This is a genomic window from Mesorhizobium sp. M1396, assembly GCF_040317725.1.
GTDB lineage: Bacteria > Pseudomonadota > Alphaproteobacteria > Rhizobiales > Rhizobiaceae > Mesorhizobium.
In genome coordinates this window covers 1-112,650 of record NZ_JAMYLA010000014.1, presented here as the reverse complement: position 1 = coordinate 112,650, position 112,650 = coordinate 1, and the positions used below count along the sequence as shown (strand labels likewise).

The 112,650-nt window shown below is 61.9% G+C and carries 106 protein-coding genes, 2 tRNA genes and 2 pseudogenes (1 of these 110 only partly in view); 65 read left to right on the top strand and 45 right to left on the bottom strand.

Features of this window, described 5'->3' with window-relative positions; all coding sequences use genetic code 11:
- The 3 genes from NKH02_RS11805 to NKH02_RS11795 all read right to left on the bottom strand — a co-directional run.
- On the bottom strand, positions 1–811 hold the 5' portion of the coding sequence (locus NKH02_RS11805; RefSeq protein WP_352863216.1) for a glycosyltransferase family 87 protein. The gene continues 353 nt to the left of window position 1, outside the view; only the first 811 of its 1,164 coding nucleotides appear in the window; it begins with the start codon at positions 809–811; its stop codon lies beyond the left edge, outside the window.
- Positions 812–1,029: 218 nt separating this feature from the next.
- Positions 1,030–2,067, bottom strand: a complete 1,038-nt coding sequence (locus NKH02_RS11800; RefSeq protein ID WP_352863214.1) for a zinc-binding dehydrogenase — start codon at positions 2,065–2,067, stop codon at positions 1,030–1,032.
- Positions 2,068–2,119: 52 nt separating this feature from the next.
- A complete protein-coding gene (locus NKH02_RS11795; RefSeq protein WP_352863212.1) occupies positions 2,120–3,361 on the bottom strand; it encodes an acyl-CoA dehydrogenase family protein in 1,242 nt (413 codons plus the stop codon).
- Between the two features lie 114 nt (positions 3,362–3,475).
- Here NKH02_RS11795 and NKH02_RS11790 point away from each other — a divergent pair, with 114 nt between their 5' ends.
- From NKH02_RS11790 to NKH02_RS11770, 5 genes are all read left to right on the top strand, one after another.
- On the top strand, positions 3,476–4,291 hold the full coding sequence (locus NKH02_RS11790; RefSeq protein ID WP_352863211.1) for an SDR family oxidoreductase: 816 nt from the start codon (positions 3,476–3,478) through the stop codon (positions 4,289–4,291).
- 39 nt (positions 4,292–4,330) lie between these two features.
- Positions 4,331–4,816 (top strand): MaoC family dehydratase, encoded by a 486-nt coding sequence (locus tag NKH02_RS11785; RefSeq protein ID WP_352863209.1) that lies wholly within the window; start codon positions 4,331–4,333, stop codon positions 4,814–4,816.
- Positions 4,813–5,847, top strand: coding sequence for a phosphotransferase family protein (locus NKH02_RS11780; protein ID WP_352863208.1), 1,035 nt, complete (start codon positions 4,813–4,815; stop codon positions 5,845–5,847). The genes NKH02_RS11785 and NKH02_RS11780 overlap by 4 nt, the downstream gene beginning before the upstream one ends.
- A 232-nt stretch (positions 5,848–6,079) precedes the next feature.
- Entirely contained in the window at positions 6,080–6,724 is a 645-nt protein-coding gene (locus tag NKH02_RS11775) for a TetR/AcrR family transcriptional regulator (protein ID WP_352863207.1), read from the top strand.
- A 205-nt stretch (positions 6,725–6,929) separates the two neighbouring features.
- On the top strand, positions 6,930–7,178 hold the full coding sequence (locus NKH02_RS11770) for a DUF680 domain-containing protein (RefSeq protein WP_352878870.1): 249 nt from the start codon (positions 6,930–6,932) through the stop codon (positions 7,176–7,178).
- A gap of 43 nt (positions 7,179–7,221) precedes the next feature.
- Here the strand turns inward: NKH02_RS11770 and NKH02_RS11765 are convergent, their stop codons facing one another.
- From NKH02_RS11765 to NKH02_RS11730, 8 genes are all read right to left on the bottom strand, one after another.
- Positions 7,222–8,271, bottom strand: a complete 1,050-nt coding sequence (locus tag NKH02_RS11765; protein WP_352863204.1) for a Gfo/Idh/MocA family protein — start codon at positions 8,269–8,271, stop codon at positions 7,222–7,224.
- A gap of 43 nt (positions 8,272–8,314) precedes the next feature.
- Complete coding sequence (locus tag NKH02_RS11760; protein ID WP_352863203.1) at positions 8,315–9,100, bottom strand: ThuA domain-containing protein; 786 nt, start codon at positions 9,098–9,100, stop codon at positions 8,315–8,317.
- Positions 9,101–9,176: 76 nt separating this feature from the next.
- Positions 9,177–9,404 carry a hypothetical protein gene (locus tag NKH02_RS11755; RefSeq protein ID WP_352863202.1) on the bottom strand — a complete coding sequence of 76 codons (228 nt, stop codon included), beginning with the start codon at positions 9,402–9,404 and terminating at the stop codon, positions 9,177–9,179.
- Positions 9,405–9,463: 59 nt separating this feature from the next.
- Positions 9,464–10,048, bottom strand: a complete 585-nt coding sequence (locus tag NKH02_RS11750) for a sarcosine oxidase subunit gamma (RefSeq protein ID WP_352863200.1) — start codon at positions 10,046–10,048, stop codon at positions 9,464–9,466.
- The gene (locus tag NKH02_RS11745; protein WP_352878867.1) at positions 10,041–13,034 is read right to left on the bottom strand and encodes a sarcosine oxidase subunit alpha; all 2,994 of its coding nucleotides are present in this window, start codon (positions 13,032–13,034) and stop codon (positions 10,041–10,043) included. The genes NKH02_RS11750 and NKH02_RS11745 overlap by 8 nt, the downstream gene beginning before the upstream one ends.
- Entirely contained in the window at positions 13,031–13,342 is a 312-nt protein-coding gene (locus NKH02_RS11740; protein ID WP_023759679.1) for a sarcosine oxidase subunit delta, read from the bottom strand. The genes NKH02_RS11745 and NKH02_RS11740 overlap by 4 nt, the downstream gene beginning before the upstream one ends.
- 11 nt (positions 13,343–13,353) lie before the next feature.
- Positions 13,354–13,776, bottom strand: a complete 423-nt coding sequence (locus tag NKH02_RS11735; protein ID WP_352878864.1) for a hypothetical protein — start codon at positions 13,774–13,776, stop codon at positions 13,354–13,356.
- Complete coding sequence (locus NKH02_RS11730; RefSeq protein WP_352878861.1) at positions 13,776–15,029, bottom strand: sarcosine oxidase subunit beta; 1,254 nt, start codon at positions 15,027–15,029, stop codon at positions 13,776–13,778. The genes NKH02_RS11735 and NKH02_RS11730 overlap by 1 nt, the downstream gene beginning before the upstream one ends.
- Before the next feature lie 218 nt (positions 15,030–15,247).
- Between NKH02_RS11730 and NKH02_RS11725 the strand changes: the two genes are divergently transcribed.
- The 5 genes from NKH02_RS11725 to NKH02_RS11705 all read left to right on the top strand — a co-directional run bounded on the left by NKH02_RS11725 (position 15,248) and on the right by NKH02_RS11705 (position 17,878).
- Positions 15,248–15,616, top strand: coding sequence for a YrdB family protein (locus NKH02_RS11725; protein WP_352863192.1), 369 nt, complete (start codon positions 15,248–15,250; stop codon positions 15,614–15,616).
- A gap of 196 nt (positions 15,617–15,812) precedes the next feature.
- Entirely contained in the window at positions 15,813–16,199 is a 387-nt protein-coding gene (locus NKH02_RS11720) for an SET domain-containing protein (protein ID WP_352878858.1), read from the top strand.
- A 152-nt stretch (positions 16,200–16,351) separates the two neighbouring features.
- Positions 16,352–16,624: a hypothetical protein gene (locus tag NKH02_RS11715; protein WP_352863190.1), complete on the top strand. Its 273-nt coding sequence runs from the start codon at positions 16,352–16,354 to the stop codon at positions 16,622–16,624.
- Positions 16,625–16,628: 4 nt separating this feature from the next.
- A complete protein-coding gene (locus NKH02_RS11710; protein WP_352878855.1) occupies positions 16,629–17,486 on the top strand; it encodes a DUF4118 domain-containing protein in 858 nt (285 codons plus the stop codon).
- Positions 17,483–17,878 (top strand): MAPEG family protein, encoded by a 396-nt coding sequence (locus NKH02_RS11705; protein WP_352878853.1) that lies wholly within the window; start codon positions 17,483–17,485, stop codon positions 17,876–17,878. Before NKH02_RS11710 ends, NKH02_RS11705 begins: the two co-directional genes overlap by 4 nt.
- A gap of 184 nt (positions 17,879–18,062) precedes the next feature.
- On the opposite strand, the gene NKH02_RS11700 is transcribed toward NKH02_RS11705, so the two are convergent.
- Both NKH02_RS11700 and NKH02_RS11695 read right to left on the bottom strand, forming a co-directional pair.
- Entirely contained in the window at positions 18,063–19,217 is a 1,155-nt protein-coding gene (locus NKH02_RS11700) for a RelA/SpoT domain-containing protein (RefSeq protein WP_352878850.1), read from the bottom strand.
- A gap of 59 nt (positions 19,218–19,276) precedes the next feature.
- Positions 19,277–19,450, bottom strand: a pseudogene (locus NKH02_RS11695) (helix-turn-helix domain-containing protein); the annotation flags it as partial.
- Between the two features lie 213 nt (positions 19,451–19,663).
- Between NKH02_RS11695 and NKH02_RS11690 the strand changes: the two are divergent.
- From NKH02_RS11690 to NKH02_RS11675, 4 genes are read left to right on the top strand one after another with little or no spacing between them, the layout of a single operon-like run.
- Positions 19,664–20,173 carry a hypothetical protein gene (locus tag NKH02_RS11690; RefSeq protein ID WP_352878847.1) on the top strand — a complete coding sequence of 170 codons (510 nt, stop codon included), beginning with the start codon at positions 19,664–19,666 and terminating at the stop codon, positions 20,171–20,173.
- Complete coding sequence (locus NKH02_RS11685; RefSeq protein WP_352878844.1) at positions 20,170–21,384, top strand: glycosyltransferase family protein; 1,215 nt, start codon at positions 20,170–20,172, stop codon at positions 21,382–21,384. The genes NKH02_RS11690 and NKH02_RS11685 overlap by 4 nt, the downstream gene beginning before the upstream one ends.
- A 1-nt stretch (position 21,385) precedes the next feature.
- A complete protein-coding gene (locus NKH02_RS11680) occupies positions 21,386–22,630 on the top strand; it encodes a glycosyltransferase (RefSeq protein WP_352878842.1) in 1,245 nt (414 codons plus the stop codon).
- Positions 22,627–23,823 carry a glycosyltransferase family protein gene (locus NKH02_RS11675; protein ID WP_352878839.1) on the top strand — a complete coding sequence of 399 codons (1,197 nt, stop codon included), beginning with the start codon at positions 22,627–22,629 and terminating at the stop codon, positions 23,821–23,823. The genes NKH02_RS11680 and NKH02_RS11675 overlap by 4 nt, the downstream gene beginning before the upstream one ends.
- A gap of 1 nt (position 23,824) precedes the next feature.
- On the opposite strand, the gene NKH02_RS11670 is transcribed toward NKH02_RS11675, so the two are convergent.
- A complete protein-coding gene (locus tag NKH02_RS11670; protein WP_502913803.1) occupies positions 23,825–24,499 on the bottom strand; it encodes a class I SAM-dependent methyltransferase in 675 nt (224 codons plus the stop codon).
- A gap of 268 nt (positions 24,500–24,767) precedes the next feature.
- On the opposite strand from NKH02_RS11670, the gene NKH02_RS11665 reads away from it, so the two are divergent.
- The 3 genes from NKH02_RS11665 to NKH02_RS11655 all read left to right on the top strand — a co-directional run bounded on the left by NKH02_RS11665 (position 24,768) and on the right by NKH02_RS11655 (position 29,059).
- Positions 24,768–27,482: an ABC transporter transmembrane domain-containing protein gene (locus NKH02_RS11665; protein WP_352878836.1), complete on the top strand. Its 2,715-nt coding sequence runs from the start codon at positions 24,768–24,770 to the stop codon at positions 27,480–27,482.
- 83 nt (positions 27,483–27,565) lie between these two features.
- Entirely contained in the window at positions 27,566–28,015 is a 450-nt protein-coding gene (locus NKH02_RS11660; RefSeq protein ID WP_352863176.1) for a cyclic nucleotide-binding domain-containing protein, read from the top strand.
- A gap of 192 nt (positions 28,016–28,207) precedes the next feature.
- Entirely contained in the window at positions 28,208–29,059 is an 852-nt protein-coding gene (locus NKH02_RS11655) for an MBL fold metallo-hydrolase (RefSeq protein ID WP_352630014.1), read from the top strand.
- A 1-nt stretch (position 29,060) separates the two neighbouring features.
- Here NKH02_RS11655 and NKH02_RS11650 read toward each other — a convergent pair whose 3' ends face one another.
- Positions 29,061–29,822 (bottom strand): polysaccharide deacetylase family protein, encoded by a 762-nt coding sequence (locus tag NKH02_RS11650; protein ID WP_352878833.1) that lies wholly within the window; start codon positions 29,820–29,822, stop codon positions 29,061–29,063.
- A complete protein-coding gene (locus NKH02_RS11645) occupies positions 29,819–30,907 on the bottom strand; it encodes a glycosyltransferase family 4 protein (RefSeq protein WP_352878830.1) in 1,089 nt (362 codons plus the stop codon). The genes NKH02_RS11650 and NKH02_RS11645 overlap by 4 nt, the downstream gene beginning before the upstream one ends.
- A gap of 74 nt (positions 30,908–30,981) precedes the next feature.
- On the opposite strand from NKH02_RS11645, the gene NKH02_RS11640 reads away from it, so the two are divergent.
- The 8 genes from NKH02_RS11640 to NKH02_RS11605 all read left to right on the top strand — a co-directional run bounded on the left by NKH02_RS11640 (position 30,982) and on the right by NKH02_RS11605 (position 42,000).
- Positions 30,982–32,160: a DUF3095 domain-containing protein gene (locus NKH02_RS11640; protein WP_352878827.1), complete on the top strand. Its 1,179-nt coding sequence runs from the start codon at positions 30,982–30,984 to the stop codon at positions 32,158–32,160.
- Positions 32,161–32,274: 114 nt separating this feature from the next.
- The gene (locus tag NKH02_RS11635) at positions 32,275–33,618 is read left to right on the top strand and encodes a nucleotide sugar dehydrogenase (RefSeq protein ID WP_502910869.1); all 1,344 of its coding nucleotides are present in this window, start codon (positions 32,275–32,277) and stop codon (positions 33,616–33,618) included.
- 257 nt (positions 33,619–33,875) lie between these two features.
- Positions 33,876–35,216: an adenylate/guanylate cyclase domain-containing protein gene (locus NKH02_RS11630; RefSeq protein WP_352863477.1), complete on the top strand. Its 1,341-nt coding sequence runs from the start codon at positions 33,876–33,878 to the stop codon at positions 35,214–35,216.
- Positions 35,217–35,376: 160 nt separating this feature from the next.
- The gene (locus NKH02_RS11625) at positions 35,377–37,272 is read left to right on the top strand and encodes an ABC transporter ATP-binding protein (protein WP_352878911.1); all 1,896 of its coding nucleotides are present in this window, start codon (positions 35,377–35,379) and stop codon (positions 37,270–37,272) included.
- Positions 37,269–39,167 carry an ABC transporter substrate-binding protein gene (locus NKH02_RS11620; RefSeq protein ID WP_352878824.1) on the top strand — a complete coding sequence of 633 codons (1,899 nt, stop codon included), beginning with the start codon at positions 37,269–37,271 and terminating at the stop codon, positions 39,165–39,167. The genes NKH02_RS11625 and NKH02_RS11620 overlap by 4 nt, the downstream gene beginning before the upstream one ends.
- A 2-nt stretch (positions 39,168–39,169) precedes the next feature.
- Positions 39,170–40,168 carry an ABC transporter permease gene (locus tag NKH02_RS11615; RefSeq protein WP_352863168.1) on the top strand — a complete coding sequence of 333 codons (999 nt, stop codon included), beginning with the start codon at positions 39,170–39,172 and terminating at the stop codon, positions 40,166–40,168.
- The gene (locus tag NKH02_RS11610) at positions 40,165–41,346 is read left to right on the top strand and encodes an ABC transporter permease (protein WP_352878821.1); all 1,182 of its coding nucleotides are present in this window, start codon (positions 40,165–40,167) and stop codon (positions 41,344–41,346) included. Before NKH02_RS11615 ends, NKH02_RS11610 begins: the two co-directional genes overlap by 4 nt.
- A 174-nt stretch (positions 41,347–41,520) precedes the next feature.
- A complete protein-coding gene (locus NKH02_RS11605) occupies positions 41,521–42,000 on the top strand; it encodes a class I SAM-dependent methyltransferase (RefSeq protein ID WP_352878818.1) in 480 nt (159 codons plus the stop codon).
- Between the two features lie 32 nt (positions 42,001–42,032).
- Here the strand turns inward: NKH02_RS11605 and NKH02_RS11600 are convergent, their stop codons facing one another.
- Complete coding sequence (locus NKH02_RS11600) at positions 42,033–43,448, bottom strand: adenylate/guanylate cyclase domain-containing protein (protein ID WP_352878815.1); 1,416 nt, start codon at positions 43,446–43,448, stop codon at positions 42,033–42,035.
- Between the two features lie 195 nt (positions 43,449–43,643).
- On the opposite strand from NKH02_RS11600, the gene NKH02_RS11595 reads away from it, so the two are divergent.
- The 3 genes from NKH02_RS11595 to NKH02_RS11585 all read left to right on the top strand — a co-directional run bounded on the left by NKH02_RS11595 (position 43,644) and on the right by NKH02_RS11585 (position 46,543).
- The gene (locus NKH02_RS11595) at positions 43,644–44,468 is read left to right on the top strand and encodes a hypothetical protein (protein WP_352878812.1); all 825 of its coding nucleotides are present in this window, start codon (positions 43,644–43,646) and stop codon (positions 44,466–44,468) included.
- 74 nt (positions 44,469–44,542) lie between these two features.
- Complete coding sequence (locus NKH02_RS11590) at positions 44,543–45,067, top strand: GNAT family N-acetyltransferase (RefSeq protein WP_352878809.1); 525 nt, start codon at positions 44,543–44,545, stop codon at positions 45,065–45,067.
- Positions 45,068–45,163: 96 nt separating this feature from the next.
- Entirely contained in the window at positions 45,164–46,543 is a 1,380-nt protein-coding gene (locus NKH02_RS11585) for a hypothetical protein (protein WP_352878806.1), read from the top strand.
- Positions 46,544–46,565: 22 nt separating this feature from the next.
- On the opposite strand, the gene NKH02_RS11580 is transcribed toward NKH02_RS11585, so the two are convergent.
- Positions 46,566–48,338, bottom strand: a complete 1,773-nt coding sequence (locus NKH02_RS11580; RefSeq protein ID WP_352878803.1) for an adenylate/guanylate cyclase domain-containing protein — start codon at positions 48,336–48,338, stop codon at positions 46,566–46,568.
- Positions 48,339–48,578: 240 nt separating this feature from the next.
- On the opposite strand from NKH02_RS11580, the gene NKH02_RS11575 reads away from it, so the two are divergent.
- On the top strand, positions 48,579–51,878 hold the full coding sequence (locus tag NKH02_RS11575; protein WP_352878800.1) for an ATP-binding protein: 3,300 nt from the start codon (positions 48,579–48,581) through the stop codon (positions 51,876–51,878).
- A 19-nt stretch (positions 51,879–51,897) separates the two neighbouring features.
- The gene (locus NKH02_RS11570) at positions 51,898–52,578 is read left to right on the top strand and encodes a redoxin domain-containing protein (protein WP_352863154.1); all 681 of its coding nucleotides are present in this window, start codon (positions 51,898–51,900) and stop codon (positions 52,576–52,578) included.
- 142 nt (positions 52,579–52,720) lie between these two features.
- On the opposite strand, the gene NKH02_RS11565 is transcribed toward NKH02_RS11570, so the two are convergent.
- From NKH02_RS11565 to NKH02_RS11550, 4 genes are read right to left on the bottom strand one after another with little or no spacing between them, the layout of a single operon-like run.
- Entirely contained in the window at positions 52,721–53,791 is a 1,071-nt protein-coding gene (locus tag NKH02_RS11565) for an adenylate/guanylate cyclase domain-containing protein (protein ID WP_352878797.1), read from the bottom strand.
- A gap of 3 nt (positions 53,792–53,794) precedes the next feature.
- Positions 53,795–54,289 (bottom strand): Rab family GTPase, encoded by a 495-nt coding sequence (locus tag NKH02_RS11560; RefSeq protein WP_352878794.1) that lies wholly within the window; start codon positions 54,287–54,289, stop codon positions 53,795–53,797.
- A 6-nt stretch (positions 54,290–54,295) separates the two neighbouring features.
- Positions 54,296–56,953: an OmpA family protein gene (locus tag NKH02_RS11555; protein ID WP_352878791.1), complete on the bottom strand. Its 2,658-nt coding sequence runs from the start codon at positions 56,951–56,953 to the stop codon at positions 54,296–54,298.
- A 7-nt stretch (positions 56,954–56,960) separates the two neighbouring features.
- Positions 56,961–57,626, bottom strand: a complete 666-nt coding sequence (locus tag NKH02_RS11550; RefSeq protein WP_352863147.1) for a hypothetical protein — start codon at positions 57,624–57,626, stop codon at positions 56,961–56,963.
- 126 nt (positions 57,627–57,752) lie between these two features.
- On the opposite strand from NKH02_RS11550, the gene NKH02_RS11545 reads away from it, so the two are divergent.
- The 4 genes from NKH02_RS11545 (at position 57,753) to NKH02_RS11530 (ending at position 63,883) form a co-directional block, all read left to right on the top strand.
- Positions 57,753–57,998: an IS66 family transposase gene (locus NKH02_RS11545; RefSeq protein WP_352863146.1), complete on the top strand. Its 246-nt coding sequence runs from the start codon at positions 57,753–57,755 to the stop codon at positions 57,996–57,998.
- Positions 57,999–58,176: 178 nt separating this feature from the next.
- Complete coding sequence (locus NKH02_RS11540; RefSeq protein ID WP_352863144.1) at positions 58,177–58,353, top strand: glycosyltransferase; 177 nt, start codon at positions 58,177–58,179, stop codon at positions 58,351–58,353.
- 6 nt (positions 58,354–58,359) lie between these two features.
- Positions 58,360–61,257 (top strand): glycosyltransferase, encoded by a 2,898-nt coding sequence (locus tag NKH02_RS11535; RefSeq protein WP_352878788.1) that lies wholly within the window; start codon positions 58,360–58,362, stop codon positions 61,255–61,257.
- A gap of 400 nt (positions 61,258–61,657) precedes the next feature.
- Entirely contained in the window at positions 61,658–63,883 is a 2,226-nt protein-coding gene (locus NKH02_RS11530) for a mechanosensitive ion channel family protein (RefSeq protein ID WP_352878785.1), read from the top strand.
- 300 nt (positions 63,884–64,183) lie between these two features.
- Here NKH02_RS11530 and NKH02_RS11525 read toward each other — a convergent pair.
- The 3 genes from NKH02_RS11525 to NKH02_RS11515 all read right to left on the bottom strand — a co-directional run bounded on the left by NKH02_RS11525 (position 64,184) and on the right by NKH02_RS11515 (position 66,035).
- A tRNA-Ser gene (locus tag NKH02_RS11525) sits at positions 64,184–64,274 on the bottom strand.
- Positions 64,275–64,611: 337 nt separating this feature from the next.
- Positions 64,612–65,679 carry a cyclic nucleotide-gated potassium channel gene (locus tag NKH02_RS11520; protein WP_352878783.1) on the bottom strand — a complete coding sequence of 356 codons (1,068 nt, stop codon included), beginning with the start codon at positions 65,677–65,679 and terminating at the stop codon, positions 64,612–64,614.
- A 191-nt stretch (positions 65,680–65,870) separates the two neighbouring features.
- The gene (locus NKH02_RS11515; protein ID WP_352878780.1) at positions 65,871–66,035 is read right to left on the bottom strand and encodes a hypothetical protein; all 165 of its coding nucleotides are present in this window, start codon (positions 66,033–66,035) and stop codon (positions 65,871–65,873) included.
- Between the two features lie 134 nt (positions 66,036–66,169).
- Between NKH02_RS11515 and rpsU the strand changes: the two genes are divergently transcribed.
- The 5 genes from rpsU (at position 66,170) to NKH02_RS11490 (ending at position 70,342) form a co-directional block, all read left to right on the top strand.
- Complete coding sequence (gene rpsU, locus NKH02_RS11510; RefSeq protein WP_023810129.1) at positions 66,170–66,448, top strand: 30S ribosomal protein S21; 279 nt, start codon at positions 66,170–66,172, stop codon at positions 66,446–66,448.
- A 141-nt stretch (positions 66,449–66,589) separates the two neighbouring features.
- Complete coding sequence (locus tag NKH02_RS11505; protein ID WP_352878777.1) at positions 66,590–67,432, top strand: tetratricopeptide repeat protein; 843 nt, start codon at positions 66,590–66,592, stop codon at positions 67,430–67,432.
- Between the two features lie 205 nt (positions 67,433–67,637).
- A complete protein-coding gene (locus NKH02_RS11500) occupies positions 67,638–68,114 on the top strand; it encodes a DUF992 domain-containing protein (RefSeq protein ID WP_352725195.1) in 477 nt (158 codons plus the stop codon).
- Positions 68,115–68,207: 93 nt separating this feature from the next.
- Positions 68,208–68,705, top strand: coding sequence for a DUF992 domain-containing protein (locus tag NKH02_RS11495; protein ID WP_352863136.1), 498 nt, complete (start codon positions 68,208–68,210; stop codon positions 68,703–68,705).
- Positions 68,706–68,905: 200 nt separating this feature from the next.
- A complete protein-coding gene (locus tag NKH02_RS11490; protein ID WP_352878774.1) occupies positions 68,906–70,342 on the top strand; it encodes an MFS transporter in 1,437 nt (478 codons plus the stop codon).
- A gap of 14 nt (positions 70,343–70,356) precedes the next feature.
- Here NKH02_RS11490 and NKH02_RS11485 read toward each other — a convergent pair whose 3' ends face one another.
- The 9 genes from NKH02_RS11485 to NKH02_RS11445 all read right to left on the bottom strand — a co-directional run bounded on the left by NKH02_RS11485 (position 70,357) and on the right by NKH02_RS11445 (position 79,591).
- Positions 70,357–71,049, bottom strand: coding sequence for a response regulator transcription factor (locus tag NKH02_RS11485; RefSeq protein ID WP_352878771.1), 693 nt, complete (start codon positions 71,047–71,049; stop codon positions 70,357–70,359).
- Positions 71,046–73,775 (bottom strand): DUF4118 domain-containing protein, encoded by a 2,730-nt coding sequence (locus tag NKH02_RS11480; protein ID WP_352878768.1) that lies wholly within the window; start codon positions 73,773–73,775, stop codon positions 71,046–71,048. Before NKH02_RS11480 ends, NKH02_RS11485 begins: the two co-directional genes overlap by 4 nt.
- A 57-nt stretch (positions 73,776–73,832) precedes the next feature.
- On the bottom strand, positions 73,833–74,396 hold the full coding sequence (gene kdpC, locus NKH02_RS11475; protein ID WP_352878765.1) for a potassium-transporting ATPase subunit KdpC: 564 nt from the start codon (positions 74,394–74,396) through the stop codon (positions 73,833–73,835).
- Between the two features lie 73 nt (positions 74,397–74,469).
- Entirely contained in the window at positions 74,470–76,563 is a 2,094-nt protein-coding gene (gene kdpB / locus NKH02_RS11470; protein WP_352878762.1) for a potassium-transporting ATPase subunit KdpB, read from the bottom strand.
- A complete protein-coding gene (locus NKH02_RS11465) occupies positions 76,560–76,745 on the bottom strand; it encodes a hypothetical protein (RefSeq protein ID WP_352878759.1) in 186 nt (61 codons plus the stop codon). The genes kdpB and NKH02_RS11465 overlap by 4 nt, the downstream gene beginning before the upstream one ends.
- A 7-nt stretch (positions 76,746–76,752) precedes the next feature.
- Positions 76,753–78,456: a potassium-transporting ATPase subunit KdpA gene (kdpA, locus tag NKH02_RS11460; protein ID WP_352878756.1), complete on the bottom strand. Its 1,704-nt coding sequence runs from the start codon at positions 78,454–78,456 to the stop codon at positions 76,753–76,755.
- A gap of 20 nt (positions 78,457–78,476) precedes the next feature.
- Positions 78,477–78,566 (bottom strand): K(+)-transporting ATPase subunit F, encoded by a 90-nt coding sequence (gene kdpF / locus NKH02_RS11455; RefSeq protein ID WP_019861144.1) that lies wholly within the window; start codon positions 78,564–78,566, stop codon positions 78,477–78,479.
- 572 nt (positions 78,567–79,138) lie between these two features.
- Positions 79,139–79,363 (bottom strand): alkylphosphonate utilization protein, encoded by a 225-nt coding sequence (locus tag NKH02_RS11450; protein WP_352878908.1) that lies wholly within the window; start codon positions 79,361–79,363, stop codon positions 79,139–79,141.
- A gap of 138 nt (positions 79,364–79,501) precedes the next feature.
- Positions 79,502–79,591, bottom strand: a tRNA-Ser gene (locus NKH02_RS11445).
- Positions 79,592–79,920: 329 nt separating this feature from the next.
- Between NKH02_RS11445 and NKH02_RS11440 the strand changes: the two genes are divergently transcribed.
- The 4 genes from NKH02_RS11440 to NKH02_RS11425 all read left to right on the top strand — a co-directional run bounded on the left by NKH02_RS11440 (position 79,921) and on the right by NKH02_RS11425 (position 82,528).
- Positions 79,921–80,163: a hypothetical protein gene (locus NKH02_RS11440; protein ID WP_352863079.1), complete on the top strand. Its 243-nt coding sequence runs from the start codon at positions 79,921–79,923 to the stop codon at positions 80,161–80,163.
- Between the two features lie 139 nt (positions 80,164–80,302).
- The gene (locus NKH02_RS11435) at positions 80,303–80,623 is read left to right on the top strand and encodes a hypothetical protein (protein WP_352863077.1); all 321 of its coding nucleotides are present in this window, start codon (positions 80,303–80,305) and stop codon (positions 80,621–80,623) included.
- Positions 80,624–80,660: 37 nt separating this feature from the next.
- Complete coding sequence (gene msrA / locus NKH02_RS11430; RefSeq protein ID WP_352863075.1) at positions 80,661–81,326, top strand: peptide-methionine (S)-S-oxide reductase MsrA; 666 nt, start codon at positions 80,661–80,663, stop codon at positions 81,324–81,326.
- A 212-nt stretch (positions 81,327–81,538) separates the two neighbouring features.
- Positions 81,539–82,528, top strand: a complete 990-nt coding sequence (locus NKH02_RS11425) for a BMP family lipoprotein (protein WP_352863073.1) — start codon at positions 81,539–81,541, stop codon at positions 82,526–82,528.
- Positions 82,529–82,592: 64 nt separating this feature from the next.
- Here the strand turns inward: NKH02_RS11425 and NKH02_RS11420 are convergent, their stop codons facing one another.
- On the bottom strand, positions 82,593–82,976 hold the full coding sequence (locus NKH02_RS11420) for a hypothetical protein (protein WP_352878753.1): 384 nt from the start codon (positions 82,974–82,976) through the stop codon (positions 82,593–82,595).
- Positions 82,977–82,996: 20 nt separating this feature from the next.
- The gene (locus tag NKH02_RS11415; protein ID WP_352878750.1) at positions 82,997–83,206 is read right to left on the bottom strand and encodes a SlyX family protein; all 210 of its coding nucleotides are present in this window, start codon (positions 83,204–83,206) and stop codon (positions 82,997–82,999) included.
- Positions 83,207–83,421: 215 nt separating this feature from the next.
- On the opposite strand from NKH02_RS11415, the gene NKH02_RS11410 reads away from it, so the two are divergent.
- The 6 genes from NKH02_RS11410 to deoA all read left to right on the top strand — a co-directional run bounded on the left by NKH02_RS11410 (position 83,422) and on the right by deoA (position 89,671).
- A complete protein-coding gene (locus NKH02_RS11410) occupies positions 83,422–84,954 on the top strand; it encodes an ABC transporter ATP-binding protein (protein WP_352878748.1) in 1,533 nt (510 codons plus the stop codon).
- Positions 84,951–86,090: an ABC transporter permease gene (locus tag NKH02_RS11405; RefSeq protein WP_352878745.1), complete on the top strand. Its 1,140-nt coding sequence runs from the start codon at positions 84,951–84,953 to the stop codon at positions 86,088–86,090. Before NKH02_RS11410 ends, NKH02_RS11405 begins: the two co-directional genes overlap by 4 nt.
- Position 86,091: 1 nt before the next feature.
- Positions 86,092–87,063, top strand: coding sequence for an ABC transporter permease (locus NKH02_RS11400; protein WP_352863063.1), 972 nt, complete (start codon positions 86,092–86,094; stop codon positions 87,061–87,063).
- A 62-nt stretch (positions 87,064–87,125) separates the two neighbouring features.
- Positions 87,126–87,518: a cytidine deaminase gene (gene cdd, locus NKH02_RS11395; protein ID WP_352863061.1), complete on the top strand. Its 393-nt coding sequence runs from the start codon at positions 87,126–87,128 to the stop codon at positions 87,516–87,518.
- A gap of 24 nt (positions 87,519–87,542) precedes the next feature.
- Positions 87,543–88,352, top strand: coding sequence for a purine-nucleoside phosphorylase (locus NKH02_RS11390; RefSeq protein ID WP_352863059.1), 810 nt, complete (start codon positions 87,543–87,545; stop codon positions 88,350–88,352).
- The gene (gene deoA / locus NKH02_RS11385; RefSeq protein WP_352878743.1) at positions 88,352–89,671 is read left to right on the top strand and encodes a thymidine phosphorylase; all 1,320 of its coding nucleotides are present in this window, start codon (positions 88,352–88,354) and stop codon (positions 89,669–89,671) included. Before NKH02_RS11390 ends, deoA begins: the two co-directional genes overlap by 1 nt.
- Before the next feature lie 85 nt (positions 89,672–89,756).
- Here deoA and NKH02_RS11380 read toward each other — a convergent pair whose 3' ends face one another.
- The 3 genes from NKH02_RS11380 to NKH02_RS11370 form a co-directional block, all read right to left on the bottom strand.
- Entirely contained in the window at positions 89,757–90,320 is a 564-nt protein-coding gene (locus tag NKH02_RS11380; RefSeq protein WP_352863056.1) for a TIGR02281 family clan AA aspartic protease, read from the bottom strand.
- A 224-nt stretch (positions 90,321–90,544) separates the two neighbouring features.
- Positions 90,545–91,174 carry a uracil phosphoribosyltransferase gene (gene upp, locus NKH02_RS11375; RefSeq protein ID WP_352863054.1) on the bottom strand — a complete coding sequence of 210 codons (630 nt, stop codon included), beginning with the start codon at positions 91,172–91,174 and terminating at the stop codon, positions 90,545–90,547.
- Positions 91,175–91,318: 144 nt separating this feature from the next.
- Positions 91,319–92,293 (bottom strand): adenosine deaminase, encoded by a 975-nt coding sequence (locus tag NKH02_RS11370; protein WP_352863052.1) that lies wholly within the window; start codon positions 92,291–92,293, stop codon positions 91,319–91,321.
- 133 nt (positions 92,294–92,426) lie between these two features.
- Here NKH02_RS11370 and ubiE point away from each other — a divergent pair, with 133 nt between their 5' ends.
- The 3 genes from ubiE (at position 92,427) to coaBC (ending at position 96,412) form a co-directional block, all read left to right on the top strand.
- Entirely contained in the window at positions 92,427–93,203 is a 777-nt protein-coding gene (gene ubiE / locus NKH02_RS11365; RefSeq protein WP_352878740.1) for a bifunctional demethylmenaquinone methyltransferase/2-methoxy-6-polyprenyl-1,4-benzoquinol methylase UbiE, read from the top strand.
- Between the two features lie 70 nt (positions 93,204–93,273).
- On the top strand, positions 93,274–94,848 hold the full coding sequence (gene ubiB / locus NKH02_RS11360; RefSeq protein WP_352878737.1) for a 2-polyprenylphenol 6-hydroxylase: 1,575 nt from the start codon (positions 93,274–93,276) through the stop codon (positions 94,846–94,848).
- A 94-nt stretch (positions 94,849–94,942) separates the two neighbouring features.
- Positions 94,943–96,412, top strand: coding sequence for a bifunctional phosphopantothenoylcysteine decarboxylase/phosphopantothenate--cysteine ligase CoaBC (gene coaBC, locus NKH02_RS11355; RefSeq protein ID WP_352878734.1), 1,470 nt, complete (start codon positions 94,943–94,945; stop codon positions 96,410–96,412).
- A 112-nt stretch (positions 96,413–96,524) separates the two neighbouring features.
- On the opposite strand, the gene NKH02_RS11350 is transcribed toward coaBC, so the two are convergent.
- Positions 96,525–97,103 carry an invasion associated locus B family protein gene (locus tag NKH02_RS11350; RefSeq protein WP_352878732.1) on the bottom strand — a complete coding sequence of 193 codons (579 nt, stop codon included), beginning with the start codon at positions 97,101–97,103 and terminating at the stop codon, positions 96,525–96,527.
- A 337-nt stretch (positions 97,104–97,440) separates the two neighbouring features.
- On the opposite strand from NKH02_RS11350, the gene NKH02_RS11345 reads away from it, so the two are divergent.
- Positions 97,441–97,749 carry a hypothetical protein gene (locus tag NKH02_RS11345; protein WP_352878729.1) on the top strand — a complete coding sequence of 103 codons (309 nt, stop codon included), beginning with the start codon at positions 97,441–97,443 and terminating at the stop codon, positions 97,747–97,749.
- A 128-nt stretch (positions 97,750–97,877) separates the two neighbouring features.
- Positions 97,878–98,354, top strand: coding sequence for an NUDIX hydrolase (locus NKH02_RS11340; RefSeq protein ID WP_352863040.1), 477 nt, complete (start codon positions 97,878–97,880; stop codon positions 98,352–98,354).
- Between the two features lie 9 nt (positions 98,355–98,363).
- Here the strand turns inward: NKH02_RS11340 and NKH02_RS11335 are convergent.
- Positions 98,364–98,576, bottom strand: a pseudogene (locus NKH02_RS11335) (citryl-CoA lyase); the annotation flags it as partial.
- Between the two features lie 552 nt (positions 98,577–99,128).
- Between NKH02_RS11335 and NKH02_RS11325 the strand changes: the two are divergent.
- Positions 99,129–101,621 carry an EAL domain-containing protein gene (locus NKH02_RS11325; protein ID WP_352878727.1) on the top strand — a complete coding sequence of 831 codons (2,493 nt, stop codon included), beginning with the start codon at positions 99,129–99,131 and terminating at the stop codon, positions 101,619–101,621.
- Between the two features lie 26 nt (positions 101,622–101,647).
- Here the strand turns inward: NKH02_RS11325 and NKH02_RS11320 are convergent, their stop codons facing one another.
- Positions 101,648–102,748 carry an OmpA family protein gene (locus NKH02_RS11320; RefSeq protein ID WP_352878724.1) on the bottom strand — a complete coding sequence of 367 codons (1,101 nt, stop codon included), beginning with the start codon at positions 102,746–102,748 and terminating at the stop codon, positions 101,648–101,650.
- A 189-nt stretch (positions 102,749–102,937) separates the two neighbouring features.
- Positions 102,938–103,471 carry a GNAT family N-acetyltransferase gene (locus NKH02_RS11315; protein WP_352869877.1) on the bottom strand — a complete coding sequence of 178 codons (534 nt, stop codon included), beginning with the start codon at positions 103,469–103,471 and terminating at the stop codon, positions 102,938–102,940.
- Between the two features lie 197 nt (positions 103,472–103,668).
- Between NKH02_RS11315 and NKH02_RS11310 the strand changes: the two genes are divergently transcribed.
- Positions 103,669–104,124: a DUF2214 family protein gene (locus NKH02_RS11310; RefSeq protein WP_352878721.1), complete on the top strand. Its 456-nt coding sequence runs from the start codon at positions 103,669–103,671 to the stop codon at positions 104,122–104,124.
- A 1-nt stretch (position 104,125) separates the two neighbouring features.
- Here NKH02_RS11310 and nth read toward each other — a convergent pair whose 3' ends face one another.
- Positions 104,126–104,923, bottom strand: coding sequence for an endonuclease III (gene nth / locus NKH02_RS11305; protein WP_352878719.1), 798 nt, complete (start codon positions 104,921–104,923; stop codon positions 104,126–104,128).
- 22 nt (positions 104,924–104,945) lie between these two features.
- Here nth and NKH02_RS11300 point away from each other — a divergent pair, with 22 nt between their 5' ends.
- Positions 104,946–105,440 (top strand): DUF2244 domain-containing protein, encoded by a 495-nt coding sequence (locus NKH02_RS11300; protein ID WP_352878716.1) that lies wholly within the window; start codon positions 104,946–104,948, stop codon positions 105,438–105,440.
- A gap of 65 nt (positions 105,441–105,505) precedes the next feature.
- Here the strand turns inward: NKH02_RS11300 and NKH02_RS11295 are convergent, their stop codons facing one another.
- Positions 105,506–106,321 (bottom strand): class I SAM-dependent methyltransferase, encoded by an 816-nt coding sequence (locus NKH02_RS11295; protein WP_352878714.1) that lies wholly within the window; start codon positions 106,319–106,321, stop codon positions 105,506–105,508.
- A gap of 115 nt (positions 106,322–106,436) precedes the next feature.
- Between NKH02_RS11295 and NKH02_RS11290 the strand changes: the two genes are divergently transcribed.
- The 8 genes from NKH02_RS11290 to NKH02_RS11255 all read left to right on the top strand — a co-directional run bounded on the left by NKH02_RS11290 (position 106,437) and on the right by NKH02_RS11255 (position 112,555).
- On the top strand, positions 106,437–107,312 hold the full coding sequence (locus NKH02_RS11290) for a methylated-DNA--[protein]-cysteine S-methyltransferase (RefSeq protein WP_352878711.1): 876 nt from the start codon (positions 106,437–106,439) through the stop codon (positions 107,310–107,312).
- Between the two features lie 183 nt (positions 107,313–107,495).
- Positions 107,496–107,966: a hypothetical protein gene (locus tag NKH02_RS11285; protein WP_352878708.1), complete on the top strand. Its 471-nt coding sequence runs from the start codon at positions 107,496–107,498 to the stop codon at positions 107,964–107,966.
- A gap of 22 nt (positions 107,967–107,988) precedes the next feature.
- Positions 107,989–108,381 (top strand): hypothetical protein, encoded by a 393-nt coding sequence (locus NKH02_RS11280; protein ID WP_352878705.1) that lies wholly within the window; start codon positions 107,989–107,991, stop codon positions 108,379–108,381.
- On the top strand, positions 108,348–108,860 hold the full coding sequence (locus NKH02_RS11275) for a hypothetical protein (RefSeq protein WP_352869891.1): 513 nt from the start codon (positions 108,348–108,350) through the stop codon (positions 108,858–108,860). The genes NKH02_RS11280 and NKH02_RS11275 overlap by 34 nt, the downstream gene beginning before the upstream one ends.
- Complete coding sequence (locus tag NKH02_RS11270; protein ID WP_352878702.1) at positions 108,835–109,317, top strand: hypothetical protein; 483 nt, start codon at positions 108,835–108,837, stop codon at positions 109,315–109,317. Before NKH02_RS11275 ends, NKH02_RS11270 begins: the two co-directional genes overlap by 26 nt.
- Positions 109,318–109,471: 154 nt before the next feature.
- A complete protein-coding gene (locus NKH02_RS11265) occupies positions 109,472–110,377 on the top strand; it encodes a ribokinase (RefSeq protein WP_352878699.1) in 906 nt (301 codons plus the stop codon).
- Between the two features lies 1 nt (position 110,378).
- A complete protein-coding gene (locus NKH02_RS11260; protein WP_352878696.1) occupies positions 110,379–111,827 on the top strand; it encodes an amidase in 1,449 nt (482 codons plus the stop codon).
- Between the two features lie 113 nt (positions 111,828–111,940).
- Positions 111,941–112,555, top strand: a complete 615-nt coding sequence (locus NKH02_RS11255; RefSeq protein ID WP_352878693.1) for a LysE family translocator — start codon at positions 111,941–111,943, stop codon at positions 112,553–112,555.
- Positions 112,556–112,650: the final 95 nt, after the last annotated feature.

Genomic DNA, 112,650 nt, shown 5'->3' with positions numbered 1-112,650 from the left:
ACCAGATGACAGCCGAAAGCGTAAACAGAGCCATGACCATGCGTATGACCGTTGCGCCGAATTCCGGAATCGGCAGCCCTATCCTGGTGAACGGCGCCGTGAAATCGGAGGGTATGAAATGGCTGGTGTTGTCGATGGCCATCGAAGTCAGCATCTGGGCGAAGACACGATACTGATCGTTGAGGTAGCCGGCGGGAGCGAAAGCGTAGGGCAGCGCGAGCACGAACAGCACCGCCAGCGCCAGCACCGGTATCAAACGGAGCCGAAGGGCTCCCACCAACAACAGCATGATGATCGCGGTCGGCTTGGCGATGACGGCAAGCGAAGCCCAGAAGAAGGTCTCCGCGCGCCGCCCGTCAAGCGCCGACAGGGTGAGAAGCCAGCAGGCCCCGGTGAGCAGGATTGTCGCCTGGCCGTTACGGATCGCCCCCGCCGCCATCGGCAAAGCGAGGAAAAGACCGAAAGAAAGCAGCCACGTCAGTTCGCCGCCGCCGAGCTTGCGCACCTGCCGCATCGCGGCGTAGGTCAGCACGGCAAAGCCAAGCGTGTGCCACACCACGCCGCCCAAATGCGAACCGAGTTTGACTATCGGAATATAGAGCGCGGCAAAGGCCGGCGCGTAGAGATACCCCATCTCGGACTGGGTGTCGTAGAGCGGCAGACCGGCCAGAAGGGCCTCGCTGCCGTCCAGATAAGCCTGCCATACCGTCCGCGTGTGGGGTGACCACAGGACCATGGCGAGAACGACCAGAAATGTTCCGACCCAGAGGCTGAACCCCAAACGGTCGAAGACCGGCTTGGATATCGTCATCAAATCACCCCACACTATCCCGGAACAGGCCCAGTCCGGCACCGTCCCGGCATTCGATGGCGGCGGCATATCACGGACAAAGCGGCGTGGCATAGGGGGCTGAAAGACGCGGATAGCCGCCTGACGATCCGGGCGGCGGCCAGATACCGACATCCTTGCGGCCGTCGAAAGTCCTCTGAAGGCTTCATGTCCAAGCTTCTCGCGTCTCTCGAATGGAGCTAAGGCCGAATGAACACCTTGCCATTGGGCCTGGCCAGTTCCTCCGGCAGCCGCGACATCGCCTCGGCGAGCGGCACCACCGCCGTCACGTCGGTCGACCATCGCCCGTCGGAAAAACGCTTCTGCGCTTCAAGGATCGCCGAGCCGCGGCGGTCGCGGAACTGGCGCATCCACTCGCTCAGCCAAAAACCTTCGATATGCTTGTGCTGGAAGATCAGCTGGCCGGGTTCGCGGATAACAGTGGCTTCGGGATCGAGCCGCCCATAGATGATCCAGCGCGAACGCTTCGGCATGGCGTCGAAGATGGCGGAGGCCAGCGGCCCGGTCACCGCGTCGAGGAAGATGCGCGGCTGTTCGGCCTTCATCACCTCGCGCAGCGACGTCTTGAAATCCGGCGCCTTTTCGTTGAGGACATGCGCCGCGCCAAGTTCTTTCAGCGAAGCGATCTGGTCGTCGCGGCGCACGGTGACGATCGGTCGGAATCCCTCTTCCCTGGCCAGCCCGATGATCAGCTTGCAGAGCTGGCTGGCGCCGGCGGTCATGACGAAGCCCTTTTCGCCTTCCTGTTTGACGATGTCGAACATGGCGAGTGCGGTGAGCGGGTTGACGATCATCGCCGCGCCGTCCTCGTCGCGGACGGTGTCGAGCAGCGGGATGCAGACCGCCGCCTCGGCGACGGCATAGTCGGCCCATGAGCCCCAGTTGGTGACACCGGTGGTAAAGGCGACGCGCTTGCCGATCAGGCTTTTGGGATAGGGCTCGTCACCGCTGGCGACGACGGTGCCGACACCCTCGAAGCCGGCCGGCTGGCCCTTGGCGCGCGGCTGGCCATACTGGCCCTTGATGAAGGCGACATCGGACGGATTGATCGAGGCGAGGCTGACCTTGATCAGCACCTGCGTCGGTCCGGGTGTCGGCACCGCGATGCTGCCCGGCTCGAGATAGGGCTCCATCGCCTCCAGCATACTGCCGCTCGGCGTCCTGGTGTAGCCGTCGCCGACCAGCAGCAGCGCCTTCATTTCGGAGGGGACGGTCATCGCAACACTCCTTGCCTGGACCTGTCGGCTTGCCGGATGACGATGCCGGCGTTCAGACCTTTTCCTGCGTGTATTTCTTCAGCTCCGTCCGCGCCACCTGCCGGCGATGCACGGCATCAGGCCCGTCGGCAAGGCGCAATGTCCGCAGGTGCGTCCACGACCGCGCCAGCGGCGTGTCCTGGCTGATGCCTTGCGCGCCGAACATCTGCACCGCCTCGTCGGTGACCTTGAGAGCGACGCGCGGCGCTACCACCTTGATCTGGCTGATCCAGGGAGCTGCGGCCCGCGCATCGCCCTGGTCGATCATCCAGGCCGCCTTGAGGCAGAGCAGGCGGGCCATCTCGATCTCCATGCGGCATTCCGCGATGATGTCGAAATTGGCACCGAGCTTTGCCAGGGGCTGGCCGAAGGCCTCGCGGCGCACGGAACGCTGGCACAGCATTTCCAGCGCCATCTCGGCCTGGCCGATGGCGCGCATGCAGTGATGGATGCGGCCAGGGCCGAGCCGCCCCTGCGCGATCTCGAAACCCCTGCCCTCGCCGAGGATCAGGTTCGATGCCGGCACCCGCACATTGTCGAAGCGAAGATGCATATGGCCATGCGGCGCGTCGTCGTCGCCATAGACCTGCATGGCGCGGACCTTGGTCACGCCCTTTGTGCCCGATGGCACCAGGATCATCGAATGGCGGCGATGCCGCGGCTCGCTGTCATCGCCGGTCCGGACCATGACGATGTAGATGGCGCAGCGCGGATCGCCGGCGCCGGACGCCCACCATTTCTCGCCGTTGAGCACATAGTCGTCGCCGTGCCGCTCGCAGCGCATGGCGATGTTAGTGGCGTCGGACGAGGCGATGTCCGGCTCGGTCATCAGATAGGCCGAGCGGATCGTGCCCTCGAGCAGCGGCTCAAGCCACGCCTTCTTGTGGTCCGCCGAGCCGTAGCGTTCCAGCACCTCCATATTGCCGGTGTCGGGCGCCGAGCAGTTGAAGGTTTCCGCGCCGAGATGCGCCTTGCCCATCTCCTCGGCCAGATAGGCGTATTCGACCGTGGAAAGGCCGTAACCGCGCTCCGAGCCGGTCAGCCAGAAATTCCACAGGCCGCGCTCTCTTGCGGTCTTCTTCAGCCCTTCGAGGATCTCGCTCTGGCGCGCCGTATAGACCCAGCGGTCGCCTTCCTTGCCCACTTCGCCGAGAAACTCCTTGTCAAGCGGCATGATCTCCTCGCGCACCATGGCCGCGACGCGCGCGTGTATCGGCTTCAGCCGCTCGGTCATGCCGAGATTCATGTCCGTCATCGGTCGCTAACCCTTCATGCATGCCAGGCATTTGTCAGTGGCAAGGATGACCGTACTTCGGATAGCCTTGTCAACGCGAACTGTTTGCCCGCATGCCGAGCGCGGAGGATTGTGATGAGCTATCTGGACGAGCTGTTTTCGGTGGCCGGCAAGATCGCGCTGGTCACGGGTGCCGCGACCGGCATCGGCCGCATGGCGGCGACCGCGCTGGTGCGGGCCGGCGCCAGCGTGATGATCGCTTCGCGTAAGGGCGAGGACTGCATCAAGGTCGCCGAAGAACTGAACGGTCTTGGCGCCTCGGGCCGGGCGGAAGGCTTCGCCGGCGATGTCTCCAGCGAGGCCGGCATTGCCGCGCTCGTCGCCGAGGTCAAGGCGCGGACCGATCGCCTGAACATCCTGGTCAACAATGCCGGCGTTTCCTGGGGTGCGCCGCTGGAGAGCTTTCCCTATTCGGCTTGGGCCAAGGTGCTCGGCGTCAATGTCACCGCGGTCTTCCATCTGACGCGTGAATTGCTGCCGCTGCTCGATGCCGCCGCCAGCGACGCCGATCCGGCTAGGGTGATCAACCTCGGTTCGGTGATGGGCACGCAGCCGCTGGCCGACGACGCCTATTCCTACACGGCCTCGAAGGCCGCGGTTCACCATTTGACACGCACCCTGGCGCTGGAGTTCGCCGCCCGACGCATCACCGTCAACGCTTTCGCCCCCGGGCCGTTCCAGAGCCGCATGACGGCGTTTGCCACCGGCACGGATGAACAGGCCAGACATGTCGGCAATCATGTTCCGATCGGCCGTATCGGCGCACCGGATGACATTGCCGGCGCAACGCTCTATTTGTGCAGCCGTGCCGGCAGCTATGTCACCGGCGCCATCCTGCCGATCGACGGCGGGCAGTCGGTGCAGCATGGGCTGACACTGTTCAAGGAATGACATTTTCCGGCCACAGAAGCCGGAGGTGAACTGGAGGACATGAGTTTGGAACCGATCAGTCTCGATGTGCTTCTGGCCAATATCGGCAAGGAGGTTGGCGTGTCGCCGTGGCGGGTGGTCACGCAACGCATGATCGACCAGTTCGCCGACGCCACCGACGACCACCAGTTCATCCACTGCGACCCGGAGCGGGCCATGCGCGAGACTCCGTTCGGCGGCACCATCGCGCACGGCTTCCTGTCGCTGTCGCTGTTGTCGGCAATGACCTTCGAGACAATGCCGCCGCTGGAAAACAGCAAGATGGGCGTCAACCACGGCTTCGATTCGCTGCGCTTCCTGGCACCGGTGAAGACCGGCGCGCGCATTCGCACCCGTTTCGTGCTGGCCGACGTCAAGGTCAGGCCGTCGGGCTGGGTGCAGACGGCGCACGACGTGACGATCGAGATCGAAGGCTCGAAGAAACCGGCGCTGACCGCGCGCTGGCTAACGCTGACCTTGATCGAACGTCAGCCAGAGACGGCATGAACGATCCGAACGTCCTCGACCAGGCGGCGCTCGCGCCTTACCTCGAGGCCAACATACCGGGCTTTTCCGGGCTTGCCGCAATCGAAAAGTTCAAATCCGGCCAATCGAACCCGACCTATCTGCTGACGGCGGCAAGCGGCCGTTACGTGCTGCGCGCCAAGCCGCCGGGGCAGTTGTTGAAATCGGCGCATCAGGTCGACCGCGAATTCAGGGTGATGAAGGCGCTTGCCGGCACCGCCGTGCCAGTGCCTCGGATGCTGCATCTTTCCGACGAAGACTCGCCGATCGGACGTATGTTCTACGTGATGGATTTCGTCGACGGCCGCATTTTCTGGGATCCGGCGCTGCCGGAGGCTCGCGATAACGATGAACGCGCCGCCATCTACGATGCCCTGAACGATACCCTCGCCGCGCTGCACGACGTCGATGTCGAGGCCGTGGGTCTCGGTGATTTCGGCCGGCCCGGCAACTACTTCGAGCGTCAGCTGGCGCGCTGGACCAGCCAGTACCGCGCCTCGGAAACCGGCACCGTCGCCGACATGGACCGGCTGATTGCCTGGCTGGAGACGCGCATGCCGGAAGATGACGGCCGCGTCTCGCTGGTGCATGGCGACTACCGGCTGGACAATCTGATCTTCGCGCCGGACCGGCCAAAGGTTCTGGCTGTGCTCGACTGGGAACTGTCGACATCAGGCCACCCCTTCGCCGATATCGCCTACCAGTGCATGCAATGGCGCCTGCCGCATAGCTCGGGCTTTCGCGGCCTGGGCGGTGTCGATCGTGCCGCACTCGGCCTGCCGCTGGAAGAGGAATATGTCGCCGCCTACTGCCGGCGGCGCGGGCTTACCGGCATCGGCAACTGGACCTTCTTCCTCGCTTTCTCCTTCTTCCGGCTGGCTGCGATCTGCCAGGGCGTCTTCAAGCGGGCGCTGGACGGCAACGCCTCTAATCCGGAAAAGGCGAGAACCTATGGCGAGGCGGTAAAACTGCTTTCGCATCTCGCCGCCAAACTGATCGACAAGGAGGCGTGATGATGGGCCGCTTCGAGGGAGCAACAAAGCTGATCACGGGTGCTGCCGTCGGGCTTGGCCGGGCGCCGCGAAAGGCTTTGCCACTGAGGGCGCCCGGATGGTGCTGTCGGACATCGACGAGCGTCGGCGCCATCTGGAGCTTTGTCGTTTGGGGAACTTCCCGTGCCCTTGTCCGTTTCCGTACAGCGTATATAATTCAGCCAGGCACCAACCCAAACAAAGGCACCAGATCTTGCCGCCGAGCGTCCAGACACGCCGCGAGAAACAAAAGGCCGAACTGCGCTCCGAACTGGTCGAGGCCGCGCACAAGCTCGTCCAGGAAGAAGGCTATGAAGGCCTGACCATCCGCAAATTGGCCAAGCGGGTCGGCTATGCCCCGATGTCGGTCTATTCCTACTTCGCCGACAAACAGGACATCCTGTTTGCGCTGGCGGAAGATGCGTTCGAGACGCTTGCCCGACGCATCGAGGAGCATTCGTCCGACGATCCGATCGAGGCGTTGCAGGCGGTCATGACGGAATATGCCGCCTTCGGGCTCGGCAATCCGAACGAATACCGCACGGTGTTCATGACCGAGAAGACCAAGCTGCCGGAAGGCAGGAGCTACGAGGACATGGAAGAGAGCAACCCGGCGATGAACGCGCTGATCAGCAGGGTCGAGGCCTGCGTCGCCGCCGGCAAGTTGCAGGGCGATCCACGCGCCATCGCCACCATGCTGTGGGCGGTCGGCCATGGCACGATCTCGCTGCTCATCACCTTTCCGTTCTACCCCTTCGGCGATCCGCAGGCTTTCGTGAAGCGGATGTGCGATTTCACGCTTGCCACGCTCAGCACGCAAAATGTGCCACCGCTGACCGGGACACCGGTCAACCGCTGAACGTCAGTACCTTTCGTTTCCATATTTCTCTCCGCCAGCCAAAGCGGGGTGAATTTCTTGGTTAACAAAAAATTTATCGTACGCGTACGGTTTCGCCTTGAACTTCGGGATCGACGGGCGTATCTGTACAGTGCATCGTACATGTACGAAAGAAGTTCACCGTAAGGTACGAATTGAATTCGACCTCAGAAAACGGAGACTGACTATGAAAAAGACACTCCTCACCCTCGCCGCCGTGCTGGCACTTTCGGGCTCGGCCTTCGCCGCCAGCGCCACCCACCCGGTCAAGCATGCGTCCGCCGCGACCTGCGTAGACACGAAGACCAACGTGAAGCTCGATTGCGCCTCGACCGGCTCGGTCGAGAAGAAGGGCACCACGGAAAACACCGCTGAAGGCAAAGGCCCGCGGCTCGGCATCAGCATCGACCCGTGGATCGTGCCGAGCTCGTTCTGATATTTGCGGGAAATCACTTCTGGCCGGCATAAGCCGGCCAGCTTCAGGCGATCGATACCGGCAGCCTTGCCGCTGAACTCTCGAAGGCGGCGTCGATCAGCTTCTGCATATCGGCGGCGCGCCGGAACGATGGATCGCCATTCCGGCCAGCATCCAGTGCATCGGCAAAGCGCCTGGCGTTGCGTTTGACATCGGGCAGCGCCAGCGTTTGCCAGCGCTGAAGATCGACATCCCCACCCAGGCAGGCGGACAGGTTCGATACCTTGCCGTCGGTCTCGACCTTAATAGCGCCCTTGATGCCGTGCAGGGCCAGCGACAGATCGTTGGCATGACCGGTCGTGTAGCGGCTCGCCACGATCGTGGCGAGCGCACCGGAGCTCAGCCGCGCCGTCATCGCGACGCTGTCATTGGCATCCAGCACATAGTCGCCGATGCGCTCACCCTCGGCCTTCGGAAACGTCACCAGATCGGCATGCAGACTGACGATATCCTGGTCGGCGCCATAGGTGGCGAAATCCAGGATATGAATACCGACATCGCCGAGCACGCCTGTCGAGCCATGCCGGCTCGACAGGCGCCACAGCCATTTGTCCTCGACCCGCCAGTCGCCCCATGATTTGCTGACCAGCCAGCTCTGCCGGTAGCTCGCCTCGACATGGCGCAACTCGCCGATCTCGCCGGCCTGCACCATGCGCCGTGCTTCCTGGATCGCCGGTGAGTTGCGATAGGTCAGGTTGACCATGTTGACCACCCCGGCTGCCTCGGCCGCTTCGGTCATTGCCAGCGCATCGGCGTGGTTCGGTGCCAGCGGCTTTTCGCAAAACACATGCTTGCCCTCGGCAAGCAGCGCAAGCGTCGTCGCCATATGCGCACCATCCGGCGTCGCGTTGATGGCGGCATCGAACTGACCCCAGGCGACCGCCGCTTCCAGACTCTCGAAGAAATCGCCGATCTTGCTGGCGGCGGCAAACGCGGCCGCGCGGCCGGGCACCTGGTCGACGCAAGCGACGATGCCGCAGCCCGGAATCCCGGCGAACTCCTCGACATGATGCCCGGCGATGCCGCCTGTGCCGAGCAAGAGAATTCGATGCATCAGTTCAGGCCCCCAACCCCTCACGCCCCAATCAACTCAGGCCTCAACTAAGGCCCTTGTCGCCATCGGCATGCAGACGCAGGCCCTTCTGGACGATCTTCTCCTTTGCCGCATCCGTCGGCACGTTCGGCGCATTGGTGATGCCGGACCATGCCGGCGCCGGGTTGTGCGCCCAGTGCACCGCATTGCGCAGCACCTGCTGCACGCCCTCATTGTGATAGATCGGATAGGTCTCGTGGCCGGGCGAGAAGTAGAAGATCCTGCCGGCGCCGCGCTGATAGGTCAGCCCGGACCGGAACACCTCGCCGCCCTCGTACCAGGAGACGAACACCGTCTCGAGCGGCTCCGGCACCGCGAACGGTTCGCCATACATTTCCGTCTCGCCGATCTCGAGGCACTCGCCTATGCCTTGCGCGATCGGGTGGCCGCGGTTGATCGCCCAGACGCGCTCGCGCTCGCCCGCCTCGCGCCATTTCAACGAACAGGGCGTGCCCATCAGCCGCTTGAAGATCTTCGAGTAGTGGCCGGAATGGAGCACGATCAGCCCCATGCCTTCCCACACACGCTTCTGCACCCGCTCGACGATCTCGTCCTTGACCTCGCCATGCGCCGCATGGCCCCACCACAACAGAACGTCGGTGGCCGCCAGGCGTTTCTCGCTCAAGCCATGTTCGGGCTCCTGCAAGGTGGCGGTGGTCGCCTCGATGCCCTTGTCTCGGTTCAGCGCAGCGGCAATGGTGCCATGCATCCCCAAGGGATAGAGGTCGCGCACGGCGGCATTGGTCTGCTCGTGGACGTTCTCGCCCCAGACGATTGCTTTTGTCGGCATTTTCATCTCCCAAAGCGCTTTAAATAGCATGTCCAATGGGATTGAGAAGGTCCGGTTCGATCTGGCCCGATGGAAATTACGTCTTGCGCCTCTTGCGCCCGGCAACGGTCTTGGGCTTGCCCGGTCTTGCGGGAGAGCCTGGAATGGCCGTGCTGGTGATCGATATAGGATCGCTGGCCGGGAACGTGTCCTCGAGGCCTTCCTCGAGTTCCTCTTCGGCGCTCGGCGCTTCTTGCCGCTCATGTTCGAGCGAGCGGACGGCCGCGGTTTTCCTGGCTGACTTCGGCGCGGAATTCGTCGGCATCGGCATTCTCCCTCGGCGTGAGGATGCAGAACGAGCCTGCCCTGCAAAACGTTCCGGGTTTAGACCGCTGCGTCGCGCGAGCCCTCGGACAGAAAAGTAAAGACATAGTCCGAGAAGGAACGCCAGCATTCAACCCTGAAGGCGTCCGGCGCCGTGCGCAGCAGCACGATCTCGGTCTTGCCGAGGATGGTTCGCGACGCCGATCCAACCGGGAAGGCATCGAACGACAGGTCCTGCGGGCAGCCCGCATTGATCGTCGCCGCCGCCCCGGTCCCCGTCACGGCGATAGCGACGTTGCGATGCGAGATGCCGACCGCCGAGTGCAAGGCGGAAACCCCGGCACGATCGGCCAGCGGATCCTTGCCCGCCTCATCGATAACCAGCCATTCGTCGGGGCCGAGCCACAAGGCGGTTCGCCCGCCCTTCGAAGCGGACGTCTTCGGCTTTTTCGGCAAGGTCACGCCGAGCGCCTTGGAAAGCGCTGCGAGCGAGGCCTCCGGTGCACGCAATGAAATGCGCTCAGCCGGCGGCAGCACCTCGACCTTGACGCCGGTAGAGGTCGTGCTGCGTCCGGCCAGCGCCGGACGGCGTTCTACCGAAGGCGATGCGGCCGATGCCGTCTTTCTTGCAGCAGCCTTAGCCATTGAGGCGCCCTCCCGTCTCGTCGAAGAACACCATGCCGGTAACCTCCACCTCGATCACCCCGTGCGGCATCGGCACATAGAGCGTGTCGCCCATGCGGTCGCGGCCACCAGCGACCAGCGCCAGCGCGATCGACCGGCCGCAATTTTCCGACCAATAGCTCGAGGTGACATGGCCGATCATCTTCATCGGGATCGCCTGCTTCGGATTTTCGACGATCTGCGCGCCCTCTTCCAGCACCACCTTCGGGTCTTTCGTTTTCAGCCCGACCAACTGCTTGCGGCCCTTGGCGACAAGGTCGGGCCGCGTCAAGCCGCGGATGCCGACGAAGTCCGTCTTCTTCTTGCCGACCGCCCAGTCGAGACCGGCATCGTTCGGCGTCACCGTGCCGTCGGTGTCCTGGCCGACGATGATGTAGCCCTTTTCGGCGCGCAGCACGTGCATGGCCTCGGTGCCGTAGGCTGCAGCGCCATGCTTCTGGCCTTCGGCCCAAAGCGCTTCCCAGACGGCCTGGCCGTAATCGGCCGGCACGTTGACCTCGAAGCCGCGCTCGCCGGTGAACGACATGCGGAACAGCCTGGTCGGCACGCCGCAGATATTGCCTTCGCGCACCGACATATGCGGCAGCCCCTCGTCGGACATGTCGATGCCTTCGACCAGCGGCTCTATAATCTTCCGCGCGCTCGGCCCCTGCACGGCAATGACCGCCCACTGCTCGGTGATCGAGGTCAGCCAGACATTGAGATGCGGGAACTCGGTCTGGAGATAATCCTCCATGTGGTTCATGACGCGCGGCGCGCCACCAGTCGTCGTCGTCACGTGGAAACGATCGGGCGCCAGTCTGCCGACGACGCCGTCATCGTAGATGAAGCCGTCCTCGCGCAGCATGATGCCATAACGGCAGCGGCCGGGCTCCAGCTTCTCCCATGGGTTGGTGTAGAGCAGCTCCATGAATTTCGCCGCGTCCGGACCGACCACTTCGATCTTGCCCAGCGTCGAGGCATCGAACAGGCCGGCCGTCTTGCGCACCGCAACGCATTCGCGGTCGACCGCGGCGTGCATGTCCTCGCCTGCCTTGGGGAAATACCAGGCGCGTTTCCACTGGCCGACATCCTCGAACACCGCGCCTTGCGCCTCTGCCCAGGGATGGATCGCAGTCTTGCGCGTCGGGTCGAACAGCGGACCCCGCGCATGGCTGACGATCGCGCCGAAGGTCACCGGCGTATAGGGCGCCCGGAACGTGGTCAGGCCGACCTCGGGGATCGGCTTGCCCAGCGTCTCGGCGGCAATCGCTAGACCGTGCATATTGGAGGTCTTGCCCTGGTCAGTCGCCATGCCGTTGGTGGTGAAGCGCTTGACGTGCTCGATCGAGCGCATGCCTTCATGCACCGCCTGGCGGATATCCTTGGCTGTGACATCGTTCTGGAAGTCGACGAAGGCTTTCACCGTCGTGTCCGGCCCGGCTCCGGGCGCCGCACCCAGCATACCGCGCGACCAGCTTTCCGAGGCATCGACTTTCGGCTTCGTACCCTTGGCGGTTTTCGCGCCCGCATCCTTGGCCGCCTTGGCGCCCGCCGCATAGGCCTCGTCGACCGTCGCGGACAGCCCGTCGGTGCCGTTGCAGGCGCCGACAGAGACGCAGTCCTGCGCATAGGTGCCCGGCACGAAGCGCTTGGTCTCGTCGTTGAAAGCCACCTTGCCGCGCGACTGCGAGAACAGATGCACCGACGGCGTCCAGCCGGCCGACATCAGGATCGCATCGACCGGGATGGTGCGTTCGCCGTCGCCATTCTTCGGCTGCACGGTCATCGACGACACCCGCAACTTGCCGCCTGCGCGGATCACCGCGCGGCCGAAATTGACCTCGATGCCGAGCGCCCTCGCCTCGTCGATCACCGGCCCGGTCGGGTTGTCGCGCAAATCGACGATCGCCGCCACGTCGACGCCGGCCTTCTTGAGGTCGATTGCCGCTGCATAGGCGGAATCATTGGCGGTGTAGACGCCGACATTCTTGCCGACCGCGACGCCATAGTGGTTGAGATAGGTGCGCGCCGCTCCTGCCAGCATGATGCCCGGCCGATCATTGTCGGCGAAGACCATGTGGCGCTCGATGGCGCCGGAGGCCAGCACCACGCGCTTGGCCCTCACCTGCCACAGCCGCTCGCGCGCCAGATCGTGGCCGGGAGCCTTCAGATGATCGCTGACTCGCTCGACCAGCCCGACGAAATTCTGCGCATAATAGCCGAACGCCGTCGTGCGCGAGAGCACGCGGACATTGCCCATGGCGGCGAGCTTGGCCACCGCACCTTGAGCCCAGGCAAAGCCGTCCTGGCCTTCGATTTTCGCACCGCTCTCGAACCGCAGGCTGCCGCCGAACTCGGCCTGCTCATCGGCGAGGATGACGCGCACGCCGGTCTCGGCTGCGGCAAGCGCCGCCGCGATGCCGGCGGCACCGCCGCCCAGCACCAGCACCTCGCAATGCGCATAGCGCGACGAATAATGGTCCGGGTCCGGCTGGTCCGGCGAAACGCCAAGTCCGGCCGCGGCGCGGATCTTGGGTTCGTACAGGCTCTTCCATGCAGCCTTCGGCCACATGAAGGTCTTGTAGTAGAACCCGGCCGAAAACAGCGGCGAAGCAAAGTCGTTGACCGCGCTGACGTCGAAGGACAGCGACGGCCAGCGGTTCTGCGACTGCGCGTCAAGCCCGTCATAGAGTTCCTGCACCGTAGCCCGCACGTTCGGCGTCTTGCGTGCCGCGTCACGCTTGATCTCGACCAGCGCGTTCGGCTCCTCGGCGCCCGCCGACAGGATGCCGCGCGGACGATGGTACTTGAACGAGCGGCCGACAAGATGGACGCCATTGGCGAGCAGCGCCGAAGCCAGCGTGTCGCCCTCGATGCCGGCATAGGACTGGCCATCGAAGCTGAACCGCGCGGTCTTCGCCTGCTTGAAGCGACCGGCGCCGGGAATGCGGAACGCGCCGATCATTTGGCAACCACTTCGTTGGAGTTTTTGGGCAGCTTGGACGGTTTCGGCTCGCCGGCCTTGTAGGTCATGACGAACTTGTCGGTGACGGTGTCGCGCACGGCGTTGAAGAAGCGGGCGCAGCCATGCATGTGCCGCCAGCGCTCATAAATGATACCCTTGGGGTTCGAGCGGATGAAGAAGAACTTTTCGAAATCATCGTCACTCTCGCCGGCCATGTTGGCCGAGCGCGCGATATGCGCCTCGCCGGCGTTGCGGAACTCGAGTTCCGGGCGCTCTTCCTCGCAATAGGGACAGCGGATGAGAAGCATTGTCCTGGTTCCTACAATTCGCCGTGGCCGACGCGGGCGCCCGCCGGTTGATCGCAAAGCTTCTGTCCCAACCTCGCGAACGGTGCGACGAGCCGGATGCGCTCTTCCACGCTTGCAGCGGGACGAAACAGATCGCGAGACGCCATGTTGCCGAGGGTGAGTTGTATCGGATCGGTTGTGACGATCACTTGCCGTGGCTGGAACGTCTCGTCCTCCTCGAGCCCTTCGGGTCGTCCCTCGAAGAACATCACCACCTTCTGACCGCCGCTCCAGACGCAGGCCAGCGTGCCGTCGTCGACCGAAAACGGCCAGCCGGCCTCGTTGCCGGCGCGACTGATCGGCTGCAGCCGCACCTCGTCCGCCGAAGGAAAATGGAACATGCCCTGTTCCCCCGCCAGCATCAGCGGCATCGCGACAGCCATCTGCGCCATCATCAATGCGCTACCGCCGCCGCCGCCGCCTCGTCGATGAGGCGGCCAGTGCGGAAGCGTTCGATGGTGAAGGGCGCGTTGATCGGGTGCGGATCGTCCCTGGCGATTGTGTGGGCAAAGACATGGCCCGAGCCCGGCGTTGCCTTGAAGCCACCCGTGCCCCAGCCGCAATTGACGTAGAGGCCGGGCACCGGCGTCTTGGCCAGGATCGGCGAGCGGTCCGGCGTCACATCGACGATGCCGCCCCACGAGCGCAGCATCTTCATGCGCGTGAAAATCGGGAACATCTCGCAGATGGCGTCCAGCGTATGCTGCAATATGTGCAGGCCGCCCGTCTGCGAATAGGAGACGTACTGGTCGGTGCCGGCGCCGATCACCAGTTCGCCCTTGTCGGACTGCGAGATATAGGCGTGCACCGTGTTCGACATCACGACGCAAGGCACCACCGGCTTGACCGGCTCCGACACCAGCGCCTGCAGCGGATAGCTCTCCAGCGGCATGCGCACGCCGGCCATGTTCATGATGACAGAGGAATGGCCGGCGGCAACGACGCCGACCTTCTTGGCGCCGATGAAGCCGCGCGTCGTGTCGACGCCCATGACGGCGCCATTGGCGGCCCGTTTGACCCCGGTGACCTCGCAGTTCTGGATGATGTGCACGCCGCGCGCCGAAGCGCCGCGCGCATAGCCCCAGGCAACCGCATCGTGCCGCGCCGTGCCGCCGCGCCGCTGCAAGGCCGCACCGACGACCGGATAGCGTGCATCCTTGGAGGTGTTGAGCGGCGGGCAGAATTCCTTCGCCTGCTCCGGCGTCATCCATTCATTGTCGATGCCGTTCAGCCGGTTGGCGTGGACGTGACGCTTCAGCACCTGGACGTCGTGCACATTGTGGGCGAGCATCATGACGCCGCGGGCCGAATACATGACGTTGTAATTGAGCTCCTGGCTCAGCCCATCCCACAGCTTCAGCGCATGGTCGTAAATGCCCGCGCTCTCGTCATAGAGATAGTTGGAACGGATAATGGTGGTGTTGCGGCCGGTGTTGCCGCCGCCAAGCCAGCCCTTTTCCAGCACCGCGACATTGGTGATGCCGTGCACCGTGGCGAGATAGTAGGCTGTGGCAAGACCATGACCGCCGGCGCCGACTATGATGACGTCGTATTCCTTCTTGGGCTCAGGCGAGGACCACTGCTCCTCCCAGCCCTTGTGGCCGCGCATGGCCTCGCGGGCGATGGCGAATACCGAATATTTCTTCAACGTCCCAACCTCGCCCCAGAAAAGGCCTCGCGAATAACGGCCGGGCGTTCATTCGATCCCGGCGCGCGAGGTGTATCACTAGCGAAACGGCGCTTCCACCCTTGCGCTGTTTGCGACGGCGCTTGCCGTTTTGCGCCACGGCGAAAAAGCCGCATGCGATCTGGCAGCTAAGGCCCCGTTCGGTCACACTGCCTGTCGCGAGGCTCTGGAGGATCATTATGGGCAATGCCTGGTGGAATCTGACGTTGCGCTTCCTGCTGGAGCTTGCCGCCTTGCTCGGGCTCGGCATCGCCAGCTGGCGCCTCTCACACGATTGGTGGCGCTGGGTCGCTGCGTTGGCCATACCGCTCGTTGCTGCTGCGCTGTGGGGAACCTTCGCCGTGCTCAATGATCCGAGTCGGTCGGGCCGCGCCCCTGTGCCGGTTCCGGGGGCGGTGCGGCTGGTGCTGGAACTCGTCATCCTGTTCGGCGGCGCGGCTGGGTTCTACCTGGCCGGCCAAACGACCACGGGCATCGTCATGGCCCTGCTGATCGTCATCAGCTACGCATTCTCGCTCGATCGCCTGGCGTGGTTGTTGCGGCGATAATTCGCCCCACTGGCCTCCCTGTTTGGCGAGTGACGAGGAAGGCGCGGCGTATCGATCAACCGCACGTGAAGTCTTTTTGCGGCCAAGACGCATGTTCATAGCCGCAAGGCGGGCGGCCGGTCTTGCTTTTTCCGCTCGATTTGGCAATGCCGTTTCCTGTCGAAACGGGTCTTCTTGCCAAACCGGTCCTGCAAACATGATGCTGATCAGAACCTATGTGGCTGCGAGCGCGATCGAGGGTGTCGGTGTGTTCGCCGCCGAGCCGATCGGGAAAGGCGCTTCGATCTGGCGGCTCGATCCGGATTTCGACCGGCTCATCCCGATGGAAAAATACGAGGCGTCGCCCTCGCATCTCCGGGAACTGCTTGACCGCTATGCCTATCCGAGCCCGGACCGGCCGGGTTTCATGGTCTATGAAGTCGACAATGGGCGCTTCATGAACCATTCCGGCAACCCAAACACGGATTTTTCGCAATATGGCGGGGCAACCGCGACCCGCGATATCGCCGAGGGCGAGGAGATCACCTGCGACTACGGCGAGTTCTTCGAGGATTTCGAGCGGCTGCATTTGGCGACGGCATAGAGATCTGCTGGAGAGTGCGAGGCAAGCTGGCCTCGGCTTGGCCGCCATCATTCGTCTGAAGCGACTGCCTTTCCGCCCTGGCCCATGGGGTGGAATTATTGAGGCAAAGCGAGCATACTGCTCCCTGTGTTCCTTTGATGAGGAATATGCCGATGCGTCTCGGGGCAAGAAGCGTTCCGATCGAGTACTATGTTCTCAGGATCGCCGCACCCGCCGCCGGCCGACCCAGCGAAAGCAAGGTCGTCGGCCACTTTGCTGAACGGCCAATTTTTTCCGAGGTCATAGATACCTTCGGCGACCACTATCACTACGTTGGACTTGCGCCACGGCTTGCAGATGGCCGGTTCGATGTCGAAGCGCTCTCGCCAGGTGAATGGATTGTCGAGCCAGGATTGATCTACAGATCAGATAACTGGAGGAGTTGAGCCAATGGCCGGTGCTACATCGAAGCTGCGAGGGAAAATCCCGCCGTTGCCGGATGCCGATTCGCTTTTGGCCTCGGCACCAGAGTCTGCGGCTCTGGTGCGTTACCTTGCCTCCTTGGCAATGACCGCCGTCGCCACGGTCGTGGCAGTTGGTGTCGACAGTCGCGTGGCGATCCCGAACATCTCCCTCGTGTTTGTGGTGCCGGTGATCGTAGCGGCCATTAGCTTAGGCTTAGGCCCCTCCCTCTTTTCGGCAATACTTGGTGCTCTCGCCTACAATTTCTTTCTCACAGAGCCTCGCTACACACTGATCGTCGACGACCCGGCAAACGTCTGGGCGATCGGGCTGCTTTTTGTAGTCGGACTAATCGTGAGTGCCGTTGCCTTCACTTCCCAGCGCAGTGCAGCCGATGCGTCGCTCCTGAGAAGGCAGGCAACGGTGCTGCAGGGCTACGGCCGCGCCGTCGCGGCCGCTGACAATGCGCAGGCGATCGTCTCGATCACCGCCCGTGCTCTTGCAGCGCTTTTTCAAGTCCCTGTCGTCGTCGTTCTCGTGATGGAGAGCAAGGTGATTTCCGTCGAGAGAGTCGGCAACCTGGAGCCCCTGGACGCGGAAATCGAGGCGGCGCGATCGTCGTTGGCCACGGGGCTGTTCTCGCCCTCTGGCGTTTACCCGGCCTTAGCCTCGCGCTTTGACTTCTGGCCTGTGGTGACAGCTGAAGGCCAGGGTGCCGCCATTGGACTCGCATTCGACCCCGATGAACGTCCGTCGGCGCCTGCCGCGGTCGTCGACATCGTAGGGCGTTTTCTGGCCCTGGCCCTTGACCGTCAGCTGCTGCGGGCCAGCAGCGATATTCGATGACGTTCGAACTCGCAATGCTGGCCGGGGGTTGCGCTCTCGGGCTGTTCCACATTGTCCTGGCATCGCATTCGGCTAGCCTCCAGCACAGCTACCGCTGGACCGCTAGCGCGCGAGACGCGCCGCAGTCACCGCTCACGGGCGTTGCCGGTCGTCTCTCTCGCGCTTCCGCCAATTTCGGCGAGACCTTCCCCCTGTTCATCGCGGCGGTGGTGCTGGCGCACCTCGCGAATGCCCACGACGGTCGAACGATCTGGGGCAGCGCGCTCTATCTCGGTGCCCGACTCGTCTATCTGCCGCTCTATGCAGCAGGCATCTGTCTGGTGCGCTCGCTGGTATGGAACATCGCCGTCGCAGGCATCGCGCTGCTGATCTGGGCGGCGGCGTTGCCTTGACCCAATCACGACCGTCGACCCGGCCCCTTTGACCGCAACGATCGCCCGGTTCAGCGTCTCCTCTCCGGCAGCATCGAGGCTGGAATTCGGCTCGTCCAACACGACAAGGGCGGGCCAGAGGGAAGCGACGCTTAAGCCAACCATAGCGGGCTTTTCGTAGGGCTTCGGAGCTACCTGTTGCGGGCTAGACTTTATTCGATAGCACCTTTCCCGTGCAGATGGATTTCAGATCACGAACAAATAAGGAAACATCTCCGAAGTAATTCGGATACATTTCAACAAGCTTTTCGACCTTATCAACCTCGACCAAGACAGCCTTTGCACCAATGCCCCTTAGCTCGATTTTCTGCTCTATCTCTTCCAATGTCCGCGCGCCTAACATAAGCGTCAAAAATGGTTGGATGGTCACGCTGTGATCTTTGTTATATTGGATCAAATAGTATCGATATTTTTCCGCTGGCTGTCCGGGATATTCCGAGTAACGGGTAAGATTCTTAATGTCTTCTAGTATGCTGGTCGCACCTATACGCTTGTTGATATCCCGCAATTCTCGCACCCGGTCATTGTGATCCGGAACACCGATATGATCGGGACACTGCTCAACGTGCGCGAATTCCGCGGACATAAGCTGGAAAAGGCGTAACCAATCCTGCTCGCCCTTTCCGTGCTTCAAATCCTGGCCCAGGAATAGCCCGACAGCCTCAACTGCGGTCGCCCATGAGTGCTGAAGTTTGGTCCGAACTTGCAATTCGATGCGTCGTCCCTCGAAAGCCTCAGTGTCGGCATCCCTAGGTCGGTACTGGAAAACAATATGGTGACTTCGATAGCCGTCCGGCTTCGGCTCATCGATATAGTTGAATTCTCGCGAGTGGATCTCATGAGGGAACTTGTCTCGCATCGATGCGAGAAGCGAGCGAACACCTTTGATGTCGGCCATGATCGCTCGGCAACCGCCGATGTCGTTCATGGTGTCCAATTTGGTGGTGGACTCTCGAAGCTTCCGACGAATGGATGCCATACGCTTCGGACGGGATGCCATGTCGCCCTTCAGTCGCAGGGCTCTCATGTGGTGACCGACAGAGAACCGAACGCTCCGCATGGGCAGAAAGTGCGAGTCGCGCCAGCTATTGGCGATCGAGAAGATTTCAAGTGCGTCCAGGTACTGGCCGGCAGTGATGTCTCGTCCGAACTGAATAGGTTTTGCCAGCCGGTCGCCTGCCTTGCGAACGGCTCTCATGCTGTAGGCAAGGCGCGGGTACTCAGTCATTGGACCCATGAAGTCAAGGTAATCCGCCTCATTCTGTACTGGCGGGACTACCGCAAGGGAATCAAACCTCATGGGTCGTATCCCTTTGGGTAAGCGAAGTACAACATACGGTTATATTCCTGGGTTGCGGCGACCATGCCGGCGCGCCCTTCGGCCTTATAGCGCTCGACCCAACGCGCCACGATCTTGGCCGACACGCCGTAGACGCGCGCCGCATGGGCTTGGGAAAAAGCGCCTTCTATCACCGAAAGCGCCATCTCCTCTCGACGCAAAGGCGTGAGACGGGCATTCTTGTGGATGTTCATTCGGATCCTCCGGTGAGTGCTGCAGCTTGGTAACTCCAGTCTCCTCGGTCCGATCCGAATGGACAACCCTCTGAAAGCTCACATCTAGAGCACAGCCAGAGGCCATAGCGATCGCCAAGCAACTGGTCTTGCATACGCCCTCCCGCGGGCGGTGCGTTGTAAGCGCTGGCATGCACTCGATTCTTGCTGAAATTCCAGCTAGCTTGGGGAAAGATGGCTCAGTTCTGGTCGGTGAATCACAATCAGACCGCCCGTCAAGAGATTGATGGGCAGCACCTTTGGTCCCCCAAGACCGAGAGCAATGGCGCGCGAAATGAGTTCTACAACAAGATGGGCCATGCGACGCCCGGCGACCGATCAATTGGCTATATGGGCCGGGATGGCGGAAATCGCCTTCACCGCTCCGAAACCAATGGAGTTCGGAGACACCGGAACTTATTGGAATCAAGAGGGATGATTTCTGCCGATCTTTTGGATACCACTTTGCCCTTCGATCCATCCCAAAATAAGAACAGCGAGTCTCGGCCCGCTCCCGCCGAGGCGATATTCGCCAATCCATCAAGTTTCGGACTCAGGCAATCAGAAAGCCTATCCGACAGGCATTCCACAGAAGTAATACAGATTGAAAATCGCGGCCTCATTTTTCAAAACCAGGATGGTTTCGAAGCCGGAGCGTCGCTCACGGTCCTCAAGGCGAGAATTCTAAGAGACGTTCAACAATGACCCAGCACGCAGAAAACGCTCGAATTCTCATGTACAGCCACGACACATTCGGGCTCGGCCACTTGCAGCGCTGCCGGACTATCGCGCATTCGCTGGTCGAGGATTTCCGCGGACTTCAGGTGCTTATCATTTCGGGTGCGACAATCGCTGGCGCCTTCGACTACCGCGCCCGTGTCGACTTCGTGAAGATCCCCAGCGTCATCAAGTTGCGCAACGGCGAGTACACCTCGCTGGAAAAGGACATCGATCTGCATGAGACGCTAAGGATGCGCCAGTCGATCATCCGCCACACAGCCGAGACCTTCCGGCCGGATATCTTCATCGTCGACAAGGAACCGCTAGGCCTGCGCGGTGAGATCGAGGACACGCTGTCTTACCTCAAGACGCGGGGCACAACGCTGGTGCTCGGCCTGCGCGAGGTGATGGATGCGCCGCACCTGCTCGAAGCAGAATGGGCACGCAGGGATGTGATGCGCAAGATAGGCCTGTTCTACGACAAGGTCTGGGTCTATGGCCCGCCGGATTTCTATGATCCGTTGACCGGCTTGGATGTGCCGCCGGCTGTCAGGGCAAAGATGAAGTTCGTCGGCTTCCTGCAACGGAGCCTGCAAAAGAACGAGTTGCCCGGCCACCGGCCCGAGGGCGACTATATCCTCGTTACCACCGGTGGCGGCGGTGATGGCGCCGAACTGATCCACGACGTCATCGATGCCTACCAGCAGGACCCGCAATTGCAGCATAGGGCGCTGATCGTGCTTGGACCTTACATGCCGGCGCGCAAGCGCAACAAACTGCTCAAAAAGGGGTCCAAGATCCCCTACATCAAGATCATCGAGTTCGACAACCGCATGGAGGACCTGATTGCCGGCGCCAAGGCGGTGGTGGCGATGGGCGGTTACAACACCTATTGCGAGATACTGTCTTTCGACAAGCCGGCGCTGATCGTGCCGCGCGTCAAGCCCCGCGAGGAACAACTGATCCGAGCACGGCGCGCAGCCGAACTCGGCCTCATCGAGATGCTTTTGCCGGAAGAAGCCGAGGATTCCCAGCGGTTTGCCGATGCACTGAAGGTGCTGCCGGACCGGGCCCGCCCATCGCAGAGCAATCCGCATCTGACGCTGGAAGGGTTGCCTCATATTTCCGAAATCGTCGCGGAACTGCTCGACCGGCGGGCCGGCCATCACCTGTCGGTTATTGAAGGAATCAACTGACTTGCAAAATCGCAAGATCGTCGTGGTTCTGAAGGGCTATCCGCGGCTGTCGGAAACCTTTATCGCACAGGAACTGCTCGGTCTGGAGCGTGCGGGGTTCGACCTGATACTCTTCGCGCTCAGGCGGCCGACCGACGCAAAACGCCACCCCGTGCATGACGAGATCAAAGCGCCCGTCCATTATCTGCCGGAATATCTGCATGAAGAGCCGCTGCGCGTGCTTCGCTCGCTGTTTGCTTATCTGCCGCGGCCGGGCTTCTGGCGCGCTCTCGGATCGCTGGCGACCGATCTCCCCCGCGACTTTACGCGCAATCGTGTGCGCCGCTTCGGGCAAGCGCTCGTGCTGGCGGCCGAATGGCCGGAAGACGCGGGCTGGCTGCATGCACATTTCGCGCACACGCCGGCATCGGTGACGCGCTATGCCAGCCAGCTTCGTGGCCTGCCCTGGAGCTGCTCGGCCCATGCCAAGGACATCTGGACTTCGGCGGACTGGGATTTGGCTGGCAAGCTTGCCTCGGCGCGCTGGACGGTCACTTGCACGAAAACCGGCTTCGACCGTCTGAAAAAACTCGCTAACGGCAACTCGTCCGTGCATCTGAGCTATCATGGGCTCGACCTTCATCGCTTCGGCATTTCCGGCGAAGCGCGAAAACAGCATGACGGCTCGGCGCCGGACGAACCGGTTATCGTTCTGAGTGTCGGGCGCGCCGTCGAAAAGAAAGGTTACGATACCTTGCTGGAGGCCCTTGCCCTCTTGCCTGGTGATTTGGCCTGGCGTTTCGAGCATATCGGCGGCGGCGAGGAACTGGAACGGCTCAAGGCGCTGGCGCAAAAGCTCGGACTGGATGGTCGCGTCTCTTGGAAAGGCGCGCTTGCGCAGGAGGAGGTGCTCGAGCACTACCGCTGCGCCGACATCTTCGCCCTGGCCTGCAGGATCACGGCAAATGGCGACCGGGACGGTCTGCCGAATGTTCTGGTGGAGGCGGCTAGCCAGAGGCTTGCCTGCGTGTCCACCGATATTTCCGGCGTGCCGGAGCTTATATCGCCGGATGAAACCGGGCTGCTGGTTCCGACGGATAGCCCAATTGCCCTGGCACAGGCGCTGGAGCGCCTGATCCGTGATCCCGTGCTGCGCGCCCGCCTCGGCGACGCCGCGGAGCGGCACGTGCGCGGCAATTTCGATCATATTGCGAGCATTGGACAGCTCAAGGAACTGTTCGAGCGCGAGTGGCGGGCCGCCGATTGAAGCGGCTGCGCGCCTTCCTCTATGTCCAGCACCTGCTCGGCATCGGCCATCTCGCGCGCTCCAGCCGGGTCGCGGCGGCTCTGGTCGATGACGGGTTTGACGTAACCGTCGTGACCGGCGGAGCGCCGGTCGCGGGATTTCCGGGACCGGGGGTAAAATCTGTAACCCTGCCGCCTGTCACCTCCGGTGATGAAGGATTTTCGGGACTTGTCGACCTGCTGGGCAAACCGATCGACGATGATTTCAAGAAACGGCGTTCAGAGATGCTGCTGCAGGCATTCCGGGACTGCAGGCCTGATATCGTCATTGTCGAGGCGTTTCCATTTGGACGCCGGCAGATGCGTTTCGAACTCTTGCCGCTGATCGAGGCCATCGACGCGGCGTCGCCCAGACCGCTGCTGGCGACGTCCGTCCGTGATATCCTTCAGGAGCGCGTCAAGCCGGGCCGAAACCAGGAAACGGTCGATTTGATCAACAGGCATTTCGACCTTGTTATGGTCCACGGCGATCCGGCTTTCGCAACCATCGACAAGACATTTCCACTGGCCGGGGCGATCAGGGCCGAGGTCGTCTACACAGGGCTCGTTGCCGCGCCGCCATCGCCCGCGGCGTCCGAGCGCTTCGACATTCTGGTGTCGGTTGGCGGCGGAGCTGCCGGAAAGAGGCTTGTCAGTTCCACCGTCGCAGCGGCACGGAATGCCGACAACGGTTGGAAATGGTGTTTGATCACCGGCCCAAACCTGCCCAAGGACGAGTTTGACGCGATCGCCGGCTATGCCACGCCGGGCCTGTCCATCTTCCGGTTCCGCGAGGATTTCGCCAGCCTGCTGACCGGCGCCCGCCTGTCAGTGTCGCAGGCGGGTTACAACACCGTCTGCGATGTCCTGCGCGCGGGTTGTCGCTCCCTGCTCGTCCCATTTGCAGCTGGCGGGGAAACAGAACAAACGGTTCGCGCCCTAATGCTCGAAGAACTAGGTCTTGCAACGGTGCTGATGGAAAAGGACATAACGCCTGAAGGCTTGGCGCAAGCCATCGAAGAGGCGCTTGTGGCACCGACACCATCCGCGCATCGTCTCGATCTGGAAGGCGCGCGTCAGTCGGCGCAAATCCTGCGCGAGCGGTATCGAACATGGTCCCTAAAAATGGAGCCCGGTTTCGGAAAAGCTCCTGATCAAACAGACGACGAATCCTAGTCTAAACAGCTCCAATCAGCATGAAGCGCGTATAATTTTTTGTCGGCAGTTCGCCGGAGAACCGCACCTCCCGTAGCGCCGCCATTGCTTCGAAGGCTGCCAGTGAAGCCACGCAGTTGATGTGCGTCGGCTCGCTGAAATAATCGTTCGATTGCAGCAGAACATTCATGCCCCGCGGAAGCAGAGCAAGCCAGGCGCGCAGATCGGCTATGTGTTCGCAGCTCGTATTGACCGTCAGGTCGGGCCGCCCGGCCGCATAGTCTAGTGCGTACATATCCGCCGTCAGCGCCCGGAACCGGTCGCCGGCTTCCCGGTTGAGGGTCACGGCGACCGGCGCGACTTCGGGATCGATGTCGATGCTATCCACCGCCGCGATATCGAAGCGGGCGTCGTTGAAAAGCATTGCCGGCAATACGCCGTACCAACCACCCAGAACCCATATGCGCCCGAACCGGCCGCCGCAGCTTTCGAACAGCCTGTCGAGCGCCCACACCTTGCAGGCGACCTGTTTGTGGTTGAAGGCGTTGCCTATATCGGCGTTCGGATGCTTGGCGATGACGCGCGCCAGCCCCGCCACGAGAGGGCGGTCGACATAGACAGCAATTCCCCGCGTGAGGTCCAAGGCTTGATCGTGCCAGTCCATGCCGGCATTGCGTGGTTGCGTGACATCCATCATATTCGTCTTGTATGGTGGGATGTCGGGCGACACAACGCAATCTTGCCCCCCGCAAGGCCGTTTGATCCGCGGATTTGATTATGCTGTTAGCCGCTTCGCCATTGCCCGGTGCCGGAGAGAGCCGGTTGCATCTATGGGGACCATCGGTGTCCTTCGTGCACCGCAGCTTCGAGCTTGTCATTGGCGACGAAGAAATTGCCTATACGCCATGCGCCAGCAGCCGCTTTTTTATCCCGCATCCTTCCAACTGAAGGATCCACAGTCGCATATGGAACCCAGCCTAGCCCGCTATATCTGGACCCACACCAAGAAGCAGCAGCTTTGGATATTGATGATCGTCGTGCTTTCGATGATCCCGTATTTCATGTCCTTCGACCTGCCGAAGCTGATCGTCAACGGCCCGATTCAAGGCAAGGGCTTCGAGCAACCGGGCGCGACCCTGCCATTCATGAGGCTACACTATAACCTGCCGTTCATTGGCGAGGTCCTGTTCTTCTCCGGTTTTCAGCTAGGCCGCAAGGCGACGCTGTTTGCTCTGAGCCTTGTGTTTCTCTTGCTGGTTGTCATCAACGGCCTGTTTAAACTCTACATCAACACCTACAAGGGCCGTCTTGGTGAACGCATGCTGCGGCGTCTCCGCTTCGATCTGGTCGATCGTGTGCTGCGGTTCCCGCCGGTTTATTTCAAGCGGGTGAAATCCGCCGAAGTGGCGACCATGGTGAAGGACGAGGTGGAGCCGCTGGGCGGCTTTATCGGCGATGCGTTCCTGCAGCCGGTACTGCTCGGCGGCCAGGCGCTGACGGCCATGCTCTTCATCATGGTCCAGAACGTCTGGCTCGGAATGATAGCGGTCGTGATCGTGGTGATCCAGATCGTCCTCATCCCGCGAATGCGGCGGCGGCTGATCGTGCTCGGGCGCCAACGGCAATTGACGGCGCGCGCACTTTCGGGCCGGGTTGGCGAAATCGTCGACGGCATCGGCGCGGTTCACGTCCACGATACATCAAACTATGAGCGCGCCGACATAGCTGCCCGGCTCGGGCTCATCTTCAAGATCCGCTTCGATCTTTACCAATGGAAATTCATGGTAAAGTTCCTCAACAATTTTCTCGCGCAGCTCACGCCCTTTCTGTTCTACATGATCGGCGGATACCTGGTCATCCAGGGTCGGCTGGACGTCGGCCAGCTCGTGGCCGTGATCGGCGCCTACAAGGACCTGCCCGGACCGATGAAGGAACTTATCGACTGGGATCAGGATCGGCAGGATGTCCAGGTCAAATATCAGCAGGTCGTTGAACAGTTCACCGTGGAGGGTCTCATTGCGCCTAGAATCGGGGCGTTGGCGATCGACGATCCCGATCCGATGACCAACCCCCTGTCGGCGATCGGTCTGTCCATAGCAGACGATGGCGGTGCGATGCTTCTCAACCGTGTCTCCCTCCAGGTCAAGCCGGGTGAGACGGTGGCGCTGGTCAGTACCGCGACAGGTGGAGCCGAAGCGCTTGCAGAAGCCTTCGCGCGGCTGAGCTGGCCCGACAGCGGAAGGATCGCTTCGGGCACCGACGACCTGCTTGAACTCCCCGAAGCAGTGACCGGACGGCGCATGTCCTATGCCTCGTCGGATGTTTTCCTGTTCCAGGCAAGCCTCCGCGATAACCTGCTCTACGGGTTGAAGCATGCGCCGCTGACACCGGTGACTTATGACGGTGCCGCGGCAGACCAGCACCGCTGGAACATCGACGAGGCGCGCCGGTCGGGCAATCCGGATCTTGATATTCACAGCGACTGGATCAACTATGCTTCCGCCGGCGCCACCGGCCCGCACGACCTCTTTGAAGCCGTGCGCCGGGTGCTCGACGCGGTTGTTCTATCGCGCGACATTCTGGATCTTGGCTTGCGCTCTTCGGCCGACCTCAAGCGTCACACCGAGCTTGCCAGGCGGATCGTCGAACTGCGTGCGGCGCTGCGAACCCGGCTGGAACAGGAAGGGCTGAGCGGACTGGTGGTTCCTTTCGAACCGGGCGCCTACAACAAGGAAGCGACGATCGGCCAGAACCTGCTCTTCGGCGCTGCCGCCGGCCCCGAACTGGCCGACAGGGCCCTGGCGGCCAACCCCTATTTTGCTTCTGTGCTGAAGCAAGCCGGCCTCGACCGCACGCTCTACGAAATGGGCATGGAAATCGCCCAACAGGCGATCGAGCTGTTTGCCGACTTGCCACCCGATCACCAGTTCTTCCAGCAGCTCGCCTTCATGAGCGCCGAGGAGATACCGGCCTACGAAACCTTGCTGCAACGGCTCAAGAACCGTCCCTACGAGGCGGTTTCGGAGAACGACCGCGCCATGATCGTTAGCTTGAGCTTTGCCTATATCGAGCCCCGGCACCGCTTCGGCCTGCTGAGCGATGAGCTGATGAGCAAGATCGTCGCTGCCCGCAACCGGTTCTATGAAAACCTGCCGCCCGAGCTGCATAACGCGATCGAACGGTATGATCCTGCCAAATACATTGCCGCGGCTACCGTCATGGATAATGTCCTGTTCGGGCGTGTGGGCAACAACCATCCCGACGCGCCGGACCGCATACGCTCCATCCTCTATGACATTCTTGACGAGCTGGGGCTTTATGGCGAACTTCTCGATGTCGGCCTGGATTTCAACGTCGGCGCCGGCGGCAGGCGGCTGACCGGTGGACAGCGACAGAAGCTCGATGTTGCCCGAGCCCTGCTCAAGCGTCCCGATTTTCTCATTCTCAACCGGCCGCTATCGGCGCTCGACCAACGCATGCAGGATAGGGTGCTGCGAAACGTGCTCGAGGAAGCCAGGAGCGACGGCCATTCGCCGGCAATTGTGTGGGTCGTGACGAATCCGTCAATGGCGATGATGTTCGATCGCGTTATCGTCTTCGACTCGGGTCAATTGGTGGAAGACGGAACACACGAGACACTTTTGGCAGAGAACGGTATCTTCAAGGAACTGGTGTCGTAGAGCGATGTCTCGGAGACGGAATTAATTCCATCCGGGCGCCCGTTGCTCTAGTCTGGCAAACGCGAATTTTGAGGTTTGCGACAATGCTGCTCAAGGATGAAGTTGGAATGCTGCAACGCGTTCCCTTGTTTTCTGGCATCGAGTTGACAAAGCTCAAACTGCTTGCGTTCACATCCGATCGCGTGAGCTACAGCGCCGGCCAGATCCTTTTCCGGCAGGGCGACGAGGGAGATGCCGCCTATGTCATCCTTTCAGGCAGCGCGGATATTCTGGTCGATTCCGACAGCGGACCGATAAAAGTTGCCGAAATGGCCCCAAATTCGATTGTTGGCGAGATCGCCATACTGTGCAACAGCTCCCGCACTGCAACCGTCAGAGCGGCAAGTGAGCTGGAAGCCTTAAGAATCCGCAAGGATCATTTCCTGAGGCTTATGAAGGAGTCCCCGGAAATGACCATCGAGATATTGAGGGTTCTTGCCGATCGCCTAAGCCATACCACCGCGGATCTGATCGACGCACGAAGCGCCAAATAGCGAATGACCGGCGGTCGATCCTCCCCGTCGTGATAGCACCGGCCTCTTGCTCAGAAGGTCACTGGAGGAACCTGTCTCGCCTCTTGTTTGGACGCAAATTCCGGACGGAAAACCGGTTCACACTTTTCCTGGAATTGCTCTAGCAGCAGTTGTTTGGCTACGATGAGCGACGGGAACCGCGAAGGGGCTACCATGGACGACGTTTTCCTGGTCAGGTTTTGGGGTGTGCGCGGCAGCATTCCGGTATCGGGGCCAGAATTCTCTCGCTATGGCGGCAACACAAGCTGCATTGAGTTGCGATGCGGTAAGCATACGCTTCTGTTTGACGCAGGCTCTGGCCTGCGGCCTGCCGGCGGCGCGCTTCGGACGTCGGGCGTGACCGATTTCGACCTGCTTTTCACCCATTGCCACTACGATCACATTATCGGGCTGCCGTTCTTTGCGCCGATCTACGACCGGAGCGTCAAGGTTACGCTTTGGTCCGGGCATCTTGCAGGACGCATGACGACCCGGCAGATGGTCGATGAGTTCATGCGGCCGCCGTGGTTTCCGGTGAAACTGGAGGTCTGCAAAGCAAGCCTCGACTGCCGCGATTTCGTATCCGGAGACGTGCTTCGGCCGCGCGAAGGGGTGGTGGTCCGAACCGGCAGTCTTGTTCACCCAGGCGGCTGCATCGGCTACCGGGTCGAATGGGGCGGTCGCGTCGTGGCGGTGATCACAGACACTGAGCACGAGCCGGACAAACTCGATCGCGCGGTGCTCGGCCTGATCGAAGATGCCGACCTCGTCATCTACGACTGCACCTACACCGAGGAGGAAATGGAACGCCGCCGCGGTAACGGGCACTCGACATGGCAACAGGGCGTCAAGCTCTGTGAGGCGGCCGGTGCGCGAGGGCTTGCGCTGTTTCACCACGATGCGACACGCACCGACGAGGAACTGGATGAGATCGAGAAACTGGCCAAAGACAGGTTTGCCGGCGCTTTTGCCGCGCGGGATGGCCAGACGCTCGAATTTCCAGTCTCATTGCACAAAAAGCGCTGAGCTATTTTTCCTCTACCGCGCTGCGTCCGATCAATGTCCTGATTGGAAGCCATGCGCGGGGGTCAGTCTGTGCAGTGACTGTGAACAGCCGTTCGAGGAAAAGCCAGGCCGATTCATCATGTATGAGATGGTGGGTGAGCAGGCCGACCGGTTCGTCGTCGAATGCATGCTGCAAGTGCGCGATGATAGCCTGGACCAATAGGCCATGATCGCGGCAGCCGCGCGTGCCATGCCAATCCATGATGTCGACGTTGCTGTTGATGACCGCCAGTGAAGCTGGCTTCGGCGGCCCATAGACCGACAATGCCGCAAATCCTATCGATCCAAGGTCGGATACCAGGCTGGCGTCGATCCTGTTCCAGGGGGGGACCAGCATCGGAACGGTGCGCGCGCCGTGCAGGCCGGTTACGTGCGACAGCCCGCCAGCCAGTTCATCGAGCACCGCCTCGCGTGGCCGATGGGCGCCGAGTTCCTGCTTTTTGTGACCCTCGGGCGCATGATTTCGGTGCACCCAGCCATGGATCGCGACCGTGGCATGCGGCGCCTCGTCAAGCCGGGCGACAAGCTTCTCATCAGTGAGGGCCGGAATGACGGCCAGAGTGACCGGAACCGCGAATTCACCGGTGAGGTCGAGCAACCGATCAAGCGCGGGTGTCGGATCCACGGCATCATCGTCGCGCAGCCAGAACTCTGTCTTACGACCCGCCCGTTGCCGGCCCGCCAGCTCTTCCACCAAGGGCTGCCAGATCCGATCGGATGTCATGAAACGGAGACCTTCGGAAGAAGCTCGGCCAGACGCGCCGCTGCAACGCCGAGGGAACGCTCTTCAAGGATGAAACGTCTGGCTTCCGCGGCCATGATGGTTCTTTCGTCGTTACGGACCAGAAGCCTTTCAATGGCGGAAGCGAACGCCGCCACATCGCGCGGCGGGGTGAGAAATCCGGTCTGGCCATCTCGCACGACTTCCGGCACGCCGGCGATGTCCTGAGCCACCACCGGAAGCCCGGCGGCCTGTGCTTCAAGATAGGCAACGCCATAGGCCTCGCCATGACCCGGCCAGACGTAAATTCCTCCACCATAGAGGACATCCGGCACGGCGGCTGGCTCAATCGCGCCAAGCCATTCGATACGGTCGGCGGGCAAGCCGGCGAATTGCGCCTTGACCTCGTCACGGGCGGGCCCGTCGCCGACGACCGACATGGTCCAGGGCAGGTGGCCAATCACACCGAGCGCTTGCGCCAGCATGCGATAGCTTTCGACTTTGTCGCCCGGGCGCATCATGGCAACGGTAACGAGGTGCGTCGGACAACCTCGTGCCGGCATTTCGCGGAATGCCGATGTGTCGATAAAGGGCGACAGCATATCAAGAGCGACGTCGGGTATCGCATCTGCCAGTCCCTGACGATCCCTTTGCGTGAAGCAGATGTTCAGCGCCGCCTGTTCGACGGCTCGCACCACCAACTCTTGCGTATCAGCCCACAAACCGGCATTTCGCCGGCTCGAATAGGAAGCTTCCGCCGTCACATATGGGACAGCAAAGGTCGACGCCAGCTCGGGCCCGATCAGATCGGGCGCTTTGTAATAGGGATGATAGCAGAACCATAGATCGGGCTTGCCGTCACGATCCCAAAGCCTGGTCAGCCGCGCGGCTTCCTCTCGGGCCTCTATCTTGAGCGCATCGAAACTTTTCGGCTCCGGTTCGCGTAGATAGAAGCGCAATTCGGATGCCAGTTCGACGCTGTGTCCTCCATGCTCCAGCGCCTTGACTAGCGTGCGTGCCATCTGGCGGTCGCCGGAGGCAACGGAATGATTGGGTGACTTCAGCGGCGCGTAGAAGGCAATTCGCATCGCTCGACCCTATCATCGGAAAGCATGCGCAAGTCAATTTAAAGGCATGATCGACTTCACCTTCAAGCAGTGGAATGTGCTATCTGATGCTCATGGAAACAGCTGCCGCGTCCGACCCGTTTGTCGCTTCTCTGCCGGTCTTCGCAAAGTTCGAAAGCGTTGCCGATATCGACAACTATCGGCCTCTCCCCGATGGCTGGGCGCTGGCCACCGCCGACATCGTCGGCTCGACCAAGGCGATCGAGGCTGGGCACTATAAAACCGTCAATATGGCCGGCGCCAGCGTCATTTCGGCGCTGCTCAATGCGCTGGGCCGGCAAGATCTGCCCTTTGTCTTCGGCGGCGACGGCGCGCTCGTCGCGTTTCCCGGCTCGGCGCTGGAGATCACCCGCAACGCGCTGGCGGCTGTCCAGAGATGGGTGGCGGACGAACTGGGCCTAACCCTGCGTGCCGCGATCGTGCCGATAAAGGATATTCGAGCGCAAGGCCTCGACGTTCGCGTGGCGAGATTCCAGGCCTCCGATGCGGTCTTCTATGCCATGTTCGCCGGCGGTGGCGGCAGTTGGGCGGAAGCCGAGATGAAAGCGGGGCGCTACCGCATCGATCCTGCGCCGGCAGGCGCTCGGCCGGACCTGACCGGCCTCTCCTGCCGCTGGAACCCGATCGAGACCCGGCATGGCGAAATCGTCTCGATCATAGCCATACCGGGGGCGTCGCGCGACCTGCGCGGTTTTCAGTTTCTGGCATCCGACATCATCGCCCTTGCCGGCAGGCAGGAACGCGATGGCCACCCGGTGCCGGTGAACGGGCCGGGCTACAGCTTGCTGCCCGCCGGCCTGGATATCGAGGCGCGGGCCACGGCGCCGGCAGGACGGCGGTGGCTGTCGAAGCTGTGGATAGTGTTCCTGATGACGCTTACGGCCGTCGCCGATAGATATGGCTGGACGATCGGCGGTTTCGATCCGAAGATCTACAAGCGCGACGTGGCCAGCAATTCGGATTTCCGGAAATTCGACGACGGCTTGAAGATGACCATCGATGTTGACACGGATTTGTTGCAACGGATCGAGAACCGGCTGAAACAGGCGGAAGAGGCGGGCATCTGCAACTATGGCCTGCACCGCCAGAAATCGGCCTTGATGACATGCCTCGTCGCCTCGCCTCTGCAACGCGATCACGTTCATTTCATAGATGGTGCCGCCGGCGGCTATGCGATGGCTGCCGCAAGCTTGAGGGCAAAGTTGCCGGTCTGATGACGGCTTGCGAGAATCCATTTTCCGCAATATGCCTCGGCCATGGTTCCTGGGACCATGGTAAGCCGCGCCATGGGAGCGGCCAGCCTATCCGAATTAACGGGAAAGCAGATTTTGGACGCTTCACGATCGGCATATGACCGTCTGCTGAACCGTATCTCGACGCACGCCGCGCAAGTCGGCGTGATCGGATTGGGCTATGTCGGGTTGCCGCTGGCAATTGCGGTCGCACGCGCCGGCTTCCCGGTTTTCGGTTTCGACATTGAAGCCCAGAAGGTCGAGAGCCTGAACAACGGCCAATCCTACATTGAGGCGGTGACGTCGACAGCCGTTGCCGGCCACGTGGCGAGTGGACGGTTCCGCGCCACCGCGGATTTTGCCGAATTGTCCATCTGCGATATCATCATCATCTGCGTTCCGACACCGCTGACGAAAAACCGTGAGCCGGACCTCTCCTTTGTCAGGAACACCGCAGGCACCATCGCAAAGCATCTGCGTCTCGGCCACCTCATCGTGCTGGAATCTACTACCTATCCCGGTACCACCGACGACGTGGTCAAGCCCATACTGGAAGAAACCGGCTTGCAGTCGAAGATAGACTTCTTCCTCGGCTTCTCGCCCGAACGCGAGGATCCCGGCAATCGCAACTTTGAAGTCGCGACGATCCCCAAGGTCGTGGCGGGTGACGGCATTGAAGCGGCGACGCTCGTGCAGGCTTTCTACCAAGGCGTGGTCAAAACCGTCGTTCCGGTTTCCACCATGGCGACCGCCGAGGCAGTCAAGCTGACGGAAAACATCTTCCGTTCGGTCAACATAGCCCTCGTCAACGAATTGAAGATCGTGCTCGGCGCGATGGGCATCGACATCTGGGAGGTGATCGAGGCGGCCAAGAGCAAGCCCTTCGGCTACATGCCTTTCTATCCTGGCCCCGGATTGGGCGGGCACTGCGTTCCGATTGATCCCTTCTACCTGACGTGGAAGGCGCGCGAATACGAACTGCCGACCCGCTTCATCGAGCTGGCGGCGGAGATCAACACTGCCATGCCACGTCATGTGGTCGATGAACTGGCGAAAGCGCTGGACCGGCGCTGCGGCAAGGCGCTCAGCCGCTCGCGCATTCTCATCATCGGGCTCGCCTATAAGAAGAATGTGCCCGACATACGCGAAAGCCCGTCATTGCGGCTCATTGAACTCATCGAGGAATGGGGCGGCAAGGCGGAATTCCACGATCCGCATGTTGCCGAGATACCGACTACACGGGAGCATATGGCGATCAAGGGGCGCCGCTCGGTCGAATTGACCGAGGCGGCCTTGAAGGATTTCGATGCTGTCGTTGTTGCAACCGACCATGACGCGATCGACTATCGGACAATCGCTGATCACGCCGTTCTGATTGTCGATACACGCAATGTTTTTGGCCGTCTCGGGCTCCTCCGAGAGACGGTGGTGAAGGCCTGACGGCGTTCCCAGCCGGCGAATTTTCTGCCCGATGTCAGGATCGTGATTGCACTCCGCCCGCAGCTTCGCCACATAACGCCACAAGACATGAATGCAGTTGAACCTGTTCCTTGGTTGCAAGGACAGTTATTGGGGATTTCGCCGTTCTGCCGCCGAAGCCGGCCTGGTTGACTTTGGGGTATCTTTGGGTCGCTGGCGGACTGTGTTATGGCGGATCGAAGGATAACGGCTCCGTCTTCGACGGGTTTCGAGGTGGTATGAGCACGGCGCAAGCAGAAATTTCCACAATTCTCATGGATAAGGTTGCCGATTGGCTGACACAGTCGGCGCTGGCGGGCAACGAGCTGGAAACCTTGGTAAAGGGGTTTTGCGAACGGCTGGCTGCTGCCGGCCTGCCGCTGAAGCGGGTGCATTTGAGCTTTTCGATGCTTCATCCGCTTTATGACGCGCTTGGCTTCACCTGGCTTCGCGGCCAAGGCATGGAAGTGGAAGGCTTCCGCAAAAAGGACGGCGTTCATTCTGACAGGTTTCTGACCAGCCCATACTACCATCTGCTCAGCAACAAGCTCGACCATCTGCGGCGTCGGCTCGATCCGTCGGTCCCGTCGGAATTTCCTGTTTTCGATGAGCTCAGGCTTATGGGCGTGACCGATTACATGGCTTTCGTCCATCCTTTCAACGGCAATACCAGTCAGGGCATGATCGGGTCATGGTCCACCGATAGTGCTTCAGGTTTCACCGACAGCATGATTTCGGCGCTGCTGCGTATCCAAAACCATCTCGCCATCGCAACCAAAATGGCGGTGCTCACCAAGCTGGCCGACAACATGATGACCACTTATCTCGGCGGCGACGCCGGCAGACGCGTGCTGGACGGCCAGATCAAGCGCGGCGAGGGCGACACAATCCGGGCCGCACTGGTCATGGCCGATATGCGCGGGTCGACAAGGCTTGCCGAAACTTCCGGCCGCGAAATCTACATCGATACGCTGAACCAGTTTTTCGATGCCATTGCTGCGCCCTTCAATCGCAATGGCGGGCAGATCATGAGTTTCATAGGGGATGGCTTCATTGCCGTCTACCCTTGCGAAAGGCATCGCTCGCAGTCCGAAATCGCCTGCCAGTCTGCTCTGGCGGCAGCGCACAAGGCCACTGCGCGCATGGTGGATCTCAATCTGCGAAGGAAGGAAAAGGGGTTTTCCGACATAAAATTTGGCATCGGCCTGCATGTCGGCAACGTGATGTTCGGCAATGTCGGGCTTACCGACCGGCTCACATTCTCTGTCTTCGGCTCGGCTGTAAACGAGGTCCAGCGCCTCCAGACCCTGACCAAGAAATATCCGCACCGCGTTCTCGCCAGCAAAGACTTCGCCAGCTATTGCGGCGCCAACAGCTGGCTGACGCTCGGCAACGAGGAACTGGCGGGGATCAAGCAGAAGCTGACGGTGCTTTCACCCGATCTGTCGGGCGCTCTCGCACTCGATGAAGACGGTGCGCTGGAGTCGATTTACGACCGGAGATCGGAGGCCGAGCAGGTCATGCTGCTTCATCGCGATGCCGCACGGCTGTCGGCGGGCGACCCGAGGAAGCTCCAGTAGCGCGCCCCAATCTGATCCGAACGCCTTTGGTAAGCAGTCCGGTCGCCGGATTCGCCACTGGCGACCGTTTCGAATCCAAGTTGCTCTAGGCTGGCAATGCGCTAGTCTCGCTTTCTGGGTCTGCCGCCCGGTAGGCCGGCAGGAGTGGGCTGGTGTGAGAATGAATTCGGGCGTTGATCTACTTCGGGTCGAAGACGTTGGCATCTCTTTTGCCATTATCGGAGGACCGTTGCATGCCGTCAGGCGGGCAAATCTTCGCGTCCTTCCCGGCAAGGTTACCGCGCTTGTGGGCGAGTCCGGTTCCGGAAAATCGGTTCTTAGCCAGGCAGTAATGGGCATTTTGCCGAACACAGCCCATGTTCGTGGCCGTATCCTATTTTCCGATCCTGAAAAGCCCGGCACGACGCAGGATATCCTGCAGATGCCGCGTGATGGACCCGAGATCCGGGCGTTGAGAGGCAGCCGCATCGGCAAGATCTTTCAGGAGCCCATGACATCGCTGTCGCCGCTGCACACGATCGGCAACCAGGTCAGCGAATCCCTGCAGATTCATACGCCCACGGCTCGGGCAGAGCGCAAGGCGCGGACCGAGGAAATGCTCAGCCTTGTCGGCTTTCCCAATCCCAAGCGCGCCTATGACATGTATCCGTTTGAACTTTCGGGAGGATTGCGTCAGCGCGCCATGATCGCCATGGCGCTTATCTGCCGGCCCGCCTTGTTGATCGCCGACGAGCCGACGACGGCGTTGGACGTCACCATCCAGGCGCAAATCCTGCAATTGCTGCGCGAGCTTCAGACGAAGCTGAACATGGCGATGCTGCTGATCACGCACGACCTTGGCGTGGTCGCCAACGTCGCCGACGAGGTGGTGGTCATGTACCATGGCGAGATCATGGAAGCGGGACCTGTGGAGGCGATATTCCGCCGGCCGGGCCACCCTTACCTGAGGGGCCTGATGGCAGCCGTACCGCATTTCGACCTGAAGCCCGGCGAAAGGCTAAAGGCACTCCGCGAGGTGCCGGTGAATGTCGGGAACCTGCTCGGCAAGCAGACGGCGCCGGCATCGAAGGGGCCGGACGACCTCCTGCTGTCGGTCAGGGATCTGACAAAGACCTTCACGATCCGCAAGTCCGGGTGGTTCGGCGGAGATCATCAAACCTCTGTTCGCGCCGTGGACGGCGTGAGCTTTGATATCAGGCGGGGTGAGTGCCTGGGTCTTGTCGGCGAAAGCGGCTCCGGCAAAACCACCGTCAGCAAGATCCTCATGCGGGCTGTCACCCCTAGCAGCGGCTCTGTGATCTTCAATGGCCGCGATGGTCCGATCGACATCTTGGAAGCCGAGGGAGACGCCCTGCGCATGCTGCGCGCGAAAATCCAGATGGTCTTCCAGGATCCGGTTTCGTCGCTTTCACCCCGCATGACGGTGGAGAACATTTTGAGCGAGCCGCTGGAAATCCATCGACGTGGCAATGCCGCGTCCCGACTAGCCACGGTCAAGAGCCTGATGCAGGCAATCGGGCTCGACCCGCGCTTCATAAAGCGTTATCCGCATAGTTTCTCCGGCGGGCAGCGTCAGCGTATCGGCATCGCGCGCGCGTTGGCGCTGGGGCCTGAACTCCTGATCTGCGACGAGCCGGTTTCGGCACTCGATGTCTCTGTCCAGGCGCAGATCCTGAACCTTCTGAAGGACCTGCAGAAGGAACTGGGCCTGACCTACCTGTTCATATCCCACAACCTGGCGGTCGTGGACTACATGGCAGACCGCATCGCGGTGATGTGCGGCGGGCGTATCGTCGAGCTCGCGCCGCGCGAAATTCTGCTTAGGAAACCGGTCCACCCCTACACGCGCTCACTGGTCGCCGCAGTACCTTTCCCCGATCTCGACAGGCCGATGGATTTCAAGACGCTGACACTCAGCGGCGCTTCCGACACCAGCGCATGGGCACCGCAATTCCGCGACGAGGGCGACGAGGACGTGCTGTCGCCGCTCGATCTTGGCGGCGGCCACCTCGTGCTGGCCCGACGTTCGGCCGATGTCAGCGAGCTACGCCATTGATCAGCCGTCGCACCGTCCTTGGACTCATGGCTTCGGCATTTCTGCCGGGCACGTTGTGCGCCGGCGATCTGGAGCCGGAATTTCTTGAGCCGCAGCTGAAGGCCAGGGCGCTGCCGGCACTCGCCGAACGCCTGCCCAAGCGCCCGCGCGCGTTGAATCTCGCTGCGATGGGCCGGCAGCCCGGCCAATATGGCGGCACGCTGCGCACGATCATCGGCAGCCAGAAAGATATCCGGATGATGACGATCTACGGGTACGCTCGCCTGGTCGGCTATGACGAAAAGCTTAACCTGCAAGCCGACATTCTCGAAAGTTTCGATGTAGCGGATGATCGTGTCTTCACTTTTAAGATGCGGGAAGGACATAAATGGTCTGACGGCAGCCTGTTGACGTCGGAGGATTTTCGCTATTGCTGGGAAGATGTCTGGCTGAACGATGAGCTTTCGCAAGGCGGGCTCGCCCCGGCCCTGATGGCGGACGGCAAGCCGCCACGCTTCGAGATCGTCGATCCGTTGACGGTCCGCTACAGTTGGGATGCACCCAATCCCGACTTCCTGCCCAAGCTCGCCGCTGCTTCGCCCCTATCGCTTGTTCTGCCGGCCGCCTATCTCAAGCAGTTCCACAAGAAATACCAGGATCCATTCCGGCTCGCCGGCCTCATGAAGGAGAACCGGGCCCAGAAATGGACGCTCTTGCATATCCGCATGTCGCGGCAGTATCGCCCGGAGAACCCGGAACTGCCGACGCTCGATCCCTGGCAGAACCGGACCAAGCCGCCGGCTGAGCAGTTCGTCTTCGAGCGGAACCCGTTCTTTCATCGAATAGACGAGAATGGCCGGCAACTGCCCTATGTCGACCGGATTGTCATGAGTGTCAGCTCGTCGGCGATCATTTCCGCCAAGACCGGTGCGGGCGAGAGCGACCTGCAAGGCATGGGAATTGACTTCACCGATTACTCCTTCCTGAAGGATGCGGAGAAGCGCTACCCGGTGAAGATGCATCTCTGGAAACGCACACAAGGTTCGCGGCTGGCGCTGCTGCCCAATCTGAATTGTGCCGACCAGGTGTGGCGTGGCCTTTTTCGTGACGTGCGCGTGCGCCGCGCACTTTCGCTCGCTGTGGACAGACGCGAGATCAATTTGGCTGTGTTCTACGGATTGGCGCAGGAAAGTGCCGATACGGTCCTGCCGGAGAGCCCGCTCTACCGGCCGGAATTCGCGAAAGCCTGGGTCGCCCATGATCCCGACCAGGCCAATGCCCTGCTCGACGAGGTCGGGCTTCAGGCGCGTGACGATGACGGCCTGCGGATACTTCCCGACGGACGCCCGGCGCAGCTCGTAGTGGAAACGGCCGGCGAAAGCACGCTGGAAACCGACGCGCTCGAGCTCATCACCGATCACTGGCGCAAGATCGGCATCGCCCTGTTCATCCGGACTTCACAGCGCGACATTTTCCGCAGCCGCGCGCTTGGTGGCCAGATCATGATGTCGATGTGGTCGGGCATCGACAATGGCGTGCCGACCGCCGACATGAACCCCTACCAACTGGCCCCCACCGTCGATGACCAGTTGCAATGGCCGCTCTGGGGTGCTCACTACTTGTCCCGTGGCAAGGTCGGCGAAGCGCCCGATCTTCCGCCCGTGGTCGAGTTGATGGCTTTGCTCAAGCGCTGGAACGCATCGACCGAAGCCACGGAGCGCGCCGAGATCTGGAATTCAATGCTGTCGATTTATACCGATCAGGTGTTTTCGATCGGCACGGTAAACGGAACGCATCAGCCGGTTCTGGCATCCTCGCGGCTGCGCAATCTGCCTGACAAGGCGCTCTACGGCTACGACCCGACCGCCTATTTCGGTGTCTATATGCCGGATACATTCTGGCTTGGAGAGTCCTGAGCGTGCTTCGATATTTTGTCTGGCGCATTGCCGTGATGGTTCCAACGCTGCTGGTCATATCGGCACTGGTGTTCACGATCATCGAACTTCCCCCAGGCGACTATTTCGACAGCTATGTTGCCGAGCTTCGGGCTCAGGGCGAAGCGGTGGATTCCGATCGCATCGAGATGATGCGCAAGGAATATGGTTTCGACAAGCCACCGGTCATTCGCTACTTCTACTGGGTCGGCGGGATGCTGCACGGCGATTTCGGCTATTCCTTCGAATATGAGCTGCCGGTTCGCGACGTCGTCGGGGACAGAATGTGGCTGACGGTGCTGGTTTCCTTCGTCACGATCATCTTTACCTGGCTCATCGCCTTTCCGATCGGCATGTACTCCGCCACGCATCAATACAGCTGGAGCGACTACGGCCTGACTTTCTTCGGCCTTCTCGGCCTTGCGATTCCGAACTTCATGCTGGCGCTGATCCTGATGTATTTCGCCAACATCTGGTTCGGCACGTCTATCGGCCATCTCATGGACCAGCAATATCTCGGCGAGCCGATGAGCTGGGCCAAGGCGAAGTCGATCCTCGCCCATCTCTGGATTCCGGTCTTGATCATCGGCACCGGGGGCACGGCAAGCATGATCCGGCGGCTGCGCGCCAATCTGCTCGATGAGCTACATAAGCAATATGTCGTGACCGCGCGCGCCAAAGGCCTTCATCCCTTCAGGGCGCTAGTCAAATATCCGCTGCGCATGGCGCTCAATTTCTTCATTTCAGATATCGGCTCTATCCTGCCGGCCATCATCTCCGGCGCCGAAATCACCGCGATAGTGCTGTCTTTGGAGACGACCGGACCGATGCTGATCAAGGCGCTGCAAAGCCAGGACATGTATCTGGCAGGGTCGTTCCTGATGTTCCTCGCCTTCCTGACGGTCATCGGCGTCCTGATTTCCGACCTGGCGCTGGCGCTACTTGATCCGCGAATTCGTTTGCAAGGCGGCAGCACCAAATGAACACGCAATCGCCGCTGCCCGCTCCGGGCGCCCCACTGCAACACTACGTTTCCATCGCGCCCTTTGACCTGCAGTCGGTCGAGGAGATGACGCCGGAGCAGTCGAAGGTCTTTCAGGCGTCGCAGCTGCGGCTGATGTGGTGGAAATTCCGTCGGCACAGGCTTGCCCTTGTATCCGGCATATTCCTGGCAGCGCTTTATTTCGGGATACTGATCTGCGAGTTCCTGGCGCCCTACGATCTGCACACGCGCAACATGGACTACATCTATTCGCCGCCGCAGCGGGTGCACCTGTTCCACAACGGCCAGTTCGTCGGGCCGTTCGTCTATGGCCGCCAGATGACGCTGGATATGGACACGCTCAAGCGGAACTACATCGAGAATCAGGATGATGTTCAGCGGATCCGTTTCTTCTGCAAGGGCGACAAGTACCGGTTCTGGGGCCTGATCGAAGGTGACAGGCATTTTGTCTGCCCCGCCGAAAACGGTCAGCTCTTTCTGGCCGGCACCGACAGGCTGGGGCGCGATGTGCTCTCGCGCATCATCTATGGCGCACGCATTTCACTGACAATCGGCCTTGTCGGCATCAGTTTCAGCTTCCTGCTCGGCATTGTCATCGGCGGACTGGCTGGCTATCACGGCGGTATCTTCGACCTGATCGTTCAACGGATAATCGAAGTTCTGCAATCGATCCCCAGTATTCCGCTATGGCTGGCTCTGGCGGCGATCATGCCGATAACCTGGAGTCCAATCCTGATCTATTTCGGCATCACCGTCATCCTCGGGCTGCTCGACTGGACCGGACTGGCGCGGGCCGTGCGTTCGAAGCTTCTAGCCTTGCGCGAGGAGGATTACGTTCTGGCCGCGCAATTGATGGGCGCCAGAAGCAGCCGCATTATACGGCGGCATCTCATTCCCGGCTTCATGTCGCATCTGATCGCGACGGCGACGATCTCCATACCCGGCATGATCCTGGGCGAGACGGCGCTGAGCTTCCTCGGGCTCGGCCTGAGGGCACCGATAACCAGCTGGGGCATCCTGCTCACCGAGGCGCGCAGCGTCAGCGTGATCGCGTTCTATCCATGGCTGCTTTTGCCGATGCTCCCCGTCGTTCTCGTCATCTTGGCGTTCAACTTCCTCGGCGACGGGTTGCGGGACGCCGCGGACCCCTACAAGTGACATCGCTATTCCGCCGCGCGCTGCGCCGCCAAGTCCACTCGGTACGATCCTCGTTGGCAGCCTGTTCGGTTGTTGCAGTGCCCATAGTGGGCCTCTATATGCGACGAGGCTCGATCGGGGTTTAATCGCGGGCATTGCCGATCTTTTGAGCTGGTTCAGGACACACAAACGCATATGAGTCGCCTCGACAGTTTCATCCGGAGGATGACCGCACAGCGCGACATACTCGATCATGTCTGCGCCGAGGTGGCGAAGATGGAGGGGCCCGTGCTCGAGCTCGGCCTTGGCAATGGCCGGACGTTCCATCATCTGCGCGAGCGCCTGCCCGGACGCCGGATCGTGGCGTTCGACCGCGCACTTGCCGCACACGCCAGCTCAATTCCCGAAGCTGAAAACCTCGTGCTCGGCGAAATACGCGAGACGGCGAGCAGGTTCATTGGCATCGACGCCGCTCTCGTTCATGCCGACATCGGCACCGGCTATGAAGATCGCGATGCAGTGACCTCTACCTGGCTTCCCGATCTGACCGCGCGCCTGCTTCGCGTCGGCGGCATCGCGGTCAGCGGCACGCCGCTCGATCACCCGCGGTTGCAGCGCCTCGCGCCGCCGCCTTCGGTGCCCGCCGATCGCTATTTTATCTGTAGGCGCGTGTGAGGGCCCGGGAGGACCCAGGTCTTCAGGGGCCTTCAGGGGATCGTGTATACTGCTATCTCCCGGTCAATGCCGCGCAGCGAGACCTCGTGGGGCACGGGCGTCAGCGCGTTCCTGTGTAAGAGATCGGCGGTGAGATTGTCATCGACCACCGCACGAGTGGCGAAGATCGCCTGTGCGTTGGCAAGGTTCTGGACCCGCGAAGCAATATTGACCGTCTGGCCGAAATAGTCCTGTCGCTCGTTCATGGACACGGCGATGCAGGGGCCGGCATGGACGCCGATCTTGAGCAGCAGGTCCTCGCGCCCGCTCTTGTCGTTGAGCGCCCGCATGGCATCGCGCATCCTGAGGGCCGCAGCAATCGCACGATCAGGCGTCGAGAAGGTCGCCATCACCGCATCACCGATCGTCTTGACCACCGCGCCTGCCTCCGCCGCGACGATCTCGTGCAGAACCTGGAAATGTGCGCGCACGAGATCGAAGGCCGCAAGGTCGCCCACCCGCTCGTAAAGCGCGGTCGAACCGCGCAGGTCGGTGAACAGGAAGGTCAGGCTGGTGATCTTCAGGCGCTGGTTGATGTCGAGCGTATCCGTGCGATAGAGATCGCGGAACGTCTGGTTGGTGAGCAGGCGCTTGGCGGTGAGGAATGGCCGCCGTTTGCCCAGGAAATCATGCAAGGCCTGGCCGGCGATGAAGACCGTCGGCAGCACGCGGGTGTCGGTCCTGTTTTCCAGGGAAATGCGCAGCGGGCCGGGTTGCATCTCCAGCGTCTGGTTCTGGACATGGTCGCGGTCGAAGACCAAAGAGAGGCTTCGGCGCTCCTTTGTCGGTTCGCCCTTCACGTCGATGAACTGCGCTGAATGGGTGACCGGCTCGAAGACGATGATGAATTCGGACGGAAGCTGTATGGGCAGAAGCGCCTTTTCACCGGGCGCAAGCTCGATATCTTCCAGCGAAAACGCTTCCAATTTTTTCGCGAAATCCTCATCCGGCACATCGACGCCGGACGCCCAGTAGATCTGGCGGAAATATTCCACCATCGGCAGTTCGTGTGGATTGTGGGCGGCAATTCTGCGTATGCGGGGACTGACGGTGAATGTCACCTCGACCATCTCGTCGAGGGTTGGCGAATAGCCCTCGGAGCACAGCGCGCAGGTGTATTCGTCCTTCTGCAGTGTTTTCAGCGTGGCGTTGGTGTCGAGCACGCCGCCACAGCCGGGGCACAGAACGTTCCAGGAAATGTCGAAGATGCCCACCCGCGCCGCATGGAGAAAGGCGCTTATGGTGCGTTCCTCGTCGAGGCCATGCCTGCTGGCGAAGGCTGGCGCATTGATGCGGCAAAGTTCGCGGTCTTTGCCCTCCGCGATGGTTCGCTTGATCGCGTCGATTGCCAGTGGATCGACATCGGCCGATTGCCGCAGAAGCGAGAACAGATCCTGAGCTTCGTTCATCGGGCTGGCTCCGGAAGATGCGCCTCCCAGGCGTGTTGATCGGACCGCTCTTTGGTCCGAGTGTTTCATTTTACTTCGAAACGGACCATTCGAATAGACAGCCTGGTGATGGTTCAATTTCCATTCGGCGGATTTTCACTTGCCGCAAGCGGCACTATGATGGCCGATAGGCATTCACCTTTGGGACGCTCTCCGATGCCGACACCCAACAACCCGCCATTTCCCGCGGCCCTGCGCCTTTTCTCTGTGGTGGTCATCATCGTCCTGATCATAGGCGCCGGCCTATTTTTCGCGCCTGTGCTGGTCAAGCCGGGCTGGCCTTGGGCCGTCACGCCGTTCAATGCTCGCTTCCTCGGCGGCTTCTACACCGCCGAAATGGTCGTGATGGCGGCGCTGCTGTTTTGGAACCGCTGGTCGCCCGGCAGGCTCGTGCTCGTCATGGCCTTCATCTTCACCGCCATCGTGTCGGTGGCTTCGTTCGTCAATCTCGGCTATTTCAACTTTGGGCGCAAAGCGCCCTGGCTCTGGTTTTTGGTCTATCTGGGCTCGGTCGCGGTATCCGGGATGTTCCTGTGGCGGGCCAGGGCCCGTCCTTCTGCAAAAGGCGTGACCTTAAGCTCCGCGTGGCGCGGCTACATGCCGGTGGAATCGGTGATCCTTGGGCTCTATGGCGTCGGCCTGTTGCTGTTTCCCCTAACGTTCAGCAGCATCTGGCCATGGCCGGTCGATGCCTTCCACGCTCAGGTCTACAGCGCCATCTTCCTCGCCGGTGCGGGCGGCATATATCTCGTCTGGAGAAGCGCGCCGCGCGAGGAACTGCTGGTGCTCGGCCTGGCGCAGTTTCTGGTTGGCCTGCTTGCTATCCTTGGACTCGTCATCACCGACGCTGCGGTGCATCGGATCGACTGGACGGCGACCGGGACATTGTGCTGGCTCGCCCTTTTCGGCTGGATCGGCATCAGTGGCGTCTTCAAACTCTACGCCGCCTCCCGGTATTTTATGTCGCAATCGGCATCATAGGTTGCAAAGACGGCTGGATTTTCAGGTGCCGTCCGGTGCATTGTGCCGGGCCGATTGCCTTCGCCGGGAACGCCATGACCAACACGACCTCGCCATCTTCCGAGAAAATCCGGCCGCAGCTCCGATCCGTCCGGCCAAGCGATGCGGAGGCGCTTTGTGCTATCTTCAACATGCCGGGCTTCCGCTGGGGTACGTTCAGGATGCCCTTCGAGATGGTGGAGCAGGTGGAGCGGCGCATCGCCAAGTCCGGCCAGGAAACCACCTGGATCGTTGCGGAGTTGGACGGCAAGATCGTCGGCCATGGCAGTCTGGTCGTGCAGGGTTCGCCGCGCCGTTCGCATATCGGCGAGATCAATATCGGCCTTGACGATGCCTTTGTCGGCAAGGGCATCGGCTCTGCCATACTTGGGGCGCTGCTTGACGTGGCCGACAATTGGCGCGCCCTGAGGCGGGTCGAATTGACCGTCTATGCCGACAACGAACCGGCCATCCGTCTCTACAAAAGCCACGGGTTCGAGGTCGAAGGCCGGCATGTGAAGGCCGGTTTTACCGACGGGCAGTACCGCGACCTCCTGAGTATGGCCCGGCTGCGGTTCTAAGATCCGCTGTTTTGCCTTAGGTGTTCAGCCGACCCAAAAATTCGTGTGGGTCCGCTCTCACTTGGCGTTTGCCCCGCAAGCGGCTAGACGGGACCGATGACCGCCGTCTTTGATCCAACCCCTGCGCCTCCGGTGGAAATTCTGGCTGTGCTGTCGCTGCTCTGCCCGGAAGTCGTGCGTGACATCGAGCAGAACTGGAATGCTCCGGTTTCCGACTACGCCCGCCATCTGTGGCGGCCGGTGGCAAGGCCCGCATCGGGGCCGGCGATCGCTGCCCGCTCGATCCTGCGCGAAGTCCTGCATCAGCGCCTCGGTGTAATTATGCAGCCTGAGGAGATCGGCAAGGCCCTCGAAGAGTTCGAGCACAGACCGGTAATTCAGTCCGGCCTGCACTGCCTGCTTCTGATGGACCGGATCACCTTCGATGCCCTCCTGTTTGCCTGGCTCGGCGCGGTCGAAAACGAGCTGTCTGCCTTCGTCGGCTTCATGGGAACGACGATGACCATGGAGACAATTGGCCGGGAGGGGCCCGGATGGCTCGATGTCGGCGACGACAAGGTCAACCTGTTTGGCATGGGGCGCCACAAACTGTGCCGCAAAAGCGCCTGCGTGGCCGGTCCCGTCTCCCTCAACAAGCGCGCGCTCGAAGCGGTGGGCGATGAAACGGATGCCAGCCGCTGGCTCGGTACACTGCTTGCCAGTCAGGATAAGGTCTTTGGAACCGCCGCCGATGCCATGACAGCCCTCAACGAGGATCTGGTCGCCAATTGGGATCGTTCCGGCATGGCCCTGCCGGTTTTCATCGATGATCGGCTCGCTGCGGCTGCCATGGCGCGGCATCTGGAATATGAAGGCAGCCTTCTTTCCAGGCTGCTCATCGAACCCGCAAGACGCCAGCGTCTCGAACATGCCTTGCAAGAGGCCGCATCGGGCCCATTCGGCAGATTCCTGCCCAATGCCACGGACTATTTCTGGGGCATCCGCGAGGAGCGCGTGCGCAAGCTCGTTCTTGAGAACGGGCATCTGATCGAGCCTGACAGGCCGCATGGTCTTTCCATCCCGTTCGAGCGGCCGCATCTCAAGCAGGCACTGCTGGACGGCGTGCTGCTGCCGAACTTGTTCTTGACCTTCCTCGTTCTTGCCATATTGCCGCGGGTGCGGGTTGTCGGCGGCCTGAGACAGATTGGCTATGTAGCGCTTTTCCACTCGATCCTGCTGGCTGCGTTGGAAAAAACCGCGCCGGAAGAGCGTGATCTGGCTGCGGAGCTGCAGGTAAGGGAAAATGCCTGGGGCACCCGGGTCATCGATGAAAAGATCTCAGTCCGCGAGCAGCTTGCCGGCCTGCCGGAAGGGGCGCTCTTCCCGGACCTACTCCGGCAATACCGTTCGCGGACATTTGCCGAGACCACCGACAACCTGAAACTGGTTCGCGAAAACCCACGATGGCGCAAGATCGGCCAAGCCTACAGCGTCTGATCCGGCCGCATGGCCTCACCTGTCATTGCACGATGCCGGCCTTGCGGAGGCCGTCGACCATGAGTTCGAAATCGGCAGGATTCTTATAAGGCAGGACTTTGCGACGGTACTCCAGCGAATAGCCAGGATTGACGCGAAGCACCTCCTGCCATGCCGCGCGGGCCTCGGCGAGACGGCCCAGATGGCCGTAGCTGGCAGCCAGAAGCGCGCGCGAGACGTCGGTGACAGCGTTGCGCGCCAGCCGTTGCAGCAAGAGGTCAACGGCCTCGTCGAACCTTCCCAGTTGAAACAAGGCCAAAGCCTGGAAGTGCAGAAGCACATCCGGAAAGTATGGGTTCAGGGTCTTTCCCCGGGCGAAACTCTCAAGGGCCTCCTCGGGTCTGCCCGAGTAATACAGCGCCTCGCCGCGGGCGACGTGCGCTTCGGCGAAGTTCGGATTGAGGACCAGTGCGCGCTCGACCTCGTCGATGGCCTCATCGTGCCGTCGTGTGTACAGCTTGGCTATCGCCAGCGCCCAGTGCGCCCAGGGATCGCTGTCATCCAGCGTTACCGCTCGCGTTGCGGCCTCCTCCGCTTGCGCCATCGATTCAGGCGGTGACGCACCCCACCTGTTCAGGTAATCGATCCCGTGCGTGAGGGCGAGGAAAGCGTGGGCAGAGGCAAACTTCGGGTCCAGTTCGGTGGCGCGTTGCAAGAGGTCGCGGGCTGCGACGTTCGTCTCCTTCGTCAGCCGGTGCCACAGCTCCCGGCCGCGCAGGAAATAGTCATACGCCTCCGTGTTGCGCGGGTGCTCGGGCGCCAGCCGCTGACGGTCACTCTCAGTCAGATTGAGCGCCAGCGCACCGACGATCTGCTGCGTCACGTCGTCCTGCACCGCGAATATGTCGGTCAGGTCGCGATCGAACCGCTCCGCCCAAAGATGGCCGCCCGTGGTTGCATCGATGAGCTGCGCGGTGATGCGCACCCTGTTCCCCGACTTGCGTACGCTGCCCTCGAGTACATGCCGCACGCCGAGCTTCGTGCCCACCTCCTGCACATGGACGTTCTGGCCCTTGAAGGTGAACGATGAATTGCGTGCGATGACGAAGAGCTGCGACAGTTTGGACAGCGCCGTGATGATGTCTTCGGAGATGCCGTCGGCGAAGTAGTCCTGTTCGGCGTCACCGCTCATATTGGCGAACGGCAGGACGGCGATCGACAGCTTCGGCGGCACTGCCGTAGCCGGCCGGCTCGTCGCGGTTTCCGAGATCGCGGCCGCCTTGGTCCCGGCGCTGCCGACTTGCAGCGAATAGACCCGGATCGGCTCGGCGATGTTCTTGAGCTGTGTGCTGCCGAGATCGCTGACCGAGAGGTCGAGCCTCGCCTTGACCTGGCGATAGGCATCCTCGGACAGGCAGATGGCGCCGGGCGCCGCGACTCCCTCCAAACGCGAGGCGATGTTGACGCCGTCGCCCATCAGGTCGCCGTCGCTTTCTTCGACCACATCTCCCAGATGGATGCCGATCCTGAACTCGATACGGCGGTCCTGCGGCACGCCGGCGTTGCGCTCAACCATACCATTCTGAACCTCTATGGCGCAGCGCACGGCATCCACCACACTGCGGAACTCAACCAGCGCCCCATCGCCGGTGCGCTTGATCACCCGGCCGTGGTGCACCGCGATGATCGGATCGATCAGGTCGCTGCGCAGTGTCCGCAACCTCGCCAAAGTACGATCTTCATCCGCGCTCGCGAGCCGGCTGTATCCGACCACATCCGCAGCCAGGATTGCGGCTAGCTTACGATTCTCGCTCAAGGGTTCGTCTCCTCATCTCCACGATAGCAGGAAGACCGAAGTAAGAGGGAACTTTCGCAACCGACAGCCACGCAGCAAACTGAATTGGCTGCGTGCTGCCACAGGACCCACCCGACCGCCCGATGCCCATTTGCGCTGCCGCTTGCCGGTCGACGGCTATCGGTTCATGCTTGTGAATACCCTGGCCGTGAAGTGCGTAGGGAGATCACGCCGTCACGGCCCCTAGTGAGGTCTGGTTGGATGGACTGCTCAGGCTGCGGTTTCAAGGTTGAGGGCGGTTACGCTTTCTGTCCAAGGTGCGGCAAGCGCCAGCCCGTGCCATGCGCCAGTTGCGGCTATCCCTGCGCACCTGATTTCGAGTTCTGTCCGAAATGTGGGGCAAGCGTCGGTGCGCCCGCAAAAGCCGTCGAACGGCCTGCTCCGACACCAAGCCGAACCATTGTGCCGCCTTCTCGAACTCCGTCGCTGCTTGCGAACATCGAAAGCGATGAAGGGCTGCATCCTGTCTCTGACGCCGATCGCCGGACGGTAACGGTCCTCTTCGCCGACCTTTGCGGCTTCACGACACTCAGCGAGCAGCTCGACCCCGAGGTCATGCAAACGCTGCAGAACGAACTGTTCAAGGAATTGACGGCAGCCGTGCGAAACTTTGGTGGTTTCGTCGACAAATTCATCGGCGATGCACTGCTCGCTTTGTTCGGTGCGCCGGTCGCGCATGAGGACGACCCGGAACGTGCGCTTCGCGCCGCTCTCGACATGATCGCCCGGACGGCGCGGCTCGGCGAAAGCGCCTCCCACTCCGGCTCGCCTCTGTTACTCCACATCGGCATAAACACTGGTCCGGTCGTCACTGGCGGATTGGGCATCGGCACCGCCAAATCCTATTCGGTGACCGGCGACACGGTGAATACGGCGCAACGCCTGCAATCGCTGGCCGCACCGGGTGAGGTGCTGGTAGGCGAGCTCACTCACAGGCTGACCCGGCATGCCTTCTCATACGAGTCGCTGGGCGATGTCGTGCTTCGCGGCAAGGCTGGCAGTGTGCTCGTCCATCGACTGGATGCACCGCTTGCGGCGCCGCGTGCAGCGCGTGGGCTCGAGGCGCTCGGCCTCAGCGCGCCGATGATAGGTCGTGCTGCGGAGCTCCATAGAATGCTGGCGAGCCTTGACCAGGCTTGCGGCGGCTCGGCCCAACTTGTCCGCCTCGTCGGAGAAGCCGGTATCGGGAAATCGCGGCTGGTGAAGGAGTTCGTCGCCCGCGTCGGCGACGAGGATCGTTTTCGCAACGTCGCCGTGCGGCAGGCCACGTGCTCACCGCTGGGCGAACAATCATTTGGCGCCCTAGGCGCAGTGGTGCGCAGCGCTGCCGGGATGATGCAAAACGACGATGGGGACGAAATGCGGGCGAAGCTCGCAGGCTTGCTTGCCGATCTCGGCCTGCAGGGCGAGGAGGCGAAGCGGCTGATGCCTTTGCTCTACCATGTGCTTGGCCTTGGCGACCCCGATGCCACCTTGCAGCATGTCGAACCCGAGCAGCTACGGCGGCAAATTCTCTACGCGGTCCGCACAATCATCGAACGGCGGCTTGCGTTGTCGCCGCTGTTGATTGTCGTCGAAGACCTGCACTGGGCCGACGCCGTGTCGCTCGAGGCACTGCGTTTCGTGATGGACAGGTTGGAACGCACGCGGTTGATGGTGCTGGTCACGCATCGCCCGGCGCCGGACAACAGCCAACTCGACTCAAGTCGGGTCAGTCACACAGCGCTCAGGCTTTCGCCGCTCAACAGCGATGAAGGTCGCAGCCTGCTGGCGGCGCTTTTCGGCGAGAGCTGGGTAAGCTCCGCGGGAGGGCTCGTCGATCAGATCCTCGAGCGAGCGGGCGGCAACCCTCTTTTTTTGGAGGAGATCGTTCGCGGCCTTATCGATCGCGGTGTACTGATGCGCGAGGGCCAGCGATGGCGGACTGTGGCAGGCGGAGTCGCAACCGGCATTCCCGCCACTATCCAGGCAATGTTGCTTGCTCGCGTCGACCGGCTGCCACAAGGGGTGCGCCGGTTGGCCCAGGAAGCCGCGGTAATCGGCCCGCGCTTCGATGCCACGCTTCTGAAAACCGTGACAGCCGACCCCGCCCGGCTGGAAGCCGGCTGCGAACTGCTTTGCGATGCGGAAATCATCGAGGAAGTTGCCGGATCAGGCTCGATCTCGTCGCAAAGCTACCGCTTTACGCAAACATTGCTGCAGGACGTGATCTACCAGAATCTGCTCCTGCAACGCCGGACCGAAATCCACGGGCGGATAGGTGCTGCCTTGGAGCAACTGTGCGGCGATAATCCGGAACGGCTAGAGGATTTGACCGTGCTCGGTCATCATTTCGCACAGAGCGCCGAGCGGGAGAAGGGCGCGCATTACCTGCAGGCGGCCGGCGATCGCGCTCGCATGATATACGCCAACGACGATGCCCTTCGTTTCTACGAGCGAGCACTGACTGCGTTGGAGGCGACCGGGCAAACACCGCTCAAGCTGACAATTGCCGAGCGCATTGCCGATTTGAGCGGCCCCGCAGGCCGCCGCGAGATCGCGCACCATCACTACGAGGCGGTGTTGCAGGCATACCGCGAGTCGGCCAATCGCGTCGCGTCGGCGCGAGTTTTGCGTAAGATCGGTCGGCTGCTCTGGGACGTCGGCAAGCGGGAGAAGGCAGAATCCCGCTATGCTGAAGCGGCAGCGCTCCTCGATGGAGCGGATGCCCCGGTCGAGCAGGCGCATCTCTGGCAAGAACGTGGCCGACAGGCATTCCGTAGCGGAGATCACGCTCTCGCGGCAAAATGGGCAGACGCGGCGCTGGATTGCGTAGGCGCTCTGACGACGGAACATGTCTCCGAGGTGGGGCGTGAGGCCACTCTTGTGACCGCCGAGGCACTCAATACCAAGGCTGTCGCGCTGGCTCGCCTTGGGCGAAACCGTGAAGCCGTGCGTCAGGTCGAACACAGCATTGAATTGGCCGAAGCCGCCGGTCTGCTGGGCGCGGCCTGCCGCGGCTACACCAATCTCGGCGTGCTTTACACGACCATCGATCCGGCACGGGCGATGGAGGTCTGTCGGCGCGGTCTTGAAGTCGCGCGCCATATTGGTGATTTGGGCTTCCAGGCGCGCCTTCTCGCCAATCTGGCGGTCGCTTGTTGTACTTTCACGGATCGCTGTCCAACAGAGGGCGTGCCTGCTGCCGAGAAAGCCATCGAGATCGACCGGGCACTCGATCAGCGAGAGCATCTGCCGGTGCCGTTGATTGTGCTTGGGCAGATCCACCAGTGCAACGGCCGTCCGGAACTGGCCGTTGGCTTGTTCCACGAAGCACTGGACGTAGCCCGCGAAACGGGCGAACCCCAACTGCTGTTTCCGTGCTATGATGGTCTGGCAACGCTTAATCTCGACCTCAACAATCTTGCCGAGGCCGAACGCTACTTTTCCTTGGCGCAGGGTATATGCGCCCAGCACGGGCTCGACCCGGAAGCGCTTGTGGTGCTGCCTTTTCTCGATTAGCCGGGGTTGGAGATTGGAAATGTCCGCGCCTAGTGACTTGGTACCGCTTCAACCGGGCGACCGTGCACCGAACTTGGTACTCGACGCCATTACCCAGGAAGGCAAGATCGCGCTTGACGACTTTCGCGGGCAAAAACCGGTGCTGGTCGGTCTGTTTCGAGGTCTGCATTGTGCGTTTTGCCGGCGCCATATCGCCGCTCAGGCGCGGCTTGATCCGGAGCTGCGCGAAAGGGGCGTGGAGAGCCTGACGGTGGTCAACACGCCGATCGAACGGGCGCGTCTCTATTTCCGCTACCACCCGATGCCAAATCTGCTTGCGGCCTCAGATCCTGAACGCGCTTCACATCGTGCTTTTGGACTGCCAAATCTCGAATTCACCCAAAACGAGACGAACTGGCCGTACAAGGTCTCGATGGCAGTGGCAAAGGATATGCGGGTCGACTTACCAGGCGAGTTGCCCGGTCCCATGGATCCTTTTGCGGCCAGCGAATTCCTCGGCAAGAAGGACAATTACGAAGTGACCGAAGCCGACCAGCAGATGATGGCAACGGGACACGGACAACTGATTGGTCAATTCCTGCTGGACCGGCAGGGGATCGTCCGCTGGAGCTTCACGGAGGTTCCAGAGGGTGGGCGATACATGTTTGGGGCGCCAAACCCGCAGGAACTGATGTCAGCCGTGTCCCAAGTCGCCCAATAGACCGTCGGAAGACTGCAAATGATCCGCATTGCTGCCATTCGCGATGCGGACAATGAAGGGCACCATCGGGTCAAAACTTCGCGTAATAATAGCTTGCGGCTTGAGATGCGTGGGCTCCAGGGTCGGCACTGCCATGCGGCAATCAGGCCGGCAGCCGCCACATCCGCACACGGCCTGTACCACGCAATTCCGTTTCCTCGAGTGGGTCGCAAGCAAAATTTGGTCCAAGCAGTTGGCGAGTTGCATCCGAAATACGGATTTCATCGGGCTCCGCGGACGTTTGAATACGTGAGGCGAGATTAACGGTGTCGCCCCACAGGTCATAGGCAAACCGCCTCTTGCCTATGACGCCCGCGACGATTGGTCCCGAGTGAATTCCAATTCTGAGTCTCAGCGGTTCTCCCGCGAAGCTTTCGCGCTTAACCGCCTTGCGCAGCTCAAGTGCATAGCGTGCGAGGGCCTTTGCATGATCGGATCGCGCGGTGGGCAGGCCAGCGACCACCATCACACAATCGCCGATTGTCTTGATCTTTTCGCAGCCGTATCGTTCCGAGAGCCGATCCGCCGCCTTGAAGAAGTAGTTTAAAATTGCGAGCGTCGTCACGGCTCCGACGCTCCGCGCTCGTTCCGTGAAACCGACGATGTCGGCAAAAAGCACACTCACTTCCGCGTGGTTGTCAGCAATTTTTTTGTGCGCTTTCAACCGCTCCGCGATCGACGCCGGAAGAATGTTGAGGAGCAGGGTTTCGGCGCGCTGGTATTCACGCGCCAATCCCTCCTGGCTCTTCCTCAACGCCTCGTTCGTCGTTTGTAATTTCTCGTTGAGTTGACGCTCCCTCTCTTGCAGGAGTGTCATTTCATAGGCCTTTTGTTGAAGCCGCTGCCTATTGTCGCGTTCGGCAGTGGCGTCAAGAAAGAGCAGCCACACGCAGGCATTGTCAGCAAAAAAATGAAGGTCCGCGACACGCCCGCTGGGCAGCTCGACCATGGCAATGTGAAACGGAAGCTCCGGGCAAGGCAGCAAACCTTCCATAAATTCAAGCTGCTCGGCAACAGCTTTGCCAATGCGAAGCGATGTGAGTCCGTAATGTTCAACATTTCCGCCCTTGGCAGCTATGCAAAGCTGGGCGTCGATTTTCAGATATGCGACAGAGTGCCCATTGTAGAAGAAATTGAAAATCCAACTTCGGACTTCTCTTGGCAATCCATGCATGGTCTATCTGGTTACCATCAAAGCAAGTTGACGAAACGCATCATCAACATTCTCACCCGAGAGCGCACTTGTTAGATAGATTTGCCATCCACGTTGCCTCAGTTCGTTAATCTCACTATCCGATATTGCCCACCGATCGGCCAGATCGGATTTGTTGATCAGCAATACGAACGGCATAGCGCCGAATTCGGCCTCGGCCCGTTCGCGCAGCGTGAGCGCCACGGCAAGAGTAGCAGCGCGGGTTCCATCGACGACAAGCACAAGCCCGGTTGCACCTCGAACATAGCTGACGCGGAATGAGCCGATATCGTCTTCGCCGGCCAAGTCCCACAAAATCAGATCCACGGTTTTGTCCGGGAGTGCGACATTCTTCTTGTCGATTTTCACTCCCACCGTGGTCAAGTAGGTTTCTGAAAAGATGCTTTGCACAAACCTGCGAACCAGGCTCGTCTTTCCGACAGAGAACCCGCCCAGCATACAGATCTTTTTTTGCAACATCTTGCCCTAATCCAGGTTTACCGTAACCGAAACTCGGCGATTGGTGGAGCTACCGGTTTGACTATTTTCAGGCACAGCCGGCTCAAAGGTGCCCGCGCCCCGAACCAGCAGCAGTTCCGGAGCGACGCCGCGCTTCTTGAGAAGCGCACGAACTGTCTCGGCGCGGGCGGCGCTGATCGACGCGTTGGCCGTCTCACGGCCCGTGGCGTCCGAATGGCCGGTCAACATGAACCGCGCTGTCACGCCTGACTTGCGGGCATCTTGGGCGAATTCCTTTATTTGATCCGCCAACCTGTCGAGAACCGGCGTCTGCTCTGGCCCCGGCACAACTTTGCCGGAAGAGAAGAAAATATCGGTCGTCTGGATGGCCTGCCTCAAATGATTGAGTTCCGCAAGGTCCAGCTCACGCAGCTGCGAGACATCCAGAACCACTCCGTCCGCCGAAAGCTGTTCGGCAGCGGCCTGCGCCCGGTTGATCCAGGCGGCAGGAGCCTCACCTTCAGCAACGATGCGGCCCTGGATGATCGAAAGCCGAACCGATTTAGGCGGGGTCAGTGACGCTGTCAGCCGCTTCACAACGAACTTCGGATCAAGGCTCTGATAGAATTGCCACTGTGAATGAACGCGGGCGGGATCGACCCCAGTTCCGGACAGCAGAGCTTGCGGGTCGGCGGCAAGCGGGTCTCTCAGGCCGGAAATGTAGAAATGTCCGCCCCTCGCCGCTTGTTGGGCGACGATGATCCCCGATTGGGCCTCAAGTCGCGACACATAATACTGCCAGTGCTCCGCCGCGCGTGCTTCGGGGCTTTCATCACGAACCTTGGAGATGTCGAATTCCGGTCCGCCTGCCGAAAGCTGCCGGGCCGCTGCGCGCGCCCGATCTATCCAGGTGTCGGGAGCCTCACCCTCGGCAATGATGCGACTATTGACGATCGAAAATCGTACTGTGTCCGGCGGATACAGCGACGCCGTCAGCCGCTTCAAAACGAACTCCGGTTCAAGGCTTTGATAGAATTGCCACTGCGAATGAACGCGGGCGGGATCGACCTGCGTTCCGGACAGCAGAGCTCGCGGGTCGGCGGCAAGCGGGTCTCTCAGGCCGGCAATATAGAATTGGCCATCACGTATCTTTTGTTCGGCAACGATGATGCCCGGCTGGGTCCCCAGTCGCGACACATAGGCCTGCCAGCGCTCCGCCGCGCGTGCTTCGGGGCTCACATCACGAACCTTGGAGATGTCGAATTCCGGTCCGCCTGCCGAAAGCTGTCGGGCCGCTGCGCGCGCCCGATCTATCCAGGTGTCGGGAGCCTCACCCTCGGCAACGATGCGATCATCGACGATCGAAAATCGTACTGTATCCGGCGGAGCCAGCGACGCCGTCAGCCGCTTCAACACGAACTCCGGTTCAAGGCTCTGATAGAATTGCCACTGCGAATGAACGCGGGCGGGATCGACCTGCGTTCCGGACAACAGCGACTGCGGGTCGGCGGCAAGCGGGTCTCTCAGGCCGGCAATATAGAATTGGCCGCCGCGTATCTTTTGTTCTGCAACGATGATGCCCGGCTGGGTCTCCAGTCGCGACACATAGGCGTGCCAGCGCTGCCCGGATTGCCAGGAAAGAAAGAACCAACCGCCTGCCGGAATCAAAACCAGCAGGGCTGCAGCCACCACCAGCCACGGAAATCCCTGGTTCGATTCCTCCTGCTTCAGCTCGACGCAGGTCTGCAACTGCGCCTCTACGCCGGCCAACTGCGAACTGTCGCCGTCAAACTGCTCTAAAGCCTGTGAGCATTCCGCATGGATGCGAAGCAATACATCGCGAACTATTTCGTGCAATTCCTCCGGCGGATTTCCTCGGATCACCGAAACCAGGGTGGCAAACGGTCCAACTTCCGACCAGAGACGAAGGTCGCCAAAACGGATTGTGTCCAGGCCGCTCTGCTCTTTCTCGTTAAATGAGTCTTTTACAAAATCTTGAATTGCACTGAGCATCGAAGAAATGAGTTGAGGGTCTTCGCTCGTTGCATTGTCGGCAGTTACATGCGCTATCAAAAGCCCGGAATTACGGTTAATGAGAAAGACATGCTCTACGCGATAGATAAGAGAATGCTTCAGAACAACTGAAGAGAAGCTAGCCCCAGTTCTCCATGATTCAAATCTCCACTTGAGCCCGTGCCAGGTAAATATATGTCTTAAAGTTTCATTCAGCGACTGAAAGGTCTGGTCGATCTTTTCCCCGATCGACTTGCGAATTGCCGGCAGAAACACCGGGTACAATATATCCGTCAGCGTGCGCGGGCTCTTCTGGATTGACCGTTGCACAGCCCTTTCGACAGCGGGCGCAAGCGCCTCGCCGAGCTGCGCATGAGACGCTCGCGCGGCCGCACTGGGAAGAACGCCGCCCACGGCTGCCGCGAGCTGCTCGGGTTCGTCCAGCAGGTGCGTAACTCGTGAAAGCTCCGAAATTTCGCGGCTGACCAGCAACTGGCGCAGCGTTTCCATGCGAGGATCGGCGGTTGGAACTCCGTCGAAACGCGCACGATAGTCCGGATCGACGTTCCGGGCAATTTCGATCAAAAGACGGGCCAGAGCCTCGCGATCAATCTCTGTATCGTTCGAGGCAGTTCTTTGCGGAAGGCTGACTGGGTCGACGGTTGACGTCAAGGTCCCATCAACTCACTTTCCAGTTACGTTCCGAGTTGCTCTTGCTGCCGACAGGATCCTGATTCAGACATTTTGCGACCTCGACGAACAGACCCGCCAAAAGATTTCGGTCGGTCTTGACGTTGCTGAGATCAGCAAACATTTTCTCTATCAGCATCTGAACGCCTTCATTCTTCTGCTTGATTTCCTCACGCAGCAAATGATCGTTTCGATTTATCCGGTCCGAAACGTCGCGTTCAAGCGCACTCAATTGATCCGACAACGCGCGCACCTGCTTTTCAAGTGCCTGGTTTTGCTCGCGAAGATTCCGGTCAATCTCCTTGTCGGCATCGGCTCGTGAATCTTTTTCGTTCCGCAATTGCGCCGCAAGCGAATCGACCTGCTTCTTTGCATTCGACTCGTACATGTCAAGATTGCGCTTGGCTTCCGATTCGACATCCTTGAAGCGCTGCAACACCCGTTCTTCAAGCTTGGAAAAGCGGCGGTCATAGTCCTGCATCTGGTTGCCGAACAGCAGATCACGTATCTTGTCGACACCTACAGCGTCGCCGGAGGCCCCGCTCTCGCGAGCCTGGCCCGCCATGAAGGCCAGCCCGTTTCCGTCTGCATTACTTGTCAGATTTGCGTCCGCTTTATTTGCCGAAGAAGCGGTACTCGAAGATTCCTTGGCCATCCCTATTCCCTTCATTTGAACAGATGCCACAGTGCTAATTTAGCAACTGGTAAACATGTCAGTAAAATACCCGGCTCGCAAGCCGGAATCTTTTCGGCTTAAGCCGGTTCGCGCGTAAATTTGAACATGCGGCTCGACCTCGACAATCTGCCCAGCAAACAGGCCCGTCGGCGGCATCTTGTGCGTAACATGGCGGCCGTTGTCGAGCACCGCGACGGTGAGATCGAGCGCCTTAAATCCATCATCAGGCAACTGCAGCGCTCTCAGTTCGGCCGCGGTTCCGAGTGGGTCGATCCGGACCAGCTTGCGCTCGCGTCTTCGCCCGCGATCATCCTTTTGCCGATGGCCGCAGCTCTAAGCCGTCGGGCATGAGCGCTTGCCATTCAAGCCAGTCTTCAAGTCTTTTTCTTGCCTCTAATTCGCCCCGATCTTGACAGGGCGGTGCTGCCATCCGATGCCGTTATCCGGTTTTGACATTCGCAGACTCTCGCCGAAGAAAACGAAAGCTCGATGATCCAGAATAATGCTACCGCAAGGCGGTGTGGTACCAATGTTCAATGTCGAGCAAAACATCGGCGCAACGCATGCCGGCATTCGCCGGCAGACCTACCAGATGCTGGATATAGTCGTGGTGGACGATGGGTCGAACGGATCGGCGTCGATTGTGACGGCCTACGCCGACAAAGATCAACGCATCTTGTTCTACCTTCGAACCAGGCATGGGTAAGACAACGTGGCGCATAATCCATTGGTTTCAATCGTAGTTCCTGCGCACAACGCGGAGGTAACGCTGACGCGCGCACTCGATTGCCTTCTCGATCAGGAAATCGTGGATTGGGAGGCGATCATCGTCGACGACGCCTCCACGGACCGCACCCCCGCGACCATCGCCCGTTATGTGGAACAAGATGCCCGATTTCGGACGTTGAGTTCTCGCGCGAAGAGTCCCGCCGGCGCGCGCAATAACGGGATTTCGACGGCGCGCGGTCACTGGCTGATGTTCCTGGATGCCGACGATTGGGTCGATGCCAGCTTCCTTACGAAAATGCTGGACGCACTGAAAGCCGCTCCCGATGCAGTGGCCGCCTATTGCGGTTCTCGGCGCGTGATGCCCGATGGTGCACTCACCCCGTCGAGCATCGCCCCCGAGGTCGCGATCCAGCCCTTCGAAACATTCGCCCGCCGGTGTGCCATCGCCACTCACGCGCTGCTGGTCGACCGGGAGACAATCGTCGAGTTGGGCGGTTTCGATGTGTCGCTGCGCACCTGCGAGGACTGGGATCTGTGGCAGCGCGTCGCACGTCTCGGCAAGAATTGGGTGATGGTCGACGAGCCGCTCGCCTTCTATCGAGCCAGCCCCAACGCCCTCACCCGCAATTCGACGCAGATGCTGGCAGACGCGGAAATCGTGATCGCCCGCGGCTTTTCTCCTGATCCCGGGGTCAAACACCCAGGATCGGCTCACGCCAATGGAGCGATCGAGGCGATCGGCCGCACCGCTTCCGAAGCACTCGCGTGGTTCGCCTTGTGGAACGCTGCGTCGGATTGCGGCAGCGGCGGCGGCTCGATCAACCCGCAATCCCTACGCGCGCTCCCGGCAGCACGTAAGTGGGCGCGTGAGATCGCCAAGGTGGCCTTCGATGGCCTGATGGTAGGAAGCCTATCGGTGCCAGCGCAATTGGCTGCCCGGTGGGACAGGTTCGGCGGCGCCCTCACCGAGTTGATCATCGAACTCGGCAACGTCTGGGACGATCCGGTCGCGGGTCGTCGCGTCCAGTATCATCTCGAGCAAATGCTTCTCGATGCCGACGATCTTGCCGCACCGCGTAGGCTGGCGCGGATACTCGGAATTCGCGTCGACGCTCGAAATCCAACCTCGACCGAGCTTCCGGAAGGAATCGATCAAATCTATGCCTACCTGATGATGGATGGCCAGATCGAAGCTGTCGTGCAGTTCGGCGTACTCGGGACAGTGACAAGGGATCATTGGATTGAACTGATCGCACTGCAAAAGGACGCCAGTGCCGATACGCCAAACACGCTTGCAGCCGAGGCATTGTTGTCCGCAGCCGAACGTCGGCCCGATCTGGACAGCCACTTCGGCAAACTCGCCCAATTGGCAGCTGAAGCGCGGGAGCTGGTTCGGTCAAGCGCCGAACCAGCACCACCTCCTGCAACGCCGCACCGAGCACGGACCGCGGACAGGAATGATCGCACGGCGTTCTGGAACAGCTATTTCGCGACCGAGGACCCGTGGAACTACGGCTCGCTCTATGAGCAGGAAAAATATCAGCGGCAGCTCCAAATCCTGCCTGCTGGTCCCATCGGACGGGCGCTCGAACTGGCCTGCGCGGAGGGCCACTTCACGCGGCAGCTGGCGCCGCGTGTGGGCCATTTGACCGCAACTGACATCTCCGCCATAGCCATCGAGCGGGCCCGTGCGCGATGCAGCGATCAGCCGAACATTGAATTCGGCGTACTGGATTTCTCTGCCGACGCGCTGCCGGATGAGATGGATTTGATCTTCTGTTCGGAGGTGCTCTACTACCTGGATGATCTCGCCGAGTTGCGGCGCATCGCCAAAAAATTCGCTGAGGCGTTGGCGCCTGGCGGCAGTTTCATCAGCGCACACGCATTCGTGCTGCGTGACAATGTTGAAAGGACGGGCTTCGACTGGAACACATTCGGTGCGCAAGCGATCTCGGAGACGCTGGCAGCGGCCGAAGGCCTCGTCCTTGAGCAATCGATCCAGACCGAGCTCTACCGCATAGACCGCTTCCGCCGCCTGTCACCGGACGATGTGGCGACGGAACCGATGATAGATCATGTGTCGATCCGCGCCCCCATTGGAATCGGGGTCGCGCGAAATATCGTCTGGGGCGGGGCGCGGGCCTTGCGCCGCGACGTCGCACGCAACGAGCGGCGCCAGCATATCCCTGTTCTCATGTATCATGGCGTTGCCGATGAAGGTCCGGACGCGCTCGCCCGTTTTCGGCTCACGCCCGCCGCATTCGCGAGCCAGATGGCATGGCTGCGCGCCAATGGCTTTCACGCCATTGGGTCCGAGCAACTGGAACAGTTCATCGCCAACCGTCAGCCTTTCGTTGGCCGCCCGGTGGTCATCACCTTCGACGACGGCTTCCAGAACTTTGCCGACCATGCCTGGCCGATCTTGCGCGCCAACGACCTGACCGCGCAAGTGTTCCTGGTGACGGATCTGGTGGGCGAAAGTGCAAAGTGGGACGCCGATATCGGTCCGCCGACGCGGCTTATGGACGCCGGGACGGTGCGACGCCTCTCCGCCGAGGGTGCGTTCTTCGGAAGCCATCTGGCGACGCATCGCGCCATCGATGGTCTTTCGAGCTGCGACCTGGCCGCCGAGCTCCTGCGCTCTCGTATGTTCATCGAACGGTGGACGGGTCGGCCAACCACGGCGTTCGCGGCACCCTTCTCTGTCACTGACCGACGGCTAGGGCGGCTGGCCAAGGAATGCGGCTATCGAATTGGCTTCGGCGGCAGATCTGGGCCGGCGGATCTCGATTGCGATCCGATCGACCTTCCGCGCATCGAGATTCGCGGGGATCGCTCGCTCGATGACTTTGTCGCCACTGTCGAGGCCGTGCTCGATTAAACGGTGAACTTTGTCAGCGTCATTATTTCCGCTAACAATGCGCAAGATCGACGGACGCTTCGCAGCGTGACCCCGCGGCCCTATGGAGCGCTCGAGATATGTTGTTGACGATGGCTCATGCGACCAGACTGCGGCGATCGCCCGATGTCACGCGGATCGGAATGCCCTGCCCCGGCGGCTAAATAAACGCTGCCAAGTTACCCGGCGCAAACGGTCTGGCTCGGAACGATGACTTCTTGCACCGCAACATCGGTTTCTTCAAGGTAAGACAACAACGGACATAGATGTCGTTCCTCGCCGATTTGACCGGAAAGTTAACAGCACGATGGCACTTATAATTCGTCGACTGGTACCCAGGAACCTGGCACGCCCGACACAACGTCTCCGACATCTGGCCGCGATGTTTGTCCTGATTGCCAGGCCGCTCGTCTTTGGGATCGCCCTCTTGTTGGCTGGTCAGGCACAGGCGCAGGCGCCGGCGACGGTCCCGCCTGAAAGGGTCAAACAGCTGTTCGAGCTTCTCGACGATCCATCTGTGAAGGCCTGGGTGGCCGAACAACGAAATCAGGACGCCGGATCGACGGGCGCGCCTGCCGGGGCAGTGGCTTCGCCGACCGACGTATCGTCCGGCGCCGTGGCCGCACCAGGCCAGATGAATACGATGGCATCCTCGACGCTCGATCGGATCGGGCACCATATCGAACGAATCGTGCGAACTTTACCCCTGCTGCCAGGTCAGTTCGCGCGCGTTCGCGCAGAGACCATGCAGGACATGTCCAGCAAGGGGTCCGCAAGCGTATTTATGCTGATTGCGATGTTCATCGCTGCCGGCCTGGCGCTCACTTGGGCAACGTATAAAGTCACACGTCCATTTCGTCTTTGGATCATCGCGCAGCCGAAGGATACGCCACTCGGGCGAGCCAAGAAGATTGGCGGTCGCGCGCTATATTCCAGCATGCTGATTGTCTCTTTCGCATTGGGCAGCGCCGGCGCGTTCATGTTGTTCGACTGGCCAATGCTTATCCGCGAGATTGTATTGACATTCCTGATGGCGGCCGTCGTTACATGGGGTGTGCGCATGTACGTCATCGCCATGCTCGTCCCTTCCTTCATGAACGTCGAGAACGCCGTCGAGGTTCGGGGTTTGCCGATCACCAACGAAGTGGCGGACCATTGGTCCTATTGGCTACCCCGGATCGTCGGCGTCTTTGCGTTTTTCGGCGCCGCGTTTATTCTCTTGCCGGGTCTCGGCATCGATCAGGACGGAATGATGGTCCTGTCACTGGGCGCCGATTTCGTGCTGCTGTCGCTGTTGCTGCTTGCCATCTGGCGTCGGCCAAGAACGCACCGAGACAGTGCGCGCCACAGCGGTCACACGGAAGCGACATGGTTGTTGACGGCTTATTTCGTCGTCCTGTTCCTGCAGCGCGTCGCCGGGCTCTATATATACTTCTGGTTTACCTTCGCCGCATTCTTCCTGCCTTTGGCAATCGTGCTGACACAGCGCGGGGTTAATTTCGTCTTGCGGCCAGGTTCGGAAGATGTCGGCCGGCCTACAATCCCGGCGGTGACGATCGCTGTCATCGATCGCGGAATCCGGATGATTTTGATCCTGGCGGCGGCTTACTTTCTCGCGCGTGTCTGGGGTCTGAACATGCAATCCATGCGCGACAGCGATACGACGACGATGTTCATCTTGCGAGGCTTGATCAATGTCGTGGTCATTGCCCTCGCAGCCGATTTCGGCTGGTCGATCATCAAGGCCTTGATCGAACGAAAGCTGGGCATCGAAATACCGCACCCAGTCATCAGCGACGAGGACGTCCCGATCCTCGATCCGCAGCAGGCGCGGCTGCACACGCTCTTACCGATCCTCCAGAACATGCTGCTCGCATTGATCGTGGTTATGGCGGTGCTGATGATGCTCGCCTCTATGGGTATCCAGATCGGCCCGCTGATCGCTGGCGCCGGCGTCGTCGGCGTCGCGGTGGGCTTTGGCGCACAAACCGTCGTCAAGGACGTCATTTCAGGCGTGTTTTTTCTGCTCGATGATGCGTTTCGCGTCGGCGAATATATTTCCTCGGGCAATTACAAGGGTACCGTGGAAAGCTTTTCGCTGCGCTCGGTGAAGCTGCGGCATCATCGTGGTCCGCTGTTCACGATACCTTTCGGTGAACTCGGGGCTGTCCAGAACCAGAGTCGTGACTGGGTTATCGACAAATTCAACATCACCGTTGGCTATGACACCGATATCGACTTCGCCCGCAAGCTCATCAAGCGCATCGGCCTCGAACTGGCGGAAGATCCCGAGTTCAAACACTGGGTGCTCGACCCAATCAAGATGCAGGGCGTACAGGAGTTCGGCGAGTACGGCATCGTATTGAGGGTCAAGGCCACAACCCGACCCGGAGGCGCCTTCGGTATGAAACGCAAATTCTATGTGCGGCTGCGCCAAGTCTTCAAGGAGCAGGGCATCGAACTCCCGCTTCCGACCGTCCAGGTCCAGGGGCTACAGAATCCACATGGGGCAGAGAATGCGCCGTTGGAGATCACACCCGCGTTAAAAATGGCCGTCGCGCAGTCGCACACTATTCGTCGGAGAAAAAAAGCCAGCACAACGGAATAGGAAAGCCCTGAAACCCTGCCGGTCACAGCGCGGCTTTCCGCAGGGCAAAAAATCTGTGACTTGGGTAAACGATAATTCAATTCAGTGTGTAGGAACCACAGTGAACTAGATGAACCGGATCGTTGTTTTTCTGTGAAAAAACTGCGCTGGACCACTCCAGGCCAGTCAGAACCGAACAAAACAGCGTTGTTTTCAGCGCATTTTGACGCCGAATCGCGCGGCGCGGGCAGCGGGATATCCTGCCATCCATCTGTTTTTACGTGGTAATTTTGGGAAGTCCGCCTTCGAAGCGGACAAGAATGGCGGAGAGGATGGGATTCGAACCCACGAGAAGCTTTTGACCTCTACTCCCTTAGCAGGGGAGCGCCTTCGACCACTCGGCCACCTCTCCGTTGCGCCGCTGGATAAAGAAAAGCGCCGGCACAATCAACAAGCCCGCGCCATTATATAGAAAAATAACAACGCACCGGACCGCGGCTTTTCCATGGATGCGGCGGTTCCGCGGCAATTCCCTGGCAGATGACTCGGGGCCTTGCCATGATTCTGTCGGTCGATCGCCTGAAGCAGTTTGTCGATGCTCGCCCTGCTGATGGGATAGCCGAATTAATTGAATTGCGATGTTTGGCGACCACCGACTTGCCGCGCGTGGCCGATAGAGCCGCCCCATCATTGACAGGCAGTTGGGCAGCCTTGAATCGCGCCCTGCTCCTGACGAACGCTTAGTACGGTCAACCCTTAGGTGCCGCGCCGCGCCGCTCGAGCGCGGTCTTGCGGATGATTTCCGCGATCTCCGGGCTGCTGCTGCACAGCATCTGGAAATCCGCCGAGTGCAGCGACAGGAGTGAGACCGCCGTTGTGGCGCTGACGGTCGCCGAGCGCGGTTCGCCGCTGATCAGCGCCATCTCGCCGAAGAAGGCGCCAGGACCAAGCTCCACCGGGTGTGGCGTCGCGACGCTGACACGCCCCTCCACGACGAAGAACATCTGATCACCGGCCTCGCCATTGCGGCAGATCACAGCGCCCGCCGGCACGATACGAGGTCTTAACGCGCGCACGATCTCGACCAGCACGGCCGGGCCGAGCTTCTGAAACAACGGCACGGCGGCGATCAATTGCCAATTACGGACGAAATCCTCGCGACGGACTTCTTGATAAAAGCCGGTGGCAAGAATGCCAGCCCAGAGAGCGAAGATGCCGATGCCACTCATCATGACCGCCCCGGCAAGGACGCGGCCGGCGAAGCTTTCCGGAATAGCGTCGCCATAGCCCGTGGTGGACAGCGTGACCACCGCCCACCACATTGCCTGGGGGATGCTGCCGAACTTTTGCGGTTGGACGTCGCGCTCGATGACAAAGGCTGCGAGCGCAACACTGAACAGAACGATGCCGAATACCGTGGTGACCCCGATCAGGTTGCGCGCTTCGTTGGTCAGGATCCTGCCCAGCAGCGGGAAGAAAGTCGAGTCGCGCAGCGGTTTCAGCAGCCAGACAGCACAATAGAGGCTCCGGTCGGGCGTGCCGACGAGCAGAAATGCGGCGAGTGGAACCAAAACCGCGAGCACATCAATGGCGATTGCCGGCGTCCTGTCCCGAACGTCTTTCGCCCGGCGCTTGAGCAGCGTCTCGGCCAGTTCCAGGAGATAGACGGCCCAAATGACCGCGAGCACGGCAGCCAGAGCCAGTCTGCTTCGTCCGGATATGTCTGGTGTCGTGAGCATGGCCACCGCCCCAAGCCCAGTCGCAGCCAGCAGCGCGTTGAGCGGCGCGTAAATTCTTACGAAAGGCAGTACCGACATTCTATGCCCACGAGTGGATGCTATTCCTCCAGAATAGGATGCCTTCAAGGCAAGCGCAAAGGTGCTTACTTTCGCTGCGATGTTCATCACCAACGGTGAAACTCAGATGTCCGGGAAAGTGAACAGACAGGCCACAACCCAGAATGACCCGATCCGGCAATTGCGCGATGGTCAGCCTTCCGCGGATCGGGCTAGGTCGACGACGATCGGTCGACGGCGTAGCCGTCAAGCGAGATGAATTGCTTATCCAGCGGTCTTGCGGAACCTTCCACCAAGTTGGGATCGGTTGCCGCCAGCTCGAACTGGTCGGCGCCAAGAAGAGCAATACGCGCGCTGCCGGTCGCATCCGGCGCCATTCTTCCATTTCGGTTGTGGACAGCGCGACATGATTCTGCTATCAGCCGCCCCAATTCGTGGTGTAAACCGCCGCGGAGGCTAGTGGCTATGGCTGCTTGCCTGTTGATATCAAACCCGAAAGACAGGATTGCCCGTGCAGGTACTCGTCCGCGACAATAACGTTGATCAGGCGCTTCGCGCTCTCAAGAAGAAGATGCAGCGCGAAGGCATTTTCCGCGAAATGAAGATGCGCGGTCACTACGAGAAGCCGTCCGAAAAGCGCGCCCGTGAAAAGGCTGAAGCTGTCCGCCGCGCCCGCAAGCTGGCCCGCAAGCGCGCCCAGCGCGAAGGCCTGCTGCCGATGACGCCGCGCCCCGTTGCTGCTGGCGCCGCCGGCGGTGCAGGTGGTGCTCCGCGTCCGCCGCGGTTCTAACGCCAATTTTTCGTCCTTTTCGAAGGATATCAGAGGTGGCGCGATGCGGAATCGCCGCCACCTTTTTGTTTTGGTTGTGACCCGGCCCGGAGGGGGGAACCGGACCTGAGCGACGCGGCTTGAAGTGAGGACAGGGCAGACATGAACGCAACAAGCGTGGAGCGCGGGACCGCATTGCGTGGTTTCGCCCTGACAGTGGCCCTGCTCTCCGGACTGGCGCTTGCCGGCTGCCAGACGTCAGGCCCGACCGGCGAATTCAACAACATCGACAAGGCGCAGGGGTCGAGCGAGAACATCTCCTCGCTGTCGGCGGTCATTCAGCGCAATCCCCAGGATCCCGAAGCCTACAACGTACGCGGCTCGGCCTATGGCCGTGGCGGCCAATATCAGGCGGCGCTCAAGGATTTCAACCAGGCCATCCAACTCAATCCGAATTTCTTCCAGGCCTATTCGAACCGCGCGCTCATCCAGCGCTTCCTCGGCAATCAGACGGCCGCGCTCGAGGACTACAACCGTTCGATTCAGATCAATTCAAATTATGACGCGGCCTACATCGGCCGTGGCAATCTCTACCGCAAGGCGGGCCGCACCCAGGACGCATTCAACGACTTCCAGAAGGCGATCCAGCTCGACACGACCGACGCGCGCGCCTACCACAATCGCGGCCTGATCTATCAGAGCCAGGGCCAGCACAAATTCGCCATCGAGGACTTCTCGACCGCCATCTCTCTGGCGCCGGACGCCGCCGAACCCTACAATGGCCGCGGCCTTTCCTACCTGGCGACAAATGACGAGGACAACGCCTTCGCCGACTTCAACATGGCGATCAAGCTCGACGGCAAGAATGCCGAGGCCTGGGCCAACCAGGCGTTGATTTACGAGCGGCGCGGCGACAAGGCCAGGGCGGCGAAATCCTATCACGAAGCCATCCATCTAAACCCGGCCTACCAGCCGGCCAAGGATGGCCTCGTCCGCGTCAGCTGATCGATTTCGGCAAGCATTCCCACACAATCTGCGTGGCATCCAAGTGCCGCGGCGTCCTTTGCGTGTCCGAAAAGACGCACTCCGGCAACCCCGTGTTAACCCCGGCAGCAAGGCGTCGACCCGTGCCTTGTTCGCGCCAAGTTTTCAGCGGAACGGTCTGCCCACCCAATCCGTTGTCAAAAAGTAATTTGCGAAAGGACCTCCCATGATCAAGAAACTCGCCTGTGCCGCTGTCCTCGCCATGACGGCGTTTGCCGTCGCCCCGGCCAGCGCCGGCAAGCTGCAACTCGGCACGCTCGACTGCACCATCGATGGCGGCACCGCTTATATCGTCGCGTCCAACAAGGGCGTGTCCTGCGTTTTCCGCCCCCATCATCACGGACCGTCCGAGGTTTACACCGGCGTGATCTCCAAGGTCGGCCTCGATGTCGGCAAGACGCATCAAGGCCAGCTCGTCTGGGCCGTGCTGGCGGCAACGCGCGACCGCGACGGAGGCGATCTCGCCGGCAGCTACTACGGCGTCAACGCCGAGGCGAGCGTCGTGACCGGCGGCGGCGCCAACTTGCTTGTTGGCGGCCTGGACAGCGCCTTCATGTTGGAGCCGCTCAGCGTCCAGGCGCAGACCGGCGTCAACCTTGCCGTGGCCGTGACCTCGCTCCAGCTCATCCATTCGTTCAAGTGAATGCAGTGGAGCCATGCGCTCCACGACCCCTCACCCTGCGGCGCGGAACCAGATAGGATGGTTCCGCGCCGTTTGTTTTTGAGGGGGACTGCCATGCCCAAGACAGCCAGACTGAAGACAGCCATTGCCGCCGCCGTGATCGCCACTGTGTTTGCCGGGGCGGCGCATGCGCGGGACCAGGGCTTAGAACTCGGCACGCTCGATTGCGCCATCGGCGGCGGCACCGGCTTCATCTTCGGCTCGAGCAAGGATTTGAGCTGCACCTTCAATCCCGCCGACAAGAGCTTCGCGCCGGAAGCCTATTTCGGCGCCGTCAACAAATACGGCCTCGACATCGGCACGACGAAGCAGACGTTCATGCAGTGGATCGTGCTGACGCCGCTGAAGAATATCTATGCCCCGGGCGCGTTGGCCGGCGACTATATCGGCGCCAGCGCCGAGGTGACGGCGGCCGTCGGCGCCGGCGCCAATCTGCTGGTCGGAGGATCCTCGCAGGCCTTCACCTTGCAGCCGCTCAGCCTGCAGACGCAGACCGGCATGAACCTCGCGATCGGCGTCAGCCAGTTCCAGTTGCGCAGCACCGAGAATTGATCGCGCCACCGGACCGCAACCACGTCCCGAAAAATTCGCTTGAGCTCAACCTCGGTTAAGGTTTTACAAGCCTGCCCCGACCGGAGCAGCGCGCTTGAAGCGCGCGATACACGCTCCTGCCCGCGCATGGTCCTGCCGGAAATCTGTACTGGCTTCTGGCGTCCTGCTCTGGCGTCAAGATATTGCAAGGCAGGGTAGACATGACCGATATCAACACAAACAGGGTCGACTGGCGCGCATTGTGGGCAAGCGGCGACTTGGCGCGCTTCTGCTTCATCAGCCTCGGCATCCTGCTGCACGCCACCAACGAAACCATGGTGGCAACCGTGATGCCGGCCATGGTCGGCGAACTGGCCGGCGTGCAGCTCGTCGGCTGGTCGCTGGCTATCTACGAGCTCGGCGCCATCGTTGCCGGCGCGGCGGCCGGACGTCTGGTGAGCTATGTCGCGCTGCGCACCAACATGGTGGTCGCCGCGCTCCTTTACGCAGCCGGAGCGCTGATCTGTGCCACCTCGCCTTCCATGCAACTGTTTCTCGCCGGCCGCCTTATCGAAGGACTTGGCGGCGGGGCGCTGGTGTCGCTGGCCTTCGTCTCGGTCGAGCGGCTGTTCTCGCGCGCCATCTGGCCACAGCTTTTCGGCATCATGTCGGCGATCTGGGGCGTCGCCGCCTTCAGCGGACCATTGCTCGGCGCGATCATGACCGAGCTGCTGTCATGGCGCTGGGCCTTCGGCGTCTTCACCCTCGGCGGCACCGCCATGGCGCTGGCAAGTTTCATCGTGCTCGACACGCCGGAGGCGACGAAACCCAGGACGAACATAGGCAAGGCGCCGCCCTTCCCGTTCGCGGCCCTTGGCTGCCTTGCCGTCGCCGTGGTGCTGATCGCCTCGGCCGGCGTCGACATCGCCCTGCTGCGTTCCTCGCTGCTGATGGTCCTTGGCCTGGCTGGCCTGGTGCTGTTCTTCTCCATCGATGCGTTGAAGCCGCGCTCGCGGCTGTTTCCGGCGCGGCTGTTCTCGTGGCGAACGCCGGTCGGCGCCGGCATGACCATGGTTGCCGCCTTTTCGGTGGCGACATGTTCTTTCGGCGTCTACGGCCCGCTGCTGCTGACCAGCCTGCACGACATTCCGCTGCTGACCACCGGCTACATCATCGCCGCCGAATCGATCGCCTGGTCGATCCTGTCGATCCTGGTCGCCAACGCACCACCGCAACGCGAGCGGCTGATCATCGTTGGCGGCGCGGTGATGATCGCGGCCGGTATTGCCGGCTTTGCCTATACGATACCCCTAGGCTCCATCCCGCTGATCCTGATCTGCGCGTTGCTGCAGGGCGGCGGCTTCGGCGTCGCCTGGCCATTCCTGACGCGCGTCATCGTCGCCTCCGCGCCTGAAAGCGAGCAGACCATCGCCTCGGCGGCGGTGCCGACCATGCAGCGCATCGGCTATGCCGTGGGTGCCGCACTCGCCGGCATCGTCGCCAACGCCAGCGGCTTTTCGCAAGGCTTGAACCACGACGCGGCGGCGAATGTCGCATCCTGGCTGTTTCTCGCCTTCGTGCCGCTCGGCATTGTCGGCTGCCTGGCGGCTCTGCGGGCATCGACAACAGCAAATCGACTGCAAGAGGCTGTTGGCTAGACCGGGGTCCTGGCTTACTCGACCTCGCGCAGACGATAGCCCACACCCGTCTCGGTGGTGATGTAGCGCGGCTGGTCGGGGCTCTTCTCGATCTTTTGCCTGAGCTGCCGGACATAGACCCTGAGATACTGTACGTCGGTCGAATCGCCCCAGACCTGCTTCAACAGGAAATGGTGGGTCAGCACCTTGCCTGAATGCTGCACGAGGATGCGCAGGATATCGTACTCCTTCGGCGAGAGCTTTACGTCCTTGCCCTCGACCTTGACGATGCGCTTGACCAGATCGACGGACAGGTCGCCGGTCTGGAAAACAGGCTTCTCGCCCTGTTGCTGGAATTTGTGCCGCAGCGCCACGCGGATGCGCGCGACCAGTTCGTTCATGCCGAACGGCTTGGTGACATAGTCGTCTGCGCCGAGTTCAAGAGCCTGGACGATGCCGGCCTCGTCGGTGCGGCTCGACAGAATGACCACCGGAATGTCGAGGCCGTCGTCACGCCATTTGCGCAACAGCTCATGGCCGCTCATGCCAGGCAGGCCAAGGTCGAGCAGGACGAGGTCCGGCTTCTCGGCCTCCATCAGCTCGATCGCCGCTTTGGCGTTCGGCGCCTCACTGATCGCGTAGCCTTGGCTGCCGAGCCCGACACGCAGCAGCTTGCGGATCGGCGGCTCGTCATCGACGACCAGTATCCTGACGTTCGAGTTTGTCATGCCAAGTCACCCACATCATCCGTGGCGGAGGCGTCGAGATCGGGCGGGTTGGCCGGCTTCGGCATCTTGATGGTGAAGACCGCGCCCGAACGATCGGTCCGGTTTGCCGCCGTGACCGTCCCACCCATCGCCTCGATGAAGCCACGGCAGATCGAGAGCCCAAGCCCGGTGCCGGCGCGGACCTGATCGCGCTTGCGCACCCGGTAGAAGGTATCGAAAATCCGTTCCAGATCGCCGGGGGGAATGCCCGGCCCTTCATCCATGACCTGCAGGAGGACAGAACCATTGTCGATCCAGCCCTGCACGCGGATCGTCGAGCCGGCCGGCGCGTATTTCGCTGCGTTGTCGAGGAGATTGAACAGCGCCTGCTCGAACAGGACGGGATCGACCTTCAACATCGGCAGATCCGAGGGGATGTCCGTCTCGATCTTGTGCTCGCCGATGATTTTCCTGGCCCGCTGCAAGGCAGAGCCGACGATGTCGCCGACATAGTGGAAGGCAAAGTTCGGCTCCATCGCACCGGACTCGATCTTGGTCATGTCGAGCAGATTGGCGATAAAGCGGTTCAGCCGCTCGGATTCATCGAGCACGGTCGTCAAAAGCTCCGCCCGGTCCTGTTCGGGAAGTGCCGGTGCGAATTCCCGCAGCGTGCCGGCCGCACCCATGATGGCGGCGAGCGGCGTCTTCAGATCATGCGAGATCGAGGTGAGCAGCGCCGAGCGCAGCCGGTCCGCCTCGGCCGCGAGCTTGGCGCGGTCGACGTCGGCGACCAGCTGGATGCGCTCGATGGCGACAGCCGCCTGGTCGGCCAGCGCGTCGAGCAGGCGCTGTTGTTCGGGCGTCAGCAGCGGCCCCTGCTTGTCATTGTCGAGGCCGACGACGCCGATTGCCGTGCGCCCGGTTCGCAAGGGAAGGTAGAGGCGCTTGGCGCCGGGAAGCGTGTCGGCGCCGCGTCCCGCGGCTCGGTTGTGCTCCCAGGCCCAGCGGGCGGCGGCGATGTCGGCTTCGGCCAGCGTATCGTCTGGCGGATAGCCGGCCTTGACGGTGATCGTTCCGTCTTCCGGCAAAAGCAGCACCACCCGCAGCTTCAGCATCGAGGCGATCTGGAAAGCGGTGGCCCAGAGAACGTCGTCGAGCGTGCCGGCACCGGCGAGCTTCTTCGAAAAGAGATAGATGTCCTCCGTCGCCCGCGCCCGTGAGCGGGCGGCGACCGCCTGGCGCTGCACGCGCGCCGTCAGATTGCTGGCGATAACGGCGACAACCAGGAACACGCCGAGCGCGACAATGCTTTCCGGATCCCGGATGGTCAGCGTGTAGCGCGGTTCCAGGAAGAAATAGTTGAAGGCAAGGGCGCTGACGAAACAGGCATACAGAGCCGGCCACAGGCCACCGGTCACCGCCGACGCCAGCACCGCGATGAGAAAGATGATCGCCAGGTTGCGAACGTCGAGAAACTGGTCGAGAAGCATGGCGAAGGCGAGCGAGCCCACGACAAAGGCCGTGGCCTTTAGATAGGGCCAGATCTCGAACTGCCACTGCTCGTCCGCCGCCCTGACGCTCCTCGACGCCGCCTCCGTGCCGCGTTCGTTTCCCGAAATGACATGGACGCTGATGTCGCCGGCATTGCGGATGAGATCATAGGTGAGCGAGCCTTCGATCAATTCCCGCCAGCGCGACCGGGTCGGCCTGCCGACCACGATATGGGTGAAGTTGTTCGCCGTCGCGTAACGCACGATGTCCTGCGCCACATTCTGCCCCGGAATGGTCGTTACCTCGGCGCCAAGCTGCTGGGCGAGGCGCAGGTTGTTTGCGAGCCGGTCCTTATCCTCTTCGGGCATACTGGCCGAGCGCGGGCTATCGACATGCAGCGCCGTCCAGGGGGCACGCAGCCGGTCGGCCAGCCTGCGCGCATAGCGGACGCGGGCCGCTCCTCCCGGACGCGCGTCGAGGCAGACGAGAACCCTTTCCCCGGCAGCCCATGGTCCGGGAATAGCATGGGCCTGCATATGGATCAGCAACTGGTCGTCGACGCGCTGCGCGGTTCGGCGCAGCGCCAGCTCCCTGAGCGCCGTCAGATTGCCGGGCGAGAAATAGTTCTCGATCGCGCGCTGGGCGGTGTTGGGGAAATAGACCTTGCCTTCCTCGAGCCGTTTGATCAGGTCGTCGGGGGTGAGATCGATGATCTCGACATCGTCGGCCTGGTCGATGATGGAATCGGGAACCGTTTCGCGCACCCTGACCTTGGTGATCTGGGCGACGACGTCGTTCAGGCTTTCGACATGCTGGATGTTGAGCGTCGTGTAGACGTCGATGCCGTGCGTCAGGATTTCCTGAACGTCGAGATAGCGCTTGGGATGGCGGCTGCCGGGCGCGTTGGTGTGGGCGAGTTCGTCGACGAGAACCAGCGCCGGGCGCCGGGCAAGGATGGCGTCGATATCCATCTCGTCGAGGATGCGCCCTTTGTAGTCGACCTTGCGGCGCGCAATGACCTCATGGCCCTCGACCAGGGCCAGCGTTTCCTTGCGGCCATGCGTCTCGACGATGCCGATCACCACGTCGACGCCGTCGGCCAGTCGCGCGCGGCCCGACATCAGCATTTCGTAGGTTTTGCCGACGCCCGGCGCGGCGCCGAGGAATATCCGCAAACGGCCGCGTCCCTCCCGCTCGGCATGATCGAGCAGCGCGTCGGGAGAGGGTCTGGTGTCGTTGCTTCTGTCGTCCGGCATCAGGATCGATCATGGATGGCGCCGGGGACACTGTCGATCCCTGGCTGCCGCCATTCCCTATTTCGCGGCGTCCAGCGCAAGATTGAGACCAAGCACATTGACCGCCGGTTCGCCCATGAAGCCGAGTTCCCTGCCCTCGACCTGGCGGTCGACAAGCGCCTTGACCTTGGCTTCATCGATCTCCCTGGCCTTCGCCACCCGGGCAACCTGGAAGTAGGCCGCTTCGGGACTGATATCAGGATCGAGGCCACTGCCGGAGGTGGTGACCAGATCGATCGGGACGGGCTGGTTCGGATTCTCCGCCTTCAGCTTTTCCGCGTCGCCCTTGATGCGGTCGATCAGCTTGGGATTGGTCGGACCTAAATTGCTGCCGCTCGAGGCGGCGGCATTGTAGCCGTCGCCGGCAGCCGAGGGGCGACCATGGAAATAGCGGTCGCTGGCAAAGCCTTGGCCGATCAGTTCGGAGCCGATGACCTTGCCGTCCTTCTCGATCAGGCTGCCATTGGCCTGGCGCGGGAACAGCGCTTGGGCGATTCCGGTCATGCCCAACGGATAGATCAGGCCGGTCAGCACCGTGAAGAAGACGATCATGACGATCGCGGGTCTTATCTGGGTGAGCATGGACATATTCCTCAGAGCAATTCCAGGAAAAGCGCGTAGCGCTTTGCCTAGGGAATTGCGTTAAAACACAGAGTTAAGCGAGGCCGAGTGAGGTGACGATCATGTCGATCGCCTTGATGCCGACGAACGGCACGATGATGCCGCCGAGACCGTAGACGAGCAGGTTGCGGCTGAGCAGCGCGCCGGCGCCGATGGCACGGTATTTGACGCCTTTCAGCGACAGCGGGATCAGTGCGATGATGATCAGCGCGTTGAAGATGATGGCTGACAGGATAGCACTCTGCGGCGTCGCCAGATGCATGACGTTGAGTGCCTGCAACGGGCCCGTGGTCTGCCCCGGCGCGATGTAGAAGGCCGCGAACATCGCCGGGATGATGGCGAAATACTTGGCGACGTCGTTGGCGATGGAGAAAGTCGTCAGCGAGCCGCGCGTCATCAGCAGCGCCTTGCCGATTTCGACGATCTCGATGAGCTTGGTCGGATCGCTGTCGAGGTCGACCATGTTGCCGGCCTCGCGGGCGGCGACCGTGCCGGTGTTCATGGCGACGCCGACATCGGCCTGGGCAAGGGCCGGCGCATCGTTGGTGCCGTCGCCGCACATGGCGACCAGCTTGCCCTTGGCCTGCTCGTCGCGGATCAGCTTGAGCTTGTCCTCGGGCGTCGCCTGGGCGAGGAAGTCGTCGACGCCGGCCTCCGCGGCAATGGCCGCCGCCGTCATCGGATTGTCGCCGGTGATCATCACCGTGCGGATGCCCATCTTGCGCAGTTCGGCAAAGCGCTCCCTGATGCCGCCCTTGACGATGTCCTTGAGGTGGACGACGCCGAGCAGGCGCCCGTCGCGCTCGACAGCCAGCGGCGTGCCGCCCGACTTGGCGATCTCGTCGGCGATCGCCTGAAGATCCCTGACGGTATCGCTGCCGGGCCGCGTGGCGTGGGCGGCGACCGTCGACTGGCTGACATGGGCAAGCACGGAATCGACCGCACCCTTGCGCACCGAAGAGCCGTCAATGTCGACGCCGCTCATGCGGGTCTGCGCGGTGAAGGGCACGAAGGTGGCGTGCAACGTCGCCATGTCGCGGGCGCGGATGGCGTATTTCTCCTTGGCCAGCACGACGATCGAGCGGCCTTCCGGCGTCTCATCGGCAAGCGACGCGAGTTGCGCCGCGTCGGCCAGCTCCTGCTCGGTGACGCCCTTGACCGGACGGAACTCGGTCGCCTGGCGGTTGCCGAGCGTGATCGTGCCGGTCTTGTCGAGCAGCAGCGTGTCGACGTCGCCGGCAGCCTCGACGGCGCGGCCCGACATAGCCAGCACGTTGAAGCGCACCAGGCGGTCCATGCCGGCAATGCCGATGGCCGACAGCAGCGCGCCGATGGTGGTCGGGATCAAGGTGACGAACAGGGCGACGAGCACGGTGACCGAGATGTAGCCACCCGAATAGGTCGCAAAACTCGGGATCGTCGCGGTGGCCAGAACGAAGATCAGCGTCATGCCGACGAGCAGGATGTTGAGCGCGATCTCGTTCGGCGTCTTCTGGCGCTCCGCGCCTTCGACCAGCGAGATCATGCGGTCGAGGAAGGTGTGGCCGGAAGCGGCCGTGATGCGCACGCGGATCCAGTCGGACAAAACCTGCGTGCCGCCGGTGACCGCCGAACGGTCGCCGCCGGATTCGCGGATGACCGGTGCGGATTCGCCGGTGATTGCCGCTTCGTTGACCGAAGCGACGCCCTCGATCACCTCGCCGTCGGACGGGATGATGTCGCCGGCCTCGACCAGCACGGCATCGCCGACCTTGAGGCTGGTGCCGGGCACGAGTTTGTATTTGGTGCGGTCTTCGCCGGTCAAAAGCTTGGCCTGGGTCTCGGTGCGCGCCTTGCGCAGCGAATCCGCCTGCGCCTTGCCGCGGCCTTCGGCGACCGCTTCGGCGAAATTGGCGAACAGCACGGTGAACCACAGCCAGATGATGATCTGCAGCGTGAAGCCGAGATTGCCGCTGCCGGTGACCAGGTCCTTGACGAACAGCACCGTGGTGAGGGCCGAGACGACGGCGACGACGAACATCACCGGGTTCCTGGCCAGCGTGCGCGGGTCGAGCTTGCGGAAGGCGCCGCCAATGGCGGGAAGCAGGATGCGGGCATCCATGATGCTTGCTGATTTCGAGCGGCTCATTTTGAAGCTCCGGCTTCGGTGTTGTTGGACGGCACCGAACGATCGGTTACCGAAAAGAAGTGTGGCGGCCCGTAGGCCAGTAACCAGAGGACGAGCATGACTGCCGCAAGACCGAGAAACGTCGACAGGGTCGGGAAAGGAGGAGGCCTGTCCTTGCGACGCATGGAGTTGAACCAGGGCATGACAGCCTCAGAAGGTCTGCCCGTGGATGCCAGCCAGGTGCTCGATGATCGGCCCGACGGCGAGCGCCGGGAAGAAGGTCAGACCACCGACGATCAGGATGACGCCGACCAGCAGCCCGACGAACAGCGGGCCATCGGTCGGGAAGGTGCCGGCGGAAGCCGGAACCGTCTTCTTCGCCACCAGCGAGCCGGCGATGGCCAGCGCCGGGATGATGACCAGGAAGCGGCCCATCAGCATGCCGATGCCGATGGTGATGTTGTACCAGGGCGTGTTGCCGCTGAGGCCGCCGAAGGCCGAGCCATTGTTCGCCGCACCCGACGTGTAGGCATAGAGAACCTCGGAGAAGCCGTGCGGGCCGGCATTGCCCATCGACGCCACACCGGTCGGCAGCACGACAGCGATGGCGGTGAAGATCAGCATCGCCAGCGGCAGGCACAGGATTGCCAGCATCGCCATCTTGACCTCCTTGGCCTCGATCTTCTTGCCGAGATATTCGGGGGTGCGGCCGACCATCAGGCCGGCGACGAAGACGGCGACGACGATGTACGTCAGGATGCCGTAGAGACCGGCGCCGACACCGCCGACGATGACTTCGCCAAGCTGCATGTTGATGATCGGGATCATGCCGCCGAGCGCGGTGAACGAGCCGTGCATGGCATTGACGGCGCCGCAGGAGGCGGCGGTGGTGATGACGGCAAACAGCGCCGACAAGGCGATGCCGAAGCGTGTCTCCTTGCCTTCCATGTTGCCGCCGTCGATGCCCAGCGCATGCACCAGCGGGTTGCCGGCGGCTTCCGCCCAGTAGCAGACGATGACGCCGGCGATGAACATGACGCCCATGGCCGACAGGATCGCCCAGCCCTGGCGCTGGTTGCCGATCATGCGGCCGAAGACGTTGGTCAAGGCTGCGCCGATGGCGAAGATCGACACCATCTGGATCAGGTTGGAGATCGCGTCGGGATTCTCGAACGGGTGCGCGGCATTGGCGTTGAAGAAGCCGCCGCCATTGGTGCCGAGCATCTTGATGGCCACCTGCGAAGCGACCGGGCCGACGGCGATGGTCTGCCGCGCGCCTTCGAGCGTCGTGGCGTCGACGTAGGCGCCAAGCGTCTGCGGCATGCCGAGCCAGACATAGACCAGAGTCAGCACGATGCAGAACGGCAACAGCAGATAGAGTGTTGAACGGGTCATATCGACCCAGAAATTGCCGATCGACTTGCCGGAAGCGCGGGCAAAACCGCGGATCAGAGCGATGGCGATGGCTATGCCGGTGGCCGCCGAAACGAAGTTCTGCACCGTCAGGCCGGCCATCTGCACGAGGTAGGACATCGTGCTCTCGCCGCCATAGTTCTGCCAGTTGGTGTTGGTCATGAAGCTGGCGGCGGTGTTGAAGGCCAGTCCTGGCTCAACCGCGGTCATGCCGGCGGGGTTGTAGGGCAGGCTTCCCTGCAGGCGCTGCAGGACATAGAGCACAAGGAAGCCGGCAAGGTTGAACAGCAGCAGCGCCACCGCGTAGGTGGTCCAGTGCTGTTCCTCGCGTTCGCTGGTTCCGCAAATGCGGTAGAGCCCGCGCTCGATCGGGCCGAAGATTGGCGAGAGCAGCGTGCGGTCGCCGTTGAAGACGCGGTGCATGTACCCGCCGAGCGGTTTCACCAGCAAAATGATGATCCCGCAATAAACCAGGATCTGTATCCAACCGTTCAGTGTCATGGCTGTGGCTTTCCGTGCCTTCAGAAGCGTTCTGGACGAACGAGCGCGTAGGTCAGGTAGGCGAGCAGGAACAAGGTCACGCCACCACCGAGGATGTAATCGAAAAGCATGGTCCTATCCTCAGCTCAAATTCTGTCGCAGGCTTTGACATAGGTGAAGAACAGGGCGAAAAACAAAACCCCGATCCCAAGAACAATGCCGTCCATTATGTTTGTTCCTTTTGCTCACTTGTACTTTGCGCCCTCGACGAAGATTCGCGACGCCATGGCCCGCCGCATTTTTTGCCGCTGACGGAACCGGTTGTGTTTTCTCAAGGGGAATATGGACCCGATCGCCATAAAGGTTCGAGACGGGACGGGGCGGAAAGAAATAGGAATTTCATAAAGGTTTTGGCCTGGCGACCATCCCAGGGGTCGCGGTCGGTGCGTCGCGCACGCCCTACCGGCTGGCCGTCACGCCGGCCATGCGGGACGTCATCGTGCAGCCGGCCCTCGCGAGTCGATACCTCACCATTTAGGACGATGAGCTTCATTGGTTAAAATGCGGATAAAACTTTCACAAGCCTGGTCGCGCTGCGGGCCGAGAACTATACGCCGCAACAATCACTGGCCTTGTGCGCTCTTTGGCAAGGACGAGACGGTTGATATTTACCGAAGCTGCATCTTGATTGCAGCCTTGAGGGTCACGCCTTCTTCACGAACTCGGTTTTGAGCACCAGGCCCTTCACTTGCTTGGTGTTGCATTCGATCTCGCCGGGATTGCCGTTGAGGCGAATGTTCTTCACCAGCGTACCCCGCTTGATCGTCTCCGAAGAGCCTTTGACTTTGAGATCCTTGACCAGCGTGACGGAATCGCCGTCATTCAATTGAGCGCCATTGCTGTCGCGCACGATTACATCGTTTGGCATGCCGTCTCCTGTGATTTGGATCACCACTACCAGATCACGTAACAATTCCAAAACCGGCTCGTGGGCGTTCACGCGTGATCCTTCTGGCGCCCTTACGAGACGCAACGATATCAGAGGATTCTACCATTTTTTGTGGTCTGGCGGAGAGAGCGGGATTCGAACCCGCGTTACGGTCTCCCGTAAACACACTTTCCAGGCGTGCGCCTTCAACCACTCGGCCACCTCTCCGTCCATGCATGTCGCGCCGGCCGGTTTCGCCGCGCGGGTTGGGGAGATGCACCTCCCTTGGGGCGGTGGCGCGGTATTCCGCGCCGGCGTCGCCAACCAGCGAACGCCCTTCCCCTGCACCTGAGCCGTCGAAGCAACAGGCGCGGGGCTCATCTAGTCGATCCGGGGCCGAATGCCAAGCCATAACGGCAGTCTATTCGCTTTGCCGGCCACACAGCGTTTCGCCAGTCCCCCGGCGCGCCCGTTTTGAGGCGCCGCCAGCCGAATGATGTGCACAGGCAACACCGCACGGCTGGCCTTGCTTGACTTCGCCTCTGGCCATCTGTCGAGTGACGCAAAGACCGATCGTCGCTGCCCTGCTCGGCATCATCCTCGGCGCCGTCATCGGCGCCCTCGCCGGCTTCTTCGCCGGCTCGATCATTGCCGACACCACCGACATGAGCTGCTTCGAAGGCGCCTGCGGCTTTTTTGCCGTGTTCATCGGCTTGGCCGGGCTGGTGATCGGCGCCATCGGCGGCGGCATTTTCGCCGTCTGGCGTGTCCAATGGCGCAAACGCAAGCCGGTGGCTTAGGGTCGACCGGAGAAAGCGCGGACTTCAAATTCGCGTAGGCCGATTGCGAAGTGGGCAGGGCCATTCTATCTCTCGTTTCGAAATGTGCCGGAAGGCCCTCGGGAGGAGCTTGAGGACTGGCCCGGGAGGAAGGTCTCTGATGTTTCGCTTCGTCTTCCGTCTTGCCGCCATGGTCGCCCTGTCGATTTCCGTCATCATGGCGGTGCTCGACGCGACGCGCACCGTGGCGGCCTCAGTGCTGGTGCTGACACCGCTCAACACCAGCTGGCTGGCGGTCTCGCCGGACACTCGGGCCGCCTTCGAGACCTTCGTTCGGGCCAAGGCCGGCCCTCTGCTGTGGGACGGCGCCGTCGCCTGGGCGCTCAACCAGCCGGGCTTCGCCGTGTTCGCGGCGCTGGCCTTCCTGCTCTATGCGATCGGCTACAGGCGGCAACCGCGCGGACGGTTCGCCGCGAACTGATCCCCTTCCGCGTTTCACCCAGAGAGGAAAGCCGTGCATGTTCTTTCTCAGCGACATGCTGAACAAGAAGCTCAATCTGCCGAAGCCGTCCGAGGCCCTGCCGGGCCGCGCCAGGGCGATCCCGACCGCACCACGGCACAAGGTCTTGAAAAGACCGCTCAAGGGTCCCTATCCCGAGGGGCTGGAGACGGCGATGTTCGGGCTCGGCTGTTTCTGGGGTGCGGAGCGGCTGTTCTGGCGGAGGGAAGGCGTCTGGGTCACGGCGGTCGGCTACGCCGGCGGCATCACGCCCAATCCGACCTACCAGGAAACCTGCACCGGGCTTACCGGCCATGCCGAAGTGGTGCTGGTCGTCCATGACCCCAAGATCGTCTCCTATGCCGCGCTTCTGAAGCTGTTCTGGGAAAGCCATGACCCGACACAAGGCATGCGCCAGGGCAATGATATCGGCACCACCTACCGCTCCGCGATCTACGCGATCGGTGATGCGCAATTGCAGGCGGCGAGCGCCTCGCGCGATGCCTATGAGGCTTCGCTGCGCGGCGCCGGCCACGGCAGGATCACCACCGAGATCGCGCCGGCGACCGAATTCTACTTCGCCGAAGGCGATCACCAGCAATATCTGGCGAAGAACCCTTACGGCACTTGCAACTTGAAAGGCACGGGCGTCGCTTACGACATTCCGGCCGCCGCCTCCGCCTGACGCCTTTGGCGCAGGGATCAAGCTTCCGCGCGGCTTGCCCGCGCCATGCTTTTCCAAAAGGTCAAAATTCCGCGTGAATTTTGTTTCGGGCCGTGCCAGATTGCCGCCGAGCGGGAGGGGAATACACTCCTGGCTGACGTCGCATGCCTGCCGGAGAACCGGGCCGGTATGCGGTGCATAACGGAAAAAATAACCGACAGGGTGTGGATCACATGAAACGTATCGTTCTCGGCCTCCTGGCCGCAACCGCAATGGTTCTTCCGGCTTTCGCCGCGGATGTCCAGCCGGCGCTTCTCTATGATCTCGGCGGCAAGTTCGACAAATCCTTCAACGAGGCAGCCTACCACGGCGCCGAAAAGTTCAAGACCGAGACCGGCACGGCCTATGTCGAATTCGAGGTCTCCAACGCCTCGCAGCGCGAGCAGGCGCTGCGCCGCTTTGCCGAGGACGGCCGCAACCCGATCGTCATGGCCGGCTTTGCCTGGGAGGACGCGCTGAAGAAGGTCGCGGCCGAATATCCCGACCTCAACTTCGCCATCATCGACGACGCCGTCGATCTGCCCAATGTCCGCTCGCTGGTATTCAAGGAGAATGAAGGCTCCTATCTGGTCGGCATCCTGGCGGCGATGGCTTCGAAGTCGAAGAAGGTCTCCTTCATCGGCGGCATGGACATTCCGCTGATCCGCAAGTTCGAATGCGGCTATGTCGGCGGCGCCAAGTCGGCCGGCGCGACGGACGTCATCCAGAACATGACCGGTGACACGCCGGCTGCCTGGAACGACCCGGCCAAGGGCGGCGAGATTGCCAAGACACAGATCGACCAGGGCTCCGACGTGGTCTACGCCGCGGCGGGCGGCACCGGCGTCGGCGTGCTGCAGGCGGCGGCTGATGCCGGCAAGCTTGGCATCGGCGTCGATTCCAACCAGAACGGCCTGCAGCCCGGCAAAGTGCTGACCTCGATGATGAAGCGCGTCGACGTTGCCGTCTACAACGCCTTCATGGACGGCAAGAACGGCACCTTCAAGGGTGGCCTGCAAAATCTCGGCCTCAAGGAAGGCGGCGTCGACTACGCCATGGACGAGAACAACAAGGCGCTGGTGACCGACGAGATGAAGGCGGCCGTCGAAAAGGCCAAGGCCGACATCATCTCCGGCAAGATCCAGGTGCACGACTACACCGCCGACAACGCCTGCCCCTATTGAGCGGCATAAATATCGGCCATGATCTTGCAAACCGCCGGGCGCAAGCTCGGCGGTTTTGCGTGGCCTATAATTTACCCGCCAGATACCCCAGCGCGAAGGCCACGATCAGGCCGACGGCAACGACAAATCCGCGCCGGCCGCCAAGCGCGTGCAAGCCGATGCCGTGCGGCCGCTGCGACAGGCGTTCGATCACGGCTGGCGACCCGGCATCGCCCAGCCCGGAGCTGCGCATCTGCGGCAGGTCGCCGATGCGCTGCGTGATCTGCTTCCAGCGCTCTTCAGGTTCGGCATCGTCGAAGACATGCATGCGTTCGGCAAGCCGCACGACCGCATCGCGGAAGGCCGGGTCGATTTCCAGATCGCGCTCGGCCCGTTCGCGTTCCATGTCGTTCATCAGGCCGAGCACATAGTCGCCGGCCCGCGCGATACGATCGCTTTCACTGGCCATGGCGGGCGCGCCCCTTTTCCTCACCAGTGCGGCGGCTTGGTTACAGGCACTTCGTCTCCTGTCTGCTCCTCCAGTGCCAGAAACCGATCGGTCAGCGCATCGAGCTTGCGCTGCATGCGCTCGATCACCTTCCACTGTTCGGCGATCTGGCCGGACAGTTCCTCGATGGTCTTCTCCTGTTCGGCGGCGCGGATCTCCAGCGTCGTCAGCCGGTTGGCGAACACGGTCATTCAAAATCCCCAGTCTTGCAGCGTACAGCCTTTGCGCCGTGATGCGAATTTCGGCTTCGCCATATTAGCGAATGTGAAGGCCCCGGCCACGTTGGAAATTGACAAGCACACCGGGATTTGTCGAGAGTGGCCCTGCTCCGGCCAATTGGCACGGGCGGAGCGTCATGCTAGGCGTTTTGACCAAGCGATAAAAAAATAAGAGTGGGACAGGCTGCATGGCGCAAGCCGCAATCGAGCTGATCGGCATCGACAAGAGTTTTGGCGCCGTGCGCGCCAACCGGGACATCAATCTGGAGATCGCGCGAGGCACCATCCACGGCATCGTCGGCGAGAACGGCGCGGGCAAGTCGACGCTGATGTCGATCCTCTATGGCTTCTACCAGGCCGATAGCGGCGAGATCCGAGTCGGCGGCCAGCCGACGGCGATCAACACGCCCAATGACGCCATCGCGCTCGGCATCGGCATGGTGCACCAGCACTTCATGCTGGTCGACAACTTCTCGGTGCTGGAAAACGTCATCCTCGGCGCCGAGAGCGATGCCCTGCTGAAGAAGAGCATCGCCAAGGCGCGCTCCGAACTCGAGCGTCTCGAACGCGAATACGGGCTGGAGGTCGATCCCGATGCGATCATCGAGGAACTGCCGGTCGGCCTGCAGCAGCGTGTCGAGATCCTCAAGGCGCTTTATCGCGGCGCCGAGATCCTGATCCTCGACGAACCGACGGGCGTGTTGACACCGGCAGAGGCCGACCATCTGTTCCGCATCCTCAGGCAGCTGAAGGACCAGGGCAAGACGGTGGTGCTGATCACTCACAAACTGCGCGAGATCATGGATATCACCGACACCGTGTCGGTCATGCGTCAGGGAACGATGGTGGCGACGCGCGAGACCGCCAGGACCACAGTCGAGGAACTGGCTGAGCTGATGGTCGGACGGCGCGTGCTCTTGAGGGTCGAAAAGGGCGAGGCGGAAGCTGGCGGCGTCAAGCTCGCGGTCAAGAACCTGACGGTGAAGGATACACGCGGCGTCACCATGGTCGACGACATCTCCTTCGATATCAGGGCCGGCGAGATCGTCGGCATCGCCGGTGTCGCCGGCAACGGACAATCCGAACTGCTCGAGGCGATTTCCGGCATCAGGCGCGCGGTCTCGGGCTCAGTCATGCTCGACGGCAAGCCGATCGACCTGACCGGTGCCGCCGACCCCGGAGAATTGCGCGATCGCGGCCTGGCGCACGTGCCGGAAGATCGCCATCACGTCGGGTTGGTGCTGGCCTTCGAGGAGAACGAGAACTCCATCCTCGGCTATCACGACGATCCCCGCTATCTGAATGGGCCGTTCCTCAACATCGATGCCATCCGCAACGATGCCAAGGACAAGATCGCTAAATACGATATCCGCCCCACGGACTGCCGGCTCAAGACCGCCAATTTTTCCGGCGGCAACCAGCAGAAGATCGTGCTCGCGCGCGAAATGGAACAGGATCCCGGCGTGCTGATTGTCGGCCAGCCGACGCGCGGCGTCGATGTCGGCGCCATCGAATTCATCCACAAGCGCCTGATCGCCATGCGCGACCAGGGCAAGGCAGTGCTGGTGGTGTCGGTCGAACTGGATGAGATCCGTTCACTCTCCGACCGCATCCTGGTGATGTTTGCCGGCCGCATCGTCGGCGAGCGCGGCCCTGAGGCGACCGAAGGCGAACTCGGCCTGCTGATGGCCGGCGTCGAGCACCAGGAGGCCGCGGAATGAGCACGCCTTACGCCAAGCTGCCGGCCTGGGCAGACTACGGCCTGATCCCGGTGATCAATCTGTTCGTCGCCTTCGTCGTCGCCGGCTTCGTCGTGCTTCTGGTCGGCGAAAACCCCTTGCGCGCCGCCGTCATCCTGGTCGAGGGCGCCTTCGGCAAGGGCTCAGGCATTGCCTTCACCCTGTTCTATGCCACGACGTTCATCTTCACCGGGCTTTCCGTGGCGGTGGCGGCGCATTGCGGCCTGTTCAACATCGGCACAGAGGGGCAGGCCTACATCGCCGGCCTCGGCATCGCCATCGTCTGTCTTTCCTTCGACAGCGTGCTGCCATGGTGGCTGACATTTCCGCTGGCCATCGTCGCTTCGGCGATCGTGGGCGCGTTGTGGGGACTCATCCCCGCCTACCTGCAGGCCAAGCGCGGCTCGCACATCGTCATCACCACCATCATGTTCAACTTCATCGCCGCCTCGATCATGGTTTACCTGCTGGTCGGCCCCTTGAAGCCGGCAGCGTCGCAAGCGCCGCAAACGCGCAACTTTCTTGCCGGCGCGGAATTGCCGAAGCTCAACTGGATCATCGAGTTGTTCGGCGCCAAGATCCGTTCGGCGCCGCTGAACATTTCCTTCCTGCTGGCGTTGGTCATGGCCTTCCTAGTCTGGCTGCTGATCTGGCGCACCAAGCTCGGCTACGAGATGCGCACCTACGGTCACAGCCCGAAGGCGGCACGCTATGCCGGCATTTCGGAAACCCGCATCATCATCACCGCCATGATGATCTCGGGCGCGCTCGCCGGCATGATGGCGCTCAACCCGGTAATGGGCGACCAGCACAATGTCGCGATCGATTTCGTTTCCGGCGCCGGTTTCGTCGGCATCGCCGTGGCGCTGATGGGCCGCCTGCACCCGGCCGGCATCGTGCTGGCGGCGATCCTGTTCGGCATGCTTTACCAGGGTGGCGCCGAGCTTGCCTTCGAAATGCCGGCGATCAGCCGCGACATGATCGTCATCATCCAGGGTCTCGTCATCCTGTTTGCCGGCGCGCTCGAGCACATGTTCAGGCCTTACATCCAGGCGCTGTTCGCCTCGTTCAATCCGAGGTCGGTCGGCATGGAAGCGATCAAGAGTAAGGGTGCCTGAGATGGATGTGTTCAACGCAATCGTCCAGACACTGGACTCGACCATCCGCCTCTCGGTGCCGCTGCTGCTGGCATGCCTCGCCGGCCTCTATTCGGAACGCGCCGGCATCTTCGACATTGGTCTCGAGGGTAAGATGCTGGTCGGCGCCTTCGCCGGAGCGGCGGCGGCTTCCGTGTTCCATTCGGCCTTTCTCGGCCTCGGCATGGCCATCCTGATCTCGGTCGGGTTTGCCATGATCCACGGCTTCGCCTCGATCACCCATCGCGGCAACCAGATCGTCTCCGGCGTGGCAATCAATTTCATTGCCGCCGGATCGACCATCATCCTCGGCCAAGCCTGGTTCCAGCAAGGCGGGCGCACGCCGGCGCTGCAACCGGGCGAGCGCTTCGAGGCCATCATCTGGCCTGGTGCCGCCGCCCTGCACGACGTGCCGATCATCGGGCCGATCTATGCCGAACTGCTGTCGGGCCACTCGATCCTGGTCTATCTCGCTTTCGCGATGGTGCCGTTCACCTGGTGGGTGCTGTTTCGCACCCGGTTCGGCCTGCGCCTGCGCGCCGTCGGCGAGAACCCGGCCGCCGTCGATACCGCCGGCATCTCGGTCGCCTGGCTGCGCTACCGGGCACTGATCTGCACGGGCATCCTCACCGGCATCGCCGGCGCCTATCTGTCGATGGTGCAGAATGGCGGCTTCGTGAAGGACATGACCGCCGGCAAGGGCTATATCGCGCTGGCCGCGCTGATCTTCGCCAAGTGGAAGCCGGTCAACGCCATGTTCGCCTGCCTGCTGTTCGGCTTCCTCGATGCGCTGTCGATCCGTCTGCAAGGCTCGCCGCTGCCCATCATCGGCAAGGTGCCGGTGCAGTTCATGCAGGCGCTGCCCTACATCCTCACCGTCATCCTGCTCGCCGGCTTCATCGGCAAGGCCATTCCGCCACGCGCCGGCGGCGTACCATATGTCAAGGAACGCTGAGCGGGAGCAACGGGGCGGCTTAGTGCCGGTTTTTGGACATGATCATCGGAGAGAACACCTGAATGTCGCATGATCTGTTCGAGGCCGCCAAGGCTGCCATGGCCAAGGCCTATGCGCCCTATTCGAAGTTTCCAGTGGGCGCTGCCTTGCGCACCGAGGACGGGCGTATCTTTACCGGCGCCAATATCGAGGTCGCCTCCTATCCGGAAGGCTGGTGCGCGGAGACCACAGCGCTCGGTCACTACATCATGGGCGGGGGCGGCAAGATCGTGGAGATCGCCGTTCTTGCCGAGCGCATGGCGAAATGCTCGCCTTGCGGTGGCTGCCGGCAGCGGCTGGCCGAATTCTGCCGGCCCGAAACCAAGCTCTATCTCTGCGACAATGCCGGCGTGGCCGAAACCGTGACCATGGGCGACATGCTGCCCTATGGTTTCCGCGGCGACATCTTGCAATGAAGACCTGACTCGGAATTGGCTGAAATGACGGAAAAGGCGCTGGATCATCTCATCGAAAGGCTGGACGGTCTCGCACCGTTGACGGCGCTTGTGCTGGGTTCGGGCCTGGGCGGTCTTGTCGACCAGATCGAGGATCCGATCCGCATCTCCTATGCCGAGTTGCCGGGCTTTCCCAGAAGCGGCGTCACCGGCCATGCCGGTGAGGTGGTGGCGGGGCTGTTCGCCGGCGTGCCGGTGCTGATGCTGTCGGGCCGCGCCCACTACTATGAGCACGGCGTTGCTGCGGCGATGCGTCCGGTGCTGGAGGTGCTTGCCGGCATCGGCATCACGAAACTGATCCTCACCAATGCAGCCGGCTCGGTCGATCCGGATATGCCGCCGGGCTCGGTGATGCTGATATCGGACCACATCAATTTCTCGGGCACCAACCCACTCATCGGGGAGCCCAGCGACCGCCGCTTCGTTGGTCTCACCGAAGCCTATGATGCCGGCATCCGCAAGGCGATCGAACGGGCGGCGAAAGCGACCGGCACCGCGCTGCACAAGGGCGTCTACATGTGGTTCTCGGGGCCGTGCTTCGAAACACCCGCTGAAATCCGCATGGCGCGCATCATGGGCGCCAACGCGGTCGGCATGTCGACCGTACCGGAGGTCATTCTCGCCCGTTTCCTCGGGCTGCGCGTCGCCGCCTGTTCGGTCATCACCAATCTGGCGGCCGGCATGACCGGTGCCGAGCTTTCGCACCAGGAGACCAAGGACATGGCACCGATAGGCGGCGCGCGGCTGGCAACCATCCTGCAGCGCGTGTTCCGCGACGGACTGCTGGAGAGCTGATGCTTCCGCAGGAAATCATCCGCCGCAAGCGCGACGGCCTGAGGCTGTCGGAGCAGGAGATCGCCGGCTTCGTCGAGGGCGTGACCGATGGGGCCGTTTCGGACGGTCAGGTCGGTGCCTTCGCCATGGCGGTGTTCTTCAACGGCATGAGCCGCGACGAGGCGGTGGCGCTGACGCTCGCGATGCGCGATTCCGGTGACGTGCTCAACTGGTCGGACCTGCCCGGTCCGGTCACCGACAAGCATTCGACCGGCGGGGTCGGCGACAATGTCTCGCTCATGCTGGCGCCGATCGTCGCCGCCTGTGGCGCCTATGTGCCGATGATATCAGGCCGTGGCCTTGGCCACACCGGCGGCACGCTGGACAAGATGGATGCGATCCCCGGCTATGTGAGCCAGCCCGATATCGCGCTGTTTCGCAAGGCCGTTCTTGAAACCGGCTGCGCCATCATCGGCCAGACCGCCGACCTCGCGCCCGCCGATCGACGGCTCTATGCGATCCGCGACGTCACCGGAACCGTCGAATCGGTGCCGCTGATCACCGCCTCGATCCTGTCGAAGAAGCTGGCTGCCGGGCTGCAATCGCTGGTGCTCGATGTCAAGGTCGGCAACGGCGCCTTCATGGAGAAGTCGCGCGACGCAACCGCACTCGCCAACAGCCTGGTCGAGATCGCCAATGGTGCCGGGCTGAAGGCCTCGGCGTTGATCACCGGCATGAACGAGCCGCTGGCATCGGCCGCCGGCAACGCCGTCGAGGTGCGCAATGCCGTCGATTTCCTCACTGGCCGGTTTCGCGACCATCGGCTGGAGGACGTGACGCTGGCGCTGGCCGCCGAAATGCTGCAGTCGGCGGGACTGGTGTCGTCCAACCAGGATGGCATGCGGCGCGCCACCGAGACGCTCGCCAGCGGCCGCGCCGCCGCCACCTTCTCGCGCATGGTGGCCGCGCTTGGGGGTCCGGCCGATTTCATCGAGAAGCCGGAAAAATATCTGCCAGTGGCGGCGACCGAATTTGCCGTCAGGGCGACCGAAAACGGCTTCGTCACCGGCATCGCCACCCGAGACATTGGGCTCGCCGTGGTTAGCCTGGGAGGCGGACGCACGCGGCCGGACGACAAGGTCGACCCTGCGGTCGGCATCACCAGGCTGTTGCCTATCGGCGCGGAGGTCAGGGTCGGCGAGCCGCTGGCGCTGGTCCATGCCCGCTCATCGGCCAATGCCGAGGCTGCCGCCGCCGCCGTGCTTTCGGCCTATACGGTCGGCGCTTCGAAGCCGGCCGCCGACAAGTCGGTCATCCGGCGGATCCTGCCGCGCGGCTGAGCAATTCCAGGAAAAATGTGTAACGGTTTTCCCGGGAAAAGCGCATAGCGCTTTCCCTTGGGAATTGCGGAAAACGAATAGGACTTTACTGAACGAGCAGCAGCGTGCCGTCCTCGACCTGGTATTTATCGAGCCGATTAAGGAAACTCATGCCGATCAGATTGGTGCGCAGCGCCCTATCTTCGAGCACGATGGTCTGGACGTCGTTGACCGTGATGTTGCCGATCTGCAGGCGGCCGATCATTGCCACGGCTGCCTTGATGGTGCCGTTGGCGGTGCTGACCTCGTGACTGAAGTCGGAAGGGTTCAGCGACAGGCCGATCTTGCGCGCCGTTGAAATGTTGATGGCGACCAGTGTGGCGCCGGTGTCGATCATGCCGTCGATCTGACGTCCGTTGAGTTTGAAGGCCGACGAGAAGTGTCCGCGCTCGTCTGCCGCAACGACGACCTTGCGGCCCATCGGCAGCGGCGCCACCGGCTTGTCGGGGACCGATGCCAAATTGACGTCGGATTGGGCTTCGACCGCTTGTTTGCTCGTCACCGTGGATTTCAGCAGGTTTTCAACGAATTGCGGATTCGACTGATACACAATCGGTATCGATGCCGACGTGCCGGCGAAAACGCCAAGGATGAGAAGTTTGCGCAGCATGGATCGGCCTCGCCGCATGACCCCGAAAATCGGGATCGATTTTCGGAAAGGATCATGCGCAAAATCAAAGCGCTACAGCGTCCTTTGCGCGTCCGAATGGACGCGCGGCGCTGTAGTTGAGGGCCGATCCTTAAGCCCGGATGGTGTTTGCCGCTTTAACGGGCGCCAAAACCGCGCCTTTGCGTAAATATTCGGTAAATAGTACCAGGCAACTTTGCCTGGTACTATTTGGTCCCGTACATGCGGTCGCCGGCATCGCCGAGGCCGGGCATGATGTAGCCCTTCTCGTTGAGCTGGCGGTCGATGGATGCCGTGAAGACGGGAACGTCCGGATGCGCCTTGGTGAAGCGCTCGATGCCTTCGGGCGCTGCCAGCAGGCAAAGGAAACGGATGTTGGTGGCGCCGCGCTCCTTCAGCTTGTCGATCGCCGCGATCGCCGAATTGGCGGTCGCCAGCATCGGATCGACGACGATCACCAGACGGTCGGCGAGGTCGCTCGGCGCCTTGAAGAAATATTCCACCGCTTCCAGTGTTTCGTGATCGCGGTAGAGACCGACATGGGCGACGCGGGCCGCCGGCACCAGGTCGAGCAGGCCTTCCAGCAAGCCGTTGCCGGCGCGCAGCACCGAGGCGAAGACCAGCTTCTTGCCCTCCAGCGTCGGCGCCTCCATGGTTTCCATCGGCGTTTCGATCGTCGTCGTCGTCAGTTCGAGGTTGCGGGTGACCTCGTAGCCAAGCAGCAGCGATATTTCGCGCAGCAGCCGGCGGAAGCCGGCCGTCGAGGTCTCCTTCTTGCGCATGATGGTCAGCTTGTGCTGGACAAGCGGATGGTCGATGACGGTGACGCCCTTCATGGTGTTCTCCTGATGCCTGCGACCGAAAGTGCGCATGGTCCTTTCGGACGCGCCGCGCTCCAAGCTGCTTGAGCGAACCCTAGCGACAATGCGGCGGCCAAGGAACCGCCTAGCCCGACCCGACCACAGCTTTGTCGGCAGAAATCAGCGTGCCGCGCTGTTCAACCGGGCAAGAAGTGCTGACTTGGTCTTTTTGTCGACGAAAGCGGCTTCGATGGCGGTCCGGGTCACGGCGACCAGCGCCTTTTCGTTCATCGCGAAATGCTCGGCGGCGATGTCGTATTCGCGCTTCAGCGAGGTCCAGAAATAAGGCGGATCGTCGGAATTGAGCGTCACCTTGCAGCCAGCCGTCTGCAGGGCCGGAAACGGATGGTCGGCAAAACTGTCGAACACCTTGAGCGCGATGTTGGAGCCGGGGCAACATTCCAGCACGACGCCCTCGTCGGCGATGCGCCGAACAAGGTCCGGGTTCTCGATGGCACGCACGCCATGGCCGATGCGGGACGGACGGATGTGGTCGAGCGCCGCCTGGACGGTCTCCCAGCCTGTCAGTTCGCCGGCATGGATGGTGATGCCGAGCCCGGCCTCGCGGGCGATCTCGAAAGCCCTGACATAGTCTTCCATCTCGCCGATGCGCTCATCGCCGGCGACGCCGAAACCGGTGACCAGCGGGTGCCCGCAGCGCGCCGCGAAACGCGCCGCCTGCTCGATCGACTCGACGCCGACATGGCGCACGCCGGTAACGATCATGCGGCCCTCGATGCCGGTCTTGGCCTTGGCGCGCGCCATGCCTTCGCCAAGCGCATCGGTATAGGCCTTGGGCGAAAGCCCGGCCTTCCTGGCGTGGTCCGGCGAAGTGAATATCTCGGAATAGATAGCCCCATCGCGGGCAAGGCTGGTCAGATAATGATCGGCCAGCCGCGCATAGTCCTCCTCGGTCCGGAACAGATCGGAGGAAAAGTCGTAAGCCGCGAGGAAGGAGGTGAAATCGTGCCAGACGAACGAACCGTTCTGGATATAGGGCGAGGTGTCCTTGCCGTATTTCTGCGCCTGGCGGATGACGAGTTCAGGCGCCGCTGCCCCTTCGATGTGGCAGTGCAGTTCCGCTTTCAAAGGCATTCAATCATCCCGTCGGTCAGTCCAGGTCTTGAAAACCGCCACCTGGAAGCGCGGCCGAACACCGCGCCTTAAACAATAGCGCCCGCACCATCGATCGGCTATGGTCCCGCCGGTTTTATGACGGATCAAAAAAATGTCAGTTGAGAGAACCACGGCCGCGAGCGGCATGGAAACCTCTTATGGTTTCAAGCGTGTTGGGGCTGGCGACAAGCAGTCCCTGGTCAACGATGTTTTCCACAAGGTGGCCTACCGCTACGACCTGATGAACGATCTGATGTCGGCCGGCCTGCACCGGCTGTGGAAGGATGCCATGGTGACATGGCTCAATCCTCCAAAAAGGATCGGCTGGCGGGTGCTCGACGTTGCCGGCGGCACCGGCGACATCGCCTTTCGCATCGTCGATGCCAGCCACGGCAATGCCCATGCCACGGTGCTCGACATCAATGGCTCGATGCTGGCCGTCGGTCGCGACCGGGCCGAAAAGATAGGCCTGTCCGGCAATACCGATTTCGTCGAGGCCAATGCCGAGGAACTGCCCTTTCCCGACGCCACATTCGACGCCTACACCATCGCTTTCGGCATCCGCAACGTGCCGCGCATCGATGTCGCACTCGGTGAAGCGTTCCGCGTGTTGAAGCCGGGAGGGCGCTTCCTGTGCCTTGAATTTTCCGAGGTCGAGATGCCGCTGCTCGATAAGGTCTACGAAGCCTGGTCGTTCAACGCCATTCCGAAGATAGGCAAGATGGTGACCGGCGACGGCGAGCCCTATTCCTATCTGGTCGAATCGATCGCAAGGTTTCCCAACCAGCAGAATTTCGCGACGATGATTTCCCGCGCCGGCTTCGATCGCGTTTCCTTCCGCAACTATTCCGGCGGTATTGCCGCGCTTCATTCGGGCTGGAAGCTTTGAGGCCGGGGGGCATTTTTCACGTTCGACATGCGCTATGCCGGTTCGAAGAGCCGGCAGAACGGGCGCGGCCATGAGCACCGCCAGCGCTGGATTTCGGCTTATGCGCGCCGGCTGGGTGCTTATGCGCGAGGGCGTCGTTGCCGCCTTGCCAGGCGACGAACTGTCCGGCCTGCCGAAATTTGGCTGGCGGCTGGCACGGCTGTTCACCCGCCGCCGCGCGCTTGCCTATGAGCGCAGCGACCGGCTGGCCAAGGCGGTCGTCCGGCTCGGTCCCTCCTATGTCAAGCTCGGCCAGTTCCTGGCGACGCGGCCCGACGTCGTCGGCAACGACATGGCGCTTGATCTCGCCATGTTGCAGGACAAGATGCACACCTTCCCGAAGATCGAGGCGGTTGCGGCGATCGAAGCTTCGCTCGGGCGCAAGATCGGCGATCTCTATTCGCAGTTTGGCGACCCGGTCGCTGCCGCCTCCATCGCCCAGGTCCATGCCGCCGACGCGATCCACAACGGCGTTGCCATCAAGGTGGCGGTCAAGGTGATTCGGCCGGGAGTGCGCCGCCGCTTCTTCCAGGATCTCGAAAGCTATTTCCTCGCCGCTCGCCTGCAGGAAAAATACATTCCGTCGTCCCGTCGTCTGCGGCCGGTCGAGGTCACCGAGACGCTGGCGCAGACCACCAAAATCGAGATGGATCTTCGCCTCGAGGCGGCGGCGCTTTCGGAACTCGGCGAGAACACCAAGGATGATCCCGGCTTCCGCGTACCATCCGTCGATTGGGAGCGCACCGGCCGTGACGTGCTGACCATGGAATGGGTCGACGGCGTCAAGATGAACGACATTGCCGGCCTGGAAACCGCCGGCCACGATCTGAAGACGATCGCCGCCAACCTCATCCAGTCGTTCCTGCGTCACACGCTGCGTGACGGCTTCTTCCATGCCGATATGCATCCGGGCAACCTCTTCGTCGAGGCAAACGGCACCATCGTCGCCGTCGATCTCGGCATTGCCGGACGTCTCGGCAAGAAGGAGCGCCGTTTCCTCGCCGAAATCCTCTACGGCTTCATCGTGCGCGACTATCTGCGTGTCGCCGAGGTGCATTTCGAGGCTGGCTACGTGCCGCGCCAGCACAATGTCGCGGCCTTCGCGCAAGCGATCCGGGCGATCGGTGAGCCGATCCACGGCCAGCCGGCCGAGACCATTTCGATGGCCAAGCTTTTGACGCTGCTGTTCGAGGTAACCGAACTGTTCGACATGGCCACCCGGCCAGAACTGATCCTGCTGCAGAAGACCATGGTGGTGGTCGAGGGCGTCGCGCGCACGCTCGACCCGGCTTTCAACATGTGGAAGACGGCCGAGCCGGTGGTAAGCGGCTGGATCGCCGGTAACCTTGGCCCACGTGGCATGATGCTCGACGCGCGCGACGGCGCCAAGGCGCTGCTGACACTGGCCCGCCAGGCGCCCGAGCTTGCGGCGCGCACCGATCGGCTGTCACGCGAGATCGACCTAATGGCCGAGCACGGCCTGCGCTTCGACGAGACCACCGCGCGCGCCATAGGCAAGGCCGAGGCGCATTACAGCCGCTCCGGCCGCCTGGCCCTGTGGGTGGTCGCACTGACGCTGGTCTATATCGCCTGGAAGATCGTCTAACATTCCAGCCGCTTCAGACTCGGAGTCCGCAACTTGCGGCAATTTGATTGCATTGCTATCATTGCACTCGACAATCCCATCCGAGTGCAATCACATGGCCAGCATTACAATCCGCAACCTTGACGATGAGGTCAAGGAGTTGCTGCGCCGATTGGCGGCGGAGAACGACCGCTCCATGGAAGAGCAGGCGCGGGTCATGATCCGGGCCGCCGTTGACGGGCAGATCGGCCCAGTGGGCCGCATCGACCAGATCGAGAAAACGCTGCGCGAGTTGACCAGCGTGCACGGCGCGGCGACCCCGGCTACCGCCCCGGCAGGCAAGAGGCTGTCGCGCGGCCTCTCCGGCAAGCGCATCCTGCTCATCATCGGTGGCGGCATTGCCGCCTACAAGGCGCTCGATCTCATCCGCCGGCTGCGCGAGCGCGGGGCTGCCGTTCGGGTGGTGATGACATCGGCCGCGCAGGAATTCGTCACCACGCTATCGGTCGGCGCGCTCTCGGCCGACCATGTCTTCACCGACCTGTTCGACCGCCAGGACGAGCACGATGTCGGTCATATCAGGTTGTCGCGCGAGGCCGACCTTCTGGTGGTGGCGCCCGCCACCGCCGACCTGATGGCCAAGCTTGCCAATGGCCACGCCAACGATCTTGCCTCCACCGTGCTCATCGCCACCGACAAGCCGGTGTTGATGGCGCCTGCCATGAACCCCAAGATGTGGGCGCATCCGGCCACCCGCCGCAACCGTGCGGCGCTACGGAAGGACGGCATTGCCTTTGTAGGCCCGGCCAAGGGCGAGATGGCCGAAAGCAATGAGGCGGGCGAAGGCCGCATGGCCGAGCCGCTGGAGATCGTCGCCGCCATCGAGGCGCTGCTCGATGTCGGTCCCAAGCCGCTATCGGGGCGCAAGATCATCGTCACCTCCGGCCCGACGCATGAGCCGATCGACCCGGTGCGCTATATCGCCAACCGTTCGTCCGGCAAGCAGGGCCATGCCATCGCCGCGGCACTAGCGAGACTCGGCGCCGATGTGCGTCTCGTCTCCGGCCCGGTCGGCATTGCCGATCCCGCCGGGGTGAAGACCATCCATGTCGAACGTGCGCAAGAGATGCGCGATGCGGTCGAACAGCTTTTGCCCGCCGACGCGGCGGTGTTCGTCGCCGCCGTTGCCGACTGGCGCAGCGAAAATTCGGCCGGTGAGAAGATCAAGAAGGTCGCGGGCGAAGGGCCGCCGGTGCTGCGCATGGTCGAGAACCCCGACATTCTCGCCGGGATTGGCCATCACAGCCAGCGACCCGGCCTGGTGATCGGCTTCGCCGCCGAGACACAGGATCTCTTGCGCAACGCCGAGGCCAAGCTCCGGAAGAAGGGCGCCGATTTCATCGTTGCCAACGACGTGTCCCAGGAAAGCGGCGTCGGTCATTCGGGCGTGATGGGCGGCGATCGCAATCGGGTGCGGATCGTGTCGAAGGCCGGCGTCGAGGAGTGGCCCGAGATGAGCAAGGACGAGGTGGCGGCGCGGCTCGCCGCCCTGATCGCGGAACAGTTGAAAACGATCGTCGTTTGAGCCGACGCAAAGACCTCCTGCCGTCACGTTCGCTGCGGTGATGCACCGCCCGTGCCGCGACACGGCATCAGTCGGCGCGCTTTAAGTTCGCGGCCCTGCATGACGTCTGCGGTCAATTGGTCAAAAGCTCCGCGGTTCGGGCAAGCGCGCCAGCGAAGCCGTTGAGCGGAATGGAAAAGCTCACCGCTTGTCCGGTGTCGGCCGCGAAGGCGTCGATCTTCAGGGTGGTACCTGACTTCAGCAGCGGCGTGACAGTCGCATCGAACGCCACCGGCACCAGACAGCCGACGACCTGGCAGGTGTTGAATGCCAGGCTGCCGTCCAGTTTCTGATCGTCGATGGTCAGGCTGACCCCCTTGGCCAACCCCAGGCCGAACGGCAGCGCAAGCGTTCCCGTGGCATCCTCGCCGGTCTTGCTCGACAACTCGATCGCCAGCAGGCGCTGGTTGCTTTGCTTGTTGAATTGCTGATGCGACAGGCTGCAGGTCTTGGTCGTGCCTGATATCTGGCAATTGACCGTCCAATCGCCATGGGTTTCGGACAGTGCCGACGCGCCACCAGGTAGCTGCGGCGCATCGGCGGCGGCGGGCGGCGCCGTGACCTTGTCGCCCTTGGTCTGCGCCGCCACGGCCGGCACGCCGATGGTGCAGGCAACACCCAGCATCGCCACCAGATACGCGTACTTCCTCATAAAGATCCCTCCCGCCCGGCTCTGCCTTGGGCCAGCTGGAAGCTGACCTTGAGAGACGCGCTGATCGCGTTCCGTTTAATGTTTCGCCGAAGGCGCCATTATACCTGATGGACATGCCGACGCCGTTGACGCCGTTCGGCTCAAGGCCGGCGCCGACCCGATAGAGCGGCGAATCGACGGCTTCCGTCAAGTTCAATGCGGGGTTGCCAGGCAGATTCTAGGCCGCCGCTATTCGGCGGTCGACAGGCCGATTTCGTTTCGATCAACGCTTGGATATGGCACGGCCGGACAGACGCCCCTATATTGAGAGCAGGATTCATGACGCGGGAATGAGCGAATGTCGGCGCTTCGACCATCAACGATTTTCACATCGGCAATGGTGGCCACGGCAATGCTGGTGGGCGCTCGCCTGCCCACTTCCGCGCAAGCCCTCAATTCCGCCACCGGCGACAACGCGCTGATCCGGCAGAACGACCTGCAAATCCTGCAAAACAGGGTTCAGCGGCAGCAATACCAGCAGCAACAGCAGCAGTATCGTGCCCAGGACCGTCAGATCGTTCGGCAGCCGCCGACAGTCATGCAGCAACTCAAGCCAGGCTGCCAGACGCAGATAATCGGCACCACCGCCGTGAGCAATTGCCGCTGACATCCAGGCGTTTTTCATTTATTTAGCCGACTTATGTATTCGGGGTGCCTTTCGGCACACGCGAAAGTTTTGGTTTTGCAACGATGCCTTGTCGCGCTATGCGGCATTGCATCGACTGGATCGACGAAATGGCAGCCACCAAGAAAAAGGCCGTACGCAAGGCAAAGAAGGGCGAGAGGATCCGCCAGGTGGCGGCTATTCCCTTTCGGCTGAACGCGCGCGGCGATATCGAGGTGATGCTGGTGACGTCGCGAACCACCAGACGTTTCATCGTCCCCAAGGGATGGCCGATGACGGGCAAGAGCGGACGCAAGGCGGCCACCATCGAGGCGCAGGAGGAAGCCGGCGTGCTCGGCAAGACACTGAAGCAGCCGGCGGGCACTTATTCCTACTGGAAACGGCTGGCCAACCGCTTTGTCCGCGTCGACGTCATCGTCTATTTGCTTGAGGTGACCGAGGAACTGGCCGACTGGCAGGAAGCCAAACGACGCCAACGGGCCTGGCTGGCGCCGGCCGACGCGGCCATGCTCATCGATGAGCCCGAACTTTCGACATTGGTGAAGACCTTGAATCTCCCCCAGCCTGCGCCGGTCACTCCAGACTAGGGTCAGGCCTCACTCGCCGGTGTCATCCCCTTCGGGAAACGGTCGCGCCGGCGTGCCGGTATAGGCCCACAACCACTCGCGCGGCAGCGGCCCCTTGTTCCGCTCGGTTTGCTGCGACTGCTCCCAGGCATGCGCCAGGATGCCGACCGAGCGCGACAGAACGAAAAGCCCGCGCGTCAGCGGCGGCGGAAAGCCGAGTTCGCCATAGATGACGGTGAAGGCGAGCCTCAGCAGCGTCAGCGAAAGCTTGTGGGTGTAAAACACCGACCAATCGCCATTCGAGATGGTCATCGCCCGGCGGAACTGGGTTTCGGCGAGTGGCCCCAGGGTCATGCCGATGATGACGGGCGCGGTCGGAAAATCGAAGCGCCGCATCAGGAAGCCGGCGGCCCCCAAGCAGATAGAGTATGACGAGGTCGATGGGCGATTGCGAAATGCCATAGGTGCCCGACCGTGGCGAACAGCAAAATGCCGGCATAGAGCTGCGGCGCCGGGGCGAGCCTCGCGGCGGAGTCCTGGCACCAATCCGCTCCCTGAGTTCTGAATACAATCCGATTCAATTTGAAGCAGTAGCGTGACGCTGCGTAATATTCAGCCGTGCACTACAAGAATCGCTCGGCAAATAGTTGAAGTCTTTATTCGCCGTTAAGCGCCCCATGATAACCGGACCGTTGTCGCCAGCTGAGCGACATGAGGGCGAACGCAGTCTCAACCGACGAATAAACAATCGGACAGACGTGCTGACAGGGATCATGGCAAATCCATGGAAATTCGATGAAGCTGTCATCGATGTACGCAAGCCCCCGTCTTCTCGGGCTCGTCTGGCCTTTCATCGCCGTCGTCCTTGTTCAGGCGCTGGTTGCCAGCCTCAGCCTCTACACGCTGTCGGCGGTTCGCGCCTATGTCGGTGGCGAAAGCCAGTGGTCCAAGGGACAGAAACACGCCATCTATTTTCTCAGCCTCTATGCCGGCACCGGCAACGAGGAATTCTTCAGCGAGTATCGTGGGGCGATCGCCGTTCCGCTGGCCGATCGTTCGGCACGCCTGGCGCTTGAGCAGCCCGAACCCGACACCAACGCGGCGCGCACCGGCTTCCTGCGGGGCGGAAACCATCCCGACGACGTGACGGGGATGATCTGGCTGTTCCAGAATTTCCGCGGCTTCAGCTATCTCGATGCCGCCATCCGGCACTGGACGGCTGCCGATACCATGATCCTCGCCATCCAGCGGCTCGGCGACGCTATGCACGAGACGCTGGGCAAAGGGCCGGCATCAGCGGCCGAGATCAGCGCCTGGAAGGCGGAGATCCATCAGATCGATCATCGGATCAACCCGCTTTCCAAGGCCTTCTCGGACAGCCTCGGTGAGGGGTCGCGCTTCATCAAGATGCTGCTTACCTTTGCCAATCTTGTCACCGCCGCCTTGCTGATCCTGCTTGCCGTGTGGCGGACGCGCAAACTCCTGGCGCAGCGTCAGGCGTTCCAGTTGGCGCTCAATGCCGAGCGTGAGCGCGCGCAGATCACCCTGGCTTCGATCGGACAGGCCGTGATCAGCACCGGCGCCGACGGACGGCTGGACTACATGAACGCGGTCGCCGAAAGATTGCTGGCATGTCCGCTCGGTGTCGCCAGGGGCAAGCCGATCGAGTCGTTATTTCGCCTTGTGGACAAGGACACCAGCGACGAGGATATCAGGCTGATCGGGCGCCTGCGGGCCGGTGAGCCGCGCCGTTCCAGCGCGCGTCCGCAATTGCTGCAGCGGCCGGACGGCTCGGTTGTTCCCGTCGCGGTGACCGGCGCGCCGCTGCTCGTTTCCGGTCACGTCGTCGGCGCGGTGCTCGCCTTCCACGACATGACGCGCGAAGAGGACTATATCGAACGGCTCACATGGCAGGCATCGCATGATGCGTTGACCGGACTGGCCAACCGGCGCGACTTCGAAAGCCAGCTGGAAAGAACGATCGCGGACTTGGCTGACCAGCCCCGCCAGCACGCGCTGATGTATCTCGACCTCGACCAGTTCAAGCTGGTCAATGACACCTGCGGCCATGCCGCGGGCGACCAGCTGCTGCGCCGGATTTCAGCGCTGCTGACCAATGAATTGCGGCCAGGCGATGTGCTGGCCCGGCTGGGCGGCGACGAGTTCGGCGTGCTGCTCGTCGACTGCGATGCCGACAGTGCGGCCGACATCGCCGAACGGTTGCGCGCCGCCGTGCAAGACCTGCATTTCGCCTGGGACGGCAGACCCTTCAACACCAGCGTCAGCATCGGCATGGTGCAGATCGCCGATGCGCAAGTGACGATCGAGGAAACGCTCAGGGCCGCCGACGTCGCCTGTTACATGGCCAAGGAAAAGGGCCGCAACCGCGTCCAGATCCACAGCGATGGCGACATGGCCTTGCAGGAGCGCTTCGGCGAGATGGCCTGGGTGCAACGCCTGCACGCCGCCCTCGAAGAAAACCGCTTCAGGCTTCATGCCCAGGAAATCTGGCCACTCAACGACGACGACGCCGAGGCAGGTGCACATATCGAGATCCTGTTGCGGCTGACCGACGAAGACGGCGGCTTCGTCACTCCGCAAAGCTTCATTCCCGCGGCAGAGCGTTACGGCCTGATGCCGTCGATCGACCGCTGGGTGGTCCGCAACACGTTCGCCATCCTGGCCGCGCGGCAGGCCGATCCGCGCACGGCTCCGATCTCCACCTGCGCCATCAATCTTTCCGGTGCCACTTTCGGTGACGAGACATTCCTGTGCTTCCTGCGCGAGCAATTCCTCGCCCATCGCATTTCGCCCGCCATGATCTGCCTGGAGATCACCGAAACCAGCGCCATTGCCAATCTCAACAATGCCATGCGGTTCATCGCCGATCTGCACGGCCTGGGCTGCCGCTTCGCGCTCGACGATTTCGGCTCCGGCATGTCGTCCTTCGCCTATCTGAAGCACCTGCAGGTCGACTACCTCAAGATCGACGGCAGCTTCGTCAAGGATATGCTGGAAGACCGAATCGACCACGCCATGGTCGAGATGATCCATCACATCGGCAAGGTCACGGGCAAGCGCACCATTGCTGAGTTCGTCGAAAGCGACGGCATCATTGCCGCACTGAAAAAGATCGGCGTCGATTATGCCCAGGGCTATGCGATCGCGAAGCCTCGGCCATTTGACGCTTCAACGGTATTGCTCTGCCAAGGCGTCGCGCCGGTCGCAGACACCGTCACCGATTCATGGGGCGATCCGGCGCAGAAGCTGCGCCGCAAGGCCAGCTAGAATGCGTCCTCGTTGGGAAGGCTCGCTCAGTTCAGCTTGACCAGAACCACACGGCGGTTCTTGGCGCGGCCCGCGTCATCGTCATTGCTGGCGACAGGCGCCATCATGCCGGCGCCGGCAGCGGTCAGCCGCCCCCCGTCGATGCCGTATTTCGACACAAGTGCCGCCTTGACCGATTGCGCTCGTCGCGACGACAGGTCGAGATTGTAGTCGAAGGCGCCCCGATTGTCGGTGTGGCCGACGACGATCACCGCCATCTTCGGGTCGTTGGCCAGCAGCGTCGAAATTTCCTTCAGCGTCGGTTCCGACTCCGGCTTGATGTCGGCCTTGTCGGTGTCGAAGAAGATGCCGTAGAGCGAAATGCTGCCGGTGGCCGAGAGCGAATCCGCCATCTTGGCTGCCTCGACGACCACCATCTTCTTGTCGCGCGCCTTGGGTTCCAGCACCTGGACGATGGCAACGGTGCGGCCGTTGAGCTCCTTGCAGTAGAGATCGTCGGTCATCGAATAGGTCTGCACGGTCACATAGGCGTCGCCACCGTCCTGCGGCACCTTGGCCGAGAAATAGCGCTGGTCGTTGATGCCGGAGGTCAGCGCGCAGGCGCCATTGGAGAATGCCGCGTCCTTCAAATCGCTCTCATGGAAGGAATACATCGTCAGGCTCATATCGCCGCCGCCACCACTCGACGAACGGTCAGCGGCACCGCCGCATTCCTCCTTCTTGCATTCGAACAAGGTTTCGCCGCCGGCCGCCGCAATCACATCCTGATAGTTGCGCAGCACTTCGAGCGGCGAGCGCTCGGCCGGCAGCACATAGGCAATGCGGGTCAAGGCGCCCTCGACCTCGGCCTTCTTGTCGGGTGCGAAGACACGGTTGTTCATAGCATCACGCGCGTCCGGGTCGGCGCTCGGCTTCAGCGGCGACAGCGGCACGCTGAAATCGGTGAAGGCCAGTTTCTCATAGGAGACGATGAATGAGCCTTCGTAGCGCTTGGCGAGATGGTTGTCGGCGGCGCCCTCGATATCGGCGGTCGGCACCGTCGCGTCGGCAGCGGCCAACCGCAATGTCAGCGCGAGAACAAACCCCGCCCAGAAAAACGCCATGGCTATCGTCTTGAATGCACGCATCGATCATCCCCCTTCGCACTATGATCGATGCTAGCAGAGCGGGTAAGTCCAGTCGATCACGCCGCCTAGAGCATGATGCCGAAAAGTGCGAAGCGGCTTTTCGGACGACATCATGGTCTATCCCTTTGATTTAGAGGCGGATTTAGATCTCAGATCGATTCGACCGGAGATCTGGATCTGGCGCTAGGGTCACCGCGCCAGCAGGATGGTCGGGGTATCATGGTAGGTGATCTGCACCACTTCCCGGTAACCGCACTTCGCCGCGACCCTCAGCGAAGCGGCGTTTTCCGGATCAATGATGCAGACGGTCTTCGCCCGCCCGAACGCCTCGTCGCTCCATGCGAGCACGCGGCCTACCACCTCGGTGGCGAAGCCTGCTCCGTGAACAGTTGGAACCAGCGCCCAGCCGGCCTCGGGAATGCCTTCGATCGACGGCTCCATATCGCGCTTCAGATCGTGAAAGCCGGCTTCGCCGATGAAACGGCCCGTAGCCTTCTCCTCGATCGCCCAGAAACCATAGCCGAGCAGCGACCACAGGCCGGCGTGACGCAGGAAGCGCATCCAGCTCTCTTCACGCGTGCGCGGCTTGCCGCCGATGAAACGGGTGACGACCGGATCGGTCCACATCGCGGCATAGGTGTCGAAATCGCCCAGCCGGTGTGCCCGCAGGGTGGTTCGCTTCGTCTCGATGACAGGAGCGCCGGTCGTTTGTGGATTGTTCATGAGATCTGCCTCGCACGGATCGTCAGCGCTTAGCAAATCGCCGACGCGGTGCAAGGGCCAGGGCGATACGGCCTATCATCCAGGCGCCGCTATGGGAATTTTGCGCGACGGTGTTATTTTCACGACAGGCTGATTCAGCACCTGCAACCGAACCCTTTTTCAGGTGCGGGCCGGTGCCGTCAAACCCAGGGGACGACATGGACACCACCGACCTTGTGCTTGCCATTGTCCATCATGTGCTGGTGTTTTCACTGGCGGGCATCATCGGCGCCGAATTCGTCCTGATCCGCGGCGATCTGGCCGCTGCCACGCTCAAGCGGCTCGCCGGCATCGACCGCCACTATGGTATCATCGCCGCACTGATCATCATCGTTGGCATCGGCCGCGTCTTCTATGGCCTCAAGGGTTGGGAATTCTACGTCTACAACTGGGTGTTCTGGGCCAAGATGGCGGCGTTTGGCATGGTCGGGCTGCTGTCGATCATCCCGACGGTGCGCTTCATTTCCTGGAAAAGGCAGGCGAGCGCCAATCCCTCGTTCCTGGTGCCGGCGACCGAGCTTGCGTCGGTGAAGACCTACATCCGCGCCGAGGCCTTCATCTTCCTGATGATCCCAGTCTTCGCGGCGGCGATGGCGCGCGGCTACGGCTACTGATTTAGGCGGTGGCCGCTTCAAGCGGTGCGAGCTCGACCAGTGGTGCCGGCACATCGGTCGTCTTCACCTCTGCCTTGCAGATGTCGGCGATGACGCAGGCCGGGCAATCCGGTTTGCGCGCCTTGCAGACATAGCGGCCATGCAGGATCAGCCAGTGATGCGCGTGGCGCATATATTCATCAGGGATGATCTTGAGCAGCCCCTGCTCGACCTGTTCCGGCGTCTTGCCGGGCGCCAGCCCGAGCCGGTTGCCGATGCGCAAAATATGGGTGTCGACCGCCATCGTGTGCTGGCCGAAGGCCATGTTGAGCACGACATTGGCGGTCTTGCGCCCGACGCCCGGCAGCTTGACCAATTCATCGCGGTCGTTGGGCACCTCGCCATCATGGTCGCGGATCAGCGCTTGCGACAGCGCAATGACATTCTTGGCCTTGTTGCGCCAAAGCCCGATGGTGCGGATGTACTCGCCGACCTTGGCTTCGCCCAGCGCCAGCATCTTGCGCGGCGTATCGGCGGCCTTGAACAGCACCCGTGTCGCTTTGTTGACACCGGCATCGGTTGCTTGCGCCGACAGCACCACCGCGACCAGCAGCGTGAAGGCGTTGACATGTTCGAGTTCACCCTTCGGTTCCGGCCTCTGGACGGAAAACCGCCGGAAGATCTCGTGCACTTCGGCCGGGCTGTAGCGCGAAGTGCGCCGCACCGGCCGCGGGCGCGGCTTGGCGTTCGATCCATCACGCCGGCCGGGCAGCAGCTCTTTTTTGGAGATGGAAGAATCTTTGGACTTGGGGCTCGTCATTTCCCTCCTATAATATCCCGCCATGAGCGACACAAACGCCTCGTTTCAGGCCGACGAACCATTCTTTCGCGCCCTGCTGACCCCGCACCGGTCGCTGGGCCGGACAGGCTTCTTCATCCTGATGAGCGCGCTGCTGTTCGGCTGGCTGGTGACAGGCGCGTTTTTCCTGTCGCGCGGTGCCTGGCCGGTGTTTGGCTTCTTCGGCCTCGACGTGGCCGCCGTCTATATCGCCTTCCGTGTCAACTATCGGGCCGCCCGTGCCCGCGAGGAAGTGTCGGTTTCGCGCACCAGCCTCGACATCCGCAAGACGGCGCCATCCGGTAAATCGGAAGCGCATCGCTTCAATCCGTTCTGGGCGCGGTTTTCGGTCGCCCGTCATGCCGAGATCGGCATCACACGGATGACGGTCGAAGGCCAGGGCCAGAACGTGCCGATCGGATCTTTCCTGGACCCAGACTCCCGAGAAAGCTTTGCCACGGCTTTTTCACGGGCGCTGGCGATCGCCAAGGCGCGCTGAAGCAATTCCAGGAAAAGTGTGAAGCGCGGTTTTCGCGGGAAAGCGCGCCGAACAGAGAGGACGCTTCAGAACCGATAGCGCAAAAGCCTGCCGACCTTACGCAATGCGGGAATGTATGTCCAAAGGCGAACGAACAGTTTCGCGGACCAGCCCATGCGGGCGGCGTGTTCGGGCTTGTAGGCCGAGATGTCCTCGACGAATCGCAGCTTCGGGACGGCTCGCTCCAGTTCGTGCGGATCGTCGATCGCCCAATGAACCTCGGCGCCTGTCGCCTTGATGGTCGGATTGAGACGAAGCAGCTTCAGGCCGAAATGGCTGTAGGCGTCGAACACCAGTTCGCCGCTGGCAAGATGCGAGACAAGCCGCGCAAACAGGCGTGGCCCTTCATCGGCAGGGAGATATGGCGTCAGCCCTTCCGCCACCACGATGGCCGGGCGATTGCGGGGCACTTCAGTTAGCCAGCCGGGTTCGGTCACCGACGAGGCGACCAGATGGTAATGCTGCCGGGAAGGGTAAAACTTGCGCCTGAGCTCGATGACTTCGGGGTAGTCGACATCGAACCAGTCCACGCCTGGTGGCGGATCGACACGGAAGATGCGCGTATCGAGCCCGCAACCCAGGTGCAGCACGATGGCATCAGGATTTCTGGCGAGAAAGTCCTCGACGCGGACGTCCAGCGTCTTTGCCCTGATCGCCAGGCCGACACCGAGATTGCCGTCGACCTTGAGCCTGGAGAAATCATAGTCGATCTTGCGCACCGCCTCGTCGGCGAAACGATCCCCGAGCAGCGAATTCGGCAACCGGCTCTCCAGCGCCTTGCCGTAGAGCGTCATCAGCAAGGTCTCCTTTGCCCCGGTGAGATCTGCCTTTTTGTCAGCCATGGGCGACTCCTGGGCTCGAAATCGGAGTCTATCTGGGCATGCGCGGCCAGAAGACAAGTTTCGGGTGGCGATCGACGCCCCAAGGGGCGATATTCCGGCTCAAGGAGACAGTTCCATGAGCACACACACAGCGATCCTCGAAAAGGACATCACGCCGCAAGGCAGCGACTATGAAGTCGTGCGCCGTGCCATCGAGAAGATTAGCCTCGACTATCGCGATCAGCCTTCCCTCGAAGAACTGGCCGAGGAGGTCGGCGAGACGCCGACCGGCCTGCAAAAACTCTTCACCCGCTGGGCCGGCCTGTCGCCCAAGGCCTTCCTGCAGGCGGTAACACTGGATCATGCGCGCAGGCTGCTCGATTCGGGCATGCCGCTGCTTGAAACCTCGTTCGAACTGGGTATGTCCGGCCCCGGCCGGCTGCATGACCTGTTCGTCACCCATGAGGCGATGTCGCCGGGCGACTACAAAACACGCGGCGCCGGGCTCACCATCCGCTACGGCTATCATCCCTCGCCGTTCGGCACTGCCCTGATCATGGCCACGGACCGCGGGCTTGCCGGCCTCGCCTTCAGCGACCCCGGCGAGGAACGCGCCGCCTTCGCCGACATGTCCAGCCGCTGGCCGAACGCCATCTATGTCGAGGATATGACTGCTACAGGCCCCTATGCCGCGCGCATCTTCGACCCGATGCTGTGGCGCTCCGATCAGCCACTGCATGTCGTCATGATCGGCACCGACTTCCAGGTTCGGGTCTGGGAGGCGCTGCTCAAGATCCCGATGGGCAAGGCCCGAACCTATTCGTCGATCGCCGCCAGCATCGGCGCGCCATCCGCCAGCCGCGCGGTCGGTGCCGCCAACGGCGCCAATCCGCTCTCTTTCGTGGTGCCCTGCCACCGCGCCATCGGCAAGTCCGGCGACCTCACCGGCTATCACTGGGGCCTGACCCGCAAGCGCGCCATTCTGGGCTGGGAAGCCGGGCAGGTATCGTGAATATCGATATTATCAAGTATAATTAGGATTTCTTGTCTAATTTTGCTTGCTTGCAACCGAATGCAACCTCCGGTTATCATGTTTATTATTTTCAGTTATTATTTTAGTTAACTCTAAATTAACCACGATAAAGTGATGATGACCCATATTAATTCGGGCGATCCGGCTTGATAGGAGGTCTCGATGACGTTGTTGCGCGCCGCCTTCGGCGCAGTTCTGCTGGTTGCCTGTTTTGACCAGACCGCATTGGCCACGCCGCAAAATGTCATTTTCAATGGCACGATCACGCCGACTTGCACGCTTGTCATTGCCACCAATGGTACGATGACGGTCAGCCCCGATCTGCAATCCCTCAGTTCCCACAACAGCGGCGGTTCTGCCGGAACCGTGACGCTGACGACAACCGGAGGTGTGTCACTCAGCGTCGATCCGGTCACCACGACGACGGTGCCTTCGGCCGACGTAACGTCGACGACCTGGACACCGACCTACTCCGCCGCGGGCACGCATTCTATCGTTGAGACTGGCTCGGCCACCAGCATCGGAACCCCCGGCGCCGACCTCGTCTCGGTCAATCTCGCCGGCACCAAGGGTGGCAGCAACCGCTTCGCCTCCGGCAACTATCAGGCAACGGTAACGCTGCGCTGCGAATGACGCCGTAGCGAAGGAGGGATTCTTGAAACATGCTCGAATCCTGGCGACGGCATTGGCCGTCGGATTGGCACCCATTGCCGCCAAGGCCCAGTCGATGTCGCCGATGCGTGGCGAGGTCAACAGCTTCACCGACGTCTTCGCCGTCCGCGTTTTCCCCGCCAATCCCTATGACCGGAAGATCCGGGTCGAAATCCACGTCTACGATCAGGATTTTCAGCCAGTAGCCGCCAGGATCTCTCCGAGTGCCTTCCAATTGGCTTCCCAGGCTTCCCGTCCTGTCCTTGTGGTCGTGCCCTTCGACGGCGCCGCCGAGCGTAAAGTGCGTATCTGTACCGAAAGCATCCCCTTTCCCAACCAACAGACGCAGATAAGGGCACAGATATGCGGAAAGTTCTTTGGGCGCCGCAAATCCTGACATTCGCGCTCGCGGCTGCGACGGCTTGTATTTCGCCGGTTCTGGCTGAGGATGTCTATAATCTCAACCAGAACGAGAGCGGCTTCAACCTGCCCGGCGTCACCTTGCCCCAGGGCCAGGACGAGGTCCATGCCGCGGACGGCACCACTTGCCGTTCCGCGGTCTCCGGCACCGGCGCCTATGTCGATCTCGGCGTCATCAGAGGCAACAGCCAGTCGGACAACAGCGTTGCCACCTATGGCCGGGTGGTGATCCCGATCGGGCGTACGCCGAAACGCATCGACTGCAGCCGCCTCTACGAGCTTGAGGTCGACCGCCTGCAGCTGGAACTGAAACTCCTCAAGATGGGCCTCGGCGCCGACGGCCAGACGGCGAGCGTGGCCGCCAGCGCTCCCGCGGCCGCATCACCCGGATGGGCCAACGAAGGCTGGAGCATCAGGACCGGAACCGGCGATGGCAAGAAAAAGAAGAAGAAATAACCGCGCGCTGCTTGCGATGGCAGCACTTGCCGGCTTCTGCTTTCCGCTGCAAGCGGCGATCATTGGCACCTGCACCATCATGGTCGGGACGTCGGGAACAATAACTGCAAATCCCACCATCGGCATACTGGGTTCCAAACAGGCAGGCGGATCGAGCGCGAGCGCCACTGTCGTGGCAAGCTCGCTGCTGTGCTCCTTGCTCAATCTGCTGGACTGCTATTCCGTTTCGGCGCCGGCGCCAGCCGCATTCTCGTCCGCACCGAGCGGCGGCGACACCAACGTGACCTTCGCCTCGGTCTTCCGCCTCGATGGCTCGGGGGTCGACATCAACGGAAGTGTGCCGCAGCGGGTTGTCAACGGCACCCACACCATGCAGGTCGACCTCACCGCCACCAAATCGAGCGGTATCTTTCCCGCCGGCACCTATCAGGGCACGGTCACCGTGCGCTGTGAATAAGCCACGATGCCTCAAATCGAGGCAAACCCGTCGCGCGGTCTGGCAAGCTGCCGCCGTACAGGTTAGCTTCCCGCACGACTGTAAACGACCTGCGCCCGCGCGGACCAACGAGGACGCTCCGACACTTTGAATTCGTACTGCCAGGAGGCCTTGCTTGATTATCGTCATCGGCTCGATCAACCTCGACCTTATCGCCAATGTCGACCGCCTGCCGAGCCCCGGCGAGACGGTGGCCGGCTCGGCCTTCACCACCGCGCCCGGCGGCAAGGGCGCCAACCAGGCGCTGGCCGCCGCGCGCGCCGGCGCCTCGGTGCGCATGGTGGGCGCGGTTGGCAAGGACAGCTTCGCCGCCGACGCGCTGGCGCTGCTGCGCGACGGCAAGGTCGACCTGTCCGGCGTCGCCGAGACCCACGCCTCGACTGGCACGGCGCTGATCATGGTCGGCGACGACGGCGAGAACATCATCGCCGTGATACCGGGCGCCAACGCGTCTGTGGTGCCCGGCGATCTCTCCAAGGCCTTTTTCAAACAGGGCGATGTCGTGCTGCTGCAGCATGAGATTCCGCTGGCGACCGTCGAAGCCGCCCTCGACCAGGCAAGATCGGCCGGGGCTATCACCGTGCTCAACACAGCACCCTTCCAGGGCGAAGCAGCCGGCTTTCTCGGCAAGGCGGACTATGCCGTCGCCAATGAGACTGAATTCGATCTCTATGGCGAAGCTCTGTCACTGCAAGGCCGCGATCGGGCGGCGCGCATGCGCGACTTTGCCGGGAAGACCGGCCACACCATCGTCGTCACGCTCGGCGGCGACGGCGTGATGGCGGCGACGCCCACCGATTTCCTCACCGTTCCGGCACGGAAGATCACGCCTGTCGACACGGTCGGCGCCGGTGATACGTTCTGCGGCTATTTCGCCGCTGGCCTGTCGTCCGGCCGTACGCTCGAACAGGCGCTGGCGCGCGCCGGCGCGGCTGGTTCCCTGGCTTGCCTCAAGCCAGGCGCCCAGCCGGCGATACCGCTGGCCCGGGATGTCGACCAGGCGTTGCAGGAAACCCGTTGAGATGCTGCGCCCTCGGACAAAGCATGCCGTGACGCCGGCCGGTGACATCTGCCGCCTGTCCGCCATCGAACTCGCTGACGCGATCCGCCGGAAGACACTTTCCGTGCGCGAGGTGGTCACGGCATTCCTCGACCGCATCGAGGCGGTCAACCCGCTGGTCAACGCCATCGTCTCCTTGCGCGACCGCGGCGACATCCTGCGCGAAGCCGACGCGGCCGATGCCAATCCGGTGCGAGCGGAAGCCGGCCCGCTCTTCGGCCTGCCGATCGCCATCAAGGACCTCGCCTCGACCACAGGCATCAGGACCTCCTTCGGCTCGCCGATCTTCGCCGATTTCGTGCCCCGGGAAGACGATTTCTTCGTCGAGCGCATCCGCGACGCCGGCGCCATCATTATCGGCAAGACCAACGTCCCCGAATTCGGGCTTGGCTCCAACACCTACAACACCGTTTTCGGGCCGACGCTCAACGCCTTCGATCCGGCCCTGACAGCCGGCGGCTCGAGCGGCGGCGCGGCGGTGGCGCTGGCGCTCGACATGGTGCCGGTCGCCGATGGCAGCGACTTTGGCGGCTCGCTGCGCAACCCGGCCGCTTGGAACAATGTCTATGGCTTCCGCCCGTCACAGGGGCTTGTTCCCGGCGGACCGGATCTCGAGGTCTTTCATGCGCAGATGGGCGTCGACGGGCCGATGGGCCGCAATGTCGCCGACATGGCACTGCTGCTCGATGTGCAGGCGGGTTATCATCCGTACGCGCCATTATCCTATGAGAAACCGGGTTCGTTCCTCGAAGGGCTTGCACCAAAAGCGACTGGCGGCCGCATCGCCTGGTTTGGCGACCTCGGCGGTCATCTGCCGGTTGAGACAGGTATTCTCGGCCTGTGCGAGGCAGCACTTGGCCGGTTCGCGGAGGCATCCTTCTTGACCGAACCCTTGCTGCCGGATTTCGATTTCGAAGCGCTCTGGCAGGCCTTCGTGACGCTGCGCCAAGCCAGCAGCGGCTGTGCGCTCAAAACACACTATGACGACCCCGCGAAACGCCGCCTGCTCAAGCCGGAAGCCATCTGGGAAGTGGAGAACGCGATGCGGCTGACGGCGCCGCGGATCCGCGCCGCCTCGGTCATCCGCACGTCCTGGCATCGCACGTTGCTGTCGCTCTTCGACCGCTATGATCTCATCGCGCTGCCGACCGCGCAGGTCTTCCCCTTCGATGTAAGCACGCATTGGCCGCGCGAGATCGCCGGACGCGCGATGGACAGCTACCACCGCTGGATGCAGGTTTCCGCTTCCGCGACTCTGGGCGGCTGCCCGGCGGTCAACGTGCCGGTCGGCTTCGACGACAAGGGGCGGCCGATGGGCATGCAGCTGATTGGCCGGCCGCGCGGCGACCTTGGCGTGCTGAAGGCGGCGGCGGCCTACGAGGCAACGCTGCCCTGGCCGGCGGGCGCCTGAGCCGCATGCACTGGCGTGTCGCGGCACGTCGCGCACCGGCTTGCATCGCTATCGCCGCCATGCATTGATTGTCCTCAGCTGCGCCGTATCGGCGGCATTCCCAGGGAAAAATCATGTCGCTCGAACTCTACGCCGCCTATGTCCTCGCTTGCATCGTCATCATCCTGGTGCCCGGCCCGACGGTCACGCTGATCATCGCCAACAGCATCCGCCATGGCTCCCGCGCCGGTCTCGCCAATGTCGCCGGCACGCAGGCCGGGCTTGCCGTGATGATCGCCATCGTCGGCATCGGCCTCAACACGCTGATTTCGGGCATGGGCCACTGGTTCGAATGGGTGCGGCTTGTCGGTGCCGCCTATCTGATCTGGATGGGCGTCCAGATGTTCCGTTCCAAGGGCACGCTGAACGCCGATGGAACCGCCAGGAAGCCGCGCGGCGGCTTCTTCCTGCAGGGCCTGCTGGTGGCGCTCAGCAACCCCAAGACGCTGATTTTCTTCGGCGCGTTCTTTCCGCAGTTCATTTCGCCGCAAGGCAACTACTCGCTGCAAATCGCCGCCATGGGCCTCACCGCCATGACCTTCGCGGCAATGTCGGATTCGACCTACGCGCTGGCCGCCGGCCGCGCCGGGCGCCTGCTGTCGGCCAGCCGCATCAAGCTTTTGTCGAGGATCAGCGGCAGCTTCATGGTCGGTGGCGGCCTGTGGCTGGCGTTTTCACGGTCGAAGTAGTTCGCCTTTGCCTTCTCCCCTTGTGGGCTAGCGTGCGCACACATTTGCTTCGTGCTGTGGTCAAGCGTGAAGAAGCGAGGCCGGAAAATGGCTTG

Excerpts from the sequence above, each read along its gene's own strand:
- NKH02_RS11700 (WP_352878850.1), bottom strand. The coding sequence starts at position 19,217 with ATGAGGTTTGATTCCCTTGCGGTAGTCCCGCCAGTACAGAATGAGGCG.
- NKH02_RS11605 (WP_352878818.1), top strand. The coding sequence starts at position 41,521 with ATGAGTCGCCTCGACAGTTTCATCCGGAGGATGACCGCACAGCGCGAC.
- NKH02_RS11665 (WP_352878836.1), top strand. The coding sequence starts at position 24,768 with ATGGAACCCAGCCTAGCCCGCTATATCTGGACCCACACCAAGAAGCAG.
- kdpB (WP_352878762.1), bottom strand. The coding sequence starts at position 76,563 with ATGAGCCGCTCGAAATCAGCAAGCATCATGGATGCCCGCATCCTGCTT.
- NKH02_RS11415 (WP_352878750.1), bottom strand. The coding sequence starts at position 83,206 with ATGACCGTGTTCGCCAACCGGCTGACGACGCTGGAGATCCGCGCCGCC.
- NKH02_RS11575 (WP_352878800.1), top strand. The coding sequence starts at position 48,579 with ATGGACTGCTCAGGCTGCGGTTTCAAGGTTGAGGGCGGTTACGCTTTC.
- NKH02_RS11345 (WP_352878729.1), top strand. The coding sequence starts at position 97,441 with ATGTCGGCGCTTCGACCATCAACGATTTTCACATCGGCAATGGTGGCC.
- NKH02_RS11450 (WP_352878908.1), bottom strand. The coding sequence starts at position 79,363 with ATGCCAAACGATGTAATCGTGCGCGACAGCAATGGCGCTCAATTGAAT.
- NKH02_RS11500 (WP_352725195.1), top strand. The coding sequence starts at position 67,638 with ATGATCAAGAAACTCGCCTGTGCCGCTGTCCTCGCCATGACGGCGTTT.
- NKH02_RS11325 (WP_352878727.1), top strand. The coding sequence starts at position 99,129 with ATGAAGCTGTCATCGATGTACGCAAGCCCCCGTCTTCTCGGGCTCGTC.
- NKH02_RS11650 (WP_352878833.1), bottom strand. The coding sequence starts at position 29,822 with ATGACATCCGATCGGATCTGGCAGCCCTTGGTGGAAGAGCTGGCGGGC.
- NKH02_RS11285 (WP_352878708.1), top strand. The coding sequence starts at position 107,496 with ATGACGTTGTTGCGCGCCGCCTTCGGCGCAGTTCTGCTGGTTGCCTGT.
- NKH02_RS11745 (WP_352878867.1), bottom strand. The coding sequence starts at position 13,034 with ATGATCGGCGCGTTCCGCATTCCCGGCGCCGGTCGCTTCAAGCAGGCG.
- NKH02_RS11690 (WP_352878847.1), top strand. The coding sequence starts at position 19,664 with ATGGCTCAGTTCTGGTCGGTGAATCACAATCAGACCGCCCGTCAAGAG.
- NKH02_RS11390 (WP_352863059.1), top strand. The coding sequence starts at position 87,543 with ATGACGGAAAAGGCGCTGGATCATCTCATCGAAAGGCTGGACGGTCTC.
- NKH02_RS11760 (WP_352863203.1), bottom strand. The coding sequence starts at position 9,100 with ATGCCGACAAAAGCAATCGTCTGGGGCGAGAACGTCCACGAGCAGACC.
- NKH02_RS11435 (WP_352863077.1), top strand. The coding sequence starts at position 80,303 with ATGTTTCGCTTCGTCTTCCGTCTTGCCGCCATGGTCGCCCTGTCGATT.
- NKH02_RS11255 (WP_352878693.1), top strand. The coding sequence starts at position 111,941 with ATGTCGCTCGAACTCTACGCCGCCTATGTCCTCGCTTGCATCGTCATC.
- NKH02_RS11780 (WP_352863208.1), top strand. The coding sequence starts at position 4,813 with ATGAACGATCCGAACGTCCTCGACCAGGCGGCGCTCGCGCCTTACCTC.
- NKH02_RS11735 (WP_352878864.1), bottom strand. The coding sequence starts at position 13,776 with ATGATGGCGCAGATGGCTGTCGCGATGCCGCTGATGCTGGCGGGGGAA.
- NKH02_RS11705 (WP_352878853.1), top strand. The coding sequence starts at position 17,483 with ATGACGTTCGAACTCGCAATGCTGGCCGGGGGTTGCGCTCTCGGGCTG.
- kdpF (WP_019861144.1), bottom strand. The coding sequence starts at position 78,566 with ATGCTTTTCGATTACATCCTCGGTGGTGGCGTGACCTTGTTCCTGCTC.
- NKH02_RS11655 (WP_352630014.1), top strand. The coding sequence starts at position 28,208 with ATGGACGACGTTTTCCTGGTCAGGTTTTGGGGTGTGCGCGGCAGCATT.
- NKH02_RS11405 (WP_352878745.1), top strand. The coding sequence starts at position 84,951 with ATGAGCACGCCTTACGCCAAGCTGCCGGCCTGGGCAGACTACGGCCTG.
- NKH02_RS11340 (WP_352863040.1), top strand. The coding sequence starts at position 97,878 with ATGGCAGCCACCAAGAAAAAGGCCGTACGCAAGGCAAAGAAGGGCGAG.
- NKH02_RS11290 (WP_352878711.1), top strand. The coding sequence starts at position 106,437 with ATGAGCACACACACAGCGATCCTCGAAAAGGACATCACGCCGCAAGGC.
- NKH02_RS11740 (WP_023759679.1), bottom strand. The coding sequence starts at position 13,342 with ATGCTTCTCATCCGCTGTCCCTATTGCGAGGAAGAGCGCCCGGAACTC.
- NKH02_RS11495 (WP_352863136.1), top strand. The coding sequence starts at position 68,208 with ATGCCCAAGACAGCCAGACTGAAGACAGCCATTGCCGCCGCCGTGATC.
- ubiE (WP_352878740.1), top strand. The coding sequence starts at position 92,427 with ATGTCAGTTGAGAGAACCACGGCCGCGAGCGGCATGGAAACCTCTTAT.
- NKH02_RS11770 (WP_352878870.1), top strand. The coding sequence starts at position 6,930 with ATGAAAAAGACACTCCTCACCCTCGCCGCCGTGCTGGCACTTTCGGGC.
- NKH02_RS11505 (WP_352878777.1), top strand. The coding sequence starts at position 66,590 with ATGAACGCAACAAGCGTGGAGCGCGGGACCGCATTGCGTGGTTTCGCC.
- deoA (WP_352878743.1), top strand. The coding sequence starts at position 88,352 with ATGCTTCCGCAGGAAATCATCCGCCGCAAGCGCGACGGCCTGAGGCTG.
- nth (WP_352878719.1), bottom strand. The coding sequence starts at position 104,923 with ATGACGAGCCCCAAGTCCAAAGATTCTTCCATCTCCAAAAAAGAGCTG.
- NKH02_RS11765 (WP_352863204.1), bottom strand. The coding sequence starts at position 8,271 with ATGCATCGAATTCTCTTGCTCGGCACAGGCGGCATCGCCGGGCATCAT.
- kdpA (WP_352878756.1), bottom strand. The coding sequence starts at position 78,456 with ATGACACTGAACGGTTGGATACAGATCCTGGTTTATTGCGGGATCATC.
- NKH02_RS11420 (WP_352878753.1), bottom strand. The coding sequence starts at position 82,976 with ATGGCCAGTGAAAGCGATCGTATCGCGCGGGCCGGCGACTATGTGCTC.
- NKH02_RS11660 (WP_352863176.1), top strand. The coding sequence starts at position 27,566 with ATGCTGCTCAAGGATGAAGTTGGAATGCTGCAACGCGTTCCCTTGTTT.
- NKH02_RS11315 (WP_352869877.1), bottom strand. The coding sequence starts at position 103,471 with ATGAACAATCCACAAACGACCGGCGCTCCTGTCATCGAGACGAAGCGA.
- NKH02_RS11785 (WP_352863209.1), top strand. The coding sequence starts at position 4,331 with ATGAGTTTGGAACCGATCAGTCTCGATGTGCTTCTGGCCAATATCGGC.
- NKH02_RS11370 (WP_352863052.1), bottom strand. The coding sequence starts at position 92,293 with ATGCCTTTGAAAGCGGAACTGCACTGCCACATCGAAGGGGCAGCGGCG.
- NKH02_RS11795 (WP_352863212.1), bottom strand. The coding sequence starts at position 3,361 with ATGACGGACATGAATCTCGGCATGACCGAGCGGCTGAAGCCGATACAC.
- NKH02_RS11715 (WP_352863190.1), top strand. The coding sequence starts at position 16,352 with ATGCGTCTCGGGGCAAGAAGCGTTCCGATCGAGTACTATGTTCTCAGG.
- NKH02_RS11380 (WP_352863056.1), bottom strand. The coding sequence starts at position 90,320 with ATGCTGCGCAAACTTCTCATCCTTGGCGTTTTCGCCGGCACGTCGGCA.
- NKH02_RS11425 (WP_352863073.1), top strand. The coding sequence starts at position 81,539 with ATGAAACGTATCGTTCTCGGCCTCCTGGCCGCAACCGCAATGGTTCTT.
- NKH02_RS11490 (WP_352878774.1), top strand. The coding sequence starts at position 68,906 with ATGACCGATATCAACACAAACAGGGTCGACTGGCGCGCATTGTGGGCA.
- NKH02_RS11585 (WP_352878806.1), top strand. The coding sequence starts at position 45,164 with ATGACCGCCGTCTTTGATCCAACCCCTGCGCCTCCGGTGGAAATTCTG.
- NKH02_RS11320 (WP_352878724.1), bottom strand. The coding sequence starts at position 102,748 with ATGCGTGCATTCAAGACGATAGCCATGGCGTTTTTCTGGGCGGGGTTT.
- NKH02_RS11270 (WP_352878702.1), top strand. The coding sequence starts at position 108,835 with ATGGCAAGAAAAAGAAGAAGAAATAACCGCGCGCTGCTTGCGATGGCA.
- NKH02_RS11530 (WP_352878785.1), top strand. The coding sequence starts at position 61,658 with ATGTTTGTCCTGATTGCCAGGCCGCTCGTCTTTGGGATCGCCCTCTTG.
- NKH02_RS11625 (WP_352878911.1), top strand. The coding sequence starts at position 35,377 with ATGAATTCGGGCGTTGATCTACTTCGGGTCGAAGACGTTGGCATCTCT.
- NKH02_RS11480 (WP_352878768.1), bottom strand. The coding sequence starts at position 73,775 with ATGCCGGACGACAGAAGCAACGACACCAGACCCTCTCCCGACGCGCTG.
- NKH02_RS11540 (WP_352863144.1), top strand. The coding sequence starts at position 58,177 with ATGTTCAATGTCGAGCAAAACATCGGCGCAACGCATGCCGGCATTCGC.
- NKH02_RS11755 (WP_352863202.1), bottom strand. The coding sequence starts at position 9,404 with ATGCCGACGAATTCCGCGCCGAAGTCAGCCAGGAAAACCGCGGCCGTC.
- NKH02_RS11750 (WP_352863200.1), bottom strand. The coding sequence starts at position 10,048 with ATGGCTAAGGCTGCTGCAAGAAAGACGGCATCGGCCGCATCGCCTTCG.
- NKH02_RS11485 (WP_352878771.1), bottom strand. The coding sequence starts at position 71,049 with ATGACAAACTCGAACGTCAGGATACTGGTCGTCGATGACGAGCCGCCG.
- NKH02_RS11310 (WP_352878721.1), top strand. The coding sequence starts at position 103,669 with ATGGACACCACCGACCTTGTGCTTGCCATTGTCCATCATGTGCTGGTG.
- NKH02_RS11260 (WP_352878696.1), top strand. The coding sequence starts at position 110,379 with ATGCTGCGCCCTCGGACAAAGCATGCCGTGACGCCGGCCGGTGACATC.
- NKH02_RS11790 (WP_352863211.1), top strand. The coding sequence starts at position 3,476 with ATGAGCTATCTGGACGAGCTGTTTTCGGTGGCCGGCAAGATCGCGCTG.
- NKH02_RS11545 (WP_352863146.1), top strand. The coding sequence starts at position 57,753 with ATGCGGCTCGACCTCGACAATCTGCCCAGCAAACAGGCCCGTCGGCGG.
- ubiB (WP_352878737.1), top strand. The coding sequence starts at position 93,274 with ATGAGCACCGCCAGCGCTGGATTTCGGCTTATGCGCGCCGGCTGGGTG.
- NKH02_RS11800 (WP_352863214.1), bottom strand. The coding sequence starts at position 2,067 with ATGACCGTCCCCTCCGAAATGAAGGCGCTGCTGCTGGTCGGCGACGGC.
- NKH02_RS11630 (WP_352863477.1), top strand. The coding sequence starts at position 33,876 with ATGAGCACGGCGCAAGCAGAAATTTCCACAATTCTCATGGATAAGGTT.
- NKH02_RS11550 (WP_352863147.1), bottom strand. The coding sequence starts at position 57,626 with ATGGCCAAGGAATCTTCGAGTACCGCTTCTTCGGCAAATAAAGCGGAC.
- NKH02_RS11410 (WP_352878748.1), top strand. The coding sequence starts at position 83,422 with ATGGCGCAAGCCGCAATCGAGCTGATCGGCATCGACAAGAGTTTTGGC.
- cdd (WP_352863061.1), top strand. The coding sequence starts at position 87,126 with ATGTCGCATGATCTGTTCGAGGCCGCCAAGGCTGCCATGGCCAAGGCC.
- NKH02_RS11465 (WP_352878759.1), bottom strand. The coding sequence starts at position 76,745 with ATGCCCTGGTTCAACTCCATGCGTCGCAAGGACAGGCCTCCTCCTTTC.
- NKH02_RS11610 (WP_352878821.1), top strand. The coding sequence starts at position 40,165 with ATGAACACGCAATCGCCGCTGCCCGCTCCGGGCGCCCCACTGCAACAC.
- NKH02_RS11645 (WP_352878830.1), bottom strand. The coding sequence starts at position 30,907 with ATGCGAATTGCCTTCTACGCGCCGCTGAAGTCACCCAATCATTCCGTT.
- NKH02_RS11520 (WP_352878783.1), bottom strand. The coding sequence starts at position 65,679 with ATGTCGGTACTGCCTTTCGTAAGAATTTACGCGCCGCTCAACGCGCTG.
- NKH02_RS11400 (WP_352863063.1), top strand. The coding sequence starts at position 86,092 with ATGGATGTGTTCAACGCAATCGTCCAGACACTGGACTCGACCATCCGC.
- NKH02_RS11685 (WP_352878844.1), top strand. The coding sequence starts at position 20,170 with ATGACCCAGCACGCAGAAAACGCTCGAATTCTCATGTACAGCCACGAC.
- NKH02_RS11725 (WP_352863192.1), top strand. The coding sequence starts at position 15,248 with ATGGGCAATGCCTGGTGGAATCTGACGTTGCGCTTCCTGCTGGAGCTT.
- NKH02_RS11600 (WP_352878815.1), bottom strand. The coding sequence starts at position 43,448 with ATGAACGAAGCTCAGGATCTGTTCTCGCTTCTGCGGCAATCGGCCGAT.
- NKH02_RS11670 (WP_502913803.1), bottom strand. The coding sequence starts at position 24,499 with ATGATGGATGTCACGCAACCACGCAATGCCGGCATGGACTGGCACGAT.
- NKH02_RS11720 (WP_352878858.1), top strand. The coding sequence starts at position 15,813 with ATGATGCTGATCAGAACCTATGTGGCTGCGAGCGCGATCGAGGGTGTC.
- NKH02_RS11560 (WP_352878794.1), bottom strand. The coding sequence starts at position 54,289 with ATGTTGCAAAAAAAGATCTGTATGCTGGGCGGGTTCTCTGTCGGAAAG.
- NKH02_RS11295 (WP_352878714.1), bottom strand. The coding sequence starts at position 106,321 with ATGGCTGACAAAAAGGCAGATCTCACCGGGGCAAAGGAGACCTTGCTG.
- NKH02_RS11350 (WP_352878732.1), bottom strand. The coding sequence starts at position 97,103 with ATGAGGAAGTACGCGTATCTGGTGGCGATGCTGGGTGTTGCCTGCACC.
- NKH02_RS11595 (WP_352878812.1), top strand. The coding sequence starts at position 43,644 with ATGCCGACACCCAACAACCCGCCATTTCCCGCGGCCCTGCGCCTTTTC.
- kdpC (WP_352878765.1), bottom strand. The coding sequence starts at position 74,396 with ATGCTCACCCAGATAAGACCCGCGATCGTCATGATCGTCTTCTTCACG.
- NKH02_RS11640 (WP_352878827.1), top strand. The coding sequence starts at position 30,982 with ATGTGCTATCTGATGCTCATGGAAACAGCTGCCGCGTCCGACCCGTTT.
- coaBC (WP_352878734.1), top strand. The coding sequence starts at position 94,943 with ATGGCCAGCATTACAATCCGCAACCTTGACGATGAGGTCAAGGAGTTG.
- NKH02_RS11300 (WP_352878716.1), top strand. The coding sequence starts at position 104,946 with ATGAGCGACACAAACGCCTCGTTTCAGGCCGACGAACCATTCTTTCGC.
- msrA (WP_352863075.1), top strand. The coding sequence starts at position 80,661 with ATGTTCTTTCTCAGCGACATGCTGAACAAGAAGCTCAATCTGCCGAAG.
- NKH02_RS11710 (WP_352878855.1), top strand. The coding sequence starts at position 16,629 with ATGGCCGGTGCTACATCGAAGCTGCGAGGGAAAATCCCGCCGTTGCCG.
- NKH02_RS11570 (WP_352863154.1), top strand. The coding sequence starts at position 51,898 with ATGTCCGCGCCTAGTGACTTGGTACCGCTTCAACCGGGCGACCGTGCA.
- NKH02_RS11275 (WP_352869891.1), top strand. The coding sequence starts at position 108,348 with ATGCGGAAAGTTCTTTGGGCGCCGCAAATCCTGACATTCGCGCTCGCG.
- upp (WP_352863054.1), bottom strand. The coding sequence starts at position 91,174 with ATGAAGGGCGTCACCGTCATCGACCATCCGCTTGTCCAGCACAAGCTG.
- NKH02_RS11590 (WP_352878809.1), top strand. The coding sequence starts at position 44,543 with ATGACCAACACGACCTCGCCATCTTCCGAGAAAATCCGGCCGCAGCTC.
- NKH02_RS11565 (WP_352878797.1), bottom strand. The coding sequence starts at position 53,791 with ATGCATGGATTGCCAAGAGAAGTCCGAAGTTGGATTTTCAATTTCTTC.
- NKH02_RS11515 (WP_352878780.1), bottom strand. The coding sequence starts at position 66,035 with ATGGCGCCGGATGCGACCGGCAGCGCGCGTATTGCTCTTCTTGGCGCC.